Below are 113,757 nucleotides of genomic sequence, written 5' to 3' on the forward strand. Positions count from 1 at the left end.
GGTCAGGTGCGCGTCGCCGACAATGATCGCATGATGATCCGCATGACCAGCGAGACGGTGTTGAAGGGCATCAACACGCTGCCGCTCTTTGCCGGTTTTGCCGGCGTCGGCATCCTGCTGCTGGCCTTTGGCGCCATGTGGTGGCGTGAAGGGCGATAATCTCATGTCGGCATTCGAACTGACCGGCTCACCCTCGCCGGAGGAACTCGCAGCTATCACCGATGCGCTCTCGGCCTTCAACAGTAGTGATGTCGGCCCCTCGGATCGCCAGCCGCTCGCCGTCCTCATCCGCGATACCGATGGAAAGGTGACCGGGGGTCTTTCCGGCTTTACCGCCTGGGGCTGGCTCTTCACCCAGATGCTCTATATCCCCGATACGCTGCGCGGCACCGGCCTCGCCGGCAAGATCCTCGCCAAAGCAGAAGAAGAGGCGAAAGCCCGGGGCTGCCGCGGCGCCTGGATCGACACATTCAGCCCGCAGGCCCTGCGAGCCTATCTGCGTCAGGGTTATGAGGTCTTCGGCGAGCTTGAGGATTTCCCGGAAGGCCGCACACGCAGCTTCCTCCGGAAAAATCTCTAAATCACCCGTGCCAGGCGATGATGCCCTGCAGCCGCTCGTGCACGCCTTCGGCGATCGGAACGACGAGCACGCGGCCGGGATCGACAGGGCCTGGAAAGGACAACGCGTTGTAAGCGACTTTCTCGAAGCCGAGCGGGCCGTAATAGGGCGGATCACCGACCAGGATAACCGCTTCCGAACCCTTGCGTCTTGCCGCCTCCACGGCGATCCGCACGAGCTCGCGGCCGATGCCCTGGTTCTTGTGCGAGGGCCGGACGGCAAGCGGGCCGAGCAGATGCCCCTTCGCCGTGCCGGCCAGCACCGGCGTCATCCGCACGGAAGCAATCGTCTCGCCATTGTCGGTGCAGATGAAGGAGAGTGAGAGATCATGCGGCCCCTGCTCGCGGATGCGCGCGGCGGCGCGCGTGAAGCGGCCGGGACCGAAGGCTTCTTCGTTGATGTGTTCGATGGCGGCGTCATGAGACGCGTCTTCGGTGAGGTAGACGAGATCGTGCTTGTACATGATGACAGAAACCGGATGGACAGATTGATGGGTCTCGAACACGCCTTGGGCGTTCGGGAGCATCAGCGTCGTCGCGGGTTTCTGGAAATGAACATCAGGCAGAGGTCTCTCAAATCGTGACAAGGCCGATAGCAGGAAAAATTTCCGCCGTCCAACGCAAAATGCACACCACGGCACTCGAAACTATGCAGTGTCTGAACGGCGTGACGCACTGTTCAACCTTTACCGCCTGCAAAGCCCCGCTATCTCAGTTAACGTTCGTCCCGACACGCAATCAAGGGAAATGAAGATCATGGGAATGCTGGTGGACGGCGTCTGGCATGACGTCTGGTACGACACGAAGGAGAGCAAAGGTCAATTCAAGCGACAGCCGTCGCAGTTCCGCAATTGGGTGACATCGGATGGTGAGGCCGGCCCTTCCGGCAACGGCGGTTTCAAGGCCGAGGCCGGGCGTTACCATCTTTATGTTTCGCTTGCCTGTCCCTGGGCGCAGCGCACGCTGATCTTCCGCAAGCTGAAGAAGCTGGAGGAGCTGATTTCGGTCTCCGTCGTCGATCCGCTGATGCTCGAGAACGGTTGGGAATTCAAAGTCGGCGACGGCGCCACCGGCGACCCGCTTTTCGGCGCGGCCGCGCTCTGGCAGATCTACGCCAAGGCCGATCCGCATTATTCCGGCCGCGTCACCGTTCCCGTCCTCTGGGACAAGCAGACCGGCACGATCGTCAACAACGAATCCGCCGAAATCATCCGCATGTTCAACAGCGCCTTCGACGGCCTGACCGGCTCGAAGATCGATTACTATCCGGAGGATCTGAGAGCCGAAATCGATGCGCTGAACGCCACCGTCTACGACACCGTCAACAACGGCGTCTACAAGGCGGGCTTTGCCACCACCCAGGACGCCTATGAGGAAAATGTCGGCAAGCTGTTCGAAACCCTCGATATGCTCGACGAACGCTTGGGCAAGGGCCGTTACCTCTTCGGCGACCGTCAGACCGAGGCCGACTGGCGCTTGTTCACCACGCTGGTGCGCTTCGACCCCGTCTATGTCGGCCATTTCAAATGCAACATCCGCCGCATCGCCGATTATCGCAATCTGCCCGGCTATGTGAGAGATCTTTATCAGACGGCAGGCATTGCCGAGACGGTGAACCTGACGCACATCAAGCAGCACTATTACCGCAGCCACAAGACGATCAATCCGACCGGCATCGTCCCCGCTGGCCCGGCGCTCGATCTCGACAGCCCGCATGGCCGTGGAAAGCTTTTCGCGGCTTGATACTCACCAGCGATGGTCGGGCTCCTGCTCGCCGCGCAACTCGGCCAGGCGGCGATGCGTCGCCTCGGTCGTGCCGGCGGGCAGGCTGTCGAGCGAGAAGAAGCCGCTGTCGGAGATTTCCCAATCGGGCGGACGCGGCGCCGTCTGCTCGACGCTTGCCCGGTAGAACACGACATGGTCGCGCCGTGTGGTCGTGGTGTTGAAATAGACCTGGACCAGTTGCGGTTTGCCGATAATCCTGAGGTTGCCCTCCTCGCGCAGTTCCTTGGCGAGCGCTTCTTCGACCGTCTCGTTGCGTTCCAGCCCGCCGCCCGGCATATGCCAGCCGCCGACATAGCTGTGGCGCACCAGGAAAATCCGCCCTTCCGCGTCGAAGCAGGCGGCCCTGACACCCATCGTCATGCCGCGGGCGAAGGAGAAATAGACATGCAGGAGGCGCAAGGCCAGCCTGATGTGAGGGGGCCGCTTTTCTTTATCCACCATCGTACCGTTTCAGCCCTTCATCGCGCCGGATGTGTTTGATTTGTCAATAAGCTGGTCTATGTCTCGTAGCATGTTCAAGCTCGCGCATATTTCCGACGTCCACCTCGGGCCGCTGCCCCGCCTTTCCATCCAGGAGCTGTTTTCAAAACGCATAACGGGCTTTGTGAACTGGCATCGAAATCGACGCAAGCACCTTTTCGGCAGCACGCTGGATCTGCTGCTCGACGACATCCGCGCTCATCAGGCCGATCATCTGGCCGTCACCGGCGACCTTGTCAATCTGGCGAGCGGCATTGAGATCCGCGCCGCCGCCGCCTGGCTGCGCGAACTCGGCGACCCCGCCGAAACCTCGGTCGTTCCCGGCAATCACGATGCCTATGTGCCCGGCGCCTACGAGAAGTCGATGCGCGCCTGGTATGATTACGTCCGCGGCGATCTCGCCCCGCCGCAGTGGCAGGAAGATCGCCATATCTTCCCCTATCTGCGCATCCGCGGCAAAGTCGCGATCGTCGGCTGCTCGACGGCGGTCGCGACACCTCCCTTTGCCGCCTCCGGCTTCTTCGGCGCCCGCCAGGCCCGCGATACCGTCAACATGCTGCGCGCCGCTGGCGAGGCCGGTCTCTTCCGCGTCGTCATGATCCATCATCCGCCGATCCGCGGCGCCACCACCTTCTACAAGCGCATGATCGGCATTCGCCGCTTCGCCGCGGTGATTTCGACCGGCGGTGCCGAGCTGGTGCTGCACGGGCATACGCACCTCAACACGCTGCACTGGCTGCGCGGCCAGGTGCAGCCAGTGCCCGTCGTCGGCATTGCCTCGGCCTCGCAGGGACCGGGCAGCATCAAGCCGCCCGGCGCCTATAACCTCTTCTCCATCGATGGTTCTCCCGGCGCCTGGGAGCTCCGTGGCGAGCGCTTCAGCCTCAACCGGTCCGGCGACGCAGTGATGCCGGAAAGCGTCGATATTTTCGCGCGTTAGCGCCGGATCCGGACTCCGTTCATTCAGAACTTGAATCGATCCGAGAAGACATCGGACCATCGTCGCAACATTTGCCGCAGAGACCGCTTACCCCCTTGGTATTTTCAATCGTAAGCGTACAATCCGAACAACTGCATCGCCTCAGAACGGAGCCCGCCAATGAATTCTTCCCTCCGCCACCTGTCCAGACTTTCCCTCGCTGCCGGCTTCGCCTTCGGCATCGCCACGGCCGCTTTTGCGGTCGGCGGCAACAATGATGACACCAATCCGCCGCCGAAGACAGAGACGACCAAGACCTGCACCGGCGGCAAGGTTTGGGACAAGACCAAGAAGGAATGCGTCAACCCGAAGAAGAGCAGCTTCAACGACGACGATCTCTACAAGTTCGCTCGGGAGTTTGCCTATGCCGGCCAATATGAGAACGCCATCACTGTGCTCAATCTCGCCCGCAACCAGAACGATCCGCGCATCCTGAACTATCTCGGCTACGCCAACCGCAAGGCCGGCCGCATGGAGCTCGGCATGTCCTACTACCGCAAGGCGCTGCAGGCGGATGAAAACTACATCCTCGCCCGCTCCTACATGGGCATGGCGCTGGTGGAACAGGGAGATATCCAGGGCGCCCGCGTCCAGCTCGTCGAAATCCGCGATCGCGGCGGCGAAGGCACATGGGCCTATCGCGCTCTGCTGCAGAGCTTGAACGGCTACAAGACATATTGACGCAAGTTTTGTGGACCATAATACGAAAATCCCTTGAGAAAAGGGGATGAAGACAGCCGAATGCTTGCGCAGTGCAGGAGACTTGTTTCATAAAGCACATGCTTCGTCGGCGTCGATAAGGCCGGCTTCGCGCCCGACGGCGAACCCTTCGTCCGCGAAACCATTGTGAATGCTTCTTGGATAGACAATGCGTCAACCCGCAACGACCATCGACCTCCGGCGTGATCTCGTCGGCCTTCTGCCCCGCCTTCGCCGTTTCGCGATCACGCTCGCGGGTGAGGCTGCCGTGGCCGACGAACTCGTTCAGGCCGTCTGTCAGCGCGCCATCGCCAAGGGCCATCAATGGAGCGGTGAAGGCCGGCTGGAAAGCTGGATCTATACGCTTGCCCGCCAGCAGTGGACGGACGACAGCCGCAAGCGCAAGCCGAAGGCTTCCGTCCGCGGCAACGTCACCGATATCAGAGAAGCCGCGCGCGAGCGCTCGGCTGCAGTCGATCCCGACGCCATCCATCGTATGATCGCCGATATGCCGGACGGCCTGTCCAGCATGTTCCTGCTCGTCGACGTCGAAGGCCACAGCTACCAGCAGGCGGCCGATATCATGGGCACGCCGGTGGCAAATGTCGTCTCGCAGCTTGCCACCGCCAGGCTGCATTTTGCCGGGCTCGCCGACACCCACCCGATTCACAGGTACTGAATTTGCCCGACCTTAGGAAATTGCCGCTCGAAGCCCAGCTCACCGCCCTACTCGACGGCGAAGTCTCGCCCGAACAGCGCCACGAACTGGAGCAGCGCCTGGCAGTCGATGAGAACGCCCGCCGGCTGCATGAGAGGCTGCGCCACGGCGCCGATTTCGGCCGCCGCCGCCTCGACGATATCCTCAAGGAGCCGGTGCCGCTCGCCCTCGTCCGCTCGATCAAGAGCACGCAGCCGCCGAAGACGCCGATCGCCCAGCGCGCCACGCGCCCGCAGGTGAAACTGGCGCCGACCGGCCCGCAGGCGTTGGCCGCCGCTCTCATCCTCTTCGCCGTCGGTTGCGGTATCGGCTATTTTGTCGGCACCAGCCCTGATGCCGACGACATCGCCGCCACGACCTCAACCGCCGCGCCCGCCAATACCAGCGACTGGCTGGGCGATGTCACCGCCTATCAGCGCCTGCTGATCCGTCAGCCTCGTCATCTCGTCGAAGTACCCGCTTCGCAGGCCGAGGAAATCTCCAGCTGGCTGACCACCGCGATCGGCGTGCCTTTCCGCGTGCCCGATCTCAGCGCCGAATCCTGGACCTTCCAGGGCGCCCGTGTCATTCTCGGTGACAGCCGCCCTGTCGGCCAGCTCGTCTATTCCAACACCGACGGCGACGTCATCTCCATCTGCTTCCGCAAGGACGCGCTGCCGCCGGAGACCGACGATTTCAAGGAAACGATCAAGGACGAGATCGGTCTTGTCACCTGGCACAATGCCGGCACGTCCTACGTGCTTGCCGGCCCCTCAGCCGAAGCCGCCCTCGGCCAGCTCGCCATGAAAATCGCGACTGCGATTTGACGCGATAGGAAAATCAAAGATCAGCGCCAGCCGCCCCCTCATCCGCCTACCGGCACCTTCTCCCCGCTGGGGAAAAGAGGGAATGCTCCAGCGTCTCGATTCCTCTCATCCGCAAGAGGGCGCCGAAAGGACTGTAGGCGACCGCTCGCTCCCTCTTCTCCCCAGCGGGGAGAAGGTGGCCCGCAGGGTCGGATGAGGGGACCGCACGGCACGCCTTTCATTGCTTTCGCGTGCGCTCAGCGAAGACGCAACGAAGTCAACCCAATCGTCAGGCCGCGCCGTATCGAGACGATCGCGGCCTAACCCCATTCGATCAGGCCTTGCCGGCCTTCAGCTCGAGCACACGGTTGGCCGCCGAGACGATGGCTTCCAGCGATGCCGCGACGATGTTGGTGTTGATGCCGGCACCGAAGAGCTTGCCGCCGGGATAGGAGGTCTCGACATAGGAGATCGCCGCCGCGTTCGAGCCGTGCTGCAGCGAATGCTCGGAATAGTCCTCGACCGACATCTCGATGCCGAGATAGTGCGACAGCGCATTGATGAATCCGTCGATCGGGCCGTTGCCGTGTCCTTCGATGCGCTTGATCTCGCCATTGTCGGTGATCTCGGCCGCAACGATCCGCTGGCCCTTGCGCTCCGTATCGGGATAGGTGTGGTGATCGACGAATTTGAGGCGCGCATCGGGCTGGGTCACGTAGCGCTCGATGAAACGATGATAGATGCGCTTGGAGGGAAGTTCCTTGCCCTCGACATCGGTGATGCGCTGAATGTCCTCGCGGAATTCGACCTGCAGGTTGCGCGGCAGGTTGAGCCCGTAATCCTGCTGCAGGATATAGGCGATACCGCCTTTGCCGGACTGCGAGTTGATGCGGATGATCGCCTCGTACGAACGGCCGACGTCGCGCGGATCGATCGGCAGATAAGGCACTTCCCAGACCGGATGATTGGCGACCTGCGCGGCCTTCATGCCCTTGTTGATCGCATCCTGATGCGAGCCGGAGAAGGCCGTATAGACCAGCTCGCCGACATAGGGGTGGCGCTCGGCAATCGCCATCTGGTTCGAATATTCGAACACTTCCTTGATGCGCTCGATGTTCGAGCAGTCGATCCCGGGATCGACCCCTTGCGTGAACATGTTCAGCGCCATCGTCACCACATCGACATTGCCGGTGCGCTCGCCATTGCCGAAGAGCGTACCTTCGACGCGGTCGGCGCCTGCCAGCAAGGCCAGTTCGGCGGCAGCGATCCCCGTGCCGCGATCGTTATGCGGATGCAGGGAAATGATCAGGTTTTCGCGATTGTCGAGATTGCGGCACATCCACTCGATCTGGTCGGCATAAATGTTCGGCGTCGCCATCTCGACGGTGGACGGCAGGTTGATGATCAGCTTGTTGTCAGGCGTCGGCTTGACGACCTCGATGACGCCGTTGCAGATTTCCAGCGCCACTTCGAGTTCCGTGCCGGTAAAGCTCTCCGGCGAATATTCGAAACGGTAGCCGCCGCCGGCTCTAGCCGCCATATCGGTGATCATCTTGGCGGCATCGACGGCGATCTGCTTGATCCCTTGCACATCCTTGGCAAAGACGACGCGGCGCTGCAGCTCGCTGGTCGAGTTGTAGAAATGCACGATCGGCCGGTTGGCGCCTTCCAATGCTTCAAAGGTGCGGGTGATCAGTTCCGGGCGGCACTGCACCAGCACCTGCAGCGAGACGTCGGCGGGCACATTGCCCTCTTCCACGCACCAGCGGGCGAAATCGAAATCCGTCTGCGAAGCCGAGGGGAAACCGATCTCGATTTCCTTGAAGCCCATTTCGAGCAGCAACTGGAACATGCGGGCCTTGCGGTCGTGGCCCATCGGATCGACGAGTGCCTGGTTGCCGTCGCGCAGGTCCACCGAGCACCAGACCGGCGCCTTGGCAATGGTCTTCGTCGGCCAGGTGCGGTCGGGGATGTTCACCTGCGGATAGGGCCGGTATTTCAGCGCGGCATCGGGCATGCCTTTTGCGGAGGATCGGCTGTTGGTATTGTCCATTGTCTTGTCTCCTCGTCCCGGCATTTGTCCCGCCTCTTAGCCGATCACGTCGGGCTTGGCGATAAACAAATGCGGACCTTCGTCGGTCGGTAGGTCAATTTTGAAAGTGAGTCGCGAGGAGCGATGCCGGGCCGGCTTTCGGCCGCCGGGCGCTCCTCAACGGACCCGGCAACCGCGCGTAAGGCCGAGGAGAAGAAGCGAGGTCAGGGCGCGCGTATTGTCACGCAAGGCGATGCGGCCGCGTGCAATCGTGTCGGAAATTCTGGCGCCATGGGTCTTCATGGCCGCGCTTATAGCCTTGGTCGGCGGAACTGGCAAGCCCTCGCAGCACGCGCCTTCCGTTACCGCGACTGAGACCGGTCTTTCCAAATCCTCACCAGCTGCGACAGCGCGAGCATCAATCCGCCCGCGATCAATCCCCAGAAGGCGCCTGAGATGCCGCCGAAGGAAACGCCGGATGCTGTGACGAGAAAGGTGATCGCCGCCGCCTCGCGCGATTCCGGCGCCTGGAATGCCGACATTGCCGAGGACGAGAAGGCGCCGACCAGCGCCAGCCCCGCCACCGCCTCGATCAGGATCGGAGGCGCCAGGGCGACGAAAGCCGTCACCGCGCCGGCAAGCAGTCCGAGAATGATATAACCGACGCCGGCGATCAGCGATGCCCAATAGCGCCGCTTCGGATCGGCATGGGCGTCATGCCCGGCGCACATGGCCGCGGTGATCGCCGCCAGATTGACGGCGTGACCGCCGAAAGGCGCCGACAGCAGCGAAAAGAAGCCGGTGACGGCAAAGAGCGGACCGGGCTTCGGATCATAATGATTGACCTTCAGCACCGCGATGCCGGGAATGTTCTGCGAGGCCATGGTGACGATGAAGAGCGGCAGCGCGATCGACACGAAGCCGGCAAGGTTGAACACCGGCCGGACGATTTCAGCCGTCGGCACCAGCGATCGCTCGAGCGAGGCGAAGGCGCCGTCAGGGATATCGACGCCGAAGGCCAGCACCAGTGCGAAGGCCGCGAGTGCTGCCGGCACCGCCCAGAGCCGCTTGAAAGCGCCGACGACGATCCAGGCGAGAACGATCGGCAGCCCGAACAGCGGATTGAAGCCGATCGCCTTCACCGGCGCGAAACAGAGGCCGATCAGCACGCCGGAAAGCATCGCATTGGCAAGTGGTGCGGGAATGGCGGCAACCGCCCGGCCGAGCGGCTTGAACAGCCCGGCGACGATGATCAGCGCAGCACAGATCAGGAACGCTCCGACCGCCGCATTGAAGCCGCCTTCGATCGCCCCGGTGCTTGCCAGCAGCGCGGCGCCCGGCGTCGACCAGGCAATGCTGATCGGCAATCGCGTCACGGCACTCAGCACGATCGCGCAGACGCCCATGGAGATCGATAGCGCCATCAGCCCGGACGCGGCCTGCGCATCGGTGGCGCCCACCGCTTCGAGCCCGTGCAGCACCACGGCGAACGAGCTGGCAGAACCGACGAAGGCGGTCAGCAGCCCCATGAACAGGGCCTGGACGGAAAAATCTTTGAGCATGGCGGAACTCGCAGGCTGCGGGAAGGCGCATGGAGCATGACGATCGCCGCCGACGCAAGCCCGGATTCGGTCCTTTCCGTCCGGCCCTTGCCGATAGGCGACTGCAGGCATCGTCCGAAAACAAAACACCCTTGCCTGCGGTCGGCAGGCAAGGGCGCAGTATTCGGCAGTCTAGCTGAGAAAACTCAGATATCGGCCTGCGACGTGACGATCCGCGAAACGAGGCCATAATCCTTCGCTTCTTCGGCCGACAGCCAATAGTCGCGATCGGTATCCTTGGCGATCTTGTCGAGCGGCTGGCCGGTGGCGGCTGCCATGATCTTGTTCAGGCGCTCGTTCATCTTGATAATCTCGCGCGCCTGGATCTCGATGTCGGATGCCATGCCGCGTGTGCCGCCAGAGGGCTGGTGCAGCAGGAAGCGGGTGTTCGGCAGGCAGAGGCGCTGCTCCTTCGGAGCCGCGACGTAGATCAGGGCGCCGGCCGAGGCAACCCAGCCCGTGCCGATCATCCAGACCTTCGGCTTAATGAACTTGATCATGTCGTGGATGGAATCGCCGGATTCGACATGGCCGCCGGGCGAATTGACATAGATGCGGATATCGTCGTCGCTGGCCGCGGCAAGTGCAACGAGCTGCGAGCAGACCTTCTGCGCCAATTCCTGATTGATCGGTCCGTAGATGAAGATCGAACGCGACTTGAAAAGATTCGCCTCCGTTTCCTTACCGAGCGGCAGTTCCTTCGTCTTGTCGTCCTGGTCTTCGTCGTTCATTCGAACCTCTTGGAGATGAATTCGGCTTCCCCGCACATAGTGCGACTCAATGCCTAAAACAATGCGGGAAAAACACAAGGCACCGAAGCGATGGAGATATCCTTAAGAAGCCTCGCGCCGTTCTGCAAGCCTTACTGAAATGTAACGGGCAATGGCTTTGAAAAGCCTGAATCGGTTCCTACCTCACCCCTCACATGGCAGCCGCCATACGAAATCAACAGGAGACAGGACATGTCACCGGAAGAACGCCAATTATTGACCGCCCTCTTCGACCGCGTGCGCACCGCGCAAGCCCAGCCGCGCGACCGCGAGGCCGAAGCCCTGATCGAGCAGGCGACACGCGAGCAGCCGTCAGCCACCTATTATCTGGCCCAGGCCGTCATCGTCCAGGAAAAGGGGCTGGAAGCAGCCGCCAATCACATCAAGGAACTCGAGGAGCGCGTTCGGCAGCTCGAGGCCGGCGCCAGCGAGCACCGCCAGGCCGAACAGGGCGGCGGTTTCCTGAGCTCGATCTTCGGCAACACCCAGACGCAGCAGCCGGCTCCGGTCCCCTCCAATCCCGGCCCCTGGGGCCAGCCGTCGCGAGCCTATGACGAACCCCGCGATACTCGCCAGATGCCGCAGCAGCCGACCGGACCGTGGAGCCAACAGGCCTCTGCGCCGTCTGCCGGCGGCAGCTTCCTGCGCGGCGCGCTCGGCACGGCGGCAGGCGTTGCCGGCGGCATGCTGCTTGCCAACTCATTGAGCGGTATCTTCGGCAACCACATGTCCTCGCTCGGCTGGGGCTCGCCCTTCGGCGCCAGCCCCTTCGGCAATGCCAGCGTGCCTGCCGAGGAAACAACCGTCATCAACAATTATTACGGCAATGATGACGTCCGCCAGGCATCGGATAATGCCGGCAATGATGATGACGACGACAATGTGCAGCAGGCCGATTACGACGATGGGAACGACTACAGCGATGATTCGTCCGGGGACGTTACGGATGTTTGAAATCTAACGGGCAGAAATGGGCGGCAGTTGCTATTCAGTTGCCGCACCGTTGCCCGGCCCTTCGCTTTGGCTCAGGGCGTTCGTCGTTGCAATCGATTCAAAGCAATTCCAGAAAAAGTGCGCAGCGGTTTTTCGTTCGGAATTGCGTAGAAGAAAAGCTATCGATTGCTGCCGCCTTTGGCGGCACCGCGGCTCACCCACGTCCGCGATAGGTGGGCACGCCCTGCTCCGGCAGCCAAACGCCTTCCGGCGGTTTGCCGGTCTGCCAGAACACGTCGATCGGAATGCCGCCGCGCGGATACCAGTAGGCGCCGATCCTCAGCCATTTGGGATCGAGCAGATCGATGATACGCTTGGCGATGTAGATCGAGCAATCCTCGTGGAAAGCGCCGTGATTGCGGAAGGAATGCAGGAAGAGTTTCAGCGACTTCGATTCCACCAGCCACTCGCCCGGAATGTAGTCGATGACGATATGGGCGAAATCCGGCTGTCCGGTCATCGGGCAGAGCGAGGTGAATTCCGGCGCGGTGAAGCGCACGACGTAATCGGTGCCGGCATGGTTGGACGGCACTTTTTCAAGCACCGCCGCCTCCGGCGACTGCGCGGTTTCGGTTTGCTGACCCAGCATCGACAGGCTGGAAACATCGGTATTCGGCATCATGCCTCCTTGACGACTTTGACGCGGATGCCATGGGCCTTTTCGCCCTCCGGCTCCACGTGAATGGCTATTTTGGCGCCCTCATGCACGGCGCTGATGGCATCCTCAAGGCGGTCGCATATATCATGCGCCTGCCGCACGGACATAGTGCCGGGCACGACCATGTGAAAATCGATGAAGGTGACGGTGCCCGCCCGCCTGGTTTTCAGGTCATGCACGCCGATCGAGCCCGCCGCATGGGTGGCGATCGCCTGTTTGATCGCCTCTTCGTCGCGCGGATCGACCGCCTGGTCCATCAGCCCGCCGATCGATTGCGAGATCACCTTCCAGCCCTGATAAAGGATGTTGACGGCAACGAGGATGGCGAGCACCGGATCGAAGATCGCATAACCCGTCGCCAGCGCCAGCAGCAGGCCGACGAGCACGCCGACGGAGGTCACCACGTCGGACATGATATGCTGCCCGTCGGCCGTCAGCGCCGCCGAGCGGTGTTTGCGCCCGGTCCGGATCAACAGCCGCGCCCAGACCGCATTGATGACGCCAGCCGCGAAATTGATCGCGAGGCCGAGCACTGGTGCATCGAGCATGCGCGGTTCGCTGAGATAACCGATCGCCTCGTTGACGATCAGCAGGGCGGCGACGACGATCAGCACGCCTTCGGTGACGGCAGACAGATATTCCGCCTTGTGATGACCGAAGGGGTGGTCGTGATCGGCCGGCTTCTGCGCGTAGCGGATGACGAAAAAGGCGATGAAGGCGGCAACGACGTTGACCGTCGATTCAAGCCCGTCCGACAGCAGCGCCACCGAGCCGGTGACCCACCACGCCACCATCTTCAGCCCCATGACGCCGAGCGACAGCGGAATGCCCCACATCGCCAGCTTCCGAACCGTAAGATCGCCGTGGTCGTTCATATCGTCCTCCTGCGGTTGCGAATGAATTGCAGGGTCCAAGCCATTGAAATGCAAAACCGCCCACGCGAATATCGCGCAGGCGGCCCAGTCGAGGGTGATATGGGCGATGATGATGGATTTGTCAAAGGAGAATGCCACTCCGTTCACAGGCGTTGCCGCCCCTGCCCGGAAAGCTGCCTCGCGGCGCGGCTCAGCCGATCGGGTCGGAAAGGGTCAGCCTGCGGCCAGCGCAGGAGAGCGGCCTGCCCTGCCGGCGTCAGCGCGTAAACGCCCTTTTCCTGGCGCTCGAACCATCCATAGACGTTGTCGCGCAGGATCGGACCGGCCTTTGATGTCAGCGCCTTCATATCTCGAGGCCTTACGATTCCCCGATCGAGTGCCGAAGCGCAAAGCAGCGCCTGCTGACGATAGGCGGTCATGATCGGCGCCCGCGAGCCGCCGCCGACGGCAGGATCGCCGCGCCGCCGCTGATGTTCCTTGACGAGGCGCGTGCGCCGCTTCGGATTGGTGCGCGGCATCGGCGAGACGGAACTGACGATGACGCTGACCTCACCGCCGTCGGAGACGCCGAGCATGCCGATGCCGAGCCTTCGGCAGAGATCACGGTAACGTTTGTCTGCCTCCCGCCCGCGCCCCTTGGCCGAAACGCGCGCCGCGATCCAGACTTCATCGCTCATGGCGGCGCGGTCGACCGCCTGGAGAAGCAGTTCGAGATTGAAGGAAAGTTTCAGTTCGCAGACCACCACAACAGGCGGCTCGCCCTCGCTCAAGCCGACGAGATCGCATCCGCCGACCTCGCCCTTCACGACATAACCCGCCGCCTCCAGGAAGGTTTTGACCGGCAGGTAGAGCGACGTTTCCACTGTGAAAACGGCGCCTCAGGCAGCGTTGAGATCGGCAATCTCGCCATATCGGGCGAGCAGTCGCGGTGAGGACATGTCGCCGGTTTCCTCGTCGACGATCACGGCATAGGCCGCCACGCCGACGAACCGCTCAGCCATCGCCGAGGCGATCTTTTCAGCGCTGACGGAATTCGACGCCTGGCGCATTTCGCCGGGCACAAGATTGCCGCGGTTCTTGCGGTAAGGGAGCACGATGAACTTTTCAGCATTGGCCACGGCGATAATTCCCGGTTGATCGTTCCTGAAATGTTCTGATTTGCCTGATAAAGTCAACCGCTGAATGCCCGCCCCGCCCTTCCCGTGACAAGGAAGGGCGAACCGGAACAGCCATTAGGCAGCCTTCGTCTTCGCCTTGCGGGCCAGATGCGCCACGACATTTTCGATCATCCGCATGCCGGCATCGCCGCCGAGCGTCATGATCGATTCCGGATGGAACTGCACCGCAGCGATCGGTTCCTTCTCATGTTCGATGCCCATGATCGTACCGTCTTCGCTTTCCGCCGTGATGATGAACTCGCGCGGCAGCGTCGAAGGATCGGCGAAAATCGAGTGATAACGGCCGACCGTCACTTCCTTCGACAGACCGGAGAAGACGATGCCTGGCTCAAGCACGCGGATGCGCGACGGCTTGCCGTGCATCGGCAGCGCCAGATGACGCAGTTCCCCACCATAGGCTTCGGCGAGCGCCTGCAGGCCGAGGCAGACGCCGAAGATCGGCAGATTGCGGGCCCGCGCCTTCTTGATCGTCGCCTTGCAGTCGAAATCCTTGGGCGTTCCCGGTCCGGGCGACAGCACGACGAGGTCAGGATTCAGCCGGTCGAAGATCTCTTCCGGCACCGGCGTGCGCACGGTCGAAACCGTCGCCCCGGTCTGGCGGAAATAATTGGCGAGCGTGTGAACGAAGCTGTCCTCATGATCGATCAACAGGATGCTGACACCCTTGCCGACGCTTGCCACGTCGCGCTGGATCTTGCCGGAATTGCCCGTTTTGGCGTCGCGGATGGCGGAAAGCATGGCGGAGGCCTTCAATTCTGTTTCGGCTTCTTCTTCCTCTGGGATGGAATCATTGAGCAGCGTCGCACCGGCGCGCACCTCGGCGATGCCGTCCTTGATGCGCACGGTGCGCAGCGTCAGGCCGGTATTCATATCGCCGTTGAAGCCGACCATGCCGATCGCCCCACCATACCATGCGCGCGGGCTCTTTTCATGGCTCTCGATGAAGCGCATCGCCCAGAGCTTCGGCGCGCCGGTGACGGTGACGGCCCAGGCGTGGCTGAGGAAACCGTCGAAGGCATCCATGTCGTCGCGCAGCCGCCCTTCGATGTGGTCGACCGTGTGGATCAGGCGCGAATACATCTCGATCTGCCGGCGGCCGATCACCTTGACCGAGCCGGGTTCGCAGACGCGGCTCTTATCGTTGCGGTCGACGTCCGAGCACATGGTCAGCTCGGATTCGTCCTTCTTGGAATTCAAAAGCTTCAGGATCTGCTCGCTGTCGGCAATCGGATCGTCGCCGCGCTTGATCGTGCCAGAAATCGGGCAGGTCTCGATGCGGCGGCCGGAAACGCGCACGAACATTTCGGGCGAGGCACCGACCAGATATTCCTGGTTGCCGAGATTGATGAAGAAGGAATAGGGCGACGGATTGATCGCCTTCAGCCGTCTGGAAATGTCGGAAGGCTTGCTGTCGCAGCGCTCCATGAATTTCTGCCCCGGCACGACTTCGAAGAGGTCGCCCTTGCGGAAGCTTTCCTTCGCCTTGGTGACGAGCTCGGCATATTCGCCCGGGCGGTGATCGCTCTTCGGCGGAATGGAATCGGTATGTTTGAAGGGTTCCGGCGCGATATCGCCTGCCTTGCCCTCGGTAGACACGCCGCCCTTTTCGAAATCGTAGCGGTCGACCCAGGCCTTGGCGGCGTAATTGTCGACGACGAGGATCTCGTCCGGCAGGTAGAGCACCATATCGCGCTGGTCCGAGGGCCGCGTCAGCTTCAGGTCGATCGCGTCGAACTGAAAAGCGATGTCGTAGCCGAAGGCGCCATAGAGGCCAAGGCTCGCATCTGCCTGCGAATAGAAAAGGTCGGTCACGGCGCGCAGCACGGTGAAGACCGTCGGCATCTTCGAGCGCTCTTCCTCGGTAAACACCCGGTCCGGCTTCTTGACCGAAAGGTCGAGGCGGCGGGCGGAGGAAGCACCGAGCACAAGCTCGGGCACCGTCTTCAGCCGTTCCGTCACGAAGCCGAGGATGACCTCGCCGCGTTCATTATAGGCTTCGATCCAGACGTCGCGCCCGAAGGAGGAGATGCCGAGCGGCGGATCGACGACGGCGGTATCCCAGCGCGTATAACGGCCCGGATATTCGTAGTTCGACGAGAACACAGCGCCGCGGCGTTCGTCGAGCTTGTCGATATAGGAAGAGACCGCGTCGGCGTAGGGAATTGCCCGCCGCTGCCGCGTGACGGATATGCCGCCTTTGGTCTCGTAGATTTCCGCACCATCATCCCGCAGGATAGTTACCATTGTTCCACTCCGTTATCGGGGCCCGGACGACAGGCGGCGATAAAATAAAAAAAGCCGCCTCGAAGTTTCGGGCGGCTCACTCGTCGTCGTCTTTGGACACGATTGGTCGAGGCCGCCTTAGCGAGCCCACCACCAAACAGCAATGTTCAAGGACTTGATCATGGGAAAATTGTTAGCCTGAGATCGGCCATTGCGCAAGAGGCGATCGCGGGAATGAAAAGGGCGGCCCGAAAGCCACCCCTCCCCCAGCCTTGAAGGCCTCATCGGCAATCAGAAGGTCTTGGTGAGCGAGACTTTGAAGGTACGGCCCGGTTCGGAATACCAATCGCGCGGCTGCGACGCGGTTGCCGAGCTGAGATTGACGTCGCGCACGGCAAGCGCGTTGAAATATTCCTGGTCGAAGATGTTGTAGACTCCGGCTTGAACGCGCAGGCCCGGCAACTGTTCCGGCGTCCACCAGCCGGTCAGGTCGACGATTGCGTAGCCCGGCGCGTCGAAGGTCGTATCCGCGGTCGAGCCGACGGTGTTGAGATGGTCGGTGAGCATGCCGGCCGAAAGCGTCGAGGAAAGATCGAAGCCGAAGGTCTCGTTGCTCCAGCCGCCGCCGACGATCGCCTTGAAAGGTGCCACCGAGCGCAGGCGCTGGGTGGTGTCTTCGTTCCGGCCATAGGCATAGGCAAGCGAGGCATGCAGATTGATGCCGTTGTCGAACGTCTTGGCGGCGCTGGCTTCAATACCCGAGATCGTCGCCGCTGCCACATTCGTGTAATTGAACGTCGTGAATCCGGTCGAGTCGACGCTCGTCACCGTCTCGATGAAGTTCTGGTAACGTGTGTGGAAAAGCGCGACCCTGCCGATAACATCGCCCGTGTCAAAATTGGCACCGACTTCGATGCCGCGGCCGATTTCCGGCTCCAGATCAGGATTGCCAAGCTGGGCGTACCGGCCAGTGGGGTTGTAGAATCGGCTGTAGAGTTCGTCGACGGTCGGCGCACGGAAGCCGACCGCCAGTTGCATGTAGAGCTCTACATCAGGCGTCAGGTCGTATGCCGCAAGGATCTTCGGCGACAGAGCGGCTTCCGTTCGATCGCGAAGATCGCCGAAACGGGTAAGGCCGGTATTATTGGCAAAACCGCCATCGGTCGAGGGATCATAGTTGAACCAGTCGAAGCGGAAACCGGGTGTTAGCGTGAAGCCGGTATTGCCGATCTCGATCTTGTCCTCGACAACGAGCCCAAGGTTCTGGCTGTCGACATCAGGTACCTCCGCCTGATTGTTCAACGCCGGGCAAGTCGTCGACGTCGGGCAAAGGGCCCAGCTATATTGACTCCAGCTGGAAACGCCGACATCGAGGCCGACGCGAACGGAGTGACTGAGGCCGGAATATTCGAAATCCTTTGTCGCGGTGCCGCTGAAGCCCCAGGTTTCGTTTTCGATCTCGTTGTTACGGCCATAGGGAACATTGGCGGTCGTGCGGCCCCTGCTGCCGGCCTCCTTCTTCAAATCCAGCCAATAAAGCGTGGCGCGCGCACTGCTGAAGAACGCGTCGGAGGATTGTGCTTCATAATCATAATCGAGCGACACGCGATCGCGGTCACGCAGTTCGCGACCGTCATAATTGTCGATCATGAAGTTACGGGGGCTGACGCCCCCCTGAAGTTGCCGCAGGTCGGTTTTTAGATCCCAGCGGAACCGTTCCGCCGTCAAGCCGATGCGATGGCCGCCTTCCAGGTCCTGACGCAGTTTGAAGAGCAGATTGTTCTGATCGAAGTCAGCCGAATTCGCCTCGGTGCGGAGACGACCATAGCTGTCGTTATCGCCCATATTGTCGCGTTCATGGCCTTTGCGGTAGCCGCCCTGGAACAGGATCGAGGTGCCGCCGATCTTTTTGGCAGCGGCGGCCGAGCCGGAAATGCTGCGGTCTTCACTGTCATAGGTCGACTTGACGACCGCACCCCAGTCGCGGCCTTCCGGGATAAGATCTTCCGGCTCCAGCGTATTGAGAACGACGGCGCCGCCGAGCATGCCCGAACCACCCTTGCTCGAATCCGCGCCGCGCACGATATCGAGGGAAGACAGCGAATCGAAATCGAAGGTATCGCCGCCGCCATTGGCGTTGGCCGGCGCAAAAGCACCCTGGCGCGAGCTGTTCGAAATATAGGGGATCGGAATGCCGTCAATGGTCGTCAGGATGCGAGAGCCGGAAAGGCCGCGCAGGTTGAAGCCCGCGTCGGCGCGCGAATAGGTTACCCCTGCATCGACCCTGCGGCCGATATCGGCATAGTTGGTGACCTGTTTCTCTTCCAACTGCTTCTTGGTAATTTCGGTCGCAAGCGGCGTGTCGGCGACGCTGCCCGGCGCCACGCGTTTGCCCTTGACGACGATCTTCTGCAGGACGGTGCTGTCTTCTGCGGCGGCTTGCGGCGTCGTGGCCGGAGCGCTTTGCGCAAAAGACTGCGAAACAGGAAGAACAATAGTGGCTGCCGTGCAGACCAGAAGAACCGAACGCCAATACCGGACGATCATAACCTACCCTCTCAAGATGATACCGGGCTGGCTGGTCGTGGCGCGTCGAACGCTCGAGGGGCTGGCTGGGCTTTGCGAATGAAGACGCGGAATTTCGCCTTCTTTTCGCCGCATAAAAAACATGAGTAAATATGTCAAGATAGTATGGGGACTTATGTTGAATATTTTATTCAAGTTTCAATGATCTTTCCGGGCGTGGCGCAATTGCAACGAAAACCGCCACAATGCGTTATATCTTCCGCAATCGACATGACGGAACCGGATGCATTGAGAACACTTTCGATACTGGCAATCCTCGCCGCTACCGCCTTTCTTACCGGCGCCCGCCTGCCCCCGCACGGCCCCCTACCCCAACCTCGACCCGACGCCGGGGAGATGACAGCTCCCTCCCCGCTTCCTGATAAGACTGAACCGCCTGCGCCGGATGATGTACCGGCACCTCAGCCAAAACCTGACGTGAAAGAGCCGACGACACCCGCGCCCGACCAGCCGACGGCGCCCCCAACCGAACCGACAAAGCCCGAACCAGCAAAACCCGAACGGGCAAAGCCGGAGCCGTCAGAACCGATGCAAGGCCCGCCGCTGCCGCCGGGCGGGCTCTCAAGCCCGCAGACGCCAGCAGAAGAAAACAAGCCGCCTGCCGAACAGACGCTCGAAGAGCAGCATCTGACGATCGAACCGGAAAGTGACGCGGAACACGCCGAATGCACCGCCGCACTCCAGGCCTTGGGCGTCACCTTCAAGGAAGCGCCGCGCATCGACGACGGCAACGGCTGCGGCATCGACAAGCCGATCACCGTCTCCGAAGCCCTGCCCGGCATCAAGCTGAAGCCTGAAGCGACGATGCGCTGCCCGGCCGCACTTGCCCTTGCTCGCTGGATGAAGGAGAGCGTTATTCCGGCGGCCTCGGCCGCCCTGCCGGAACAGGGCCGCATCACCACAGTCAACCAGGCAACGTCCTATATGTGCCGCCTGCGCAACAGCGCCGAAACAGGCAAGATCTCCGAACATGCTCGCGGCAACGCCATCGATATTGCAAGCTTCCATTTCGAAAAGGGCGAGGATGTCGCTGTCCGCTCCCGCCGCGAGGATCCGACGCTGACCGGCGCCTTCCAGCGCACCGTCAGCGCCGCGGGCTGTCTCTATTTCACCACCGTCCTCGACCCCGAAAGCGACGCCGCCCACGAAACCCATTTCCATCTCGACGTCATCGAGCGAAAGGGCGGCTATCGCTATTGCCATTGATGGTTTCGGCGCTAGCGATTTCCGCTTGAATCCGGCTGTGAAATACCCAAATCGAAGCTGCAGGATGTTGCGGAGAAGGATCAGCAGCCAATGAAGATCATAGGGAACGTGATCGCGGTTCTCATCATCGTCGCCGTCGGTTTCATCTTCACCGGCGAATTACATTGGTTCCTGGCGATAGGAATGCTGTTGATTGGCGTGCTGCAAAGCCTTTTCATTTGGCTGTTCATCGATCCGGATTTTGAAAAGGGCTTTCAACGCCGCTTGGCTGAGCGCTATGGCAAGCCATCCCCCGATCAGAACAACCCCTCGATATAACCCTGGTCGTTCAGGAAGATCCGTTCCGCCGAGGGTGATTTCGGCAGGCCGGGCATTGTCATGATCTCGCCGGTGATGGCGACGACGAAGCCGGCTCCGGCTGACAGCCGCACCTCCCGCACCGAGACGATATGGCCTTCCGGCGCGCCGCGCAGGTTCGGGTCGGTGGAGAAGGAATATTGCGTCTTCGCCATGCAGACCGGCAGCTTGCCGTACCCCTGCTCCTCCCATGTCTGCAACTGGTCGCGCACCGCCTTGTCGGCCGTCACCTCACCCGCATGGTAGATCTTCGAGGCGACGATCTCGATCTTTTCGAACAGTGAAAGGTCGTCGCCGTAGAGCGGCTGAAATTTCGCCTGGCCCGAATCGACCAGTTCCACCACCTTGTGCGCCAGTTCCTCGATGCCGGCCGAGCCCTTCGCCCAGTGCTGGCAGAGGATCGCTTCGGCGCCGAGCCTCGAAACGAATTCCTTCACCGCGGCGATCTCGGCATCGGTATCCGTGACGAAATGATTGATCGCGACGACCACGGGCACGCCGAAGCGGCGCACATTGGCCACATGCCGGCCGAGATTGGCGCAGCCCTTCTTCAGCGCCGCGACATCCTCCGTGCCGAGATTTTCCTTCTTCACACCGCCATTCATCTTCAGCGCCCTGACGGTCGCGACGATGACGGCCGCATCCGGCTTCAGACCGGCCTTGCGGCACTTGATGTCGAAGAATTTCTCCGCTCCCAGATCGGCCCCGAAGCCTGCTTCCGTCACCACATAATCGCCGAGCTTCAGCGCCGTCTTCGTCGCCGTCACCGAATTGCAGCCATGGGCGATGTTGGCGAAGGGGCCGCCGTGTACGAAGGCCGGATTGTTTTCCAGCGTCTGCACGAGGTTCGGCTGCATCGCATCCTTCAAGAGCACCGCCATGGCGCCGTCGGCTTTCAGATCACGCGCATGCACCGGCGTCCTGTCGAAGCGGTAGCCGATGATGATGTCGCCGAGCCGCCGCTCCAGATCCTTGAGATCGGTGGCGAGGCAGAGGATCGCCATCACTTCGGAGGCGACGGTGATATCGAACCCGCCCTGGCGCGGAAAGCCGTTGGCGACGCCGCCGAGCGAGGAGACCATGCTGCGCAGCGCCCGGTCGTTCATATCCATGACTCGCCGCCAGGTGATGCGGCGGATGTCGATATTCTCTTCATTGCCCCAGTAGATGTGATTGTCGATCATCGCCGCCAGCAGATTGTGTGCCGAGGTGATCGCATGGAAATCGCCGGTGAAATGCAGGTTGATGTCTTCCATCGGCACGACCTGCGCATAACCGCCGCCGGCAGCCCCGCCCTTGACGCCGAAGCAGGGGCCGAGCGAAGCCTCGCGGATGCAGACGATCGCTTTCTTGCCGATCCGGTTCAGTCCGTCACCAAGCCCGACAGTGGTCGTCGTCTTGCCCTCGCCCGCCGGTGTCGGATTGATCGCGGTGACGAGGATCAGCTTGCCGTCCTTTTTGCCCGCCTGGCCGGCGATGAACTCGGCGCTGACCTTTGCCTTGTCGTGACCATAGGGGACGAGTTGCTCGGCCGGAATGTCGAGCTTCGCCCCGATCTCGAAGATCGGCTTCTTGGCTGCGGCGCGCGCGATCTCGATATCGGATTTGATGGATGGCATCGATGTCCCTCGTCCCGGCCTCCGCAGGCGCGAAGGCGTTTGTCCTCGTCAATGGGATATCGAAATATCGGCAAGCTGTGAATAGTGCTCGCCTTGCGGCCGCCCCGCTGGACGGCTATGTGGCGGGCAACGATCGCGGTTTGACAGGATGAAGACATGAAAGCACTGGAATTGATCATCGAGCGCATCATCCTGTCGAGCCGCTGGATCCTCGTCGCCTTCTATATAGGCTTGGTACTGGCGCTCGCCGTCTATGCCGTTTCCTTCGGCTACAAGCTCCTGAAGATCGCCTCCGGCGTCTTTGCCCTCGATGAGGCGGAGATGATCCTTGCCATGCTCAGCCTGATCGATGCGGCCCTTGTCGCAAGCCTGATCGTCATGGTGATGATCTCGGGTTACGAGAATTTCGTCAGCCGCTTCGACGAGGCCAGTGAAGCCGACAACGAAGTCTCCTTTCTCGGCAAGCTCGATTCAGGCAGCCTGAAGATCAAGGTCGCCTCCTCGATCGTCGCCATCTCCTCCATCCACCTGCTCCAGGTCTTTCTCAATGCCGACAAATACGAGGACGGCAAGATCATGTGGCTGACGCTCATGCACCTCGCCTTCGTCGCCTCCGCCGTCATGCTCGGCTTCCTGGAGAAGCTGATGAGCGCGACGTCGAAGAATGATTTGAAGGACAAGGGATAAAGGCACGACGAACTGGCCGTTCCGTCAGTGTGTGGGAAAATCGCCTTTTAAGGCGTTCTCTTCCGCATCAATTCGAGGCCGTAGCAGGAACGATCTCTGCCGCAGCTTTTCCGGGGCATTGAAGACTTTCCTTGGCATCGGGTCCACACAGGCGATCGCCGGGCTCATCGCCATAAGGGATGATGCCATTGACGATGCCGAGCTCGAGCGCCTGAGCTCGAGGAATATCCTTTCGCTCGATCGGGGTCGCGAGCATCATCGTCTTGAAAGACTCGGTATTGACGCCCATCTCGTCGACATAGGCGAAGAATTTCGTAGCTTCAGCCGCCGTGGGTCTCGCAAAGCCGATATCGGAATATCCGATAATCCGCGGCGTTCCGCTCATCAAGACGAGAGTACATGTCGAAAGGCAGTATGCGCCGCCCGCAGAGACCTCTCCTCCGGTCGGTCCGCTTTTGGCCATGCTCGCCTTGCAACGCGGGTTCAGCGTCGGGCAGTTCGGCAACCGCGTTCTGCCAACCGAGGTCTCCAGACCGGCAGCACGGATCATGCGCCCCATTGCGAAAGCCGCATCCATGTCCCCGCCATTGGACTGAAGGACGATCGGCAGCTTTCTGTCGCCGAGTGTCTTCAAAATCGCCTTCAGCCGAGCCGGTGTATCGGGCGCGATGTCTCCCTCCGCAGAAATCCACTGCGTGCACTCCTCCTGGCAATTGCCATGATACATCAGGAGAAAGTCCATCGAATGGGGTGTCGGCAGTTTGTCGCTTGCGGCTGCAGCCCGCGCGAGCGCATCGACCGCCGAACGGCTGTGGCAGACGGCATCGGCGGCTGCACCCGGCATGCAGAGCGGCATGCCGGGCCACTCATTGTAAGCCAGCATGTCGGTGTTCAGCCCCATGCGAAGTGCATCCGCGGGCGGTACGATCGTGATACGATCCGGAGCCGTGCTCATCATCAAAGCGATCAGATCGCCGCTGACGCCCATCTCCTTCAAATAGGTCGTCAGGGCAGCGGTAGCCTTCTTGCCGAGCTTGGTGGAACTGCTCTGCCCCACCGCCTTGCGTCCAACTTCCTTACGGGAAATTTCCTGCTTCTTGCCGTTCACGATCTTGTATTCGATACGATAGGAAATCCGCACCTTATTGTAGACGGTCGTGATCTGGTGCACGCCGATGAAGGCCCATTGCGACGAGACGCGCGAGGTGCCGCCGGCGAAGGCCAGGGGACATGCGGAAAAACAGTATGCACCATCCGAATAGGTGACGCCGGCCGAGCTGCCATCCTTTGCGATAGCCGCGGCGCAAAGCGCATCATCCGCCGGGCAGTCCTTCAGTCGGGTGCCCCCGACGGCTGTTTCCAGGCCTGCCTTGCGGATCATCCGGCCCATCGCATAGGCAGCATCCACCTCGCCACCTTCCGACTGGAAGACGACGGGCAGTTTCCGGTCTCCGATTTTCTTCAGAACTTTTCTGAGCTGGGCGGGAGTATCGGAGGTTATCCGCCCCTCTGCCGAGATCCATTCAGGACAGTCTTCCATGCAGAGGAGGCTGCGTACAATGATGAAACGCATCGGGGGCTGCCCCGTCTGGTTCTTCTGCTCGGCGGCCTGCGAGGTCGCGGCCCCGATCGGCAAGCTCAGAAAAAATAAGGCAAGTAATATCAGAGAAAACAGATGCTTCATAAAAACAAAAATTGCAAAGCGCACGATTAAATCGCCTCATTTATACATGGCAGCAGGCTTAGCAATTGCACTGAACCGCAGCAGTCGCATTTCGATGGCCGTGTCGCCCAGCCTCTTTCCCGAAGTGATTCTCTTTCTATCTGGTCCGAGAGAATTCACGGTTATCCACTCGCATACAATGTTACCGATACCAAAACGCTACTAGTATCAGTGATAGCTCAACCGAGGCGCGCGCAATTGTGACTAATTCTTCACAATTTGGGTCAATCGGCTTGCCTGAAGGCAATTGGGACTAGCATCCCAAGGGTTTTCCGTATTTGATAGCGGTAACATTAGGCTGCCGGGGGCGTACGAATGTCTTACATGACCACCTCTGAAAGACAGTCATTGCTTTCGGCAGAGCTTGCTGTTGCACGAACGCGCAGTCTGTTTGCACAGGCGCTAGGCAGGGTCTCGGCAGCCTTCGGATTGTCGCATGCGACGCTGATGCACGCCCCTTCTCCCGAAGACCTCCTGCTGAGGCCCCTGCTGATCGAAACGTCGCTTCCGACCGCCTATATCAGAGAGTTCGACCGCGCCCATATGATGCGCGGCTGTCCATTTGGCCTGCGACTAAGGGAGTCCGCAGTCCCGCCGGTTTGGCACCTCAACGACGCCGTCAATGGTCAGGCCTTCCCGGCTGAATTGCGTGCCTTGATGCTGCGCCACGCCATACCGGCAGGCGTTGCCATGCCGACCATTACTGCCGACGGTCAGCGCTTGGTCTTCTGGTTCTGCGGCGAGCGCGCCGCACTTGGCCAGAGCGAAGTCAATGAACTGGCAATGATCATCCTGCATGCACTCGATGCGTATAATGCAGTGAAGCGCAATGAGGAATGCACGCATAACGCGCTATCGATCCGAGAGCTGGAAGTTGTGCGCTGGACCGCCCAGGGCAAGACCTCGATCGAAATCGGCCAGATTCTGACCCTCTCGGACCATACGGTGAACGCCTATATGACGAACGCGATCAAAAAACTTGATTGCGTCAACCGTACCCAGTTGGTCGCGAAGGCAATTCGATTGAAGCTGATCAACTGAGAGTCGGCACGTCGTCCCGTGATCTGGGGTATCGTGTCTTTTCGCTTCGAACAGCCCGTCACTGACAAGGCAGAGCAGCCCCGCGCCCACATCGGCATCACCGATGCGGAGATCGTCCAGATGTTTGCCGCCCATCGCCTTTCGGCGTCTGGCGCATCGACATCGAAACAGGACATTTCTTCGCAAGCGAGGATGTACACACGATCTTCGACCTCCCTTATGGCAACGGCCCCGTCAACCTGACGGAACTGATGTCGCGCATCCACGAGGAAGATCGCAGCCTGATCGCCCAGACCTTCGAAGAGGCGAGCCTTCACGGCCTCGGCTTCCATTTCGTCTACCGCATCGACAACCGGCTTGGCGGCTACAAACTGGTACGCAGCGTCGGCCGCTTTCGTGATGATGAAAGCGGCGGCAGCATCGTCGGCATCCCTTACGAGTTCGTCGAGAAGCTGCGCGTCGTCGGCTTCGAGGACAATATGATACCCCGCTAATTCGGTAATGCTCAGCGATCGAGCACCGAGCGGATTTCCACCAGGTTCGAACGCACTCTGAGAATATAGAAGCCCATGGTGGCGAGGTGACTCGGCATGATCCACCCATCTTCGCGCCCGTTCGAGATGATCGCCGGCTGAATGCGCAGTGCTGCCTGGAACTGCCGCGTCGTGCCGCTCCAGATCGCGCCGAGATTACGCTCCTGCACCACCTGCGAGAAATCCGCCTGCGCAGCGGTCAGGATGGCGTAATAGGCATAGAGCTGGCCGTAGGCGAACCAGAACCGGTCGTCGGCGCGCGTATCGAACCAGCCGCGATTGTGGTGCTCCGAGCGTTCGGCGAGCATGTCGGAGGTACTGCCGAGATCGTTGGCGATGCGGTCGATGAACTGCATCAGATTGTCGGCGCGGCCATCGAAAATGGCATTGCAGGCGGCGAGATCGGTGTTGAACTTGCGCAGGTCTCCGATTGCCGTGCGATAGAAGGAAGGCGTCGGCGTCTTCGGGCCGAAGGGATTGAGCCCAAAATACCAGCTGTATTCGTCGAACTGCAGATTGCCTCGCGCACGCTGCAGATCGTTGTTGATGCCCGACGTGCCGCGCACGCGCCCGAGCGTATCGACAAGCTCCGCCGACGTCCGGCGGACCGCCTGGTTGATGCCACGCTGGAACGAGGCCTTGTTATCGAGGAAGGGCGTATGATCCCAGTCAATGCCGAAGAAGCCCGCCTTGTAGAGCAACATGGAGGATATCCATGCATTCTGGTTGACATTGAAATCGGTCAGGTCGGCCGTAACGTCGACGATGGCCGAACGCTGGCAGGTCTTGGCGGCCGCCGTCCCGGCTCCCTCGGCCGCAGGCAGCTCCTGCCCGGCGGGAACCTTGCGTTCGGAAAGCCGGTACTGGTCGACGAAGGCGGTGTTGAAATTCGTCCAGACCTGCGTCTGCCAGAAGAAATAGCCGTAAAGCACGACGAAGAGCGCCACGAATGCGACAACCGGCAGCCGGATCATCCAGCTCCGGCGCTGATACCAGCCATGCGCGGCAAGAAAGGGCCAGAAGGCCCAGGCGGAAAACAGGCGGGCCCAGCGACCGATCATTTGGCCGATCAGTCTGAAAAAACCGGCTATCCGGTCAAACATCGTCGTCTCCTGTCAGGCGAGGCGAACATCAGGACATTTCGGCCCTTTGCATCACATATGCGCTGGATGGGCCGAGCACAACACGAGGACTTCGATTTTCCGAAGCGCTCGTCGCGCAAAAGCGCGCGAACCGCACCCCGCGGCTCAGGAACGCGGGAAAGGCAGGCTGAAACGGAACGACCTGCGCGCCGTGTCGATGAGAGGCGCTCCCGATGTTTCCGGCGGTTCGGCATAGGCCGGAAACCTTCGGGCGGCCTCGAGATCGGCGCGGCTCTTGCGCCGCTCCAGATCCTGGGCGACCAGCATGCCCTTCTCGAACAGCCTGATCGGCGGGGCGATATCGGGAAAGAGTTCCGGCTTGATCCGCATCTTCATGCCCGGCCGGTCGGTATCGACCTGCGCCTGGTAGATGATCAGCCGCTCCTCGACGTCGATCATCAGCTTGCGCAGCAGCACGTTGCAGGCGGCGATCCGGCCGTTCAGCGAATCGACAAAGGCCTGAAACAGGCCGATGAAACGCTCGCGCCGCTGGCTTTCGTCGCGCATCTCGTGCTCCTCGGCTGAAATCCGCTCGGCTTCCGCCTTCAGCGCCCGCCGTTCGGCCTCCATCTGCTCCCAATGCGCCCTGTTGCCGTAGACGCCGATCCGGCCCTGGGTTGTCAGCGCCTTGGCGTTGAGCTCCTTCATCTTGAGGCGGGCGATATCGATGGAATCGACCAGCCGGCGCCGTTGCTCGACGATATCGACGAGGCCGCGTTCGGCTGCCTTGTGACATTCAACGATCGAGCTGCGCTGGCCGGCGATCAGCCTGGCGAGCGCATCCGATTTCGCCAGAAGGTCGAGCAGCCGTTCAATCACCGGCGCCTCGCGCACGCGTTCGGTATACATGCGCCACATCCGCTGCCGCGAGGTCCAGCCGGCCATTTTTTCGCGCAGCGTCAGGCCGCGGAACCTGTCGAGATCGGCCGAAACCTCGGCCGTCATCCGGTCGAGCGAAAAGACCAGTTCGGCCAGCAACGCATCCAACGCCGCATTGTCTGCGATATGGGCCTGGAACCGACCATTCTGTTCGAGAAAGATCTCGTCGGCCGACCGCGTTTCGTCGCCATTGAAGGCACGGATGCAGGCCACGCAATAGGCTCCGTCGGCCGCAATCCTGTCGGCAAGGCCGCCTGCGGCTTCGTATTGGCTATCGAATGGCGGAGGTTTGCGCACCAGGCTCTCCAGGGAATCTCATGCTTGCCAAGCTAGAGCAATTCCGGGAAAAGTGCGAAGTGGTTTTCCGTCCGGCATTGCGTAAAATAAAGCCACATCGCTTGCCGCACCAAAGAAACGGGCGACGACGTCCCGACCTCAGACCGGCTCGGCGATCCAGGCCCCGTTCATCGCTTCATCCCAATGCCTGCGGCAGAGCGAGACATATTTCTCATTGCCGCCGACATCGATCTGCGCACCTTCGTGCAGCACTTTCCCTGCCGCGTCGAGCCGCACCACCATCGTCGCCTTGCGCCCGCAATGACAGATCGTGCGCACCTCGCGCATTTCATCGGCGATCGCCAGCAGTTCCTGCGAAGCCGGAAACAGCTTGCCCTGGAAATCGGTTCTGAGCCCGTAGACCATCACGGGAATGCCGAGCCTGTCGACGACCCGGGCAAGCTGCCAGACATGGACAGGCGTCATGAAATGCGCCTCGTCGACGAAGACGCAGGCGATCGGCGCCCCTTCTCCGCTCAGTGTCGCGATCAGCCGGAACAGGTCCTCGTCCGGCTCGAAGGGAATGGCGCTCGCCTCCAGCCCGATCCGCGAACCGATGACGCCGCGGCCGGTGCGCTCGTCGAAAGCGGCGATCAGCTGCACCGTGCGCATGCCGCGCTCCTGATAATTATAGGAGGCCTGCAGCAGCATCGTCGACTTGCCGGCGTTCATCGTCGAGTAGTTGAAATAGAGTTTTGCCATCCGATTTCTCCTTAAACGGTCTATTGAAAGCTCGAACAGGCAAAGAAAAGCCCCGTAGCGGCAATAATCACAGGAATCGACGCCCGGAAACCGCTGAAAGCCTCGAAAACCGGGCAGAGCGAAAAATCTGCAGACGTCGCAATCGCACCCGTCGATACGACGCAAACACACTGAGGTCGCTTGTCAAACTGGGCTATTGGTGATTGGCTTGGGGACCTAAAGACTGGGAGTCTAAAATGAAAACAACAAGCGCATTCAAACTTGTCACTGCAACTGCCGTCGCCGCCCTTTCCGTTGCGACAGCCGCTTTCGCCGCCGATCCCGACAGCTGCTCCACCGTCCACTTCTCGGATGTCGGCTGGACTGACATCACCGCCACCACGGCTACCGCATCCGTCGTCCTGAAGAGCATCGGCTATCAGACCGACGTCAAGGTTCTCTCGGTGCCGGTCACCTATACCTCGCTGAAGAACAAGGACATCGACATCTTCCTCGGCAACTGGATGCCGACGCAGGAAAAGGACGTCCGTCCCTATCTCGACGACAAGTCGGTCGAATCCTTCGGCCCTAACCTCGTCGGCGCCAAGTACACGCTCGCCACCAACGCCAAGGGCGCGGAACTCGGCATCAAGGACTTCAAGGATATCGCCGCCCATAAGGACGATCTCGACGGCAAGATCTACGGCATCGAGCCCGGCAATGACGGCAACCGCCTCGTCATGGACATGATCGAAAAGAACACTTTCGGCCTTAAGGATATGGAAGTCGTCGAATCCTCAGAACAGGGCATGCTCGCCCAGGTCGCCCGTGCCGATAAGGCCGGTAAGCCCGTCGTCTTCCTCGGATGGGAACCCCATCCGATGAACACCAACTTCAAGCTCACCTATCTCACCGGCGGCGATGATATCTTCGGCCCCGACTTCGGCGGCGCCAAGGTCTTTACCAACGTACGCGCCGGTTACCTCGACGCATGCCCTAACATCGGCAAGATGCTGAAGAACCTGACGTTCTCCCTCGACATGGAGAACCACATCATGGGCAAGATTCTCAATGACGGCAAAGAGCCGGAAGCTGCGGCTTCCGAATGGCTGAAGGCCAATCCTTCCGCCATCGAGCCCTGGCTCGCCGGCGTAACGACCCGCGACGGCAAGGGCGACGCACTGGCGGCCGCCAAGACCGGCCTCGGCCTTTGATGATATGAACGGGGCGGCTCGCCGCCCCGTTTCATTTTTGTCCCATTGTTGATTTTTTCTGGATAGGCGCGCTCTTGAATTGGATCACCGACTTTAAGATTCCCATCGGCCCTTTGGCCAAGTCCTTCGTGGATTGGTTGACCTCGAACGGCGAGTGGTTCTTCAATCAGCTGGCATTCCTGCTGTCGAGCGCCATAGACGGCCTGCTCTTCGTCCTGCAGAAGCCGCACCCGCTGATCGTGATCGCTGCCATCACCGCCATCGCCTTTTGGCTGCGGCGGTCGATCGCGATCGCCGCCTTCACCTGTCTTGGGCTGCTGCTCATCGTGAACCAGGACTATTGGAAGGAGACGACGGAGACGCTCGCCCTCGTGCTCGCCGCCACCTTCGTCTGTATGGTGATCGGCATTCCGCTCGGGATTGCCGCCGCCCGCCGGCCTTGGGTCTATGCCGCCATGCGCCCGGTGCTCGATCTCATGCAGACGATCCCGACATTCGTCTATCTGATCCCGGCGCTGATCCTGTTCGGCCTCGGCATGGTGCCAGGCCTGATCGCGACCGTCATCTTCGCGATCCCTGCCCCCATCCGGCTGACACGCCTCGGCATCATCTCGACGCCGCCATCCCTCGTCGAAGCAGCCGTCGCCTTCGGGGCGCGGCCGATGCAGGTGCTGCGCAAGGTTGAGCTCCCCTTCGCCGCGCCGCAGATCATGGCCGGCCTCACCCAGACCATCATGCTGTCGCTGTCGATGGTCGTCATCGCGGCACTCGTCGGCGCTCCCGGACTTGGCGTGCCTGTCGTGCGCGCGCTGAACACTGTCAACATCGCCAAAGGCTTCGATGCAGGTTTCTGTATCGTCATCCTCGCGATCATTCTCGACCGCATATTCCGCGCAGGCGACGAAGGAGACGGCGCATGACAGCGATAGACTTCAAGAATGTCAGCATCATCTTCGGCGACCGGCCGGAAACCGCCCTTGCCATGGCCGACCAGGGCAAAACGCGCGACGAGATCGGTGCTGCGACCGGCCTGGTGCTGGGCGTCGCCAATGCCTCGCTGACCATCGAGGAAGGCGAAATCCTCGTGCTGATGGGCCTTTCCGGTTCGGGCAAATCGACGCTGCTGCGCGCTGTCAACGGGCTCGCTCCGGTGGTGCGCGGCGACGTTTCGGTCTCCACGAACACAGGCCCCGTCAACCCTTACAAATGCAGTGCCAAGGCCCTGCGCGACCTGCGCACCCATACCGTCTCCATGGTGTTCCAGCAGTTCGCCCTCCTGCCCTGGCGCACGGTCGCGGAGAATGTCGGCTTCGGGCTTGAGCTCGCCGGCATGCCGGAGGCTGAACGCAAAGTCCGCATCGGCGAGCAGCTCGAACTCGTCAATCTGACGAAATGGGCGGATCGCAAGGTCAACGAACTCTCAGGCGGCATGCAGCAGCGCGTCGGGCTTGCCCGCGCCTTTGCCACCGGCGCCCCGATCCTGCTCATGGACGAGCCTTTCTCGGCGCTCGACCCGTTGATCCGCACCCGCCTGCAGGATGAGCTTCTGGAGTTCCAGCGGCGGCTGAAGAAGACCATTCTCTTCGTCAGCCACGATCTCGACGAGGCCTTCCGCATCGGCAACCGTATCGCCATCATGGAGGGCGGGCGGATCATCCAGTGCGGGACGCCGCACGACATCGTCAAGAACCCCGCCGATCAGTATGTCGCCGATTTCGTGCAGCATCTCAATCCGATCAACATGCTGACGGCGGCCGACGTGATGCAGCCCGGCCTCGGCCAGACCGCCGCCGGCATGAGCGTCAGCGCGACGGCCCGTGCCGCCACCCCGCTCGTCGATGTCCTCGACGTACTCGCCCGCCAGCCGGGCAGCATCGGCATCGTGGAAAACGGCGCGGTTATCGGCACCATCACCGCCCAGGATATCGTCGCCGGCCTCACCCGCCATCGTCGTAAGGAGGACGCTTGATGTTTTCGGTCCGCTTTGCCACAAAGCGGATATGAAGGATCAGCCCTCGCCCATACGCGAAACCGACGACGAGGCCCGCAGGCTCGCCCGCGTGCTGCTGCGCTCTGCGCGGCACGCGGCGCTTGCCGTTCTCGACCCCGAGACCGGTTTCCCTTTCGCCAGCCGCGTGCTCGTCGCCACGGATATTGACGGCACCCCTATCATTCTCGTTTCGAAGCTGTCGGCCCATACGAGAGCGCTCGCCAGGGACGCGCGCGCCTCGCTGCTCACAGGCGAGCCCGGCAAGGGCGATCCTCTCGCCCACCCCCGTCTGACGACCCAATGCCTGGCGGAACCGATCGAGCGCGGCCACGCGTTCTACGAGCGTATCCGCACGCGTTTTCTCGCTCGCCATACCAAGGCAAAGCTTTATATCGATTTTCCTGATTTCCTCTTCTTCCGTCTCAAACCGGAATTGGCCAGCCTCAATGGCGGCTTCGGCCGCGCTTACCAACTCGATGGAAACGATCTCGTCATCCAATCCGCCGCGAATGAGGAGATCGCCGCAGCAGCAGCAGAAGCAGTGCGAGATTTAGTAGAACGCCACCCCGACGTGGCCGAGGCCCTCGCCAGCAGGTTAAACGCGCCGGAATCGGCTTCCTGGCGCATTTGTGGTATCGATCCCTCAGGTTTCGACCTCATTTCCGGCGATTTTCTGCTGCGATATGAATTCGAAACCCTCGTTGGAGAGGCCGATCACATTTGTTCAAACATATCTAAAATAGCATACTCGATACCTTAAATTTAGGTATATACAATCTTCGACCCTAGTTGCTAGTTTTTAGGTGTGGGTGAAAATCGCGACAGGCGGCCTGTGCCAACACACGTGATGTACGTTTCGCATTAGGAAGATAACAATATGGAAACCACTGATTTGGCCGAGCACACGAATGTGGCGGCAGCGCTATTGTCGGCCATGGCCAACCCCAAGAGATTGCTGATCCTGTGTAGCCTGGTGAAGGGCGAAGTGGCCGTCGGCGCACTTGCAACGCAGGTCGGCCTCAGCCAGTCGGCTCTCTCTCAGCACTTGTCGAAGCTGCGTGCTCAAAAGCTGGTCAAGACCCGCCGAGACGCGCAAACCATCTATTATTCGAGCACCTCCGAATCGGTGATGAAGATCCTGGCGACGCTCGAAGACATCTACCTCGTGCCGAGCAGGAGCAGATCCGCGGCGTGATGATAGCGCTGACATGAATGTCGGCACGATGCCGTGGCGTAAGGGAATGTTCCCGGAGGCACGGCAACGATATTTCAGCACCTGAACCTTTCGTACGACCGGCAAATTTCACGTTTGCCGGTCGTACCTTTATTTTGACGTCCCTTCCCCCCCGTTATTGGCGCGGCGGACCGAAGCAATTTGAGCCTCCTGCCGGAAGCAAGCTTCGGGGACTTTTCCCGTTGACGCCTTGGGAAGCCCTGATAATTTGACCGGACAGTCAAAATATGGGCGTGAAGCCCGGGAACGGGCCGTCAGCGGCCAGGAGAACAGCATGTCCAATCGCCTCAATGCACCGAACGATCTTCGCGCCTTCTGGATGCCGTTCACAGCAAATCGCCAGTTCAAGAAGGAACCGCGTTTGTTCGTCGGCGCCAAGGACATGTATTATACGACCCATGACGGCCGTCAGGTGCTGGACGGCACCGCCGGCCTCTGGTGCGTCAATGCCGGCCACTGCCGCCCGAAGATCACCGAGGCGATCCGCGAACAGGCCGGCGAACTCGACTATGCGCCGGCCTTCCAGCTCGGCCATCCCAAGGCCTTCGAGCTGGCCAACCGCCTGGTCGATATTGCGCCGGAAGGCCTGGATCACGTTCTCTATACCAATTCCGGATCCGAATCCGTCGAGACCGCACTCAAGGTGGCGCTTGCCTATCACCGCGTCAAAGGCAATGGCTCACGCTTCCGCCTGATCGGCCGCGAACGCGGCTATCACGGCGTCAATTTCGGCGGCATCTCCGTCGGCGGCATCGTCACCAACCGCAAGATGTTCGGCACGCTTTTGACCGGCGTCGACCACATGCCGCACACCCACCAGCCCGGCAAGAACAACTTCACCCGCGGCGAGCCAGAGCATGGCGGCGATATCGCCACCGAACTGGAGCGGATTGTCACCCTGCATGATGCCTCCACCGTCGCCGCCGTCATCGTCGAGCCGGTGGCCGGCTCCACCGGGGTGCTGATCCCGCCGAAAGGCTACCTGCAGAAGCTGCGCGAGATCTGCACCAAGCACGGCATCCTGCTGATCTTCGATGAGGTCATCACCGGCTTCGGCCGCCTCGGCGCCCCCTTTGCCGCGCAATATTACGACGTCAAGCCCGACATGATCACCGCCGCCAAGGGACTGACCAACGGCGTCATTCCGATGGGCGCCGTCTTCGTCACATCCGAGATCCATGATGCCTTCATGAACGGCCCGGAGCACATGATCGAGTTCTTCCACGGCTACACCTACTCCGGCAATCCGATTGCCTCCGCTGCCGCGCTTGCCACGCTCGACACCTACAAGGAAGAAGGGCTGCTGACCCGCGCCGCCGAGCTTTCCGACTACTGGGCCGACGCGCTGCATTCGCTGAAGGACTGCCCCAATGTCATCGACATCAGGAATACCGGCCTGATCGGCGCGATCGAGCTCGATCCGATTGCCGGCGAGCCGACCAAGCGCGCCTTCACCGCATTCCTGAAAGCCTATGAAAGCGGCCTGCTGATCCGCACTACCGGCGATATCATCGCACTCTCGCCGCCGCTGATCATCGAGAAGCACCATATCGACGAGCTGTTCGGCAAACTGCGGACCATCCTGCAGAACAACATCTGAAGACGCTCGGAAGACTTTCAATACCGCAGCCCGCGACGGACATCGTCCTCGCGGGCTTTTCGTTTCCGGAAAGAAAATTCAGATCACTGAGGCGACGGAGAGGCAGAGAGCAAATTTCTTCAGAAGCCGGCGATCGAAATGGCCTTCGACGCCCATCATCCATTTCAACGCATCGCTGGCACTCCATGGCGCCTTGTAAGGTCGTACCGAGGTGACGGCGTCGTAGACATCACAAATCGTCGCAATACGCGCATACAGGCTGATCGCGCTGCCGGACAGCCCACGCGGATAGCCCTTGCCATCGGTGCGTTCGTGGTGATTGAGGCAGACGTCGAGAACGATGTCAGACAGGCCCTCCTGCCGCAACAGGATCGCGTGTCCTTGCTCCGGATGCCTTCGCATCAAGCCGATCTCATCCTCTTCCAGGCGCCCTTCCTTGGTAAGGATCTCCAGCGGAATTTCGAGCTTGCCGACATCGTGCAGCAACCCGGCGGTGCCGAGCATCTGAACCGTAGCCTCATCAAGCGCGAGATGACGGCCGAAAAGGATCATCAGCGCACTCACCGAAATCGAATGGAGGAACGTCACTTCGTCTTTTGATTTTAGACGCGTCACGCTCAGGAAAACGGAAGGGTTCTCATCCATCGACTTGGAGACGGAGGAAATCACCGGCGCCACTTGCTCGAAGGTGATTCCCTCACCATTTTTCACGCGGCCGAAAACCTCCTCCAGCATCTGTACGGATTTCTGCACGGTTTCGCGCGCCGCCTTGCTATCGATCTCGGTGTCACGACCCGGCAGGCCATTGGTATCGAGGCCCTTGCTGGTGTTGATGACGACGACGGCAGTGCCGCACTTCCGAATTTTTGCGGCGTCGAGCTCACGACGAATGGAAAATCTGCGCTTCGACAAAAGCGGATCCTGCCACAGGCCCTCGATAGCCTCTACAAACATTCCGATACGCACCTGATTGGCGTCGATACGCTTGAGCATTCAGATCTCTAGTCCCGATACGTCTCTATAATTCGTGGAGCTTTCGTTTGCAGCGCAGCACTATTTGCGTGTCGCATGCTTCTACTACAATCCACCGAATTAACGGTTAATGCGAGACATGAAGGAGCCGCATGAATTCGGTTTTCCTTCTCGACGAGAGTTTGCGCCTGGCAGCCTGCCCCCCAAAAAACGCAAAATCACGACAAAAAGAACCATTTCGATCGAACTATCGGCCGGATCGACCCAATTTCTCCTCGGTTTTGTTATGATCTTGCGAAATCCCGTCAAAATTCTTAGAAATCCTGTCATGAGCCTCCGCCGAGTCAAACATGGCCGGCAGGTTCGCTGATTGCGCCGTTGTCGATCGTCCTTGGCACAGCCCGAAGGGCTGTTGAATGATCGAAAATCCGGCGCGGCACCTCATCGAGGGTCGAAGGACCCCACCCAAGGAGACAGACTATGACCCTCAAGACATTGACGGCGACCCTGGTCGCGTCGCTCGCCTTTGCGCCGCTCGCCCATGCCGATATCACCATCGGCCTGATCGCGCCGCTGACCGGCCCCGTCGCCGCCTACGGCGACCAGGTCAAGAACGGCGCCCAGACCGCCGTCGACGAGATCAACAAGAAGGGCGGGATTCTCGGCGAGAAGGTCGTCCTCGAACTGGCCGACGATGCCGGCGAGCCGAAGCAGGGCGTTTCCGCCGCCAACAAGGTCGTCGGCGACGGCATCCGCTTCGTCGTCGGCCCGGTCACATCAGGCGTTGCCATCCCGGTTTCGGACGTTCTGGCTGAAAACGGCGTACTGATGGTCACCCCGACCGCCACGGCTCCCGATCTCACCAAGCGCAGCCTCACCAATGTGCTGCGCACCTGCGGCCGCGACGATCAACAGGCTGAAGTCGCCGCCAAATACGTGCTGAAGAATTTCAAGGACAAGCGCGTCGCCATCGTCAACGACAAGGGCGCCTACGGCAAGGGTCTCGCCGACGCCTTCAAGGCGACACTGAACGCTGGCGGCATCACCGAAGTCGTCAATGACGCGATCACCCCCGGCGATAAGGATTTCAGCGCGCTCACCACCCGCATCAAGTCCGAGAAGGTCGACCTCGTCTATTTCGGCGGCTACCACCCGGAAGGCGGCCTGCTCGCCCGCCAGCTGCATGACCTCGCCGCCAACGCAACGATCATCGGCGGTGACGGCCTCTCCAATACCGAATTCTGGGCGATCGGCACGGATGCGGCCGCCGGCACGCTTTTCACCAACGCCTCGGACGCCACCAAGAACCCGGATTCCAAGGCGGCCGCCGAGGCGCTTGCTGCCAAGAACATCCCGGCCGAAGCCTTCACGCTCAACGCCTATGCCGCCGTCGAAGTGCTGAAAGCCGGCATCGAGAAGGCCGGCAGTGCCGAGGACGCGGAAGCCGTCGCGGCTGCGCTGAAAGACGGCAAGGAAATCCCGACCGCCATCGGCAAGGTCACCTACGGCGAAACCGGCGATCTGACTTCGCAGAGCTTCTCGCTCTACAAGTGGGAAGGCGGCAAGATCGTCGCTGCGGAATAAGTCAAAGTATAGAGACTGCGACCGGGCGCCATAAGGCGCCCGGTTTCGTTTGTGGCATCGCATGTCGCCGCAGATCGGTTATAAGTTCCGGAATCGGTTGCAATGTGAGCGGTGCCATGACCAACAGACTCGAACGTCTCATCGACCAGGGTGTGGGCCGCGTGCCTGCCGATATCGTGCTGAAAGGCGGCAGTTTCTTCGATCTCGTCACCGGCGAAGTCGTCCGCTCCGACATCGCCATCGGCGCCGACCGCATCGTCGGCACCTCGGGTGATTACGAGGGCGAGACCGAGATCGACATATCGGGCAAAATAGTCGTTCCTGGCTTCATCGACACACATCTGCACATCGAATCCTCGCTGGTGACGCCGCATGAATTCGACCGCTGTGTCCTGCCCTATGGCGTCACCACCGCCATCTGCGATCCGCATGAAATCGCCAATGTGCTCGGAGCCGCCGGCATCGAATTTTTTCTCGAATCCGCCCTGGAAACGATCATGGACATCCGCGTCCAGCTCTCCTCCTGCGTGCCGGCGACGCATCTCGAAACATCAGGCGCCGACCTGCCGGTCGAGAGCCTCCTGCCCTTCCGCCATCATCCGAAGGTCATCGGCCTTGCCGAATTCATGAATTTCCCCGGCGTGATCCACAAGGATCCCGTCTGCATGGCCAAGCTCGACGCCTTCCAGGGCGGCCATATCGACGGTCACGCGCCGCTTCTTTCCGGCAACGACCTCAACGGCTATCTCTCGGCCGGTATCCGTACCGAGCACGAATGCACCACCGCAGCCGAAGCGCTGGAAAAGATCCGCAAGGGCGTGCATATCCTGGTGCGCGAAGGCTCGGTGTCCAAGGACCTCGCCGCGCTGATCCCGATCATCACCGAGCGGCTTTCCCCCTACCTCGCGCTCTGCACCGACGACCGCAATCCGCTCGATATCGCCGAACAGGGCCATCTCGATCATATGATCCGCACGGCGATCGCCAACGGCGTCGAGCCCCTGGCGATTTATCGCGCCGCCTCGATCTCCGCCGCTCGCGCTTTCGGGCTCAGGGACCGCGGCCTCGTAGCGCCCGGCTGGCGCGCCGATCTTGTGGTTCTCGACAGCCTGGAAAACTGCCGCGCCGATATGGTCTTCTCTGCCGGCCGCCGTGTCACCAAAGCACTCTTTTCCACGCGCAGGCCTGTCGCCCCGATCGGCCTCGACAGCGTCAAGGCCCGGCCCGTCAACGCCGCCCATTTCGGCGTGCCGGCCAGAGAGGGCGAAACATCCGTCATCGGCGTTGTGCCCGGCAAGATCATCACCCAGCATCGCCGCTATCGCCTGCCCGTCAAGGGCAACGAGACGTCGGTCGATCTTGCCAACGACATCATCAAGGTTGCCGTCATCGAGCGCCACGGCAAGAACGGCAACCACGCCAACGGCTTCGTCCAGGGCTTCGGCCTGAAGAAGGGCGCGATCGCCTCAACCGTCGGCCATGACAGCCACAATATCTGCGTCGTCGGCGTCGACGAGGACGACATGGCGCGCGCCGCTAACCGTCTCGGCGAAATCAACGGCGGCTTCGTCGTCGTCGAGGACGGCAAGGTCACCGGCGAAATCGCCCTCCCCATCGCCGGCCTGATGAGCCTGGAACCCTATGAGACGGTTCGCGACACGCTGCACCATCTGCGCAAGGCCGCCTACGCCCTTGGCACGACCTTGGAAGAACCTTTCCTGCAGGTCGCCTTCCTGCCCCTGCCTGTCATTCCACACCTCAAGATTTCAGACCGTGGGATGGTCGATGTGGACAAGTTCGCGCTGATCGGGTGACGGAATTCTTGGCAAATCCAGCGGCAGGGCCTATTTTGTGATATCGCCGGAGCTGACTATGACCAAGCTGGAACAGATTGAGAAATCCGTCGCCGAACTCAACAAGCAGGAGTTCGAGGCCTTTTCCGCGTGGTTTGAAACCCTTCAGGCCGAACGCTGGGATCGGCAGATCGAGGCAGACGCCGCAGGCGGCAGGCTCGATCATCTCGCGGAGAAGGCCCTTGCGGATTTTCGTGCCGGAAAGACAAGGCGGCTTTGAAACACCACGCGACCCCCGCCTTCTGAGCGGCCTATGATGGCTTGCCTGAGCACATACGAAAGCTTGCCGACGAAAATTTCGATCTGCGCAAACAAGATCCCAGACATCCATCGCTGCACTTCAAGCGCGTTGGTCGCTTCTGGTCGGCACATCCTGGAGAGCACTGGCCGTCAGGGACGGAGATGATGTCATCTGGTTTTGGATCGGTTCCCATGCCGATTATGACAAACTGCTGAAATAGTTTTCAAACCGCGTGATGCCGCGTCGTGAGTTCAAGCCCGATCGCCTTCATGACAGCGAGGGTTGTTTCCAGGGTGGGATTTCCGTTTTCACTCAGCGCAGTATAGAGATGCTCGCGCGCAAGACCGGTTTCCCTGGCAATCTTGCTCATGCCCTTGGCGCGTGCAACGACGCCAAGGGCAGACGCGATGAATTTCGCATCCCCGGTCTGCAGGGCCTCGGTAATAAAGGTTTCGATAGCCTCATCGGAATCGAGCAACTCAGCCGGATCGAAGTCGAAAATCTCTTCAGCCATTGTCTTCACTCCATTCCATGGCAATTCTCTTTGCCGTCCGTATATCGGCGTCCTGCGTACTTTTATCACCGCCGCAGAGGAGGACGATGATCGTTTCTCCCCGCTTCCGATAATAAATTCGATAGCCAGGCCCATAGTGAATGCGTAGTTCACTCACCCCCTCGCCGACCGGCGCGGCATCGCCGGAATGCCCGGTGGCAAGACGCTGAAGGCGTAAAGCAATCATTGCCTTGGCCTTTCCGTCTTTCAACCTTTTGTGCCACTTCTGGAAAGTGGCCGTCTGCTTCAAGATGAACATATCAGTTGTAATTTAAAAAATACAGACCCTATCAAGACCACGTCCGACCACAGCAGCGCGGATATCAGACCCGTGCACAGAACCCATCCAACGCCGCAAGCTTCACCGATCCCGAACCCGCCACCGCCTCAAACCCCGGCATCGCAAGCGCCTCCCCGAGCGCCATGCCGTCAGGCAGGCGGAACTCGGCCGGTTTGCGCGTCAGGTTGAAAACAAAGAGCAACCTTTCCCCGCCCTTTTCACGGGTGAAGGCGAGCAGGTCCTGGTTGGTGCCGATAAAGGTCATCTCCCCGTCGATCAGCGCCGGGTGGCTCTTCCGGAATGCGAGCGTCCTGCGGTAGTGATTGAGTACCGAGCTGTCACTTGCCTCCTGCGTATCGACGGAAAGTGCGGCCTGCTCGTAGGGCACCGGCAGCCAGCTCTTCTCGGCCGAGGTGAAGCCCGCATGCGCCTTGCCGGCTTCCCAGGGCATCGGCGTGCGGCATCCGTCGCGACCCTTGAAGGCCGGCCAGAAGCGGATGCCGTAGGGGTCGCGCAGATCCTCAAAGGCGAGTTCCGCCTCCGGCAGGCCGAGCTCTTCGCCCTGATAGAGGCAGATCGAGCCGCGCAGCGCCGCAAGCACCGAGATCGCCAGCTTGGCGATGACGGGCCGCTCCTCCTCGGTCAGCGCGAAGCGGCTGACATGGCGCATGACGTCGTGATTGGAAAAAGCCCAGCAGACCCAGCCGTCCGTGACGGCCTTCTGAAAAGCCTCGACGCAGCCGCGAATATGCGGGGCGGTGAATTCCGGCCCCAGCAGATCGAAGGTGTAGCACATGTGCAGCTTGTCATCGCCGCTCGTATAGGCCGCCACCGTCTTCAGCGAGCGCGCACCGTCACCGACTTCGCCGACGGTCGTACGGTCCTCATATTGATCGAGCAGGGCCCGGAAACGCTTGAGGAAGCCGATATTCTCCGGCTGGGTCTTGTCGTAGAGATGGTTCTGCATGCCGTAGGGGTTGGTGTCGGGTGCATCGAGGCCGCCGTCATCGGTGTCGGGCTCGTGCGGCGGATTGCTTCTGAGCTCTCTGTCGCAGAAATAATAATTGACCGTATCCAGCCGGAAGCCGTCGACGCCGCGGTCGAGCCAGAACTTTACCGTCTTCAGCACGGCATCCTGCACTTGGCTGCTGTGAAAATTGAGATCGGGCTGCGAGGTCAGGAAATTGTGCTGGTAATATTGCCGACGCACACCATCCCACTCCCAGCCCGGCCCGCCGAAGATCGACAGCCAGTTGTTCGGCGCAGTCCCATCCGGTTTCGGATCGGCCCAGACATACCAGTCCGCCTTCGGATTGGTCCGGCTCGCCCGGCTCTCGACGAACCAGGGATGCCGGTCCGACGTATGCGAGATCACCTGGTCAATGACGACCTTGATGCCGAGCCTGTGCGCCTCGGCCATCATCTCGTCGAAATCGGCAAGCGTGCCGAAGATCGGATCGACGTCGCAATAATCGGAAACGTCGTAACCCATATCCGCCATCGGCGATTTGAAGAAGGGCGAGAGCCAGATCGCATCGACGCCGAGGCTGGCGATATGCGGCAGCCGGCGGGTGATGCCCTTGAGATCGCCAAGCCCGTCGCTGTTCGTGTCCTGAAACGATCGCGGATAAACCTGATAGATCACCGCGCCGCGCCACCAGTCCGCATTCCCGCCCGTCTGCAATGCCATCGGCTACGTCTCCTGCTGTTTGTGCTCGCCACACTAAAGCGGACGAAACAAAAGACAACCACATCAAACCGTTATGAAAGTGCTGCCGATGTCGCAATAGGTCGTCGCGATCCGACAAGGGGGAGACGTATATAGGCTTGTCCACAACCCCTTTCCAGCCGCCGGATTTGGGGTTGCAACGCGATTCCTTTGCGATAAGGTGCGCACTGACCTGCACGTAAGAGGTCAAACACCGGGAACAGATGTCTAATAAAGGCGCAAAGCCTAGAAAGGTGGACCCACGATGAACCAGTTCACGAAAAAATTTCTCGCCTCCGCAATGCTTGGCACATTGCTGGCGTTTTCAGCCCATGCGGCCACGCTCAACATTCACAATGGTGGCGACCCGCAGTCGCTCGATCCGCAGAAACTTTCGGGCGACTGGGAAAACCGCATCGCCGGCGACATCTTCGAAGGCCTCGTCACCGAAGACGCCAAGGACAATCCGGTCCCCGGCCAGGCCGAAAGCTGGACGATTTCGCCGGATGGCAAGGTCTACACCTTCAAGCTTCGCGACGGCATCAAGTGGTCCGATGGCCAGCCGGTAACGGCAGGAGACTTCGTCTTCGCCTTCCAGCGCCTCGTCGACCCGAAAAACGCCGCCGACTATGCCTATCTGCAGTTCACCATCAAGAACGCCGAAAAGATCAACAAGGGCGAGATCACCGATCTCAACCAGCTCGGCGTCAAGGCGATCGACGACAAGACGCTTGAGATCACCCTCGAAAACCCGACCCCCTATTTCCTCAACGCCCTGATGCATTACACCGCCTATCCGCTGCCCAAACATGTCGTCGAGGCGAAGGGGCAGGATTGGGTCAAGATCGGCAATATCGTCACCAACGGCCCCTATAAGCCGGTCGAGTGGGTTCCGGGCTCCCATGTCACGACGGTCAAGAACGATCAGTGGTACGGCGCCAAGGACCTGAAGATCGACGGCGCCAAATTCTTCGTGCTCGAGGACCAGGAAGCCGCGCTGAAACGCTACCGCGCCGGCGAATTCGACATCCTGACCGATTTCCCGACCGACCAGTACGAGTGGATGAAGAAGAACCTGCCTGGCCAGGCGCATGTCGCTCCCTTCTCCGGCCTCTACTACTACGTCATCAATTCGACCAAGCCGCCCTTCGCCGACAAGCGCGTGCGCCAGGCTCTCTCCATGGCGATCAACCGCGAAGTCATCGGCCCGCAGATTCTCGGCACCGGCGAACTGCCGGCCTACTCCTGGGTTCCGCCGGGCACGGCAAACTACGGCGAGCCGGCCTACGTCTCCTGGAAAGATCTTCCCTATAAGGACAAGGTCGAAGAAGCCAAGAAGCTGCTGAAGGATGCCGGTTTCGGTCCGGATCATCCGCTGACTGCCGAGCTCAAATACAACACCAACGACAACCATAAACGCATCGCCGTGGCCATCGCCTCCATGTGGAAGCCGCTCGGCGTCAATGTCGAACTCGTCAATGCCGAGACCAAAGTGCACTATGATCAGTTGCAGCGCGGCGAAGTACAGATCGGCCGCGCCGGCTGGCTCGCCGATTACAACGATCCGGATAATTTCTTGAACCTCCTGGTCACAGGTGTCCAGATGAACTACGGTCGCTGGTCCAATCCCGAGTACGACAAGCTGATCAAGGACGGCAACGCCGAGACGGATCTCACCAAGCGCGCTGCAATGTTCAAGAAGGCCGAGCAGTTGGCCTTGGATGATTCTGCCGCCCTGCCGATCTACTACTATGTTTCGAAGAACGTCGTTTCGCCGAAGATCGAAGGCTTCGTCGACAATATTCAAGACATCCACCGCACCCGCTGGCTGTCGATGAAAGAGTAAGGGAAAACGGTCCTTTCCGCGCCTTGCGGAAAGGACCGGCCCACGATCATGATCAAATACGCCCTCCGTCGCCTGCTATCGACGATCCCCGTTCTGTGGATCGCCGTCACAGCCTGTTTTTTCGTTTTGCGCCTTGCCCCCGGCGGCCCGTTCGATGGCGAAAGGCCATTGCCGCCGGTGATCCTGAAAAACCTCGCGGTCCACTACAACCTCGATAAGCCGCTGATCCAGCAGTATCTGATGTATGTCGGCGATCTGCTGCGGGGCGATCTCGGACCCTCCTTCGCCAGTGAGGATTTCACCGTCGCCCAGCAGATCATGATCGGTCTGCCCTATACTTTCACCATCGGCACCGCAGCCTTCCTGATCGCCATCATCGTCGGTGTCGCCGTCGGCTGTCTTGGGGCGCTCTACCAGAACAAGACGCCGGACTACATTCTGGGCAGCCTCATCCTGGTCGGCGTCGTGCTGCCGAACTTCCTGATCGCGCCGATCCTGCAGCTGATCTTCGGCATCCACCTCGGCTGGTTTCCGGTCGGCGGCTGGGGTGACGGTTCGATCAAATACCTGATCCTGCCGATCGTCGTTCTGGCCCTGCCGCATGCCGGTCGCATCTCGCGCATCACTCGCGGCTCGATGATCGAGGTGATGAACCAGAACTTCATCCGTACCGCCAAGGCCAAGGGCATCGGCCCGCGGCTGACGGTGATGCGCCACGCGCTGAAGCCTGCGCTGATGCCTGTCGTCTCCTATCTCGGACCGGCGGCAAGCTACCTTCTCACCGGCTCGCTGGTTGTCGAAAGCATCTTCGGATTGCCCGGCATCGGCCGCTATTTCGTCAATGCGGCGCTGAACCGCGATTACGGCATGGTTCTCGGCACGGTCATCTTCTACATGGTGCTGATCGTGTTCCTGAACCTTCTGGTCGATATCGCCTATGCCTGGCTGGACCCGAAAGTGAGAAACCGATGATCCTCAATCCCGCAAAACGCGAGCTGCTGGCCCAGGAGCTTCTGGAGGCGGAAGGCCTCGCGCCCGAAGGCCGTTCGCTCACCAGGGACGCGCTGCGCCGTCTCGGCCGCAACAAGGCGGCCGTGCTGTCGATTGCCGTCCTGGCGCTGCTGATCCTCGCCGCCTTCCTCGGCCCCTGGGTCATTCCCTTCAACTACGAGGATCCGGATTGGGCGGCCTTCCGCATCCCGCCCTCGATCGAGACCGGCCATTATTTCGGTACCGACCCGAACGGCCGCGACCTTCTTGCCCGCGTGCTCTACGGCACCCGCGTCTCGCTTGCCGTGGCGCTGACGGCCACCGTCGTCTCGGTCGTCATCGGCGTGCTCTACGGCGCGATCTCGGGCTATATCGGCGGCAGACTGGATGCGATCATGATGCGCTTCGTCGACATCATGTATGCGCTTCCCTACATCCTCTTCGTCATCCTGCTGATGGTGATCTTCGGCCGCAACGTCTACCTGCTTTTCGCCGCGATCGGCGCGCTGGAATGGCTGACCATGGCCCGCATCGTGCGCGGCCAGACGCTGTCGATCAAGCATCGCGAATTCATCGAGGCGGCCCGCGCATCCGGGCAGCGGCCGTTCAAGATCATCGTCAAACACATCATTCCGAACCTCGTCGGCCCCGTCGTCATCTTCGCGGCACTGACGGTGCCCGAAATCATCGCCACCGAAAGCTTCCTGTCCTATCTCGGCTTCGGCGTGCAGGAACCGCTGACCTCGCTCGGCACGCTGATCGCGGAAGGGACCGATGCTATGGAAAGCATGCCCTGGCTTTTGATCTTCCCGGCAAGCTTTCTCGTCGCCCTGCTGCTCAGCCTGCTTTTCATCGGCGACGGCCTGCGCGACGCGTTCGACCCGAAGGATCGATAGAATGCTCCAAGAAAAAGACATCCTCCTCGAACTCAAGGACTACTCGATCACCTTCGCGACGCCGGATGGCGAGGTGAAGGCCGTCTCCAACATGAACCTCACCGTCCGGCGCGGCGAGCGCATCGCCATCGTCGGCGAATCCGGCTCCGGCAAGAGCCAGACCTTCCTCGGCATTATGGGCCTGCTCGCCAAGAATGGCAAAACGACAGGACAGGCGCTGCTCGAAGGCAAGGACGTGCTGTCGCTGAAGCCGCGCGAACTCGACCAGATCCGCGGCAAGGACATGGCGATGGTTTTCCAGGACCCGATGACCGCGCTGAACCCGTCGCTGAAGATTTCCCGGCAACTGACGGAACAGCTTGAGGTTCACCGCGGCCTGACGGCGCGCGCTGCCTCCGACGCCGCCCTCGACATGCTGAAGCGCGTCGGTATCCCCGATCCCGCGCGGCGCTTCCACCTCTATCCGCATGAGCTCTCCGGCGGCATGCGCCAGCGCATCGTCATCGCCATGGCCCTGCTCACCAAGCCGAAGCTTCTAATTGCCGACGAACCGACGACCGCGCTCGATGTCACCATTCAGGCGCAGATCCTCGATCTCTTCAACGACCTGACGGCGGAAATGAACACGGCGCTCATCATGATCACCCATGATCTCGGCGTCGTTGCCGGCCTCGCCGACCGTGTCGCCGTCATGTATGCCGGCCGCATCGTCGAGGAGGCGCCCGTCGACGAACTTTTCGACAATCCGGCTCACCCTTATACGGCGGCGCTGCATGCCTCGATCCCGCGGCCGGACCAGGATGTCGACGACCTCGTTGTCATCCCCGGGCGCCCGCCGAACCTGCAGCACCTGCCGAAGGGCTGCAATTTCTCGCCGCGCTGTTCGCAGGTTCAGGACGATTGCATCGACCGTCCACCGCCGCTCGAAACCCTGGCGTCGCGCCACTGCGCCGCCTGTTATCACCCCTTCCCGCGTCGTGAGGAGTTGCTGAACCATGGCTGACCGGTCGCTTCTGAGGGTCGAGAACCTGACGACCCAGTTCGAGCTGCCGGCAAAGGGCTTGTTCAAGCCGCCGGTCTTCCTCACCGCCGTCAACAATGTCAGCTTCGATCTCGCCGAAGGCCGCACGCTCGGCATCGTCGGCGAATCCGGCTGCGGCAAATCCACCCTCGGCCGCTCCATCCTGCGGCTCCTGAAATCGCAGAAGGGCCGCATCCTCTGGCAGGGCCGCAATCTTCTCGACCTCTCGGAAGAGGAAATGCGCGCGGCGCGCCGCGACATGCAGATCATCTTCCAGGATCCGATCGCCTCGCTCGACCCGCGCATGACCGTCGGCGACATCATCGCCGAGCCGCTCACCGTCTTTGAGCCGAAGCTTTCGAAGGCCGAGCGCACCGAGCGCGTGCGCGAGATCATGAGCGCCGTCGGCCTGGTGCCGGAGATGATCAACCGCTACCCGCACGAATTTTCCGGCGGCCAGGCGCAACGCATCGGCATTGCCCGAGCTGTTGTCACCAAGCCGAAGCTGATCATCTGCGACGAGCCGGTATCGGCCCTCGACGTCTCGATCCAGGGCCAGGTGATCACGCTTCTGCGCAAGCTGCGCAAGGAATTCGGCCTGACGCTGATCTTCATCAGCCACGACCTTTCCGTCGTACGGCTGATCTCCGACGATGTGCTGGTGCTCTATCTCGGCCGCGTGGTGGAAGCGGGCGACTGCGCCACCGTCTTCGATCACCCCGCCCATCCCTATACACAGGCGCTGTTTTCCGCAGCCCCGATCCCGGATCCGAAGCTCGCACGCCTGCGCACCCGCATCCGCCTGCAGGGCGATCCACCCTCGCCGCTCAACCCGCCGAAAGGCTGCGTCTTCTCTCCCCGCTGCTGGAAGGCGACCGATATCTGTCGCACCGAAATGCCGCCGACCGAGGAGGTCCGTCCCGGCCAGAAGGCGGCCTGCTATCATATGGACAGGCCCTGACCAGACCCGGAGGCAGACCTATTTGGGGGTATAAAACCCCTGATAAGAAAGATTTATCCGAGAGCATGCTAATCCTTACCGGCCTGATCATGGGCCTGGGGAACGCATACATGAAATCGAAACTATCCGGATTGATCGCGGTTGCAGCCGCGATTATCGCCGCCTCCGCCGTGCCGTCGCACGCCGAAGATCTGAAGTTCCAGCTCACCAACGGAACCAATTCCGTGCTGACCCGCTTCTACAGCTCGCCGGCAGGCGTCGACAGCTGGGAACAAGACGTCTTCGGCGAGGATGTTCTCAATCCGGGTGAAAGCGCGAACATCACCATCGCCGATGGCCGCACCGTCTGCAAATACGACATGCGCTTCGAATTCGACGAAGATTCCGATCTCGACACCACCGAAGACACGCAGGATCTTTGCCAGCTCGGCAGCTACACCATCCACGAATAGACATCCTTCTCCAAAGCCCGCCTTCGCTTTGTCCGCGAAGGCGGGCTTTTCATTTCGCGTTACATCGGCGCTTGTCACCCCGCCCGGCTCCGCGTATCAGCGGATGAAGCGTCAATTCAAAGCGATAGAGCGTCCTGTTGATCAGCGGCGCTCCGATGCCGGGAGGACAAGGTGAGCAGACGGTTTCTATCGATCGGTGAATGCATGGTGGAACTCTCGCAGGCGGGCGACGGCCTGCTGCGCAAGGGTTTTGCCGGCGATACCTTCAACACCGCCTGGTATGCCCGTGCCTGCCTTGCCGCCGACTGGTCGGTCGATTATTTCACTGCGCTTGGCGACGACGCCATGTCGGATGAGATGGTGGCCTTCATCGACAACGCAGGCATCGGCACGAGCCTCATCCGCCGCATCAAGGGCAAGACGCCCGGCCTCTATATGATCAGCCTGAAGGACGGCGAGCGCTCGTTCAGCTACTGGCGCGACAATTCGGCCGCCCGCAGCCTTGCCGCCGATCCTGACCACCTGCGCGAGGCGGTCGAGAGCGCCGACGTCGTCTACTTCTCCGGCATCACCCTCGCCATTCTTCCGCAGGAAGACGCCGCGACGCTGCTGGCCGAAGTCCGCCGTGCCAAGGCCGCCGGCAAGCTCGTGGTGTTCGACCCGAACATCCGCCCCCGCCTCTGGGCGAGCTACGACGTGATGCACGCGACGATCAGCGAAGGCGCCCGCTCCTCCGTACTCGTCATGCCGAGCTTCGACGACGAGGCCGCGCATTTCGGTGACGCCTCCATCGAGGCGACGATCCAGCGCTACCGTGCACTCGGCGCCGTCGACATTGTTGTCAAGAACGGCGCGGACGGCGTCCGATTGAATTTCTCCGGTGATGAGACCTTCGTTCCGGCCGAAAAAGTGGAGAAGGTGGTCGATACGACAAGTGCCGGCGACAGTTTCAACGGCGCCTTCCTCGCACACTACCTTGAAACCGGACAAGCAACCGCCGCCGCCGGCTTTGCCGCCGGCGTTGCAGCCCGCGTCGTCAGTGAACACGGCGCGTTGGTGGCAAAGGAAAAACTTGGATTGAGCGGCCGCTGAGCCCGCGTATCACGACAGTCCGGCTGTGCGCAAAGCTCTCTCCCCGGTCGACATTTCGCCCCGGTTGAGGGAACTGAAAATCAGGACTTCGTCGGCCGATCCGGCCCGCGAACCGCCTCGTCATGATACCAGCAGCTATCGAGCGCCGCATCGCACACCTCAGCGGCCTCGCGTTCCATCAGCCGGGCGCGTTCGAACCGGTTGGCGCCCCGCGTCGGCGTGACGGGAAACTGGTAGATCGTTGCGGATTCACGATGGAAACCGGTGGGCATGAGATCGCCTCCATTCAGCTCTCGCATCAACATTCAGCACCGAAACCATAGCACAATGCACATAGTTTATGCAAATTGCACAAATTATATGCATCGATATAGTTATGATTGATCGATATGCTGTCCACGTGAGAAGCGTCCGCCTATTTGTTCAACACTTCATCAGTTTAAGCTAACGCCCAAATTTTCATCCGGTTCCAAAGCGGAAAATCTCCTTTCTTCTTGATGAATCAGCCCTCGGCCGTGCCAAAGACCGTTTTCAAAAACAGAAAAACACAGGTGCCGACCGGCTGATTCGGGATTTTTCCTTAACCGGGCATCAAACTGGCACGCTACATGCATTAATAGGTGCATCCCCTGGCGGTCGGATGCGTGCATGCGCCGAGATCGTCTCCGGATTTGCTCACCTTCGTAGCATTGAGAGAGTCACGATGACAAAATTTAAGCTCGAGTATATTTGGCTCGATGGTTACACTCCGGTCCCGAACCTGCGCGGCAAGACGCAGATCAAGGAATTCGACGCATTCCCGACGCTGGAACAGCTTCCGCTCTGGGGCTTTGACGGCTCCTCGACGCAGCAGGCCGAAGGCCGCAGCTCCGATTGCGTGCTGAAGCCCGTCGCCATCTATCCCGATCCGGCCCGCACCAACGGCGCACTCGTGATGTGCGAAGTCATGATGCCTGATGGCGTCACGCCGCACGCATCCAATGCTCGCGCCACCATCCTCGACGACGAAGATGCATGGTTCGGCTTCGAGCAGGAATATTTCTTCTACCAGAACGGCCGTCCGCTCGGCTTCCCCGAGCAGGGCTATCCGGCTCCGCAGGGCCCCTACTACACCGGCGTCGGCTATTCGAACGTTGGCGACGTCGCCCGCGAAATCGTCGAAGAGCATCTCGATCTCTGCCTCGCTGCCGGCATCAACCACGAAGGCATCAATGCCGAAGTGGCCAAGGGCCAGTGGGAATTCCAGATTTTCGGCAAGGGCTCCAAGAAGGCCGCCGACCAGATCTGGATGGCACGCTACCTGCTGCAGCGCCTGACTGAAAAGTACGGCATCGACATCGAGTACCACTGCAAGCCGCTCGGCGACACCGACTGGAACGGTTCGGGCATGCACTGCAACTTCTCGACCAAGTACATGCGCGAAGTCGGCGGCAAGGCCTATTTCGAAGCGCTGATGGCGCAGTTCGAAAAGAACCTGATGGACCACATCAACGTCTACGGTCCCGACAACGACAAGCGCCTGACCGGCAAGCACGAAACGGCTCCGTGGAACAAGTTCTCCTACGGCGTTGCCGACCGTGGCGCCTCGATCCGCGTCCCGCATTCCTTCGTCAAGAACGACTACAAGGGCTATCTGGAAGATCGCCGCCCGAACTCGCAGGGCTGCCCCTACCAGATCGCTTCGCAGGTTCTGAAGACGATCTCGGAAGTTCCGCTAGCCGGTTCCGCTTCCGCTGCCGCCTAACCTCCCAAGCGGCGCCGGTCCCCGACCGGCGTCGTCATTCTTCTGCCTGAAAACACCGTCGGCCGCTGACATATTCGCGGCGATGAAGCCGCTAGAAGCCTGAAAACATTGGCGTGCGGCTGTAATATTTCCATCATGGTCATGCCTCAAAATAGGCAAGCGGGAATCGCCGTTCCGGAACCCCGCTTTGGGGTTGAGCGTTGACAGATCACTGCAACGCGGATGGAAATCACGACATGCTGCAACGTCCGGCAAACACTTATAGCGGCGAAAGCTGGGCCAATGCCGCCTCCGCCGGAAAACTGCCGGAACGGCTGGTCATCGTCACCGATGCCTGGCATCCGCAGGTCAATGGCGTGGTGCGCTCGATCGAAAACACCAATCGCGAGCTGGCAAAGATGGGCGTCGAGGTGTCCATGGTGACGCCGGAGCGCTTCAACAGCATCCCCTGCCCGACCTATCCCGAGATCCGCCTGTCGATCGCCGGTTATCGCCGCATTGCCCGCGAGATCGAAAAGCACAATCCCTCCTACGTGCATATCGCCACCGAAGGCCCGCTCGGGCTGACCGCCCGCCGCTGGTGCCTGAAGAACGGTATGCCGTTTTCGACGAGCTACCACACCCGCTTCCCGGAATATGTCGCGGCCCGCCTGCCGATCCCGAAGAGCTGGCTCTATTCCTTCGTCCGCTGGTTCCACAATGGTGGCGCCGGCTGCATGGTGGCGACACCGAGCCTTGCGCGCGAACTGTCGGAAAAAGGCATCCGCAATCTCATGCCCTGGAGCCGCGGCATCGACGCCACTCAGTTCCGTCCGATGGCGCTGGAGGAGAAACCCTTCGGCCTGCCGCGCCCGATCTTCATGACCGTCGGCCGCGTGGCGCTCGAAAAGAACCTGCCGGCCTTCCTCGATCTCGATCTGCCAGGCTCGAAGGTCGTCGTCGGCGACGGCCCGGCGCGTGCTGAGCTCGAAAAGCAATATCCCCAAGTCTTCTTCGCCGGTGTGAAGTTCGGCGAGGAACTGGCACAGGCCTATGCCCAGGCCGACGTCTTCGTCTTTCCCTCGCTCACCGACACTTTCGGCAACACCATTTTGGAAGCGCTGGCATCGGGCGTGCCGGTCGCCGCCTATCCGGTGACCGGCCCGCTCGACATCATCGGCGAGGACAGCGAGGTCGGTGCGCTCGACATGGACCTGCGCGCCGCCTGCCTCGCCGCCCTCTCCGCTTCGCGCGAGAAGGCGCATGCGCTCGCCATGCCATATTCCTGGGAAGCGGCGACGCTGCAGTTCATCAACAACATCCGCGCCGCTAACGGCGTGATCACGCCGAAATGGAAGAAGGCCTGGCAGTTCGCCAAGTCGCTTCCAAGAAGCAGAAAGCCCGGCGACACCGCCGGGTCTGTCCCGTCTGGGGACTGATTGCGCTTGCGAGATTTTCGCGGCTTAGCCGCTGAGATCACGATAAACGTGGCCGTGCTTGGGCCACCCCCCTCTGCCCTGCCGGGCATCTCCCCCACAAGGGTGGAGATCGGCAAGAAGCTATGCCTCGCCCCAATTTTACGATCCACGTGACGGCCAGTTGTTTGGGGAAGCCATCACGTCCAGCCAATCTCCCTCCTTGTGGGGGAGATGCCCGGCAGGGCAGAGGGGGGTGGCCACACGACGGCGCAACAATGCCGCGCAAGCCCCCAACCGGCATCCCTTAAACCCTACGTCCGCCTCTTCTTGCCTTCAAACGGATTGTCGGCTGAGCGGAAATGGATGCGGATCGGCACGCTCGGCATGTCGAAATCGTTGCGCAGCCCGTTGATCAGATAGCGCGTATAGGATTCCGGCAGTGCGTCCGAGCGGGTGCAGGAGATCATGAAGGCCGGCGGACGGGCCTTGACCTGCGTCATGTATTTCAGCTTGATGCGGCGGCCGGACACGGCCGGTGGCGGATGCTGGATCTGCTGCGTCTCCAGCCAGCGGTTGAGCCGTGCCGTCGAGATGCGCTTGTTCCAGACCCTGTCGGTGTCGATGATCGACTGCATCAGCTTGTCGAGGCCCCAGCCGGTCTGGCCGGAGATCGGTACGGCGCGGATGCCGCGCGCCTGCGGCAGCAGCCGGTCGGTCTTTTCGCGCAGATCCGCCAGCACCGCCTGGCGGTCTTCGATCATATCCCACTTGTTGAAAGCGAGCACGGCCGCGCGGCCCTCGCGCAGCACCAGGTCGACGATCTGCAGGTCCTGCTTCTCGAAGGGGATCGTCGCGTCGAAGACGATGACGACGGTTTCGGCGAAGCGGATGGCGCGCAGCGCGTCGGCGACGGAAAGCTTCTCCAGCTTTTCGGTCACCCGCGCCTTGCGGCGCATGCCTGCCGTGTCGAACATCTTGATGGTGCGGCCGCGCCAATCCCATTCGACCGAGATGGAATCGCGGGTGATGCCGGCCTCCGGCCCGGTCAGCAGCCGGTCTTCGCCGAGGAAACGGTTGATCAGCGTCGACTTGCCGGCATTCGGCCGGCCGACGATCGCCACCCGGAGCGGCTTGGTGTCGTCATAGACGGGCTCTTCATCCTCGTCGTCACCCTCGCCCTCAGCCTGGGACACGTCGACGTCGGTGACGGCAACATCCTCCTTGGCATAGGCCCGGTCCTTGCCGATCGCCTCGACGATCGCGTCGCGCAGATCAAGCATGCCCTGCCCGTGTTCGGCCGAGATCGGCGTCGGTTCGCCGAGGCCGAGCGTATAGGCGTCATAGAAGCCGCTGTCGGAGCCGCGCGCTTCGGACTTGTTGGCGACGAGCACCACCGGCTTGCCGCGCCGGCGCAGCATTTCGGCAAGCGCGGTATCGACAGGCGTCAGTCCATTCTTGGCGTCGACGACGAAAAGCGAAAGATCGGCCTCGTCAATTGCCGCTTCCGTCTGGGCGCGCATACGGCCTTGCAGACTTTCCTCGTCCGCCTCTTCGAGGCCGGCCGTGTCGATGATCGTGAAGGTCAGGCCCATCAGCCGCGCATCGCCCGGCCGGCGGTCACGCGTCACGCCAGGCGTGTCGTCGACAAGCGCCAGCTTCTTTCCGACCAGGCGGTTGAAAAGCGTCGATTTACCGACATTCGGACGACCGACGATCGCGACCGTGAAACTCATTCTTTTTCCTTAAAACTCAGCCCTGCGCGGCGGGTGCCTTGCCGGATGCGGCAATGAGATCAAGCATCATATGCGCACGATTGCCGACATTGCGCGGGCTGTCGGTATCGTCAACGATCGACTGGAACCATTGGCGCGCCTGCGTCATATTGCCGGCCTTGTAGGCGGCAAGGCCGAGCGCCTCGCGCGCCGAATGGCGGAAGGCGTTGCCGGGCACGGCCATTTCCTCGATCGCCGCCGAAACCTGCTCGTAAGAGCCGTTTTCGATCAACAGCCAGCCGGCGCGCATTTTGGCGGCATCGCGCACGGCAGCCGGAACGCCATTGTCCTTGCCGATCTCGTTGAAGGCGGCGATCGCCGCAGCCGCATCACCCTTCTGCGCCTGGACGGTCGCTGCCCGCATGCGCGCCAGCACCGGATAGGCGCCATGGCCTTCCTTCTCCAGCTTGTCGAGCGCGGCCAGCGCCTCGTCGTTCTTGTTCTCGTCAGCAAGCTTCATCGCCGCCAGGAACTGATCGCCAGCGCTGGAGGAGCGGTTGTCGTCCCAATATTCATAGAGAACCTTGCCGGCGGTGCCGGCGACGATCAGGATGGCGACGACGATGATATAACGGCCGAAGCGGCGCCAGACGCCCTTCATCTGGTCGGACCGTAATTCCTCATTGACTTCACGGATGAAGCTGTCGTCGTTGAATGCCATTCTCGTCTCCGGCCGCGGAAATACTCACACTATGCATAACGCATATTGTCGGGCCTTCTACCCCATTTTGCCGCCGTTGTAAGGGGGATGTGAAAGATTCACTACATAACGAGCGGCGAAACCCCGATCAGCCATTCGTGCAGCTTCCAGATGATCAGCACCCAGGCGACGATGCCGATGACGACGGCATAGAGATCGTATTTCGCCGAGACGAAAGGCCGGAGCGTGATATCCCCCGCCCGCTGCCGCCGTTTGAGCGAAATGCGCAGGATCACGCCCCAGGCGAGGAAGGCCGCAAACAGCAGCACCGACGACGTCTCGCCATTGGCGAGCAGATGCGCCAGCGCCCAGATCTTCACCGACAGCACCATCGGATGTTTTGTCTTGGTCGCGATGTGCCCCGCCGGCAGCAGCGAAGCGACGAGACAGATCATCGCGATCAGCATCAGCGTGATCGTGATATGCGCCATCCAGACCGGCGGATTGTAGAGCATGCCGGTCACCTGTCGGGCCTGCCCGAAACCGTAGATCAACAGGATCAGCGTGAGGATGCTCGCAACCGAATAGCCGGCCCGCCAGCCATTCTCGCCGAGGCTTGCAATCATCGAGCGGCGAAAGCCCGGAGCCACCACCCGCACCAAATGCACCCCGAGAAAAAGTACGATGCCGACGATAAGCAATGTCATTGCGGATCCCTTCCGTGCCGTTTGTCATGGCTTAGCGTTTGACGGGAAAAAATGCCAGCAAGACCGCAGCTTCGCCGCAATTCTATTGGAGGGAAACCGCGAACAAATTGTCGCGGTACCCATGTCTCGTCATCTCCTCGCCACTTGTCTGGCTGCCTCGTTCCTTCTTCCCGTCATGGCAGAGGCGGCCGACCAGCCGAAACAGCTCGTCATCATTTCCTTCGATGGCGCCCACGACAACGCGCTCTGGCTGAAGAGCCGCGAGATAGCTGCCAAGAACGGGGCCCACTTCACCTATTTCCTCTCCTGCACCTTCCTGATGAACGAGGCGGCGAAGAAGGCCTACCAGGCGCCGCACCAGAAACGCGGAAAATCCAATGTCGGCTTCGCCCAGAGCGACGACGAAATCCGCGAACGCCTCGGCAATATCTGGCACGCCCATCTCGAAGGCCACGACATATCGAGCCATGCCTGCGGCCATTTCGACGGCCGCCAGTGGAGCGAGGCCGACTGGTCGGCCGAATACGCGACCTTTCACGCTACCCTGAAAAACGCCTGGAAGAGCGTCGGCCTCGAAGAGCCGGCCGGCTGGCAGGATCTGGTCGATCACGGCATCAAGGGCTTTCGCGCTCCCTACCTCTCCGCAACGGCCGGCGCCGACATGATCACCGCCGAAAAGAAGGCGGGCTTCAGCTACGACGCAAGCCTCGTCACCAAAGGCCCTGATATGCCCGTCGAGGAAGACGGCATCATCCGCTTCGGTCTGCCGCTGATCCCCGAAGGCCCCGGCGAAAAACCGATCATCGGCATGGACTACAATCTCTTCGTCCGCCACTCCAAGGGCGAGGAAGACAAGGCGGACAGCGCTGCCTTCGAGCAGCGCGCCTATTCGGCCTTCAAAGAGGCTTTCGACAAGCAATATGCCGGCAGCCGCATTCCCCTCCAGCTCGGCTTCCACTTCGTCGAGATGAACGGCGGCGCCTACTGGCGCGCCCTCGACCGCTTGGTCAGCGACGTCTGCCACCGCACCGATGTGGCTTGCGTCAGCTATTCCGAGGCGATCCCGATGATCGAGGCACGCGGGAAGCTGGAGGGGGCGTCAGGGCTCTGACGTATATTGGGATGAGAGGGCGTGCCTTGCGCGCCCCTCATCCGCCCAAACCTCACCCATCAACCGTCGACATGCACCACACCGGCTTCACGCTCCAGGTAGTGTTGGTCGATAGCGGGCAACGGCGCGTCATCGATTGCCGCCTCAAAGGCTTTGAGGCGTTTGTGGATGGAGAGCAGCTCGATGATCGTCGTCCAGGAGTTGACCAGATACTGGAACGAGTTGCTCACCTGGCCGAAGGCGGTCGAGATCTGCTGGAAGATGCCGTAGGTGATCGTGCCTGCCACAATCGTCGGCACCATCATGAAGACCACGAAGAGCGCGTCGGCCTGGATGTAGAAATAGCGGGCGACGTTGAAATACATGTAATGGAAGTACATGCGGTAATAGTTCCGTCGAACGTTGCCGAAGAGCTCCCTCACAGTCAGGGGCTGAGCCCGTTCCGCATGGTCCTCGCCATACACGAGTTCCTTGCGGTAGGCCGCTTCGACGCGCTGATTGCGGAAGTTCAGGCCCGGCAGCTTGATGCCGGCGACCGCCAGCAGAACCGTGCCGAATGCCGACCAGAAGAGCGCCAGCCAGAAGAGCGAATTCGCCACAGGCCCGACGAACGGCAGTTCCGTCACATAATGCGACAGCGCCAGAAGGATCGGAAGGAAGACCACGAGCGTCATCACCGAATTGATGAGGCTGATGCCAAGACCTTCGAGTGTGCTCGAAAAACGCATCGTGTCTTCCTGAACACGCTGCGATGCGCCCTCGATATGGCGCAGCTTTTCCCACTTCGACATGTAGAAATCGTTCATCGCCGTTCGCCAGCGGAAAATATAGTGGCTGGTAAAGAAGTCGGTCATGATCGATACGAACATGCTGAGAAATGCGATCTGGCAGAAGACCCACATCAGGCTGTAGAAATTGTCGACGGAAATGCCCTGCTGCTTTGACAAGGCATTTTGCAGGGTATCGCCGAACGGCCGGCGCCAATTGTTGATCACGACGCTGATCTGGACGCCAAAGTAAGTTACGAAGATGATCAGCGCCGAACCCCAGATCGACCACAACTTCCAGGGATGCTGCAGCGCCTTCAGATGCCATGCGCCGCAGAAGATCACCGCCGAAAGGAAGAAATAGCTGTAGAACCAGAGATTTTCTGGGAGCAGGAAGAACGAAAGATCGATCGGTTGCTGTTCTTCCGGCACAGGTCCGTAGCCGAGCGATACACCGAGATGAGCGGCGAAGAGATACCAGCCGGCGATGGAAATCAGCGTCCAAACGACGAGCGACGTAAAGAACGCCTTCGGCTGCGGGAAAAAGGAATGAAACACGGGGAGCTTTGCTTTCCTGAACTGTGAGTCTCGGGAGTGTCGTGGAACACTGATTTTGCCGGAAACTAAGGCAGTTCGAAGGAAGCAGCAATGGGTTCAGCCGATTGTTACGCAGATGTAACGGGTTAAGCGATTTTCCTGATCACCGGCATCACCAGCCCCGCGCAGGCGATGAGGGCGATGGCGGCGATCACCGTTGGGGCGGTGAAATTTCCGCTGCGTTCGGCGATCCAGCCGGCAACAACAGGCCCGACGATCTGGCCGAGGCCGAAGGCGGCGGTCATCATCGCCAGGATCCGCCGCGGGCTCTCCGGGGAAAGCTTGCGGCCGATCTGCAGGCCGTAGGCGGTGATCGCCAGAAAGGTCGCCCCGAACAGCGCGCCGCCGATCAACGGCGCGGCCGAGGGCGGCAACATCACGGTCGCCAGCACCCCGGCGGCCTCGACCAGTAGCGCTGTGATATAGACCCCGCCGAGCCCGAGCGGCCTCACCAGCGGCTTCCAGGCAAACAGCGCCACCGAAGCGGTCAGGCCGGCGATGAACCAGCAGAGGAACTCGACGAAAGCGCCCGTTGCCGACAGGCGCGCGATGGTGACGAGGAAGGTCGCCGTGATGACGTAACCGAAGCCGAACAGGCCGTAGGACAGCGTAACGAGCACCATCGGCCGGCTCCAGACAAGCGCCGGCTCCTTGCCCGTTCGCGCCGATTGCACCGGCGCCAAGGGCAAGAGCCACCAGGCAATGACCAGGCTTGCCGCGCAATAGAGCGCTCCGCCGATCCAGTCGGCGCGCCAGCCGTCCGGCCCGCCGTGGAAGACCAGCCCGATCAGCAGCACCATCACCGAGGAAAGCGCAATCCCCGCGCCCGGCCCTCCGAAATGCGCCGCCTGCACATTGTCGTTGCCGGCGGCAGCCCCGTGGCTGAGCACGATCGACGAGGTGAACACCATGGCAAAGGCGCTGGCGAGACCGGCAAGGAAGCGGATGACGGCAAAGACCGCGACGGAGTTGGTGGCCGCCATGGCTGCAAGCAGGATCGCGGTGGCAAGCAGCGCCAGCAATGCCACCAGCCGTTCCCGCCCCGCAGCCCAGCCATAGGCGGCAAGCACGGCGCCGACGAGGTAACCGACGAAATTCGCCGAGGCGATGAAACCGGCGTCCGCCGCCGAAAGCGGCACGCCGCTCATCATGCCTGGCAGGATCGGCGTGTAGGAGAAGCGTCCGAAACCCATCGCCGCCGCCATGGCGATCGCGCCGGCAGCAGCGGTGGCAACGAGGTTCGGCGGGGAGCGAGGCAGACGGGAAAGCATGCAGCGCTTATCGCGCCGCAATCGCTGCACCGCAAACGAGTATTTCTGATCGATCGATCAATTCTGCGAAAGACCGGCTGTCCGCCGGGGCTGAACACGGCGTTGGCCGATGCATGACGTGTTCGAAGACGCCGTCCCCCGAGAACCTGATCCTGAGGTGCCCAGCAGGGGCCTCGAAGGACGAGGCGGGTGCTGCGGTATGGATGAAAGCAAAAGCTCTGCGGGCTGCCCTACCCCCGCTCCTCCGGCAGCGTCAAAATCACCGGCCCATTCCGCGTCGCGACCACCGTATGCTCATATTGCACGGTCGGCGCCTGCGGATCGGCATAAAGCGTCCATGCATCGTCGCCGCCTTCCGCCCAGGTTGCGCCAAGCGACAGGAAAGGCTCAACCGTGAAGACGAGGCCGTCCGTCATGATGCGTTTTTCCGAAGGGTCGGGCCAGGTTGAAAGCTCGGCCGGCTCCTCGTGCAGCGAGCGGCCGACGCCATGGCTCGCCAGATTGGCGACGAGCGTATAGCGGTTCTTTTGCGCGAAGGCGCCGACGGCAGTGCCGATCTTTGCCAGCGGCTCGCCCGACTTCACCTGGTTGAGCCCGACCCAGAGCGCCCGCCTGCCGTCGCGGCAGAGCCGTTCGATCTTCGGCTTGACCGGCGGTATGGCGAAGGAGGCGCCGGTATCGGCGAAGAAACCGTCCTTCTCGGCCGAAACGTCGATGTTGATGAGATCGCCCGCTCGGATGACGCGCGGACCGGGAATACCGTGGGCAATTTCCTCGTTGATGCTGATGCAGGTCGCGCCCGGAAACTGATAGCAGAACTCCGGCGCCGAGCGTGCGCCCGCATCTTCGAGCACCTTGCGGCCGATCTGGTCGAGCTCCAGCGTCGTCATGCCGGGCTCCATCGCCGCCGCCATCACCTGGATGGCGTTGGCGCAGATGCGGCCGATCTCCTTGAGCTTCACCAGTTCGTCGTCGTTTGCGATAACCATTCGTCTCTTCCGCCCCTGGCTGCAGAGCGGCCGCGGCCGCCTCAGGCTGAGGCTTTCATCCCTTCGCCCTTCTCAGTCAACGCCTTTCTGACGAGTGGCGCCACTTTCGTTCCGTAGAGCTCGATACCGCGCATGATCTGATCATGCGGCATCAGGCCGATCGCCATCTGCAGCAGGAAACGGTCGTTTTTGAACAGCGCGTGCTGGGCGATGATCTTTTCGGCGACCGCCTCGGGATCGCCGACGAAGAGCGCCCCGTTCGGCCCGCGCGACATGTCGAAATGCGCCCGGCTTGTCGGTCCCCAGCCGCGCTCGCGGCCGATGCGGTTCATCACTTCGGCCTGCGGCCCGTAGAACTGGTCGGCCGCCGCTTGCGTCGTGTCGGCAATGAAGCCGTGAACGTTGATGCTGGTCTTCAGCTTCGCCTGGTCCTGCCCTGCCCGGCGCGCCGCTTCGCGGTAGAGATCGAAGAGCGGCGCGAACCGGCGCGGCTCGCCGCCGATGATCGCCAGCGCCACCGGCAGGCCGAGCGCGCCGGCACGCGCCACCGACTGCGGCGTGCCGCCGACGGCGACCCAGAGCGGCAGCGGATCCTGCAGCGGCCTGGGATAGACGCCGCGACCGTTGATCGGCGCACGCATCTCGCCCTTCCACTCCACGACCTCACTATCGCGCAACGCCAGCAGCAGATCGAGCTTCTCCTCGAAAAGCTGGTCGTAATCTTCGAGATTATAGCCGAACAGCGGGAAAGACTCGATGAACGAGCCGCGCCCCGCCATGATTTCGGCCCGGCCATTGGAAATCAGGTCGAGTGTCGAAAACTGCTGAAAGACCCGCACCGGATCATCGGAAGAGAGCACAGTAACGGCGCTCGTCAACCGGATGTTCTTCGTTTTCACGGCCGCCGCCGCCAACGCCACCGCGGGAGCGGACGCCGCATAGTCCGGCCGGTGATGTTCTCCGAGCCCGAAGACGTCGAGCCCCACCTGATCGGCAAGTTCGATCTCCTCGATCAGATGCTTCAGCCGCTCGGCCCCTTCCGTTCCCTTGCTGCGGGAAGGGTTGGGATTGACATCGGCGAATGTGTAAAGCCCCGTTCCATCATCGGCATCCTGTTGAATTCTGCCACGAGATAGGGATGGTGGGGATGGAGCGCAAATACAAATTCTGGAACGGAATGTTCGAGAATCTTGATGGCAGAGCGGTGATTTTTGGCGCGCGCGTTATTGTCGGCCTTTGTCGGCGAGACGACAAGGAGTCTTTGCACGGTAGACACGACGCTGCTGGAGAGGGCATGCAGTGGCACCCCAGAGCCGGGACCGAAGCACAAACCCCAACCACCAATTCGAATCCGAATTCAATCACTTCGAAGCTTCAGCGGAATCATCTTCCAAGCCATCTCAAACCGTAATTGAAGTATCAGAACGGCCCGGCCCTCGCCGCGCCGTCCCTGCCGCTCACATCCTCGCCAGCAGCTCCGCCAACTGATCCGCCGCCTTGCCCCATCCCTCATGGAAACCCATCTTCTCATGCGCTTCCTTGTCCTCGGCGCGCCAGTGCAGCGCCTTGGCCGTATATTTCGTCCTGCCATTGCCGAGCTCTTCAAGCAGGATGATGCCGGTGAAGAACGGTTTTTCCGACGGTACCCACGCGCTGCTATAGGCATCGGTGAAGACGATCTTCTCGTTCTCGATGACCTCCAGATAGACGCCGCGGTTCGGATAGTGATTGCCCTCGGGATCGGCCATGACGATGACGTTGGAGCCGCCGGGGCGGACGTCGAGCGTTGCTTCCGCCACACTCCAGGGGCGCGGCACGAACCACTGCTTCAAGAGGTCCGGATCGGTCCAGGCCTTGTAGATCTTCTCGCGCGAGGCGTCGAATTCGCGAATGAGGACGAGTTCATGCTGCGTGCTGGCGGTCATTTCAACATCTCTCCGTTTGAGTGAAACCTGTTACGTATCAGGTTGTTACAAGGACGTGTCGACGTTCGACATTCCGACAGCGCGCCGAATTATTTTGCCATCGGCTGCGCGGTCTCTTCCTGCATCTTGTCGATCTGCCGGCGGATATGGGCGGCTTCCGCCGCCGAATGGGCAAGTGCAATGGCGCGGTCGAAGGCTTCGCGTGCTTGGCTGTTGCGGCCGAGCTGCTTCAACAGATTGCCGCGCAGACCATGATAGTAGAAATAGCCGTCGAGTTTTTCGCCCAGCGGATCGATGAGGTCGAGCGCATCCTGCGCACCTTGGAGCTTGGAGACGACGACGGCCCGATTGAGCGTTATCACAGGTGACGGCTGAAGACGCTCCAGCGCGCGATAGAGCAGATCGATCTCCAGCCAGTCGGTATCCTCAGCGCGTTTTGCCCGGGAATGAACAGCGGCGATGGCCGCCTGGAGCTGAAAGGGTCCGGGCCGGCGGTGACGCAGCGCCTTGTCGAGCAGCGCCACGGCCTCGTTGATGAAGGGCTGGTTCCAGAGCGAGCGATCCTGATCCTCGAGCAGCACGATCTCGTCTTCGGCGCTGAACCGCGCCTGCCGGCGCGAGATCTGCAGAAGCATCAGCGCAAGCAGCCCCATCAGTTCCGGTTCGGACGGAAAGATACCCAGCATCAGCCGTGCCAGCCGGATCGCCTCGTCACTGAAGGCGGCCGCCTCATGTTTGGGATCGGCCTGGCTGTAGCCCTCGTTGAAAATCAGATAGATCATCGTGCTGACGATCGAAAGCCGCTCCGCCCTCTCCTCCGCGCTCGGTGTTTCGAAAGGCACGCCCGCCTTGGCGACCCGCGCCTTGGCCCGGGTGATGCGCTGCTCCATGGCGCTTTCGGACACCAGGAAGGCGCGCGCGATCTGCGGCACCGAAAGGCCGGAAACGATGCGCAGCGCCAGCGCGATCTGCTGGGTCGCCGGCAGATCGGGATGGCAGCAGATGAAGAGAAGCCGCAGGATATCGTCGCGGTAATGGGAATCGTCCAGTCGCTCGGCGATATCGCTTTCGGCATCCTCGGTATCGGAAATCATCTCCTCATCCGGCAGAGCCTGGAGTTTCGACCGCTTGCGCACCGCGTCGATGCCGCTGTTGCGGCCGACGAAGATCAGCCAGGCCGTCGGATCGCGCGGCGGCCCCTTTTCCGGCCATGTCCGGATCGCCCTCAGGCACGCCTCCTGGAACGCCTCTTCCGCGGTATCGAGATTGCGGAAATAGCGCAGCAGCGCGCCGAGCGCCTTGGGGCGGGCAGAGGCAAGCGCGAGGTCGATCCAGGCAATGTCGGTCATGATGCAGCATCTCCCGGCCTGAAGACGTAGAACGGCCGAATTTCGTAAGAGGTGGAACCCGGATTGACCGCAGATAGCTGTTTTGAGAAGGCGACTGCCTCCTCCAGCGTCTCGAAGTCGACCACATAAAAGCCGAGAAGCGCCTCTTTCGTTTCCGCGAAAGGCCCATCGATCACCAGAGCCTCGTCCTTGCCCTTGCGCACTGTCGTCGCCGCCGTCGTCGGCATCAGCCGGCCGACAGGGCCGAGCTTGCCGGACTTCGCCAGCGGCTCCTGCACCGCGTAAAGCTTTTCCATGACCGCAGCCTCCTCCTCCTTGCTCCAGGCGAAGACGGTTTCCTCATGGGCGTAACAAAGGATTGCATAAAGCATCGGGTCACTCCTCTTTCCGAATGACGAAGGAGTAACCGCTTAGCCGACAGGCCGCATTAAAAAATTATAGATGAGCGGTTGCCCTGCAACTGACCGAAAGATCTCACTACAGCCGCTCTTCGAGCATTTCGACGGTGACGTTACGCCCGCCGTAAAAGACGCCTAAAATCACGACGTCGTTGCCTTGGACTACGAAAGCAATCGTAACCCGACGGCGATATCCGATAATCCGCAGTCCCGGCACACTGCCTTCCCGAACGGTTCCTCGTTCAGGAAAAGCCGCCAGATCATCGATGAAATCATATAGGCCTTGGACATATGCACCGGCAATCACCGGCCCGGCTCGCGTCAGGAGCAATTCGTAAAGCTCATCAAGCTCAGCTTCCGCCCGGCGATGAAAGACGGTACGGTGGACCATCCGCTACTTGGCTTTCGCCAAGTTCGCCCGATGTTTTGCCTCGAAACGGCCGCGCGCAGTCTCCATCGGAACTGCCAGCGAGGGATCGCGCTGCAATTCTTCATATCTGCCGGGAATCTCTTCATGAAGCCAGCGCTCTCGGGACTCCTCATAATCTTCAAGCATGCGCAAACCGGCGCGGACGACCTCGCTGGCATTGTTGTAGCGACCGGATTCCAGCTGCTTCCTAATGAACTTCTCGTAGTGTTCGCTCAGCGCAAAACTTGCCATGGCAAATTACCGTCTTCCAATCTTAGAGGCAGAAGCAATTGTATCAACAGTTGCTAACTATTGATAGTTCCAGCCAAGCTCTCTCGAGGGCTTTTCTCACCCCTCGCTCAACGTGCGCCTGACTGCATTCTTCCAGCCCTTGAGCTTTGCCGCCCGCACCTTTTCGTCCATGTCGGGCTCGAAGCGCCGGTCCCGTTTCCACGTCGCCGAAAAGCCGTTCCTATCAGGCCAAACTCCTGCCCGGCTGCCGGCGAGCCAGGCCGCACCCAGCGCCGTCGTCTCCAGGATCACCGGGCGGTCGACCGGCGCGTCGAGCAGGTCGGCGAGGCGTTGCATCGTCCAGTCGGAGGCGACCATGCCGCCGTCGACACGCAGCACCGTATCCTCCGCGCCATTCTTCCAATCCTTCTGCATGGCGTCGAGCAGATCGCGGGTCTGGTAGCAGACGGCTTCGAGCGCAGCACGGGAGAGTTCCGCCGGGCCGCTGTTGCGCGTCAGCCCGAAGATCGCGCCGCGCGCCTTGGCATCCCAGTGCGGGGCGCCGAGGCCGGTAAAAGCAGGCACGAGATAGACTTCCTGCGTCGGATCGGCCCTCTCAGCCAGCGCATTGGTTTCGGCAGCGCTGCCGATCACGCCAAGCCCGTCCCGCAGCCATTGCACGGCAGCACCGGCGATGAAGATCGACCCTTCCAGCGCATACGTCGTCTCGCCGTTCAGGCGGTAGGCAATCGTGGTCAGCAACCGGTTTTTCGACCGCACCATGTCGGCGCCGGTATTGAGCAGCGCGAAACAGCCGGTGCCGTAGGTCGATTTCAGCATACCCGGAGCAAAACACGCCTGGCCGATGGTCGCCGCCTGCTGGTCGCCGGCAACACCGAGGATCGGGATCGCAGCGCCGAAAATCTCCGGATCGACAGTGCCGAAATCGGCGGCGCAATCCTTGACCTCGGGCAACATGGCGGCCGGCACCCTGAGAATGTCCAGCAGATCCTCGTCCCATGCGTTTTCGGCGATGTTATACATCAGCGTGCGCGAGGCGTTGGTGGCATCGGTGACAAAACTCTTGCCGCCGGTGAGCCGCCAGATCAGGAACGTGTCGATCGTACCGAAGCAGAGATCGCCCCTGGCCGCACGCGCCCGCGCACCCTTCACATTGGCAAGCATCCAGGAGAGCTTGGTGCCGGAGAAATAGGGATCGAGGAGGAGACCGGTCTTCTTGGTGAACAGCCGCTCGAGATCCTGTCGTTTCAGATTGTCGCAATAGCTCGCGGTGCGCCGGTCCTGCCAGACGATGGCATTCTGGATCGGCCGACCGGTCTCGCGCTCCCAGACGACGACCGTCTCGCGCTGGTTGGTAATGCCAAGCGCGGCGATGTCCTTCGCCGTCACCTTGGCTTCGCGCAGCGCCATATGAACGGTGGAGACGACCGAATCCCAGATCTCCTCGGGATCGTGCTCGACCCAGCCTGAGCGCGGATAGATCTGGGTGAATTCCTTCTGGCCCTTGCCGGCAACATGCATATCGCCGTCGAAGACGATCGCCCGCGTCGATGTTGTTCCCTGATCGATCGCCAGAACATACCCACCCATGAAAATCCTCCTCAAGCGTATCGATTATGGTGACAAATCAATAGGACACGCCGGCGAACGAGAAAAGCGAATAAAGCGGAATTGCCAGCCTGCCGGCTTTGGGCATAACCTCGCCCGAAACGTTGCAACGCAGCATCGCGATGTCAGGAGAGAGCAGCATGAGCAGATCAGTCGTCGTCACCGGCTCCACCAGCGGTATCGGCCTTGCGATCGCCACCGCCTTCGCCGAAACCGGCGACAACGTCGTCATCAACGGTTTCGGAAATGCCGATGAAATCAAGGCGATCGTCGCGCGGCTTGAATCAGTATCGAAGGGCCGGGCGATCTATCATCCGGCTGACATGACGAAGCCCGCCGAAATCACCGACCTGATCGAAACCGCCGCGAAGACCTTCGGCACCGTCGATGTGCTCGTCAACAATGCCGGCATTCAGCATGTCGAGAAGATCGAGGATTTCCCGATCGAGAAATGGGACCAGATCATCGCCATCAACCTGTCGAGCTCCTTTCACACCATGCGCGCCGCCATTCCGCTGATGAAGGCGAGAAAGCATGGCCGCATCATCAATATCGCCTCGGCGCACGGCCTCGTCGCCTCCCCCTTCAAATCCGCCTATGTCGCGGCAAAGCATGGTATATTAGGCCTGACGAAAACGGCAGCGCTCGAACTTGCCGAATTCGGCGTGACGGTCAACGCCATCTGCCCCGGCTATGTGCTGACCCCGCTCGTCGAAAAGCAGATACCCGATACCGCCAAGGCCCGCGGCATGACCGAGGAACAGGTGAAGAGCGAAGTCATCCTCAAGGCGCAGCCGACGCGAGAATTCGTCAAGGCCGAGGAGATCGGCGCCTTGTCGCTCTACCTCGCCAGCGACGCCGCCCGGCAGGTGACCGGAACCCATATCTCGATTGACGGTGGCTGGACGGCGGCTTAACCATTTGGAAAAAACAACCGGGAATATCATGAACGACAGCATCCGCTTCATCCTGAATGGCGAAGACATCGCGCTCACCGATGTCGGGCCGACCGAGACGCTTCTCGATTTTCTGCGGTTGCAGCGGCGGCTGACGGGCACCAAGGAAGGATGCGCGGAAGGCGATTGCGGCGCCTGCACCGTGCTCGTCGGCCGGCTCGCCGACGGCAAGCTCACCTATGAATCCGTCAATGCCTGCATCCGTTTCATCGGCTCGCTGCACGCCACCCATGTGGTGACGGTCGAGCATCTCGCCGGCCGGGACAGCGCGCTGCATCCGGTGCAGCAGGCGCTGGTCGATTGCCACGGCTCGCAATGCGGCTTCTGCACGCCGGGCTTCGTCATGTCGCTCTACGGGTTGTGGCTGACGAAGGAAAAACCGAGCCGCCGCGAGATCGAAAAGGCGCTGCAAGGCAATCTCTGTCGCTGCACCGGCTATGAGCCGATCGTCAAGGCGGCCGAGCAGGTGAGCCAGATGCGGCCGAGTGCCCTCTTCGATCCGCTGGAGCGGACGCGCTCGGAAATCGTCGCGCGGCTCTGGGCCATGCAGGCGAGCGGCACCATCCGGATTGGTAAGGACGAAGACCGCCTGATCGTGCCGGCATCGCTCCAGGCGCTCGCCGAAATCCTCTCGCAGGAGCCCGACGCAGTCGTGGTCGCCGGCTCGACCGATGTCGGCCTCTGGGTGACAAAGCAGATGCGGCGGCTGAGCCCTGTCGTCTTCATCAATCACCTGAGCGAATTGCAGTCGATCACCGAGAGCGAGGACGGCATCACCATCGGCGCTGGCGTCAGCTATACCGGCGCATTTGCCGCGATCTCGAAAAAGATCCCGGCGCTCGGGCGGCTGATCGACCGCATCGGCGGCGAGCAGGTGCGCAACATGGGCACGATCGGCGGCAATATCGCCAACGGCTCGCCGATCGGCGACAGCCCGCCGCCGCTGATCGCCCTCGGCGCGACGCTGACGCTGCGTTCCGTGGAAGGCCGACGCCGCATGCCGCTCGAAGACTTTTTCATCGCCTATGGCAAGCAGGATCGCAGGCTCGGCGAGTTCGTCGAAAGCGTCTTCGTGCCCTATCCCGGGGCAACCAGCCGTTTTGCCGCCTACAAGATCACCAAGCGCCGCGACGAGGACATCACCGCCGTGCTCGGCGCCTTCCTGCTGACGCTCGACGATGCCGAGACGGTCACCGACATCCGCATCGCCTTCGGCGGCATGGCGGCGACACCGAAACGCGCCCGCACGGTGGAAGCCGAACTGATCGGCAAGTCCTGGACGGAAGCCACCGTCGAAGCCGCCCGCCCCGCCTTCGACGCCGATTTCCAGCCGCTCACCGACTGGCGCGCCACGGCGGAATACCGGCAATTGACGGCGAAGAATTTGCTGACGCGATTCTATCTGGAAACGGTCGGCGCTCCGGCCGAGCTGAAGCGGTTCGAGGAGGTGGCGTGATGGAGAAATTGATCACTGGTGCCAGTCAGCCCCCTCATCCGCCTGCCGGCACCTTCTCCCCGCTGGGGAGAAGAGACAAGAGGCAACGTCTCGACTCCCTCTTCTCCCCAGCGGGGGTCCGAAGGACGGGTCGAGACACGCAGCTCGGCCCCGGTCGGTGCCCGATAGGGCGGATGAGGGGGGTGAGCGGCCCTGAGCCGCGAGCGCCCGGAGCTTCAGCGACGGGCAATCTTCCGTCAGGGAGACGCTAATGGACAAATCCACCTTCGAAGACCCCAAAGTCATGATCTCAGGCCCCATGCACGGCTCGCTGCGCCATGATTCCGCGCACAAACACGTCACCGGAACCGCCGACTACATCGACGACATCCCCGAACCCGCGGGCCTGCTGCACGGCGCGCTCGGCCTCTCCGACCGGGCGCACGCCGAAATCCTCGGCATCGATCTTTCCGCGGTCGCCGCCTACCCCGGCGTGGTCTGGGTTTTCACCGGCAAGGACGTGCCCGGCGTCAACGACACCAGCTCCAACGGCAGCCATGACGAGCCGCTGCTCGCCGAAAGCTTGGTCCAGTTCCACGGCCAGCCGATCTTTGCCGTCATCGCCGAAACGCGCGATGCCGCCCGTCGCGCGGCGCGGCTCGCCAGGATCGACTATCGCGACCTGCCGCACTGGAGCGATATCGACGGCGCGCTTGCCAACGGCAGCCCGCTGGTCATCACCCCGATGACGCTCCATCGCGGCGATCCGGAAACGGAAATGCCGAATGCTCCCAAGCGGTTGAAAGGCCAGATGCGCATCGGCGGACAGGAGCATTTCTACCTCGAAGGCCATATCGCCGTGGCGATCCCCGGCGAGGACGACGAGGTCACCATCTGGTCCTCGACGCAGCATCCGAGCGAGATCCAGCACATTGTCGGCCATGTGCTCGATATCCCCTCCAACGCCGTCACCGTCAACGTGCGCCGCATGGGCGGCGGCTTCGGCGGCAAGGAGACGCAGGGCAACCAGTTCGCCGCGCTTGCGGCGATCGCCGCCAAGAAGCTCGGCCGCGCCATCAAATTCCGCCCCGACCGCGACGAGGATATGAGCGCCACTGGCAAGCGCCATGATTTCCTCGTCGATTACGAAGTGGGCTTCGATACCGAAGGCCGCATCCACGCGGTCGACGCGACTTACGCCGCACGCTGCGGCTTCTCCTCGGATCTCTCTGGCCCGGTCACCGATCGCGCCCTCTTCCATGCCGATTCCAGCTATTTCTATCCGCATGTGAACCTGGTTTCGAAACCATTGAAGACGCACACCGTCTCCAACACCGCCTTCCGCGGCTTCGGTGGGCCGCAGGGCATGCTCGGGGCCGAACGCGTCATCGAGGAGATTGCCTATGCCCTCGGCAAGGATCCGCTCGATATCCGCAAGCTGAACTTCTACGGCCAGCCGGGCTCAGGGCGCACGCTGACCCCCTACCATCAGGAGGTCGAGGACAATATCATCGCCCGCGTCGTCGAAGAGCTGGAGGAAACGGCCGAATACCGGGCGCGGCGCAACGCCATCATCGCCTTCAACCGCGACAGCCGTTACATCAGAAAAGGCATCGCGCTGACGCCCGTCAAGTTCGGCATCTCCTTCACCATGACCGCCTTCAACCAGGCGGGCGCCCTCGTCCATATCTATCAGGACGGTTCGATCCACCTGAACCACGGCGGCACCGAAATGGGCCAGGGGCTCTATACCAAAGTGGCGCAGGTGCTGGCCGACAGCTTCCAGGTCGATATCTCCAGGGTGAAGATCACCGCGACGACGACCGCCAAGGTGCCGAACACCTCGGCCACCGCCGCCTCTTCCGGCTCTGATCTCAACGGCATGGCCGCTTACGACGCCGCCCGCCAGATCAAGGAACGGCTAGTGGCCTTTGCCGCCGAGAAATGGGATGTGGTGCCCTCCGAGGTGGTCTTCCTGCCGAACCGCGTGCGCGTCGGCGAGATCGAAATCGCCTTCCCCGATTTCATCAAACAGGCCTATTTCGCCCGCGTCCAGCTTTCCGCCGCCGGCTTCTACAAAACGCCGAAGATCCACTGGGACCGAAAGGCCGGCCGCGGCACGCCCTTTTATTATTTCGCCTATGGCGCCGCCTGCACCGAAGTCTCGATCGACACGCTGACCGGCGAATATCTGATCGACCGTACCGACATCCTCCACGATGTCGGCCGCTCACTGAACCCGGCCATCGATCTCGGCCAGGTCGAGGGCGCCTTCGTTCAAGGCATGGGCTGGCTGACGACGGAAGAACTCTGGTGGGACGATAAAGGCCGGCTGCGCACCCATGCGCCGTCCACCTACAAGATCCCCCTCGCCTCCGACCGCCCGAAAATCTTCAACGTGCGCCTCGCCGAATGGTCGGAGAATACTGAGGCCACCATCGGCCGCTCCAAGGCCGTCGGCGAACCACCCTTCATGCTGGCGATCTCGGTGCTGGAAGCGCTGTCGATGGCGGTCGCAAGTGTCGCGGATTATAAGGTCTGCCCGAGGCTCGATGCACCGGCGACGCCGGAGCGGGTGCTGATGGCAGTGGAGCGGATGAAGCGGGTGTAGGACGGCGGCGAAAAATGTCCGATCCCGAAGACATTAGGAAAACTCGTCAAGCTCGCAAATTACGCCAAACCGAAACTGAAGAGGAATATCGGCTTTGGGGCGATTTGCGAAATCGACAGCTGAATGGATACAAGTTTACGCGACAAGCTCCTCTCGGGACCTACATCGCCGACTTTCTATGTCGCGAAGAGCGACTGATTGTCGAAATCGATGGATTTCAACATGCCGACAATAGGTCTGATACCGCTAGGACTTTGTGGCTAAACCAGGCTGGATATTCAATCCTCCGATTTTGGAATCATGAAATAACCCGGGAGCGAAGAGCAGTCCTCGAGACGATCCTTGCCGCACTTGAAAGGCGAATATTCCAGCGAGATGATATCCTTCGCTTCTATCCTGCGATCGTTCGTTCCGAGGGTGTGAAAACGCAATGCACTTGAACCGGGCCCCCTCATCCGACCCTTCGGGCCACCTTCTCCCCGCTGGGGAGAAGAGGGAGCACGACTCTCGCGCACTGCCTGTCCGAACTGTTGCACCGGAAAGCGCTCTTTTAAAACGGATGATGGAATCAACGGCGCAGCGGCGATCTCCCTCTTCTCCCCAGCGGGGAGAAGGTGGCCCGAAGGGTCGGATGAGGGGGGCTTCGCGGCATACTCCCAAGGTCGCGAGGTCCATCGGTGATGACTGACCTCCCCACCTTCCTCGCTGTCCACCCGGAAACCATCCTCGTCGACATCACCGGCACGCAAGGCTCCACCCCGCGCGAGGCCGGGACTTTCATGCTGGTCTCGCAAACCGCGCTCTGGGGCACGATCGGCGGCGGGCAATTCGAGTTCATGGCGATCGCCAATGCACGCGACATGCTCATGGGCGTCGGCGGTGTGACGGATATGGACATCCCGCTCGGCCCCGAGATCGGCCAATGCTGCGGCGGGCGCACGCAGCTCAGGTTTCGCCGATTGACGCACGCGCTGAAAGAGGAGCTTGAAGCAAGGCTCGCCGGCGAAATCGAGCATCTGCCCGAGGTGCTGCTCTTCGGCGCCGGTCATGTCGGCCGGGCGCTGGCCGCAGCCCTTGCGCCTTTGCCGCTGTCGGTAACAGTCGTCGAAACTCGCCAGGAAGAACTCGCCAATCTGCCGGATAAAACCAAGACCCGGCTCGTGCCGATGCCGGAAGCTTTGGTGAAGGATATCCCCGCCGGCGGCGCGATCGTCATCCTGACACATGACCATGCGCTTGACTTTCTCATCGCCCGCGAAGCGCTTGGGAGAAGCGACCTTGCCTATACCGGCATGATCGGCTCGGCGACCAAGCGCGCCACCTTCGCAAGCTGGCTTTCCCGTGAAGGCGGCGGAGAGCGCGGTTGGATGGAACGGCTGACGCTGCCGATCGGCGGCTCGGCGGTCAGGGACAAACGCCCCGAAGTGATCGCCGCCATGACCGCCGCCGAGATCCTGACGGCGCTTTCCGCCTACCGCATGCGCTCGTCCTCGTAATAGGGATCGCGTCCGTCGAGAAAACCGAGATCGCGTTTGACGCGATCCGGCATGGCATTGAGATCGAGCCGGGGCAGACGGCAGAAACGGTTGATAGTGTCGGCCAGCCGGGCGGCAAGACGCGGGAAAACGCCGCCGCTCCGTGGCAGTCGGTCCTCTTCGGCAACATGGCAATCCATGACATCACCTCATTCGTTTGATGGTATGAGTTGCAGTCTGCCGCCAAAAATGCTGCAATTCCAATCGAACGACCGTCTGCCTGCATCAAGAGAACTTATCCATGAAACTGTCGAAACAATTCCCGCTGAATGCGTTGCGCGTCTTCGAGGCCGCCGCCCGGCTCGGCAGTTTCACCAAGGCGGGCGACGAGCTCGGCATGACGCAGACGGCCGTCAGCTACCAGATCAAGCTCCTGGAGGAGAATGTCGGCGAGCCGCTCTTCCTGCGCCGCCCCCGCCAGATCGTGCTGACGGAGACCGGCGAACGGCTGGCGCCGAAGGTGACGGAAGCCTTCGCCATGCTGCACGACGCGATGGCGACGGCGCGCGACAGTGTCGAAGGCACGCTCGCCATCAGTTCGACCCACACCTTCGCCTCGAAATGGCTGGCGCCGCGTCTCGGCTCCTTCCACCTGAAGCATCCGGCGATCGCGGTGCGCTTCCAGGCAACCGCAGACATCATCGATTTTACCCGCGAACAGATCGACGTCGGCATCCGCTGGGGCGACGGTAACTGGCCTGGGCTGGTGCTGCACCGGCTGATGGGCCTGGAATTCACGCCGATGCTGAGCCCGAAGCTGGCAGAATCGGCAGGCGGAATCAGGGAACCGCGCGATCTCCTGAAGTTCGATCTCTTCGATGCCGGCGACATCTGGTGGAAACAATGGTTCGAGGCAGCCGGGGTCACGGAAACGGATCTCGACCGGCGCCCGCGCAACCAGCTCGGCTCCCAGGCTGTGGAAGCCGATGCGGCGATGGCCGGCCACGGCGTCGCCATCCTCAACCCCGCTTTCTATGCGGGCGAAATCGCACTCGGCCGGCTCTATCAACCCTTCGAGCTGACCCGCAGCGACGGCAAGGCCTATTGGCTCGTCTATCCTGAAAATCGCCGCAACGTGCCGAAGATCAAGGCCTTCCGCAACTGGATCCTCGAAGAGATGAAAGCGGCCGGGCATTAAAGCCGCGGGCATCAGGCCCGGCGCGCAGACCGGGCCTTTCCGTGCTCAGACATCAATATCCCATCTCCGGCGCATAGAAACAGCGCGGCGTATCCTCGTTCGGGAACAGACAGAGATGGTAGTCGTTGTCGCCCGATTGCATCGCCTTCGTCATCGGCAGCAGGAAGACATGGGCATGCGTGACCAGCCGGTGGTCGCCCGGCAGCAAGGTTACACGATATCCACCCGGCGTCACCGCCACGCTTTTCGAAGGGATCATCTGGCAATCGCCGTTATGACTGTCGCCATTGCAACAATAGGGGTCGTAACTCCACCCCGTGGGTGCGTCGTGAGCCGTGGCCAGCGACGCATACGCAATCATCACACACGTCAGAATACTGCGCATGGCATCTTCTCCGTCGATGAATGCGCCGCCGACGATCTAATTGTTCTTATTTATTCCGGCGGCCTGCAACATAACTGTAATCGAGGCATCGTAGTTTCAAGATCCACTGAATTAGCAGATCGAGTATAAGCCGGGGATAATGCACAGCCTTCTCGGCAGCTTTTAGGCACGCAACAACAGATCGGCGGTCCGGCCACGATCGACAGCTTTGGCCAAACTCAATCTCCTCTTCCCTCCCCGCAAAAATTTCCGCAATGTCACGAGTCGGAGGAAGACAAGGGGAACTCGATGTATGAATACGCCATAGCATGGGAATGGCTCGCCTTCGCGGCGCGCTGGTTCCATGTCGTTACCGCGATCGCCTGGATCGGATCGTCCTTCTATTTCATCGCGCTCGATCTCGGACTGGTCAAACGCCCGCATCTGCCGCCCGGCGCCTATGGCGAGGAATGGCAGGTCCATGGCGGCGGCTTCTATCATATCCAGAAATACCTGGTGGCGCCGGCGCAGATGCCGGAACATCTGACCTGGTTCAAATACGAGAGCTATTTCACCTGGATCTCAGGTTTTCTGATGCTCTGCATCGTCTATTACGGTGGCGCCGACCTCTTCCTGATCGACCGGCATGTGCTCGATATCAGCCCGCCCGTCGCCATCCTGATCTCGCTGGCATCGCTCGCCTTCGGCTGGATCGTCTACGACCTGCTCTGCAAATCGCCGCTTGGGCGCAACACCTGGGGGCTGATGGCGGTGCTCTACGTCGTGCTCGTCTTCATGGCTTGGGGCTATACGCAGCTTTTCACCGGCCGCGCCGCCTTCCTGCATCTCGGCGCCTTCACTGCGACGATCATGTCGGCCAACGTCTTCATGATCATCATCCCTAACCAGAAGATCGTCGTTGCCGATCTGATCGCCGGCCGCACGCCCGATCCCAAATACGGGCAGATCGCCAAGCAGCGTTCGCTGCACAACAACTATCTGACGCTGCCCGTCATCTTCTTTATGCTGTCGAACCATTATCCGCTCTCGTTCGGAACTGAGTTCAACTGGGTGATCGCCGCGCTCGTCTTCCTGATGGGCGTCACCATCCGCCATTGGTTCAACACCACCCATGCGAGGAAAGGCCGGCCGACCTGGACCTGGATCGTCACCGTCATCCTCTTCATCCTGATCATGTGGCTTTCGACCGTGCCGAAGCAGTTGACCGGCGAAACCGATGCGGCGACGGTCGCCCCCGCCTTCCAGCAATTCGCCGGCGATCCGCATTTTCCCGCCGTCAAGCAACTGGTCTCGACGCGCTGTTCCATGTGCCATGCGGCCGAGCCCGCCTATGAAGGCATCGTGCGGCCGCCCAAGGGCGTTATGCTTGAAAACGACGCGGAAATCGCCGCCCATGCCCGAGAAATCTATATACAGGCGGGCCGCAGCCATGCCATGCCGCCCGGCAACGTGACCGATATTACGCCGGACGAACGCAGGCTGCTCGTCGCCTGGTTCGAAAGCGCAGTCGAAGGCAAGAAACAATGACGATAACACTTCTCCGCGGCCGCCTTCTCTCTTTCCATCGCGCGCCGCTGAGTCTCGCCGACAGCCAGAGTTATCTCTACGAGGAGGATGGCGGCCTGCTGATGGAGGACGGGCTGATCGCAGCAGTCGGCTCCTATGCCGACGTCAAGGCGAAAGCCGCCGAAGGCACGGCCGAGATCGACCACCGCCCGCATCTGATCATGCCCGGCTTCATCGACATGCATCTGCATTTTCCGCAGATGCAGGTGATCGCCTCCTATGCCGCCAACCTGCTCGAATGGCTGAACACCTATACTTTTCCCGAGGAATGCCGTTTCGTCGAAAGCGCACATGCTGAAAGGATCGCCACGCAATTCTACGACGAACTGATCCGCCACGGCACGACGACGGCGGTCGCCTATTGCTCCGTGCACAAGACCTCGGCCGACGCCTTTTTCGCCGAGGCGATGAAGCGCAACATGCGCATGGTCGGCGGCAAGGTGATGATGGACCGCAACGCCCCGCAGGGTCTGCTCGACACGCCCGAGATGGGTTACGACGAGACCCGCCAGGTGATAGCGGATTGGCACGGCAAGGGCCGCAATCACGTCGCCATCACCCCGCGCTTCGCCATCACCTCGACGCCGGCGCAGATGGAAGCGACTGCAGCGCTCGCCCGCGAATTTCCCGACCTGCACATCCAGACGCATCTTTCGGAAAACCACGACGAGATCAAATTCACCTGCGAGCTCTATCCCGACGCGATCGACTATACCGACATCTATGCCCGCTACGGCCTGCTCGGGCCCAAAAGCCTCTTCGGCCATGCCATCCACCTGTCCGAACGTGAAGCCGATGCCATGAGCGAGACGGGCTCCGTCGCCGTCCACTGCCCGACCTCGAACCTCTTCCTCGGCTCCGGCCTGTTCCCATTGAAGGCGCTGGCGCGTCGCGAAAAGCCGGTCCGCATCGGAGTGGCGACCGATATCGGCGGCGGCTCCAGCTATTCGATGCTGCGAACGATGGACGAGGCCTATAAGATCCAGCAGTTGCTCGGCGAGCGGCTGAACCCGCTGGAAAGCTATTATCTGATGACCCGCGGCAATGCCGAGGCGCTATCGCTTTCGGACCGGATCGGCACGCTGGAACCCGGCACGGAAGCCGACCTCGTCGTCCTCGATGCTGCGGCCACCCCGGCCATGGCGCTGAAGATGGAAGTGGTCAAGACGTTACCAGAGGAACTCTTCCTGCTGCAAACGATGGGCGATGATCGGGCGGTCGCGGAGACCTATGTGGCCGGTATTGCTTTGAAAGCAAGGCTTTGACGATCTTGGCCGCAGCCGGAGCGGAACGTGAAAGCCGTCCGACGCGGCTAGTTTCCCATAACGCTCCTTTTGGAGTTCATGTTATGGCCGGTAGCCGCATTCAGATGTGAAGGTTCAATTCATGGCCACTCCGCTCACCATCGCCGATCTGAAAAAGCTCGCGCAGCGCCGTGTCCCGAAGATGTTCTTCGACTATGCGGATTCGGGCGCCTGGACGGAATCCACCTATCGGGCGAATGAGAGCGATTTCAGCGGAATCAAGCTGCGCCAGCGCGTGCTGGCGGACATGACCGACCGCACGCTGGAAACAACGATGATCGGCCAGAAAGTGTCCATGCCCGTGGCGCTCGCGCCGACCGGCATGACCGGTATGCAGCATGCCGATGGAGAGATGCTGGCGGCGCGCGCGGCGGAAGAATTCGGCGTTCCCTTCACGCTTTCGACGATGAGCATCTGCTCGATCGAGGACGTCGCCTCGGTGACGACGCGCCCCTTCTGGTTCCAGCTCTATGTGATGCGGGACAAGGATTTCGTCCTCGGGCTGATCAACCGCGCCAAGGCCGCCAGATGCTCGGCGCTGGTGCTGACGGCCGATCTGCAGATCCTCGGCCAGCGCCACAAGGACCTGCGCAACGGCCTGTCGGCGCCGCCGAGATTCACGCCGAAACATCTCTGGCAGATGGCGACCCGGCCCTTCTGGTGCCTGGATATGCTGCAAACCAAGCGCCGCACCTTCGGCAATATCATCGGCCACGCCAAAAATGTCTCCAATATCACCTCGCTCGCCGCATGGACGCACGCGCAGTTCGACCCGCGGCTCTCCTGGCCGATGTCGCCTGGATCAAGGAACAATGGGCGGACCGCTGATCATCAAGGGTATCCTCGATCCGGAGGATGCGAGGGCCGCCGCCGACACTGGCGCCGATGCGATCGTCGTCTCTAATCATGGCGGCCGCCAGCTTGACGGAGCCCCCTCCTCGATCAGCATGCTGCCTTCAATCGTCGACGCCGTCGGCGACCGCATCGAAATCCACCTCGACGGCGGCATCCGCTCCGGCCAGGACGTGTTGAAGGCCGTGGCGCTCGGCGCCAAGGGCACCTATATCGGCCGCCCTTTCCTCTATGGGCTCGGCGCCATGGGCAAGGAAGGCGTCACGCTGGCGCTCGACATCATCCGCAAGGAGATGGACATCACCATGGCGCTCTGCGGCAAGCGCGACATCAAGGACGTTAACGCCTCGATCATATCAGGGCGCGCCTGAGAGAAGTCGGCAAGGGTTGGACGCGCCGATGGCGTCGGCAGGATCTGCGATATACGCAGCCGCATGCGTATCAGCACAGAGGCTGGCCGTCGCCCGCAGTGAACAGAAGGATCGCAAAAATCACGAGACAGGCGGCGACCGCCAAACGCTGCCGCCAGACGATGCGGCGCGATCCGGCAATCCGCCGCTCGAGGCCACGCAGTGCCCCGTCAGGCTTGCGAAGCTGCATCCTGGACAGCAGGTCGTCGATGGCCGCAAGACCGGCGGCCTCCGTCTCGTAGCTCGACGCGAGGCGAAACAGCAGCGCATCGAAGAGGAGATGGACCGCCAGCGCAAGGACGATGAGGCAGAAAACGACCATCAAGAGCCAGCCGAGCGATGGAGCGACGCCTCGATATCCCCCCGCGATCAGTGGCAACAGCGCCGTCAGCCCGCAGACGATTGAATTGCGGCCGAGATTCCGTGCCGCCGCCGAGGCCGTGCTACTACACTGCGTCATTACAGGCCCTCCGTCACGGCGTGGATGCTTTGCGCGGGCAGATGAACACGCCGTCCCGCCCGTGCTATCAGCCGCACGGCTTCCGCGGGATCTTCGCAACGCCGGCTGACGAGCAGCCAACGCACGATGACGCAGGCGCTGCGCTGGAAGCCCAACGCACAGCAGACGAGAACCGGTCCCTGCTGGCGCGCAGCCTCGATGAGGTTCGCCGCGGCAAGAGTCTGGATCTTGTCGAGGGCGATAAGGTCAAGGGTCGGAAAGCTGCACCAGCGGGTTGACGTTCCGCTTGGGCGCTGAAGCTCGCCGGTCATGTCGATCACCGTGGCAAAACGGTCAGCTTCATGGGGATGCGGAAAACGGCCGAGATGGACGCCATCGGCAATCGCCACCGATGCCGGCATTGTCCGGGTCCAGAACCGAATGTTGATGTGAGCGCCGAGCCGGTAGGGTGCCAGCAGCCAGCGGCTGGCAAGCGTGACCCGGCCATCGACGCGTTTCTGGAAGATCTGCGGACCGGCGCCGAAATATCCAAGCGCGATAATCGCCAGCCCAACAGCCGGCCAGAGCAACAGCAGCGCTGCCGCCGATAGAGGAGCGCAGAGCGCTGCAAGGCCGAGAAATGCGAGGGCACCGCACAGATAATAGATACCGAGACGGCGCGACTTCGGATCGCCGCTCAAAGCAAAATTCGCAAGAGGAGAACCGGCATCGCGCGGAAAAAGCCATGCGGCAAACAGGCCGAGCAGCATACCGGTCGGTATGTCCATGACGTGATGCTGCCACGTCGTCAACACGGAGGCGCCGATCAGGAAGCACCAGAAATGCCAGAGAAGTCGCATCCTCCGCGGCAACCGGCCGCGCAGATGGTCCCAGATCACCACCAGCAGCGCGATATGCAGCGACGGCGCCTGGTTGAACGGCTTATCGAAGCCGCCGAGGACAGCGAACATGAAACCGGGCAGGCCGCTCGTTGCCGGCCGCACGAAGGTTGCTTCCAGCGGAAACGCGATAAAGCAGGCGACCGCGATCAACTGGATCGTCAGATAACGCCTCGCGAGCCTATCGACATCGCGCGGCGCCGTGTTGATGAACAGGCAGAGCCCGTAGAACAGATTGATCGACCAATAGGGGATGATCGTCCATCCCCAGAACGGAATGGCGCTTTCCCATGCGAAGGCGATGTTCGGCACATGAGCGCGTTGCGAGGCCAGCCAGTTGGCGCCGCCATAACTCAGATAGAAGAACGGCGCCAGGAAGGCGAGCCAGAGTGCGGCCCGCTTCAGGACCGGCGCTGTCTGGGAAAGAGGAGAATGTGCCTGCCCCAAGGCTTTGCCCTCAGACTTTCTCGGCCAGCGAGACGGTGAAAATGCCCCACTGGTCGATGCGCTGCTCGATCTTGCGGAAACCTGCTGCGGCAACCAGTTGGTCCATTTCTTCTTGCGTGCGCCGCCGCATCACCCACGCCTGGCCGCCGCGATGGGAGGTGAGCGCGCGGGCGATCATCTCCAACTGCGGATGCCATGGCTGGTTGGTGTAGACGAGCAGACCACCGGGCTGCATCGCGCGGGCGATCCCGTCGAGCGAAGCGGCGATCATCGCATTGTCGGAAAACAGCTCGTAAAGGCCGGAGACGATCGCCAGATCCGGAGCCGGCGTGATTTCAGCCAGCCCCTTGCCGTCAAAGGCATCCTGCTGGCGGAAACTGACGAAATCACCCAGTCCACGCGCGGCAATGCTGGCGCGGCCGGCGTCGACATTGATAGGGGAATAATCCTGCAAGCGCGCGCTAGCGGGACGCACGGCAGCCGTTTCGATCGCATCGAGGACATAACGGCCATGCCCGGCCGCGATGTCGAGCATATGGGTACTGCGGCCGGCGGCTTTCAGGCGCTGCAGCGCGCGGTCGATCAGCTCCTGCAAATGCAGCTTGCGCTGCCTGATGCCGCGCCAGCCGATCGCCTCGAGGAACACCTTGTCGATCAACCGCCCGCCGGGACCGAGCCCGCGCGGCTTGTTCTCGTAAACGTAATCCAGCGTCGAGCCGGAATCGAAACCGGTCTTAACCCCGGTCCTTATGCCTTCGGACACCAGCGCGCCGAGCCTGATGTTGAGACGGCTGAGCGCCCAGTAGATGCCGCGTGGGGATGTGGCATCCAGCGGGCTCGCAAGCCGGTCGGCCTCGTCCTTGGTATAGCCCTGGATATGGGCGGTGCTGAGGTCGGCAGGCGCCCGGGGCTCGGCGAAACGCGCATCGATAAAACGGCGGATCTCGGCGAGCGCAATCGCGCGATCCTTTTCGCCAAGCGTGTCATGGTAGAAGCCGGCAAGCACATGCCGTTCCTTGATGCGGCTGCCAAGGTTTTCGTAAAACCGGTGCTGCGGCGCGTGCCGCACCACCCAGTCGCTGCCGGAGATCAGCAGCTGGGTCGGCACGGTGATGGCGCGGGCGTCGCCGACGACGCGGTCTGCCGCCTCATAGAGCTGCAACAGAATGTTGGAGGCAATTGGTCGGGTGATCAATGGATCGGTTTCAAAAGAGGCGATGCGCTCGGGATCATGCGTCAAGAACCTCGCCTTGACATAGGAATTGACGAAGAACGTTCCCTTGAACTTTTCCCACAGCGCAATGCCTTCCCTGGCAAACGGCACGTAGAGCTTGACGCTGAAGGCCGGCGAGGCCAGCACGAGCGCTCGGATCGGCGGTGCATAGTCGTGCACCCAGGTGCTGGCCAGTACCGCGCCGACGCTCTGTGCAATGACGGCGATGTCTTCGACTGGAGTACCGCTTGTCTCGCTGACATGGCGGACAAAGCAATCGAGGTCATGCGCCGAGGCCGCAAAGGATGGCGAATAGCCGCGCTCTCCAGGCGAACGCCCGTGGCCGCGTGCGTCCCAGGCGTAGAAGGCAAAATCATCGAGGCCGAGTTCGGTGGCGAGATGGGCGACGCGGCCGCTGTGCTCGTGGCCACGATGGAGAAGAATGATTGCGCCCTTCGGCGAAGCACCGATCACAGGCCACGTCCGATAAAACAGTCGAGTGCCGTCATGCGATGCGAATTCGGATTCATGCACGGGTCTGGTCGTCGAGGACGGTTGCTCGCTATCGGTAGTCTGCAGCACGGTCTTCTCCAATTCTGATCGGTGGATAGGTTGCATCCATTGGCGGCAACAGTGAGTTGCTTTCATTGCAAAAGTCTAGCTGCAAATGATAAGTCCTTTGGGGGAGCCGATATGAAGTGCGGGCTTTCCCACAGCTACGACGATCCGCACTGCCCGAGCCGGGATAGACTGTTCAAATGCCGTAAAAATTCCACTGAGGTCGCATGTCTGTTTATCAATTGAAGTCCCGGTTTCAGAATATTCTTCGCCCTCTGGTGCGCGCCCTTGCGGCGCGTGGCGTCACCGCAAATCAGGTGACCTCAGTTGCCGCCGCCGTCTCGGTTGCACTCGGGCTTTTCCTGAGCGTCGCCCCGCTTCCGCATTGGTTCCTGCTGGTGCCTGTATGGTTTCTCCTGCGCATGGGCCTCAATGCCATTGACGGCATGCTCGCGCGCGAACATGGGCAGAAGAGCATTTTGGGCGCCTATCTGAACGAGATCGGTGACGTCGTCTCGGATGCCGCCCTTTATTTGCCGTTTGCGTTCATCGATCCGAACGATCTGATGCCGGTCATGGCCGTCATATTCCTCTCGGCGCTGACGGAATTTGCCGGCGTCCTGGGCCAAACGGTCGGTGCAGGCCGGCGTTACGACGGGCCGCTGGGCAAGAGCGACCGTGCAGTGCTTTTCGGCGCGCTCGGCATCTTTGTCGGCTTTGGCGGTACGTTTGCCGCATGGACCTCATGGCTTTGGGCGGGGGTGGCCCTGCTTCTCGTATGGACCGTCATCAACCGTATCAACGCCGGTATTCGTGAGGCGCAAACAGCCGCCAGATAAGAAGCGCCGACCGGCCGCCGGTTCTTCCATCGGCAATGTATTCCGGAAACTGTGTTGAACGCTTCTTCTTACGAGTTGCTTAGCAAGCGCTTCTTCCAAGCCTGTTTTTTGCCTCTCTCCTTGAAAGCACAAAAGCGGTGCTTTATGTTTTACTCATGGCAAACGCGAGCAAGACACAGCATCCATCGCAGTTGCGCTACGTGCTGGCGCCGGATGATCATGCTCGCCAGGCGCTTGATGACACGATCGCCGCCTATCGCAGAATGCTCGACATCCTGGGCGAGCTCATTCACGACAAGGCGGGCGCCAATCTCGTCGTCCTGCATGAGCTTGCCTATGAAACCGTGCGCGAACAGACGGGCCTGCCGGCGCGGCTGGTCACACTCGGCCTTCGCGATTTCGCCGCCAATCGCGGCGTGATCGCCGATCCGCCGCAACTGCCGCTCGACGACAAGCTCTTCGCCATCAAAGGCCCCGCGGATCTGACGATCGCCACGGTACACGGACGTGTAGCCGTGCCCTTCGATATCGGGGGTTATTCCAAGGGATGGGAGAGTATTTTTCCGGCCTATCTTGTTGGACACAATCATTACGAGATTCACATCGGCGTCACGCCGAATTCCGCTCGGATGGAGGAAAACATGACGAATGAAGGCATTCTTTCCCGCATGGGCCGCCTGATCGCGGGTATCGCCAATGCAGCAGTCGACAAGGCGGAAGGCGTCAACAAGATCGCCGTGATCGAACAGGCGATCCGCGAGATCGACGCCGCGGCTGATGAGGCCCGCACCGATCTCGGCAAGGCGCGCGCCGAGGAATATCGCATCCAGAGCCGCAGGGACGAGATTGTCGCAGACATGAACGCGCTCGACGGAAAGATCCGCCTCGCCGTCTCCTCAGGGCGCGATGATCTGGCAAAGGCCGGCGTCGCCCGCCAGATCGATCTCGAATCCCAGATTGCCGCGCTCGACAAGGCGCTGGCCGATGCCAGGCAACAGCTGGACGAAGGCCAGAAAGCCCTGCAGGCCGTGCTCGCCACCCGCCGCGAGGCCGACGCCCGCCTTGCCGATTTCAAGCGCAGCATCGCCAGGCATCCAGAGGACGCCGCACCCGGTCACAGCCGCCCCGCGCCGGGCGCCGATGCTGCCCGGGCTGCGGCGGCGGTGTCGCGGCTGACCGGTGTTCCATCAGGCGAACATACCAATAGTTCCGAACTGGACGAACTCGATCGGCTGCACCGCGAACAGGCGATCGAGGCGCGCCTCGCGCGCTTCAAGGCGGATAACCGGTAACGCCGATGGCACTTCTCTTCGCCCCCGAATGTGCTCCTTTCGCCATCGCCGCCGCCGTGCTCGCAGGCCTGACAGCAATCGAAATGCTTGCGACCGTCATGGGTTTTTCGATCATGGAATTTCTGGGAAAGCCGGATTTCCATGGCCATGACGGGTTTTCGGGCTATCTGTCCTGGCTCAATGTCGGCGGCGTTCCCCTGCTCATCCTCATCATGCTGGCGCTCGGCTTCTTCGCCATGACGGGCTTTGCCATACAGGCCGTCGCCAACGCCTTCTGGGCGCCGCTTCCCGCCACCGTCGCCGCCATTCCCGCCATCCTGGTCGCCGTCCCCATGGTCAGGGCGTCGAGCAGAACGGTGGCGCGGCTCGTGCCGCACGACGAGACCTATGCCGTCGATCTCGACACGTTGATCGGCCGGACCGCCGAAGTATCGCTCGGCCCGCTCGATCAGGGGCTGCCGGGGCGCGTCCGCGTCAAGGACCAGCACGGAAACTGGCACGTGCTGAGAGCCAAGGCCGCCAGAGATCAGGAACCTCTCAAGGTCGGCACCGAGGTTCTCCTCGTCGATCGCACGGCAGATGTATTTATCGCCATTCCCGCGCTGGCGGACCCCGCCGCAGCGGACAATCAATCTTTCAGGGAGCAGCCATGATGTATGACATTATTCTACCAGCCGGGATTGGCATCGTCCTCATTTTCGGCATCGGTTTTGTTCTCGCCTCTCTCTATACGCGCTCCAGCCGCGATGAGGCCTATGTGCGCACCGGCCTCGGCGGCCAGAAGGTCGTGCTCGACGGCGGTTCCGTCGTCCTGCCGATCTTCCACTCGATCGCCAGGGTCAATCTGAAGACGCTGCGCCTCGAGGTTCGCCGCGGCGAAGGCGACGCGCTGATCACCAAGGACCGCATGCGCGTCGATATCGGCGCCGAATTCTATGTGCGCGTGAAACCGGACGCCTCCTCGATCGCGCTGGCCGCCCAGACGCTCGGCAGCCGCACCAACGACGCCGAGGCGCTTCGCATCCTGATCGAGGCGAAATTCGTCGACGGCCTTCGCTCGGTGGCCGCGACCATGAACCTCGACGCGCTGCAGGAACAGCGCATGGACTTCGTCAAGGCCGTGCAGGAAGCCGTCGGTGCCGATCTCCAGTCGAACGGTCTCGAACTCGAATCCGTATCGCTGACCCGCCTCGACCAGACCGACATCAAGCATTTCAACGCCAACAACTTCTTCGATGCACAGGGTCTGGCCGCCCTGACCCGCATCACCGAAGGCCGCAAGAAAGAGCGAAACGAGATCGTCCGCGATACCGAAGTCGCCATCGCCCAGAAGGATCTGGAAGCCCGCCAGCAATCGCTGACCATCGAGCGGACCAAGCGGGAAGCCGAACTCAGCCAGGAACGCGACATCGCCAACAAATCCGCGGCGACGCGCGCCGAAACCGCCCAGCAGGAGCAGGCTGCCAAACGCGCCGAGGAGGAAGCCCGCATCGCCTCCGAACAGGCGATCGCCGAACGTGAGGCGGCCGCCAAGCAGGCCCGCGAAAGCGCCAACATCGATGCCGCCCGCGCCGTCCAGCAGCGCGACACCGAAGCCAAGCGTGACCTGCAGATCGTCGCCCAGGAAAGCGCCATCGCCGTCGCCAATAAGAGCCGCGAGGAATCCGAAGCGAAGGCGACCGCCGAAATGGCCCGCGCCCGGGCAATCGCAGCAGAAGAAAAGGTCGGCACCGCCAAGGCGATCGAAATCGCCGAGCGCGAAAAGCAGATTGCCGTGATCGACGCACGCAAGAAGGCCGAAACCGAAGCGACTGCCGTCACCGTCGGCGCCGAGGCCGAGAAACAGGCCGCGATCGACCAGGCCGAAGCCATCAAGACGCTCGCCACCGCCGAAGCCGATGCGGCGATCATCAAGGCCAAAGGCATCCTCGAAACCGGCCGGGCTCAGGCTGAAAGCGAGGCCCTGCTCAACGAGGCCCGCAACAAGCTGAGCCAAACCATCATCGAATTCGAGATCACCCGCGAGCGTATCCGCATCATTCCCGAAGCCCTCGCCGAGGCCGTCAAACCGATCGAAAAGATCTCCGATATTCGGATCTTCGACACCGGCGGCATGCTCGGCCGCGGCGGCGCGAACGGCGAAGGCGGCATCGGCATGGGCGAAGGCCTGGCTGGCCAGTTGCTCGCCTACCAGGCCAACAAACCGATCCTCGACAAGCTATTGAGAGAAGCGGGTTTTGACGGCGACAACGCGATCTCGGCGCTCCTGGGAAATCTCGATAGCGCCAAACCGGCAAAGCCGGCCGCGGCTCCGGCCAAGCCGGCAATACCCGCTGCACCTCCGGCAAAGCCGGCAGCAAGCCCGGCACAGACCATCATCCCGCCGGCACCGAAGAAGGAGTGATCGCAGCGCGGGCAGGCCCGGGCTATTTTAGCCAACCTGCTGCCAGTGCGCTCGCCCAGTCGGCACGCCCCCTTTCGACGGCCAGTGCCGACATCGCCATATTGTTATAGGCGACGTTCCGGAACTGCCATGTCCATCCCGCAGCCGTCTTTTCCAGAATGGCATAGCCGGCCAGCGGATGGCCGGCTTCGACCTTGTGGTAATAAGGCAGGACATCGTCATAGGCGGGGCAGCCGACACTGCCGGGATTGACGATCAGCCGGCCATCGGAAAGGCGGACGGCGCGGGGCACATGGCTGTGGCCGCACAGAATCAGCGGCAGGTCGATGCCGTCCGCCAGCGCCTCGATCGCTTCGATCGGCTTCAGGGAGACGATGCCCTCCGGCGAGACGGATTCCAGCCAGTAGAGATTGTCGTCCTTCGGAGTCGCATGGCAGAGATAGGCCTCGCCGCGATAGACGGCATCGAACGGCAGGCCGCGGATCCAATCGAGATGGGAAGGCGTCAATTGCCGATAGGCGGCAGCGTCCGAGGCATGCATGGCCGTCGGATCCTGCTCGATCAGATAACGGTCGTGATTGCCGCGAACCGAGGTCAGCCCAAGCGGCATCAGCATCTCGGCGGTCCGGCCGGCCTCCAGCGGCCCGCTGAAGAAATCGCCGAGATTGACGATCTCCTCGATGCCCTCGGCGCGAATATCCGCAAGCACCGCTTCGAGTGCCAGATGGTTGCCGTGAATGTCGGCGATCGCGGCAAAACGCATCCCTAACTTCCTCGATAGGTGGAATAACCGTAGGGCGAAAGCAGCAGCGGCACGTGATAGTGAGCCGTGACATCGGCGATGCCGAAGCGGATCGGCACGAGATCGAGGAAGGCCGGATGCGGCAGCGGCGTGCCGTTGCGCCTGAGATAATCGCCGGCGTGGAAGACGAGTTCGTAGGTTCCGACGTGGAAATTTTCGCCGCTGAGGATCGGGCCGCCGTCGACCCGGCCATCGTCATTGGTCTCGACCGTCGTCAGGTGCATACGGATTTCGCCGTCGAGCCGGAAAAGATCGATCCTCAGGCCAGCGGCCGGCTTGCCGAGGGCGGTGTCGAGAACATGCGTGGTCAGTCCGGTCATAGGGCTGGCTCTTTGATGATGAAGGAGGTCTCGAAGAAGAATTCCTCCAGATTATGACCAGGCCCGTCGCGGTCGACGACCAGGAAATCGGAGGCCTGGCCAAGCGCCATCAGCGGATGATGCCAGACATTGCGGCGGTAGTTCACGCCCTGATCCCCGCGTGCGAGAAACACCTGCGGCCGGCCGGGGCGTCCATTCTCGTCCTCGGAGACGACGACGAGGAAAGGACGGCCCGAAATCGGCGAGAAGCTCTGGCTGCCGAAGGGGTGGCGCTCCATCATGTCGATCGCATAGGGAAAGCTGCGCGGCTGGCCGCGGAAGAGATTGATGATGACGCGCGCCCCCTCGCCTGTTGCTTCCGCGGCGGCGAGCGCATGAAAACGCTCCGTCGTGCCGCCATTGATGAGCCGCATCGAGGCCGGATCGGCTTCGATCACCTCGCCGAAGGGAGCGAAGCTGGATCGGGTGAGCGGACGAATGTCGAGAAATTCGGGCAATGGTTTCACTCGCCTTGGGCATGCCAATTACGGACGGCATCGATCCCGGAAAGAAGCTCCGGCAGCGTGCGATACGTCTCCTCCCAGACGTCGACGGGATCGAGATCGAAGACGTCATCGAGGATACGGTTACCCGTGCCGCAGATTTTCGTCCACGGCAACTCGGGATGCTCCGTCGCAAATTCCGGATGCGCCACCAGCAGGCGCGACGCCGCCGCACCGATGGTGAAATGACAGAAGGCAACCGCCTTGAAAGTCAGCTTGTCTCCGACGAAGGCCGCCCCATCCATGCCACCGACGAAAGACAGTGCTTCGGATGCCGCCTCGTACATCTCATTGAGATAGTCGATTGCGCGCCGCTCTTTCATTCGGCCTCCGGCAGCATCGATGTCAGGCGCAGCAGCGCGATCCGTTCGACCTGCGCCGCGGCGGTCGCGAATTCTTCGTCTCGGCTGTTGGATATCCGCGTTTCGAAGGCGGCAAGGATGTCCTCCTTGCCGAGCCCCTTGACGGCGATGATGAACGGAAAGCCGAATTTCTCGACATAGGCCGAATTGAGTTCGGTGAAGCGGGCATGTTCGGCCGGGTTCAGGCGGTCGAGACCGGCGCCGGCCTGCTCCTTGCGACTGTCCTCCGTGAGATCGCCCGATATCGCGAGGCGTCCGGCAAGGTCGGGATGGGCGCAGAGCACACCGAGCCGTTCCTCGCGACTGGCCGCGCGAAAGATAGCGGCAAGCGCCGCATGCACACCCGATGCCGTCAGCGGCTCCTTAACGCCGCCGGCGTCATAGGCCCGCTCGGCGATGAAAGGCGAATGTTCGAAGACGCCGCCGAAGCGGGAAACGAAATCCTGGCGCGACTGCATCAGAGCGCGTCCGGCTGATGATGCTTGTGCCAATGCTCGGCGATCTCGATGCGGCGCGGGATCCAGACCTTGTCGTGCTTCAGCACATATTCGATGAAGCGCTTCAGCGCCGCCGCCCGGCCGGGACGTCCGACGAGGCGGCAATGCAGGCCGATCGACATCATCTTCGGGCTACCGTCCTTGCCTTCCTCATAGAGCGTATCGAAGGCATCCTTCAAATAGGTGAAGAACTGGTCGCCGGTGTTGAAACCCTGGGGCGTTGCAAAACGCATGTCGTTGGTTTCGAGCGTATAGGGAATGATCAGGAAAGGCTTGTCATCGACGCCCTTCACCCAGAAAGGCAGGTCGTCGGCATAGGAATCGGAGGAGTAGAGGAAGCCGCCCTCCTCCTGCACCAGCCGCAGCGTGTTGTCTGATGGTTTGCCCTGATACATGCCGTAGGGCCGCTCGCCGGTGAGTTCGGTGTGCAGGCGCACGGCTTCGAGAATATGCTTGCGCTCCAGATCCTCGGGAAAATCCTTGTATTCAAGCCAGCGGTAGCCATGGCTGGCAATCTCCCAGCCGGCCTCTTTCATCGCGGCAACGGCCTCCGGGTTGCGGGCCATCGCCAGCGTTACGCCATAGACGGTCGCCTGCACCTTGAGACCGGTGAACATCCGCCAGAGCCGCCAGAAACCGGCGCGCGAACCATATTCGTAGATCGATTCCATGTTGAGATTGCGCTGCCCGGGCCAGGCGGCCGCGCCGACGATCTCCGACAGCAGGTTTTCGGAGGCGGGGTCGCCTTCGAGAATGCAGCTTTCGCCGCCTTCCTCGTAATTGATGACGAACTGCACGGCGATGCGTGCCTCGCCTGGCCACTTCGGATCGGGCGTCTGGCGCCCATAGCCGACGAGATTGCGCGGATAGGTCTCGGATACCATCAAATCACCTTCTGAAAAGACGGGGAACGGTATCATCCGCAGCCGGAATGTCGAGACGGAAACTGCGTGGCGGCATTTTCCCGTTATGGAACAAATCCTTAGCGCGTCCGCTTGGTCAGGCGATCTTGCGCGCGCTGACCTTGCCCATCGGATGCAGCGAATGGACGCGGAAGGGGCCGCCGGTGCCCTCCTCGATCATCAGCGCCACATTCGAAACCATAACCGGCTCTCTCAGCACGGGCTCGAAGATCGTCCGCAGCGCCGGCTCGATGCGCGGCATGTCGATCGCGTTGATGGAACCTGTCACCGGCATATGGAAACGGAACTCGTCCATCACATAAGGATTGCCCCAGCGATGCAGATTGGCGAACTGCGCCGCCGACAACCCGTCCGGGTCGCTGCGCTCGATATCGGCTTCGCTGAGCGGCGCGCGAAAACGATCGAATTCCTGCACGATCGCCGAGGCGAGATACTGGATCTGTTCGCAGGGTATGTTCGGCAGCAGACTGTAGAAATTGCCGAGCCGGGCGACTTCGAGACGCGGAATCCGGAAGGGAAGCACCGTTCCGGAGAAACGCATCAGATCGCGCAAGAGTTGCGATTCCGACATGTCGGCAGACAGGTGGAACGGCGCCTTCAAAACACCGTGAAAACCATAGCGCCGCGGCACGGCCGTATGGAAGGCGATCTCGTGGATACCGAGGCCGCGAACGGCCGGAGGCTCCGTCACATCGCCGGAAAACACGTTTCGGCCAAGCCAATTGGCGGCCACGAGCGACAGCGGATCGCTCGCCGGGGGCGTGAAGCAAATGGCATAGCGCATGCAATTTCCTCCATCAAGGAATTGGGCGCCCTTCGGATCCGGCGCTATCGATGCGCAAGCAGATAGGTGATTTGCATGACAAAATAACGAAACGAGGCACCGGAAAATTCACGTTTAACGTGAAGCGACGGCGATATGGCTTGAAATCGTAAAACTTTCCGGCAGCGAAAATCCGCAATCTACATCGCCTGCGATACAAACCGCCGCCTCCGCCAGCCGATGTGCGAGCCCGAAGCTGACTTTGAAACCGCCGGTGAGCGCGATCAGCCTGGGATGGTTGGGATGGCGGCCGATCATCGGATCGCGGTCGATCGCCTTCGGGCGAAGCCCCGCCCAGCGTTCGACTACCGGCGCGTCGCGCAGGATTGGCACGATGCCGCGCGCCGCCGCGATCAGCGCGTCGAGCTGGGCATCGGTCGAAGCCGGATCGTCGAAACGGTTCTCGCTGGTGCTGCCGATCGCCACATGCCCGCCCTCATGCGCGACGACATAGAGCCCATCGAGAAAGATCGTCGGCAGCGCCGGGTCGATATCGGCTTTCAACAGCGCAGCCTGTCCCTTCACCGGCTGGCCAAGCGGCTGTTTCAATCCGGGCGTCAGCCCCTGCAGCAGCGGAAAGGACTGATGGCCGGCGGCCACGATACAATGATTGAAACCAATGTTTTCGCCGTTGATCTCGGCAATGCCGCGATCGGGATCGAGGCCGGCGACCGCTGCGTGCTCCAGGATGCGCACATGTTTCGCCCGCCGCAGCAAGGCGGTGAGCACCGCGATCAGCGAGCGCGGCGCAACGCGGCCGGCAAGCGTGTCGTGCACGAAGCCGCTCTCGCCGGCAGAGGCCCCGATCCAGCCGTCTACACCGGGATCGTCGAGCACATGCCAGTGGAAGCGACGCTCGCCAGCCCGCCAATGGCGTTCGGCGTCCTCGCTATGGCCGCGGGCGATTTTGTGGAGATGCGGCTTGGGCAGCGGAATCAGCCGTCCCGAACGGCGATAACCGGCCGAAAGCCCGGTCGCCGCTTCAAGCACGGCAATTTCGGCTTCGAGTGAGACCAGCGCGTCGAATTGGAACTGCTTCTTCTCGGACCACCGGTCCGGCATATGCGGCATCAGCGCGCCGAGCAGACCGCCGCTTGCACCTTCACCCAATCGGCCGACGTCGGCAATGAGAATATCGATGCCGCGGCGCTCGGCATGGACGGCTGCCCAGAGACCCATGATGCCGCCGCCGACGATCAGTAAATCGCAAGAAGATTGACCGGACGCCGGCTGAGGATTATCGGCTTTTCCCATGACAGACGTGAACCCCGATCAGATTGGCGCGGGCGCGCCGCAGCCACTCGAATGGCGCGACGGCGATATGCCTTATTCCACCACCTTTGGCGATCATTTTTATTGCCAGACCGATGGGCGGCTGGAATGCGGCCACGTCTTCCTCGCCGGCAACGGCCTGCCTGAGCGATGGAACGGCCGGCGGGAGTTCGTCATCGGCGAACTCGGCTTCGGCACCGGCCTGAACTTCGCCGAGACCTGGTGGCAATGGAAGCTGCACCGCCTGGCCGGCCAGCACCTGCATTTCATCTCCTTCGAACTCCACCCGATGCGCGGCGAAGAAATCGACCGGGCGCTCTCGCACTGGCCGGCGATCGACGCCGAGCGCCGGGCGTTGACGGCGTCCTGGCCGCAAACGCCTGCCCACACCGTCTCGCTCGATCTCGACGGCCAGACGAGGCTCAGCGTCGTCTGCGGACGGGCGCTCGAAGGCGTCACCGCGGCAAAACCCGGCTTCGACGCCTGGTATCTCGACGGTTTCGCCCCCTCGCGCAACAGCGACATGTGGTCGGAGGAACTGATGCGGCAGGTCGCCGAAAAGACTGTCCCGGGCGGCACCTTCGCAACTTACGCCGCGGCCGGCTTCGTGCGCCGCAACCTCATCGCCGCCGGATTTGCCGTCGAGCGCCGCCAGGGTTTTGCCGGCAAACGTGAGATGCTCTGCGGCACAAAAGCATTTCCCGGCAAGCACAAAGATCAGTAGCCGGTGCGCCCCGGCTGCAACTCGTCCTTGCCGAGCCATTGCCGGATCTTCTCTTCCAGCAATTCCGGGCTGATCGGCTTCGACATGTAGTCGTCCATGCCGGCGTCGAGGCAGGCCTCACGATCGCTTTCGAGCGCATGGGCGGTGACGCCGATGATCGGCACGCGGTGCCCCTGCCCCTTTTCGCGTTCGCGGATCGTCTGGGTTGCCTGATGGCCGTTCATGACCGGCATCGACACGTCCATCATGATGATGCGCGGCGTATGCCGCTCCCAGGCGGCGACCGCCTGCTCGCCATTGTCGACGACGAGGAAGGAAAGACCCGTTGCCTGCAGGATCTGCGTGAAGACGATTTGGTTGACCTCGTTGTCCTCGGCGACCAGCACATCGACGAATTCGGCCGCCCGCGGCTGCGGCAACGGCGCAGGCGCCGGGACAGGCATCGCCGCTTCGGCCTGCAGCCGGGCGACCTCGGCTTCGGAGGCCTGCTTGACGCGGCTGGCGCGCACCACTTCGACGACGGTATTGCGCAGCACGTTGGCGCGCGCCGGTTTCATCAGATGCGCCTGGCCGTTCAGCGCCGCGAATTCCTTTTCCGTCCCCGAGATATCCATCGATGTCAGAAAAATGATCGGCAGCTCGGCAAAGCGGCGATCGGCGCGCAGCCGGCGCGCGACATCGGCGCCGTTCATATCGGGCATATGATAGTCGAGCACGACGGCATCGACGGTGACGCCGAGATCGGTCGCCGCCTCCAGGATCGCAAGACCGGTACCGCCGCCCTCGGCGGCAACACCGTCGAACCCCCAGAGCGAAAGCTGCTCGGTGAGGATGCGCCGGTTCACTTCGTTATCGTCGACGACGAGGATGCGCGCGCCCTGCACATTGATCGGCAGCGGCTTCGGCTCGAGGCGGGCGGCGGCCACCGCAAACGGCAGGTTGACGGTGAAGACCGAACCCTTGCCCCATTCGCTCTCGACATTGAGATAGCCGCCGAAAAGATCAACGAGCCCGGCGGTGATCGCGAGCCCGAGGCCCGTTCCCTCATGCCGCCGGGTCGAGGAGGCGTCGACCTGCGAAAATTTGTCGAAGACCGATTCGAGCTTTTCACTGGGGATGCCGATGCCGGTATCCTCGATGCGAATGCTCGCCATGATCTCGCCGCCCCCGGCCGCCTGGAAGCCGACATCCACGAAGACATGGCCGCGTTCGGTGAACTTGACCGCATTGCCGACGAGATTGGTGACGATCTGGCGGAAGCGCCCGGCATCGCCGATCACGGCGGCCGGCAGATCCGGTGCTGCGCGCACCAGCAGTTCGATATTCTTCTCGGCGGCGTGCGAGGAGAGCAGCGTCGCCACATCCTCCACCGCTTCGGTGATATCGAAGGCGGCTTTGCGCAATTTCATCTGCCCGGCATCGATCTTCGAAAAGTCGAGGATGTCGTTGATTATAGTCAGCAGCGCATTGCCCGACTTGACGATGATGTCGACGAACGTCTTCTGCCGCGTATCTAGATTGGTCTTGGCAAGCAGCTCCGCCATCCCGAGCACACCATTCATCGGCGTACGGATCTCGTGGCTCATATTGGCGAGGAATTCGGATTTGGCGCGGTCGGCGGCTTCCGCGCGCGACAAGAGATGTCGCAGCTCTTCCTCGCGCCCCTTGAGTTCGGTGACGTCGGTGAAGAGCGCCACCCAATGCTGCCCGGTGCTGACCGTCGCATCCATGTTCACCCAGCGCTCGCCGCCGACATGGAAGACCGTGGAAATCGGCTGCCTCGCCGCAATCTTGGTGCGCCACTCCTGCAGGATCTCGTCCGCCGCATCGTGGAAATCGCCGCGGGCCGCGCAGAATTCGAACATGCCGAGCCAGCCCTGCCCGGCTTCGATATAGGCAGGCGGAATCTGCAGGATATCGGCCATCGCCCCGTTGGACATTTTGATGATGCCGTCCTGGACGATGGCAAGACCCTGCGACATCGCATGCGTCGCATCGCGCATCATCTCGCCGACCCGCTCGAGTGCTGCGCGGGTCTCGTGAATTTCCTTTTCCCGCTCGCGCACTGCCGAGATGTCGGCATAGGTGAGCAGGATACGGTCCTGGGAGATGCGGCGGCTGTCGAAGATGACGGATTTGCCGCCTGCCCAACCGAGCTCGATCGGCTCGGGCACTTCGGCCTCGAACAGATGCTTGCGGAAGGCGTAGATCTCCTCGGGCGTCTGCTTGCCGTCGTAGCGTCCGAGTTCCAGATTGCGGCGGATGACGTCGATGAAGGGGCGGCCGTCGAAGGGATCGTCGAGCGGCAGATCCCAGATACTGTAGAATTCGTCGTTGACGTAGAGAATCCGGTGATCGTTATCGAGGATCAGCACGCCGACCGGCAACGAACGAAGAATGCTCTCGATGTCCCGATGCAGTATTTCTTCCTGCCTGCGCGATTCAATCAGCGCCTTCTCGCGCTCCTTGAGCGCCGAAATATCGGAAAAGGAGCCGACGACATAGGTTCGCCCGTCCGTCGTCATGACGCGGTTGACGCGCGAGATGACGGGATAGACATGGCCGCTCTTGCTCGGCATTTCGCTCTCGATCTCCACCGAGGTGCCGTGTTTCAACGCCAGCAGGTTTTCCTGGTAGATCGCTTCACCACCTTCCGGCCCGAACATTTCATATTCGGTCAGTCCCAGGACTTCGGAGCGGCTATGGCCGCTGAAAGTGTCATAATATTTGTTGGCGTAGACCAGGCGATGCCTGTCGTCGCGCACGAAGACCGCTACCGGCAGGTCCTCCATGACGGTGCGCAGAACGTCGAGTTCGTTGACGCTCTCACCCCAGGCCGAATCGCCGGCGGGCGCAGCTCTTCCACCATCGCGATAGGCGGCATTGACGACCAGCGGCCGGCCGTCATCGGCAAAGATGCCGATCGGATGATCGAGCTTTTCCAGCGCCGCGCGCACCTGGGCGAAATCGGCGGCAACTCCGGAATCGTTTACAGTCCGAGAGCTGTCCGCGGTCTCCCTATTGGTACCCGCGCGGCGCTGCTCGCGGGCCTCGAAGATGCCGAGCACATAGATCCGCTCCGGCGACGGCGAAAAGCTTTCGATCTGGATGCGCTCATGGCCGAGGCCTGCGGCATCGAAGCAGATGGCGTTTTCCTCGGTGCCGAACACCAGCGCCCGGCGCTCCTTGTCTTCGCGTTCCTCTTCTTCGGGACGGTCGAACAGCTCGCGGCTGCGCCGGCCGATGAAATCGGAAATCTCGCAGCCCAGGAAATCCGCATAGGCCTCGTTGACCGCGACATAGCGCAGTTCGCTGTTCTTGACATAGGCCGGGGTGTCCAGATCGGCGATCCGGCGGCAAGCCAATTCCAGAATGTCCCCGGCTGATTTCAAGAAATGGTCGCTCCCGCAATGAGTGAAATATCAACTACAAAGACTATAAGGCCAAGGCTTTTAATAAGGTTTTAACCATAAATTTCAGCAGGGAAATTTTACGGGCCGGCTTATCAAGCAGAAGATGCGCTCATTGGCAGCCCGGGTTTGCACGGAACTGAAAAAACACCGCCATGACAGGCTGCCCCGCATGCGCGGCACGCCGCTATCTGTTGAAATCATGACGAAAATTTAATGCGGGAGGCGCTTGCGCGGCCATCGCGCCGCCGCGATCCGGGCGGAGTCTGAACACGGCTTTTTGGAAGCCAGTCTAGATAAGGAAATAGCATATGTCCGTTTTTCATAAGACCATGGCGACGGGCCTGATCGCGCTGACCCTTGCCGGCACCTCGCTCGCCACCGCCACCACCGCCGATGCTCATCCCCGCGATGCCTTCTGGGGCGGCCTTGCCGCCGGCGTCGTCGGCGGCGCCCTGCTGTCCGAGGCAGCCCGCCCCGCCTACCCGGTCTATCCGGCCTACCCGGTTTATCGCCCCTATCCCGTCTACCGGACCTACTACCGGCCGTCCTATTGCCACCTCGAATGGCGGCACGACGATTGGGGTAACCCCTACCGCGTCAAAGTCTGCCCGGAATAAAAACCCTATCCGGCGCCGCTTGACCTCCCGGCGGCGCCGGTCCAATCCTCCCACAGAGGGAGGATCAGCATGCCGGAACCACTCAAGAACCTGCTGCATGAGGCACTGGTCGGCGATATGGCCGATCGCATCGCCGCCAATGCGCCTGCCTTCGACCGAGACCGTTTCATGGCGCTGGCGACCGATCGTCTCGCGGCGCTGGAACTGATGGAACGCTCGGCGCTGATCCGCGATGCGCTGTTTGCCACCCTACCCGACGATTTCCCCGAAGCTGCCGCCATCCTGAAGGCAAGCCTGCCTGCCGCAGGCAGGCCGGGATTGTCCGGCTGGATGCTGCTGCCGGTCAACCAGTTCATCGCCGCCCGCGGCCCCGATCATTTCGATCTCGGCCTCGATCTCCTCAAGGCCCTGACGCCACATTTCACCGCCGAATTCGGCATCCGGCAATTCATCCACCGCGACCAGCAGCGCACACTCGCCATCATCTCCGGCTGGGTCGCCGATCCCGACCGGCATGTGCGCCGGCTGGCGAGCGAGGGAACGCGGCCGCGCCTGCCCTGGGCGATGCGCCTGCCGCAGCTCGTCAAGGACCCTGCGCCGATCCTGCCGATCCTGACCGCGTTGCTGGATGATCCGGAGGATTATGTGCGCCGCTCGGTCGCCAACAGCCTGAACGATATCGCCAAGGATCACCCGAATCTGGTCGCCGCCTTCATCGCCGGCCACATCGAGGTTGCATCAGCCGAGCGCCGCCGGCTGCTGAAACATGCGTCGCGCACGCTGCTCAAGAACGGCCATGCGCAGGCGCTTGCCAATTTCGGTTTCGGCGCGGCTGCCGCGCTGACCTGCGAGCTGCGTCTTCTGAACGGCGAGGTGATGTTCGGCGAAGGGCTGAATTTCGAAATCCGCCTGACCAATGCAGGTGAGACCGCGCACGCGCTGATGATCGACTACGCCATCCACCACGTGAAGGCCGACGGCTCGTTGTCCCCCAAGGTCTTCAAATGCAAGACGGTCACGCTAGCACCCGGCCAGAGCCACGCAATCGAACGCCGCCACGCCATGCGGCCGATCACGACACGGCGCTATTATCCCGGCAAACACCGCATCGCCATCCTGATTAACGGTGCCGAAAGCGCATCGGAGAGTTTCGTTCTGAGAATGCCCTCGCCCGACCCGGCCTAACGCCTTTTTGTGCACTGCACTTGACTTTTCCGGTGAACTAGCCCAAATGCGGCTCAGCTTTCACCCTTCCGGCCGCCGCGTGAGCGTGCCCCTGCTAAAAAATACGAAACGCAGGAAGAAGGGACAAAAGCGCATTTCGATATCGCCGCACTCCCAATCAGCGGCCAGAAGCGCTGGAAAGCTTTTTCCAACTTGCAAGTTCCCACTTCACGCGGGGTTCTTGACGCCAGAATGAAACCGGATCGCATGGTGCGTTCCGGCGCTAGTCGTTGTGGCGCCCCGAAAGGTTATGCCTTGACTAATTTTGAATCGCTTGGTGTCTCCAAGCCGATCGTCGCCACCTTGTTCCAGCTCGGCATCGAAACGCCGACGCCGATCCAGGAACAGGCCATTCCCCTCCTCCTGGCAGGCCGCGACCTGATCGGCCTTGCCCAGACCGGCACCGGCAAGACCGCCGCCTTCGGCCTGCCGCTCATCGAAAAGCTGCTCGCCGACGAACGCCGCCCCGACAACCGCACGACGCGGACGCTGATCCTGGCGCCGACCCGCGAGCTGGTGAACCAGATCGCCGAAAACCTGAAGAAGTTCATCCGCAAGTCGCCGCTGCGCATCAATGTCGTCGTCGGCGGCGTGTCGATCAACAAGCAGCAGCTTCAGCTCGAAAAAGGCACCGATGTCCTGGTCGCCACCCCCGGCCGTCTGCTGGATCTCGTCAACCGCCGCGCCATCACGCTGACGACGGTGCGTTATCTCGTGCTCGACGAGGCCGATCAGATGCTCGACCTCGGCTTCGTGCACGATCTGCGCAAGATCGCCAAGCTGGTGCCGAAGAAGCGCCAGACCATGCTGTTTTCGGCCACCATGCCGAAGTCGATCGCCGATCTCGCCGGCGAGTATCTGGTCGATCCCGTCACGGTCGAAGTCACGCCTCCCGGCAAGGCTGCCGACAAGGTCGAGCAGTACGTGCATTTCGTCGGCGGCAAGAACGACAAGACCGAACTGCTGCGCAAGTCGCTGACCGAAAACCCGGACGGCCGCGCCATCGTCTTCCTGCGCACCAAGCACGGTGCGGAGAAGCTGATGAAGCATCTCGAGAACATCGGCTATTCCGTCGCCTCGATCCACGGCAACAAGAGCCAGGGTCAGCGCGAGCGGGCACTGAAGGCCTTCCGCGACGGCAGCATCAAGACGCTGATCGCCACCGACGTCGCCGCCCGCGGCATCGATATCCCGGCCGTCAGCCACGTCTACAACTACGACCTGCCCGAGGTGCCGGACGCCTATGTCCATCGCATCGGCCGCACGGCGCGCGCCGGCCGCGACGGCATCGCGATTGCCTTCTGCGCTCCCGATGAAGCCAGGCTGCTGCGTGATATCGAGCGCCTGATGGGCATCGACATCACGGTCGCAAGCGGCGAACCGCCGGCCCATATCAGCGCCGGCGGCCCGCGCCGCGGCAACGGCAATGGCAACAGCCGCAATCGCGGTGGCGGCCAGGGTCGCGAAGGTCAGGGGCGCGGCGAAGGCCGTGGCGATGCCAACCGTTCGGAACATCGCGGCAGCCGCCAGGAACGCCGCCCCCGCCGTGACGGCGAAGGAAACGAAGTCCGCGCCGGCGGCGAGGAACGCCGCGAACGCCGTCCGCGTCCCGAGCGTACAAGCCGCAACGAGGATTTCCGCGGCCAGCGCCGCGGCGAGGCCACCCCGAATCTTGGCCCCGACAACGATCTGGTCTCGACCTCCGACTTCCGCCCGGCAAAGCCGCAGCGCCCTGCGCATAACGGCCCCAACGGCCATCACGCCAATGGCGAGCCGAGCGGTCATCACCGCGGCAACGGCCGCCACGCCCACGGCCGCCCCGCCCGCAAGCACGGCGAAGACCGCGGCCCGCAACAGGCCCAGGGCGGCGAACAGCGCCGCGACGGCAACGGCGGCAACCGCCGCGGCGGCTCCGGCTCCCGCAATGGCGGTGGCCAGCGTCGCGAACGCGCCTGAGCATTGATTTAAAGGAAAGGCTGAATATCTCCGGCCTTATACGTTGGGAGGCCGGAGCATCTGACAGGTGCTCCGGCCTTTTTCTCTTTGTGGTCGCACATCGCAACGACAGTCCGGGGCCGAGCCGGTCCTTCGCCCGTACCGCTTGAATGCCGGACGCTTGAGACCTAAATTGGCTAAATGCTTGACCATCCGTCCCGGCCGTTGTCGCCGTCAACCATCCCAATGGATGCCCTCAGCGAAGTCCTGCAAGACTTTCGCTTGAGCGGGGTCAACTATGGCCGCTGCGAACTCAGGCATCCATGGAGCATCGCCTTTCCGCAACAACAGCTGCTTCGTTTCCACTTCGTCAGCCAAGGTCCGTGCTGGATCCATACCGAAGTCGAAGGATGGCAGGAGTTGAATGATGGCGATCTGGTTCTGCTGCCTCAAGGCATCGCACATCGCTTGGCCAGCGCGCCGGATGTTGAAGGAGATTCGCTTAAAAGCTGTCAGATAACAAGGTTGGGGAGCAATGTCTGCGAAGTTGTGCGGCAGGGAATGGGGGCGAATAGCACCCTCTTCTGCGGTTCCATGGCTTTGGGCGCACATGCGCTTCACCCCTTGATCGCTCTGATGCCGCCAATCATCAAGGGCTGCGACGTGGCCGGCAATGACCCGATCGTCGGTCCCCTGCTGGCGGCCATGTCGGCGGAGGCGACACAGCCCCAAATGGGAAGCGCGACCGTCTTATCGCGAATGGCGGACTTGCTCGCGGCGCGGCTTATCCGCTGCTGGGTCAATTGCAGCGGAGCTTCGACCACGGGCTGGCTCGCCGCCATCCGTGATCCTCATATCGGTCGTGTATTGGCGGTCATGCACCGGGATCCCGGCCATAACTGGACCCTCGAAAACCTCGCTGGTGTGGCAGGTCAGTCGCGCTCGATCTTCGCCGAGCGCTTCAGCGCTATCTTGGGAGAAGGCGCGGCACATTACCTCGTCCGTCTGCGTATGCAGCTCGCCCGCGATTTGTTGGGTCAAGGCGGCATGTCGATCGCTGAAGTTGCTTCCCGGCTGGGCTATGAGTCCGAGGCTTCTTTCGCGCGCGCCTTCAAACGCGTCACCAACGTCTCACCGGGGATTGTGCGCCGCACAAGTTCCGGACGAACGGACATGGATTTCGGATTTTAAGACACATATCATCCTGAAAACTTCATCTACAAAGTGTCTCCGAACATAGGAGATGCTTCAAATGACGGACACAACATCGCAGTTCGACGGGGCCGCAATTGGCCCGGAGGCGGCTGAACCATCCGCGTGGAGCGCGGCGACCTGGTTTGCCGTTGTTTCGATGGCGGCCACCAGCTTTGCACTGGTATCCGCCGAGTTTCTGCCTGCGGGCCTGTTGACGCCGATGGCGCGCGATCTCGGCATTTCCGAGGGAACGGCCGGACAAGTCGTCACCGCCACCGCTTCCGTCGGCGCCGTGGCGGCCTTGTTGAGCAACGTCCTCATCGGCCGACTGAACCGCAAAACCGTGCTGGTCAGCCTCGCTGCCCTGGCGATCGGCTCCAATATTCTTGCATCATTGGCGACCGATTTTTGGCTATTGTTGCTGGGGCGGGCCGGGTTAGGCATCGCACTGAGCGGCTTTTGGGCGCTTTCAGTGGCCGTCGTGGCGAGGCTGGTCGGCGCCAATGCGACAGGTCGGGGCATGGCTATCGTCACCCTCGGCGTTTCGCTCGCCACGATAGCTGCACCGTCAATGGGTGCTTTGATCAGCGATTGGCTGGGATGGCGCAGCGCCATGGCGATGACAGCCGGGCTTGCCGCGCTTGCCATGCTGCTGCAGGTGCTCAGCCTGCCGACACTCCCTGCAAGCACAAGCAACAGTCTCGCTGATGTCTTCCGGCTGACACGACGGGGCGGCGTTCAACTGGGAATGCTTGCCATCCTTTTGCTGATGACCGGGCATTTTGCCGGGTCGGTTTATGTGCGTCCTTTCCTCGAACACGTAACGCTCCTGGAAACCAGATCGATCGCCCTAGCACTGCTCGGATTTGGCATCGCCTCCGTGATCGGCAATGTTGCCGGTGGCCGGATGGCCGACGCGAGCATCCGCATGGCACTGGCTGTGACCGCGGTATTGATGACGTTTGCAGCACTCGCTCTGGTGCTTTGGGGCGCTCATACCGGCGTCGCATTCGCCTTCGTCACGCTTTGGGGCTTTGCCTTCGGCATGGCGCCGGTCGTGCTGCCGACCAATCTTTCCCGCGCGGCCCCCGACGCTCTGGAGGCGGCAGGCAGCCTGATGGTCGTCTCTTTTCAGGTGGCCATCAGCATCGGCGCGGTTTTTGGCGGCTATATCGTCGACCACTACGGCGCCGTGGGACCATTGACTGTGACGGCGCTCCTGGCTGCCTCGACGATTGCTTTGGCGTTGCTGCAGCCGCGCAACTGATTGTTTGCTTCGTGCTTGCAGATCACGCGCACTCAAACTGAAGGTGCTCTGGATAAGAGGTCGCCGGCAACCGCCGGCGACCTCCAATGCATCGGTCGATAACAACGTCCTTGCCACTCGATGCCTGAGGACGACCTCAGTAAATCACCTTAAGAAGACGTTAGAACTTGCCCGAGGTAACCTCCTCGCGGCCTTGGGCAGCGATCAGGCTATACGCCCGCCTGTGCCTGCTGAACGACCCTGCGGTTCGTCAGGTAGACGCCCGTCACGACGATCATCGTGCCCAGAACCAACGGCAGCGTCAGCGGCTCGCCGAAAGCGATGAAGGCTTCGAGCGCGACAGCCGGTGGCATCAGATAGATCAACGAGGCCGCACGCGAGACCTGCCCCCGGCGGATGAGATAGAGCAGCAGCCCGACACCGCCCATCGACAGACCGAAGACCGACCAAGCGAGCGCGGCATAGGCCCGCGCGGCGCCATCGAAATGCTGATGCTCGAAGATCAGCGAAAGCGGCAGGGTGAGGATCAGCGCGCCGACATATTGCAGCGTCGCAATCGTTCTGAGGTCGCCGGATTGCAGATGTTTCTTTTGATAGAGCGTGCCGTAGGTGACGGAGCCCATGGCGATGAGATTGACCGCCAGCGGCAGAGCGGCATGTCCGAGATCGGCTGTCGCCGGATCGATGAGCTTGGGCGAAATAGCGATGGCAATGCCGATGAAGCCGAGCGCAAGGCCGAATTTCTGCGTTTGCTGCAAGCGCTCGCCGACGAGAAAGGGAGCCGCCATCGCCGTCATCAGCGGCTGCAGTGCTGCAATGATCCCCGATATGCCGGCCGGCACGCCATTGGCGATCGCCCACCAGAGGCCGGCGAGATAGAAGCCATGCAGGAAAAAACCGGAATAGACGGCGCGCAGCCACGTCGCCCGGCTTGTTGGCCATTGCGCCCGAGCCACCACGCAGAGCGCCAGGAATGCCAGCGCCGACAGGCCGTAGCGGATCGAAAGAAAGGTGAAGGGCTCGGAATGCAGCGCCGCATATTTCGCCACCACCCAGCCCGTGGACCAGAGCAGAACGAAGAGAGCGGGGGCAAGGCGATCGAGGGTCATGGCGGCGGCTCGGGTAGAGGAGGTTTCGCCCCGCTGATAGCCGCAGCCGGCTGCCGCAGTCAAAGGCGAAGCATTGATGCTTATTTGAAATTTGGTTGATGGGTGGGGATAGACCGGCCGGAGGACCGCTACGAAACAAAGAAAAGCTGTGCCGTGTGGCACCCCCCTTGCCCTGCCGGGCATCTCCCCCACAAGGAGGGAGATCGGCAAGCGGTAGAACCATCGTTTCCTCTCTACCGTCTCGAAGTGATCAAGCGGCAGTTGTTTGGGGAAACCATCGCGCCCAGCCGATCTCCCTCCTTGTGGGGGAGATGCCCGGCAGGGCAGAGGGGGGTGTCACACGGCGCGCCCCCTCCTCGCTACAGATGACAGAGTGTGCGATTGCGCCTGCACCCGATAACGACCGAATGAAAAACCATCACCTGCCCATATTTTGCGCAGCCATTGCGGAACAACCACCCGCCACACCACTTCAAACACCCGCATCCCCCCTTTTCCCGCAACGCAAAATCTTTTTCTCGAACTGCGCATGGTTCTTGCATTGCAATTTGCGTTGTATTCAAATGAACAAAAAAGGGGAGCCGCACCTTTGGCATTTGACGAAATGATTACCGGGGACGAAAGTCCTCGCCCGCCTTATGAAAAATATTTCGAATGGTACAACAGCCAAGACCGGTCGCATCTGATTGCCAAGTCCCGCGACGCGGAAAACATCTTCCGAAAGACCGGCATCACCTTCGCGGTCTACGGCCACGCCGATAGTTCCGAAAAGCTCATTCCCTTCGACATTATTCCCCGCATCATCTCCGCCCGCGAATGGCGCAAGCTTGCCCAGGGCATCGAGCAGCGGGTGATCGCGCTCAACGCCTTCCTGGACGACATCTACCATAAGCAGGAGATCATCCGCGCCGGCCGCGTTCCGCGCGAACTGATCGAAAACAACGTCGCCTTCCTGTCGGAGATGATCGGCTTCCGCCCGCCCGGCGGCGTCTACACCCATATCGTCGGCACCGACATCGTAAGAACAGGCGAGGACCAGTTCTACGTGCTGGAGGATAATGCCCGCACGCCTTCCGGCGTCAGCTACATGCTGGAAAACCGGGAAACCATGATGCAGATGTTCCCGGAGCTCTTCCACGAGAACAAGGTGCAGCGCGTCGAGGACTATCCTTACCTCCTGCGACAGAGCCTTGCTTCCCTCGCCCCTCCCGGCTGCACCGGCAAGCCGCGCGTCGCAGTGCTGACGCCGGGCATCTACAATTCGGCCTATTACGAACATTCCTTCCTCGCCGACATGATGGGCGTCGAGCTCGTCGAAGGCTCGGATCTGCGCGTCATCGACGGCAAGGTCAAGATGCGCACGACCCGCGGTTACGAGGCGATCGACGTTCTCTACCGCCGCGTCGACGACGACTTCCTCGATCCGCTGACATTCCGGGCCGATTCGGCGCTCGGCATTCCCGGCATCATGGATGTCTACCGCTCCGGCAACATCACCATCGCCAATGCGCCGGGCACCGGCATTTGCGACGACAAGGCGATCTATTCCTACATGCCGGAGATCGTCGAATTCTACACCGGCAGCAAGGCGCTGCTCGAGAACGTGCCGACCTGGCGCTGTTCGGAAGCATCGAGCCTGAAATACGTGCTGGAGCACCTCGAAGAGCTCGTCGTCAAGGAAGTGCACGGCTCCGGCGGCTACGGCATGCTTGTGGGACCGACGGCTTCGAAGAAGGAGCGCGCCGATTTCGCCGAAAAGCTGAAGGCCAAGCCGAACAACTACATCGCCCAGCCGACGCTGTCGCTCTCCACCGTGCCGATCCTCGTCAACAAGGGGATCGCGCCGCGCCATGTGGACCTTCGCCCCTATGTGCTCGTCTCCGACAAGGTGCAGATCATTCCGGGCGGGCTGACCCGCGTCGCGCTGAAACAAGGCTCGCTCGTGGTCAATTCCAGCCAGGGCGGCGGCACCAAAGACACCTGGGTATTGGAGGACTGATGCTCGGAAGAACTGCAAACGGCCTTTACTGGATGTTTCGTTACATCGAGCGCGCCGAAAATATCGCCCGCCTGGTCGATGCCGGACTGCGCATGTCGCTCACCCGCAGCAGCGCCGGCGACGACAATTGGGACGGCGTGCTGCAAAGTGCCGGTGTCCGCGAGGCCTATGGCGAGAGCCGCGCGAAGTTGACCAACGCCGAAGCGATCGACTATCTCCTGCGCGATCGTGCCAATCCGTCGAGCGTCATGTCCTGCATCGAGTCCGGCCGCAACAATGCCCGCATGGTGCGCACGGCGCTGACGCGCGAGACCTGGGAGGCGACCAACGAATGCTGGATCGAGCTGAAGGCGCTGCTCGAAAAGCGCGTCAAGGCCGCCGACCTGCCTGAAGTGATCGACGTCATCAAGCGCCGCGCCGGTCTCATCCGCGGTGCCTTTCATGGCTCGACGCTGCGCAACGAGCTCTATAATTTCGCTCGCATCGGCACCTTCATCGAGCGGGCCGACAATACCAGCCGCATCCTCGACGTGAAATATTACGTGCTGCTGCCCTCGGTCTCGGCGGTCGGTTCGTCGCTCGACAACGTCCAGTGGGAATCGATCCTGCGCTCGGTCTCCGCGCACCGTGCCTATAGCTGGGCCTATGACGGTGAATACCGGGCGATGAACATTGCCGACTTCCTGACGCTGAACGTCCAGATGCCGCGCTCGCTCGCCTATTGCTACGAGAAGATCGTCAGCAATCTCGGTTACCTCGCCCAGGATTATGAAGCGCGGCTGCCTGCCCACGATACCGCCGATGCGATCCGCACCACGCTGCAGACGCGGGCGATCCGGGATATCATGGATCAGGGCCTGCATGAGTTCCTCGAGGATTTCGTCTCGCGCAACAACCAGCTCGGCGCCGAGATTTCCGATGGCTACCGGTTCTACGTTTAAGCGGATCAGAACATGAGACTGAAGATCAGCCACCTCACCGAATACCGCTACGACGAACCGTCGCAATTCTCGCTGCAACGGCTCAGGCTGACGCCGCCGACATCGGCCGCCCAGAAGGTGCTCGCCTGGTCGCTGAACGTCGAGGGCGCCACGCCCGAAGTGGAATATGACGACCAGTATGGCAACCACGTCAACCTGGTTTCGCTGGAAGGCGCGCAGCACGTGACGCGCATTCTCGCCGAAGGCGAAGTCGAGACGGCCGACAATAACGGCGTCACCGGCCCGCATACCGGCTTCTGCCCGCTCTGGCTCTTCCTGCGCGAAACGCCGCTGACCAAGAGCGGCAAGCTGGTCAAGGAACTCGTCAAGGGTGTCGCCGGCGATAGCGAGCTTGCCCGCATGCATGCGCTGATGGCGGCGATCCACGCGACGGTCGATTACAAGCCCGGCACCAGTGACACCGCGACGACGGCCGAACAGGCGCTGGAGAAAAAGAGCGGCGTCTGCCAGGATCACGCCCACATCTTCATTGCCGCCGCCCGCGCCCTGCAGGTGCCGGCCCGTTATGTCTCGGGCTATCTGATGATGGCGGAAAAAGTCGAGCAGGCAGCAACCCATGCCTGGGCCGAGGCCCATATTCCCGGTCTTGGCTGGGTCGGCTTCGATCCCGCCAACGAGATCTGCCCGGATGCCCGTTACGTCAGGATCGCCTCCGGTCTCTGCTACCGCGACGCCGCGCCGATTTCAGGCATGCGCATCGGCACGCCGGGCGAAACGCTGTCGGTCACCGTCAAGGTCGAGAATGGCGGGCAGATGCAAAGCCAGAGCCAGAGCTGAGGAGGCGGCGGGAAGCGGCATCTATCCAGCCGCAACAACTTGGAGGTGACCGCGCGCACCATAGCTGAGGATTGCCTGATCTGCGGTCAACAAAGGTATGCGATGAAACCGAGCTGTGGCGGCGATGATGCGATCCGCGGGGTCGGCGTGAAACTCGCCGGGCAGCCGAACGCTGTCTATCGCGATGGAAGGCTCGATCGGCGCAAGCTGAAGCCCGGGCAGCGACAGAGCACTGTCGATCCATCGCCCGACATCGTCGCCCAGCGCTAAGCGCCCCTTCTGCACGAGCATCGCGATTTCCCAAGGTGTGATCGCCGAAATCAGAATCCGGCTTTTCCCGGCCATCTCGTCGATGATGCGCCGGGCCTGTGAACCGAGCCGAGCGTCGTCCTGCATTGCCCAGACGAGGATATGCGTATCGATGACGATCAACGGAGTGCGTCCCAATCTTCCGTCTCAACGGCCGGAGACAGAGGATCGTCGTAGCGCAATACGCTGCCCTTCATAACGCCGATGATACTTGTGCGGCCGCCTGCCGCGCGCGCTGGGGAAAGCACGGCAACCGGTTTGCCGCGCTTGGTGATGACGATCGATTCACCATCGTTACGCATCTGATCGATAAGGTTCAAGCATTTCGCTTTGAATTCTGCTGCGCCAACCACTTTGGACATGACCATATTTCCTGTACACTTGTACAGAATATAGCGCCATTTGCTGATTGAGCAAGCACAACGAAAAAGGCGGGGTCATGCCCCGCCTTCTCCTGTCATAGATCGATCTATTTAGTGGCTGTCCTTGCCGACAGCGTTTCCGCGACATCCCTTCAGGAAGTCGAGGTCGGCGCCGGTATCGGCGCCTTCGACATGCTGCTGGTGCAGGAAGGCATAACCGGACGTCGGCAGATCGTGGTTCGGCTGCCATTCGGCGAGACGGCGCGCCAGTTCCTCGTCCGAGATGTCGAGATGCAGGCGGCGGTTCGGCACGTCAAGCTCGATCATGTCGCCGTTCTTGACGACTGCGAGCGGACCACCGACTGCCGCTTCCGGCGAGGTGTGCAGCACGACGGTGCCATAGGCCGTTCCCGACATGCGGGCGTCCGATATACGCACCATGTCGAGGATGCCCTTCTTCAGCACTTTGGGCGGCAATCCCATGTTGCCGACTTCGGCCATGCCCGGATAACCCTTCGGGCCGCAATTCTTCATGACCATGACGCAGGTCTCGTCGATATCGAGATTGTCGTCGTTGATCTTGGCCTTGTAGTCGTCGATATCCTCGAACACGACGGCCCTGCCCTTGTGCACCAGGAGATGCGGCGAGGCGGCCGAAGGCTTCAGCACCGCGCCCTTCGGCGCGAGATTGCCGCGCAGAACGACGATGCCGCCCGAAGATGTCAGCGCCTTTTCAGCCGGCAGGATGACGTCCTCGTTCCAGTTGATGACGTCCTTGACTTCTTCCCAGACGGTTTCGCCGGAGACCGTCAGCGCGTCCTTGTGCAGAAGGCCGGCTTCGCCGAGGCGCTTCAGCACGACCGGCAGGCCGCCGGCATAGAAGAACTCTTCCATCAGGTATTTGCCCGACGGCATCAGGTTGACGATGGTGGGAACGTCACGGCCGCAGCGATCCCAGTCGTCGAGCGAAAGATCGATGCCGACGCGGCCGGCGATGGCGAGCAGGTGAATGACGGCGTTGGTCGATCCGCCGATCGCCGCATTGGTGCGGATGGCGTTCTCGAAGGCCTGCTTCGTCATGATCTCCGACGGCTTCAGGTCGTCCTTGACCATCTGCACGATGCGGCGGCCAGTGAGTTGCGCCATCACCTTGCGGCGGGAGTCGACGCCCGGGATTGCGGCATTGCCTGAGAGTGCCATGCCGAGCGCTTCGGCCATGGACGCCATGGTAGAGGCCGTGCCCATGGTGTTGCAGGTACCCGACGAGCGGCTCATCGAGGCTTCCGCCTCGAGGAACTCGGCCTGCGTCATCTCGCCGGCCTTCACCATTTCGGAGAACTTCCACAGATGCGTGCCGGAGCCGACACGCTCGCCGCGGAAATAGCCGTTCAGCATCGGCCCGCCGGTGACGACGATCGAGGGCAGATCGCAGGAGGCAGCGCCCATCAGCAGCGAAGGCGTGGTCTTGTCGCAGCCGACGAGCAGCACGCAGCCGTCCATCGGCTGGCCGCGGATCGCTTCCTCGACCGCGAGTGCCGCAAGATTGCGGTACATCATCGCGGTGGGGCGGAAGGTGTTTTCGGAGGCCGAGAACACCGGCACTTCGAGCGGGAAGCCGCCGGCCTCCCAGACACCCGCCTTCACCTTCTCGGCGAGTTCTCTCAGATGACCGTTGCACGGGGTCATATCCGACCAGGTGTTGAGGATACCGATCACCGGCCGGCCATCGAACAGGTCGTGCGGATATCCCTGGTTTTTAAGCCAGCCGCGGTGATAGATCACGTCGCGGCTCGTGCCGCCATACCATTCCTGCGACCTCAGCCTGCGCGGCCATTCGGCTTTCTTTTTCATCGTCTCTGTCCTTCAAGTGATTGCCGGGCCGCCTCGTACGGCCCGGATCATCGGATGTTTCAAGCCAGCGTGTAGGCGGTCTTGACCGTTGTGTAGAACTCGGCGGCGTACTTGCCCTGCTCGCGCGGACCATAGGACGAGCCCTTGCGGCCGCCGAACGGAACGTGGAAATCGACGCCTGCTGTCGGCAGGTTGACCATGACCATGCCGGCTTCCGAATTGCGCTTGAAGTGCGTCGCATGTTTCAGGCTGGTCGTGGCAATGCCGGCCGAAAGGCCGAACGGCGTATCGTTGGCGATGGCAAGCGCCTCGTCGTAATCCTTAGCGCGGATCAGCGAGACCACAGGCCCGAAGATCTCCTCGCGCGAAATGCGCATCTGGTTGGTCGCCTCGGTAAACAGCGTCGGCTGCAGATAGAAGCCGGGCGTTTCGCGCGAGATGACCTCGCCGCCGAAGGCAAGCTTGGCGCCTTCCTTTTTGCCGATCTCGATATAGTCGGTGTCGGTCTTCAGCTGCCGCTCGTCGACGACGGGGCCGATATGGGTGCCGGCCTTGAGCGCGTTGTCGACAACAAGCGTCTTCAGCTTGTCGGTGAGGGCTGCGACGAACTTGTCGTGGATACCTTCGGTGACGATCAGGCGCGAGGACGCCGTGCAGCGCTGGCCGGTCGAGAAGAAGCCGGAATTGGCGGCGGCTTCGACAGCAACGTTGAGATCGGCGTCATCGAGCACAACCATCGGGTTCTTGCCGCCCATCTCCAGCTGGAACTTGCGGTTATGCTCGATGGAGGCGGCGGCGACACGCCGGCCGGTGCCGGTGGAGCCTGTGAAGGTGATGCCGTGAACGTCGGGGCTTTCGAGCATGGCCTGGCCGACCACCGAGCCCTTGCCCATGACGAGGTTCAGGACGCCCTTCGGCAGCCCTGCCCGGTTGAGGATATCGACGATCGCCCAGGAGCAGGCCGGCACCAGTTCGGCCGGCTTGAAGACGATGGTGTTGCCGTAGGCGAGCGCCGGGGCGATCTTCCATGCGGGGATGGCGATCGGGAAGTTCCACGGCGTGATGATGCCGATGACGCCGAGGCCCTCGCGGGTAATTTCGACGCCGATATTCGGGCGCACCGACGGGATGACCTCGCCGGCCAGCCGCAGGGCTTCGCCTGCGAAGAATTCGAAGATCTGCGAGGCGCGGATGACTTCGCCGGTGGCCTCAGGCAGGGTCTTGCCTTCTTCGCGGGCGAGCAGCGCGCCGAGCTCGTCCTTGCGCGCCATGATCTCGTCGCCGGCCTTCTTCAGGATGACGTGGCGTTCCCAGATGCCGGAGCGCGACCAGGCCGGAAAGGCGGCCTTGGCGGCGGCGATGGCATTCTTGGTGTCTTCGGCACTGCCGTTGGCATAGAGGCCGACGACCTCGTTCGTATCGGACGGGTTGATGTTCTTCGTCGCGTCCGTGCCGACCCATTCGCCGGCGATCAGGTTTTGATAAATGGTCATGGGCTCAACAAGCCTCCTTTACCGTTTACATTACGATCCGGCCACCAGGCGGCCGGGTCTCAAAAATCAGAGCTGCCTGACGGCAACCTCTTCCTCGGCGGCTACCTTCAGCGGATTGCGCAGCGCCAGGCCGAATTCGGCGACTTCGATCTCGAAGACATCGCCCTCTTCCGCCTTGATGCCGTCGGCAAAGGACAGTGTCGCGGTGCCGAACATGTGGACATGCACGTCCCCCGGAACGCGGAAGATGCCGTATTTGAAATGGTGATATTCGAGGTTGGCGAAGGTGTGCGACATGTTCGCTTCGCCCGACAGGAAGGGCTTTTCGAAGATCACCTTGTCGCCGCGCTTGATGCGCGAAGTGCCGCGGATATCGTCGGGTGCGGCGCCGATGCGGATTTCCGGACCATAGGCGGCCGGGCGCAGTTTCGAGTGGGCCAGATAGAGATAGTTGATCCGCTCGGTGACGTGGTCCGAAAACTCGTTCGACAGGGCAAAGCCGATGCGGAACGGCGAGCCGTCCTTGGCGATGACGTAAATGCCGGCCATTTCAGGCTCTTCGCCGCCGTCGAGAGCGAAGGAGGGCGAGACGAGCGGCGCGCCGGGGGCAGCCGTGCCATAGCCGTTGCCCTTGTAGAACCATTCGGGCTGCACGCCCTTTTCGCCAGCCTTCGGCTTGCCGTTCTCCAGGCCCATCTTGAACATCTTCATCGAGTCGGTCAGCGTTTCCTCTGCCGCCTCGCTGGTCTTCTTGTGCATGGAATCGCGGGTAGCGGCCGAACCCAGATGCGTCAGACCGGTGCCGGTCAGATGCAGGTGGGCGGCGTCGGGATGGGTGATCGGCGGCAGGAAGCGGCCTTCCGCATAGGCCTTTTCAAGATCGACGGCATCGCCGTAGCCATGGGCCTCGATAACGGCGGCAAGCGACTTGCCGCCGTCGGCAGCTTCCATCGCCAGCGCATAGACGCTGCCGGCGTTCTTCACCGACCTGGCCGCGCCGCCCTGCTCGCGCACCGCGACGACGATCTCTCCGTTGGCACCCTTGATCTGGGAAATAAGCACGACTTCAATCCTTCTCGTTTCGGCGGGTCTTGAGAAAAAGCTCCGCCTGTCCGGCTCCCACGGGAGCCGGAATCCATCATTCATATGACTGCGAATGCCGGGGCTGCGCTTAGGCGCTCAGCCCTTGTTCTTGTTGTAGACGTCGAAGAACACGGCGGCGAGAAGCACCGCACCCTTGACCATCTGCTGCGAGTCGGTGCCGAGACCGTGGATCGACATGCCGTTGTTCATGATGCCCATGATCAACGCGCCGATCACCGCACCCGTCACCTTGCCGACGCCGCCCTGGGCCGATGCGCCGCCGATGAAGCAGGCGGCGATGACGTCGAGTTCGAGACCGAAACCGCCCTTGGCCGTCGCCGAGTTGAGGCGCAGCGCAACGATCAGACCGGCGAGACCGGCAAGCAGGCCCATATTGGCAAAGGTCAGGAAGGTCAGCCGCTCGGTGTTGATACCGGAAAGCTTGGTGGCCTTCTCATTGCCGCCCATGGCGTAGATCCGCCGGCCGATCGTCGTGCGACGGGTAATGAAGGCATAGGCAGCGACGAGCACGAGCATGACGACAAGCACGTTCGGGAAGCCGCGATAGATCGACAGCTGGTAGCCGAGCCCCAGGATGGCGAGCGAGACAATGATGTTCTGGGCAAGGAAGAAGCCCATCGGCTCGACGTCATTGCCATGCTTCTCGTTCGACAGACGCTTGCGCCAGGCCATGTAGAAGAGGGTTACGGCGCCGACGACGGTCAGGATGATCGAGGTCGAGTTGATGCCGCCCATATCGAAGAGGTTCGGCAGGAAGCCGATGCTGATCAGCTGGAAGTCCGGCGGGAAGGGACCGATGCTGGTGCCGGTTCCCGATGCCGTCATGACGAACAGCGTCAGCCCGCGGAAAACGAGCATGCCGGCCAGCGTGACGATGAAGGACGGGATCTTGTGATAGGCAACGAAATAGCCCTGAACGCCGCCGACGAGCGCGCCGAGAGCGAGGC

The 113,757-nt window shown here is 61.6% G+C and carries 109 protein-coding genes and 2 pseudogenes (2 of these 111 running past the window's edge); 56 read left to right on the top strand and 55 right to left on the bottom strand.

Annotated features, from left to right (window positions below; genetic code table 11):
- Positions 1 to 159, top strand: partial view of a hypothetical protein gene (locus GGD57_RS10640; RefSeq protein ID WP_184469468.1) — the end only. 1,911 nt of this gene lie to the left of the window's left edge; only the last 159 of its 2,070 coding nucleotides appear in the window; its start codon lies beyond the left edge, outside the window; it ends in the stop codon at positions 157 to 159.
- Positions 160 to 163: 4 nt separating this feature from the next.
- Positions 164 to 580 (top strand): GNAT family N-acetyltransferase, encoded by a 417-nt coding sequence (locus tag GGD57_RS10645; RefSeq protein WP_184469470.1) that lies wholly within the window; start codon positions 164 to 166, stop codon positions 578 to 580.
- 1 nt (position 581) lies between these two features.
- Here the strand turns inward: GGD57_RS10645 and GGD57_RS10650 are convergent, their stop codons facing one another.
- Entirely contained in the window at positions 582 to 1,145 is a 564-nt protein-coding gene (locus GGD57_RS10650; protein WP_184469472.1) for a GNAT family N-acetyltransferase, read from the bottom strand.
- Between the two features lie 229 nt (positions 1,146 to 1,374).
- Here GGD57_RS10650 and GGD57_RS10655 point away from each other — a divergent pair, with 229 nt between their 5' ends.
- Positions 1,375 to 2,361 carry a glutathione S-transferase family protein gene (locus GGD57_RS10655; protein ID WP_184469474.1) on the top strand — a complete coding sequence of 329 codons (987 nt, stop codon included), beginning with the start codon at positions 1,375 to 1,377 and terminating at the stop codon, positions 2,359 to 2,361.
- A gap of 3 nt (positions 2,362 to 2,364) precedes the next feature.
- On the opposite strand, the gene GGD57_RS10660 is transcribed toward GGD57_RS10655, so the two are convergent.
- Positions 2,365 to 2,844 (bottom strand): NUDIX domain-containing protein, encoded by a 480-nt coding sequence (locus GGD57_RS10660; RefSeq protein ID WP_085737956.1) that lies wholly within the window; start codon positions 2,842 to 2,844, stop codon positions 2,365 to 2,367.
- A gap of 70 nt (positions 2,845 to 2,914) precedes the next feature.
- Between GGD57_RS10660 and GGD57_RS10665 the strand changes: the two genes are divergently transcribed.
- The 4 genes from GGD57_RS10665 (at position 2,915) to GGD57_RS10680 (ending at position 6,085) form a co-directional block, all read left to right on the top strand.
- Positions 2,915 to 3,823 carry a metallophosphoesterase family protein gene (locus GGD57_RS10665; RefSeq protein ID WP_184469662.1) on the top strand — a complete coding sequence of 303 codons (909 nt, stop codon included), beginning with the start codon at positions 2,915 to 2,917 and terminating at the stop codon, positions 3,821 to 3,823.
- A 159-nt stretch (positions 3,824 to 3,982) separates the two neighbouring features.
- Positions 3,983 to 4,543, top strand: a complete 561-nt coding sequence (locus tag GGD57_RS10670; RefSeq protein ID WP_184469476.1) for a tetratricopeptide repeat protein — start codon at positions 3,983 to 3,985, stop codon at positions 4,541 to 4,543.
- Positions 4,544 to 4,730: 187 nt separating this feature from the next.
- Entirely contained in the window at positions 4,731 to 5,240 is a 510-nt protein-coding gene (locus GGD57_RS10675) for an RNA polymerase sigma factor (RefSeq protein ID WP_010069548.1), read from the top strand.
- Between the two features lie 2 nt (positions 5,241 to 5,242).
- The gene (locus GGD57_RS10680) at positions 5,243 to 6,085 is read left to right on the top strand and encodes an anti-sigma factor family protein (RefSeq protein ID WP_184469478.1); all 843 of its coding nucleotides are present in this window, start codon (positions 5,243 to 5,245) and stop codon (positions 6,083 to 6,085) included.
- A 313-nt stretch (positions 6,086 to 6,398) separates the two neighbouring features.
- Here GGD57_RS10680 and leuA read toward each other — a convergent pair whose 3' ends face one another.
- The 3 genes from leuA to GGD57_RS10695 all read right to left on the bottom strand — a co-directional run bounded on the left by leuA (position 6,399) and on the right by GGD57_RS10695 (position 10,428).
- Positions 6,399 to 8,117, bottom strand: coding sequence for a 2-isopropylmalate synthase (leuA, locus tag GGD57_RS10685; protein WP_184469480.1), 1,719 nt, complete (start codon positions 8,115 to 8,117; stop codon positions 6,399 to 6,401).
- A gap of 341 nt (positions 8,118 to 8,458) precedes the next feature.
- The gene (locus tag GGD57_RS10690; RefSeq protein ID WP_184469482.1) at positions 8,459 to 9,658 is read right to left on the bottom strand and encodes a benzoate/H(+) symporter BenE family transporter; all 1,200 of its coding nucleotides are present in this window, start codon (positions 9,656 to 9,658) and stop codon (positions 8,459 to 8,461) included.
- A 185-nt stretch (positions 9,659 to 9,843) separates the two neighbouring features.
- On the bottom strand, positions 9,844 to 10,428 hold the full coding sequence (locus GGD57_RS10695) for an ATP-dependent Clp protease proteolytic subunit (RefSeq protein ID WP_097610930.1): 585 nt from the start codon (positions 10,426 to 10,428) through the stop codon (positions 9,844 to 9,846).
- A 231-nt stretch (positions 10,429 to 10,659) separates the two neighbouring features.
- Here GGD57_RS10695 and GGD57_RS10700 point away from each other — a divergent pair, with 231 nt between their 5' ends.
- Positions 10,660 to 11,421, top strand: coding sequence for a DUF2076 domain-containing protein (locus tag GGD57_RS10700; RefSeq protein ID WP_184469484.1), 762 nt, complete (start codon positions 10,660 to 10,662; stop codon positions 11,419 to 11,421).
- Positions 11,422 to 11,614: 193 nt separating this feature from the next.
- Here GGD57_RS10700 and queF read toward each other — a convergent pair whose 3' ends face one another.
- From queF to GGD57_RS10730, 6 genes are all read right to left on the bottom strand, one after another.
- Positions 11,615 to 12,079, bottom strand: coding sequence for a preQ(1) synthase (gene queF / locus GGD57_RS10705; RefSeq protein WP_184469664.1), 465 nt, complete (start codon positions 12,077 to 12,079; stop codon positions 11,615 to 11,617).
- Entirely contained in the window at positions 12,079 to 12,993 is a 915-nt protein-coding gene (emfA, locus tag GGD57_RS10710; protein WP_184469486.1) for a CDF family cation efflux transporter EmfA, read from the bottom strand. The genes queF and emfA overlap by 1 nt, the downstream gene beginning before the upstream one ends.
- A gap of 143 nt (positions 12,994 to 13,136) precedes the next feature.
- Positions 13,137 to 13,856: a DUF2161 family putative PD-(D/E)XK-type phosphodiesterase gene (locus GGD57_RS10715; RefSeq protein ID WP_184469488.1), complete on the bottom strand. Its 720-nt coding sequence runs from the start codon at positions 13,854 to 13,856 to the stop codon at positions 13,137 to 13,139.
- Positions 13,857 to 13,871: 15 nt separating this feature from the next.
- Complete coding sequence (locus GGD57_RS10720) at positions 13,872 to 14,111, bottom strand: hypothetical protein (protein WP_003561395.1); 240 nt, start codon at positions 14,109 to 14,111, stop codon at positions 13,872 to 13,874.
- A 114-nt stretch (positions 14,112 to 14,225) separates the two neighbouring features.
- Positions 14,226 to 16,415, bottom strand: a complete 2,190-nt coding sequence (locus tag GGD57_RS10725; protein ID WP_184469490.1) for an anthranilate synthase — start codon at positions 16,413 to 16,415, stop codon at positions 14,226 to 14,228.
- Positions 16,416 to 16,685: 270 nt separating this feature from the next.
- On the bottom strand, positions 16,686 to 18,941 hold the full coding sequence (locus GGD57_RS10730; RefSeq protein WP_184469492.1) for a TonB-dependent hemoglobin/transferrin/lactoferrin family receptor: 2,256 nt from the start codon (positions 18,939 to 18,941) through the stop codon (positions 16,686 to 16,688).
- 249 nt (positions 18,942 to 19,190) lie between these two features.
- Between GGD57_RS10730 and GGD57_RS10735 the strand changes: the two genes are divergently transcribed.
- Positions 19,191 to 20,186: an extensin-like domain-containing protein gene (locus GGD57_RS10735; RefSeq protein WP_184469494.1), complete on the top strand. Its 996-nt coding sequence runs from the start codon at positions 19,191 to 19,193 to the stop codon at positions 20,184 to 20,186.
- Positions 20,187 to 20,276: 90 nt separating this feature from the next.
- On the top strand, positions 20,277 to 20,504 hold the full coding sequence (locus GGD57_RS10740) for a hypothetical protein (RefSeq protein ID WP_184469497.1): 228 nt from the start codon (positions 20,277 to 20,279) through the stop codon (positions 20,502 to 20,504).
- On the opposite strand, the gene GGD57_RS10745 is transcribed toward GGD57_RS10740, so the two are convergent.
- Positions 20,483 to 22,162, bottom strand: coding sequence for a formate--tetrahydrofolate ligase (locus GGD57_RS10745; RefSeq protein WP_184469499.1), 1,680 nt, complete (start codon positions 22,160 to 22,162; stop codon positions 20,483 to 20,485). The genes GGD57_RS10740 and GGD57_RS10745 overlap by 22 nt on opposite strands.
- A gap of 156 nt (positions 22,163 to 22,318) precedes the next feature.
- Here GGD57_RS10745 and GGD57_RS10750 point away from each other — a divergent pair, with 156 nt between their 5' ends.
- The gene (locus GGD57_RS10750) at positions 22,319 to 22,849 is read left to right on the top strand and encodes a TIGR00645 family protein (protein ID WP_184469501.1); all 531 of its coding nucleotides are present in this window, start codon (positions 22,319 to 22,321) and stop codon (positions 22,847 to 22,849) included.
- A 67-nt stretch (positions 22,850 to 22,916) separates the two neighbouring features.
- On the opposite strand, the gene GGD57_RS10755 is transcribed toward GGD57_RS10750, so the two are convergent.
- A complete protein-coding gene (locus GGD57_RS10755) occupies positions 22,917 to 24,422 on the bottom strand; it encodes a hypothetical protein (protein ID WP_246713592.1) in 1,506 nt (501 codons plus the stop codon).
- Here GGD57_RS10755 and GGD57_RS29135 point away from each other — a divergent pair.
- The 3 genes and pseudogenes from GGD57_RS29135 to GGD57_RS10765 all read left to right on the top strand — a co-directional run bounded on the left by GGD57_RS29135 (position 24,409) and on the right by GGD57_RS10765 (position 26,107).
- Positions 24,409 to 24,738 (top strand): hypothetical protein, encoded by a 330-nt coding sequence (locus tag GGD57_RS29135; RefSeq protein ID WP_246713593.1) that lies wholly within the window; start codon positions 24,409 to 24,411, stop codon positions 24,736 to 24,738. The two genes, GGD57_RS10755 and GGD57_RS29135, sit on opposite strands and share 14 nt — an antisense overlap.
- 149 nt (positions 24,739 to 24,887) lie before the next feature.
- Positions 24,888 to 25,613, top strand: coding sequence for a helix-turn-helix transcriptional regulator (locus GGD57_RS10760; protein WP_184469505.1), 726 nt, complete (start codon positions 24,888 to 24,890; stop codon positions 25,611 to 25,613).
- A 33-nt stretch (positions 25,614 to 25,646) separates the two neighbouring features.
- Positions 25,647 to 26,107, top strand: a pseudogene (locus GGD57_RS10765) (PAS domain-containing protein).
- 11 nt (positions 26,108 to 26,118) lie between these two features.
- Here GGD57_RS10765 and GGD57_RS10770 read toward each other — a convergent pair.
- From GGD57_RS10770 to GGD57_RS10780, 3 genes are all read right to left on the bottom strand, one after another.
- Positions 26,119 to 27,249: a DUF2333 family protein gene (locus tag GGD57_RS10770; RefSeq protein WP_184469507.1), complete on the bottom strand. Its 1,131-nt coding sequence runs from the start codon at positions 27,247 to 27,249 to the stop codon at positions 26,119 to 26,121.
- A gap of 144 nt (positions 27,250 to 27,393) precedes the next feature.
- Complete coding sequence (locus tag GGD57_RS10775; RefSeq protein WP_184469509.1) at positions 27,394 to 28,464, bottom strand: hypothetical protein; 1,071 nt, start codon at positions 28,462 to 28,464, stop codon at positions 27,394 to 27,396.
- Positions 28,465 to 28,602: 138 nt separating this feature from the next.
- On the bottom strand, positions 28,603 to 29,205 hold the full coding sequence (locus tag GGD57_RS10780) for a thymidine kinase (protein ID WP_184469511.1): 603 nt from the start codon (positions 29,203 to 29,205) through the stop codon (positions 28,603 to 28,605).
- 236 nt (positions 29,206 to 29,441) lie between these two features.
- On the opposite strand from GGD57_RS10780, the gene GGD57_RS10785 reads away from it, so the two are divergent.
- From GGD57_RS10785 to GGD57_RS10810, 6 genes are all read left to right on the top strand, one after another.
- Entirely contained in the window at positions 29,442 to 30,398 is a 957-nt protein-coding gene (locus GGD57_RS10785; RefSeq protein ID WP_184469513.1) for a choline ABC transporter substrate-binding protein, read from the top strand.
- 74 nt (positions 30,399 to 30,472) lie between these two features.
- The gene (choW, locus tag GGD57_RS10790) at positions 30,473 to 31,318 is read left to right on the top strand and encodes a choline ABC transporter permease subunit (protein WP_085737978.1); all 846 of its coding nucleotides are present in this window, start codon (positions 30,473 to 30,475) and stop codon (positions 31,316 to 31,318) included.
- Positions 31,315 to 32,367 (top strand): choline ABC transporter ATP-binding protein, encoded by a 1,053-nt coding sequence (choV, locus tag GGD57_RS10795; RefSeq protein ID WP_184469515.1) that lies wholly within the window; start codon positions 31,315 to 31,317, stop codon positions 32,365 to 32,367. Before choW ends, choV begins: the two co-directional genes overlap by 4 nt.
- Positions 32,368 to 32,398: 31 nt before the next feature.
- The gene (locus GGD57_RS10800) at positions 32,399 to 33,148 is read left to right on the top strand and encodes a HugZ family protein (protein WP_184469517.1); all 750 of its coding nucleotides are present in this window, start codon (positions 32,399 to 32,401) and stop codon (positions 33,146 to 33,148) included.
- Between the two features lie 117 nt (positions 33,149 to 33,265).
- Entirely contained in the window at positions 33,266 to 33,583 is a 318-nt protein-coding gene (locus GGD57_RS10805; protein WP_184469519.1) for an ArsR/SmtB family transcription factor, read from the top strand.
- Between the two features lie 313 nt (positions 33,584 to 33,896).
- A complete protein-coding gene (locus tag GGD57_RS10810) occupies positions 33,897 to 35,222 on the top strand; it encodes an aspartate aminotransferase family protein (protein ID WP_097620219.1) in 1,326 nt (441 codons plus the stop codon).
- Positions 35,223 to 35,300: 78 nt separating this feature from the next.
- Here GGD57_RS10810 and GGD57_RS10815 read toward each other — a convergent pair whose 3' ends face one another.
- Positions 35,301 to 36,215 (bottom strand): HD-GYP domain-containing protein, encoded by a 915-nt coding sequence (locus GGD57_RS10815; RefSeq protein WP_184469521.1) that lies wholly within the window; start codon positions 36,213 to 36,215, stop codon positions 35,301 to 35,303.
- 459 nt (positions 36,216 to 36,674) lie between these two features.
- Between GGD57_RS10815 and GGD57_RS10820 the strand changes: the two genes are divergently transcribed.
- From GGD57_RS10820 to GGD57_RS29515, 4 genes are all read left to right on the top strand, one after another.
- Positions 36,675 to 37,778 (top strand): branched-chain amino acid ABC transporter substrate-binding protein, encoded by a 1,104-nt coding sequence (locus tag GGD57_RS10820; protein ID WP_184469523.1) that lies wholly within the window; start codon positions 36,675 to 36,677, stop codon positions 37,776 to 37,778.
- 116 nt (positions 37,779 to 37,894) lie between these two features.
- Entirely contained in the window at positions 37,895 to 39,592 is a 1,698-nt protein-coding gene (gene ade, locus GGD57_RS10825; RefSeq protein WP_184469525.1) for an adenine deaminase, read from the top strand.
- A gap of 58 nt (positions 39,593 to 39,650) precedes the next feature.
- Complete coding sequence (locus tag GGD57_RS10830) at positions 39,651 to 39,851, top strand: hypothetical protein (RefSeq protein WP_184469527.1); 201 nt, start codon at positions 39,651 to 39,653, stop codon at positions 39,849 to 39,851.
- 163 nt (positions 39,852 to 40,014) lie between these two features.
- Positions 40,015 to 40,092: a hypothetical protein gene (locus tag GGD57_RS29515; protein ID WP_432443345.1), complete on the top strand. Its 78-nt coding sequence runs from the start codon at positions 40,015 to 40,017 to the stop codon at positions 40,090 to 40,092.
- A 3-nt stretch (positions 40,093 to 40,095) separates the two neighbouring features.
- On the opposite strand, the gene GGD57_RS10835 is transcribed toward GGD57_RS29515, so the two are convergent.
- The 3 genes from GGD57_RS10835 to GGD57_RS10845 form a co-directional block, all read right to left on the bottom strand.
- Positions 40,096 to 40,386: an addiction module antidote protein gene (locus GGD57_RS10835; protein ID WP_184469529.1), complete on the bottom strand. Its 291-nt coding sequence runs from the start codon at positions 40,384 to 40,386 to the stop codon at positions 40,096 to 40,098.
- Positions 40,379 to 40,684, bottom strand: coding sequence for a type II toxin-antitoxin system RelE/ParE family toxin (locus GGD57_RS10840; RefSeq protein WP_184469531.1), 306 nt, complete (start codon positions 40,682 to 40,684; stop codon positions 40,379 to 40,381). The genes GGD57_RS10835 and GGD57_RS10840 overlap by 8 nt, the downstream gene beginning before the upstream one ends.
- Positions 40,685 to 40,748: 64 nt before the next feature.
- Positions 40,749 to 42,395 carry an alpha-glucosidase family protein gene (locus GGD57_RS10845; RefSeq protein WP_184469534.1) on the bottom strand — a complete coding sequence of 549 codons (1,647 nt, stop codon included), beginning with the start codon at positions 42,393 to 42,395 and terminating at the stop codon, positions 40,749 to 40,751.
- A 283-nt stretch (positions 42,396 to 42,678) separates the two neighbouring features.
- Between GGD57_RS10845 and GGD57_RS10850 the strand changes: the two genes are divergently transcribed.
- From GGD57_RS10850 to GGD57_RS10880, 7 genes are all read left to right on the top strand, one after another.
- Positions 42,679 to 44,259: a peptide ABC transporter substrate-binding protein gene (locus tag GGD57_RS10850; protein WP_184469536.1), complete on the top strand. Its 1,581-nt coding sequence runs from the start codon at positions 42,679 to 42,681 to the stop codon at positions 44,257 to 44,259.
- Positions 44,260 to 44,307: 48 nt separating this feature from the next.
- Positions 44,308 to 45,231: an ABC transporter permease subunit gene (locus tag GGD57_RS10855; protein ID WP_184469538.1), complete on the top strand. Its 924-nt coding sequence runs from the start codon at positions 44,308 to 44,310 to the stop codon at positions 45,229 to 45,231.
- Positions 45,228 to 46,145 (top strand): ABC transporter permease, encoded by a 918-nt coding sequence (locus GGD57_RS10860; RefSeq protein ID WP_184469540.1) that lies wholly within the window; start codon positions 45,228 to 45,230, stop codon positions 46,143 to 46,145. Before GGD57_RS10855 ends, GGD57_RS10860 begins: the two co-directional genes overlap by 4 nt.
- Before the next feature lies 1 nt (position 46,146).
- Positions 46,147 to 47,148 (top strand): ABC transporter ATP-binding protein, encoded by a 1,002-nt coding sequence (locus tag GGD57_RS10865; RefSeq protein WP_184469542.1) that lies wholly within the window; start codon positions 46,147 to 46,149, stop codon positions 47,146 to 47,148.
- Positions 47,141 to 48,127, top strand: coding sequence for an ABC transporter ATP-binding protein (locus tag GGD57_RS10870; RefSeq protein ID WP_184469543.1), 987 nt, complete (start codon positions 47,141 to 47,143; stop codon positions 48,125 to 48,127). The genes GGD57_RS10865 and GGD57_RS10870 overlap by 8 nt, the downstream gene beginning before the upstream one ends.
- A 110-nt stretch (positions 48,128 to 48,237) precedes the next feature.
- A complete protein-coding gene (locus GGD57_RS10875) occupies positions 48,238 to 48,579 on the top strand; it encodes a hypothetical protein (RefSeq protein ID WP_184469546.1) in 342 nt (113 codons plus the stop codon).
- A 171-nt stretch (positions 48,580 to 48,750) separates the two neighbouring features.
- A complete protein-coding gene (locus tag GGD57_RS10880; protein ID WP_184469547.1) occupies positions 48,751 to 49,671 on the top strand; it encodes a PfkB family carbohydrate kinase in 921 nt (306 codons plus the stop codon).
- Positions 49,672 to 49,751: 80 nt separating this feature from the next.
- Here GGD57_RS10880 and gstI read toward each other — a convergent pair whose 3' ends face one another.
- Complete coding sequence (gstI, locus tag GGD57_RS10885; RefSeq protein WP_184469549.1) at positions 49,752 to 49,943, bottom strand: glutamine synthetase translation inhibitor GstI; 192 nt, start codon at positions 49,941 to 49,943, stop codon at positions 49,752 to 49,754.
- 431 nt (positions 49,944 to 50,374) lie between these two features.
- Between gstI and GGD57_RS10890 the strand changes: the two genes are divergently transcribed.
- Positions 50,375 to 51,415 carry a glutamine synthetase beta-grasp domain-containing protein gene (locus GGD57_RS10890; RefSeq protein WP_085737990.1) on the top strand — a complete coding sequence of 347 codons (1,041 nt, stop codon included), beginning with the start codon at positions 50,375 to 50,377 and terminating at the stop codon, positions 51,413 to 51,415.
- A gap of 236 nt (positions 51,416 to 51,651) precedes the next feature.
- Positions 51,652 to 52,833, top strand: coding sequence for a glycosyltransferase family 4 protein (locus GGD57_RS10895; protein ID WP_184469551.1), 1,182 nt, complete (start codon positions 51,652 to 51,654; stop codon positions 52,831 to 52,833).
- Between the two features lie 290 nt (positions 52,834 to 53,123).
- On the opposite strand, the gene der is transcribed toward GGD57_RS10895, so the two are convergent.
- The 3 genes from der to GGD57_RS10910 all read right to left on the bottom strand — a co-directional run bounded on the left by der (position 53,124) and on the right by GGD57_RS10910 (position 55,931).
- Positions 53,124 to 54,545, bottom strand: coding sequence for a ribosome biogenesis GTPase Der (gene der / locus GGD57_RS10900; RefSeq protein WP_184469553.1), 1,422 nt, complete (start codon positions 54,543 to 54,545; stop codon positions 53,124 to 53,126).
- Positions 54,546 to 54,561: 16 nt separating this feature from the next.
- A complete protein-coding gene (locus tag GGD57_RS10905) occupies positions 54,562 to 55,245 on the bottom strand; it encodes a tetratricopeptide repeat protein (RefSeq protein ID WP_184469555.1) in 684 nt (227 codons plus the stop codon).
- Between the two features lie 101 nt (positions 55,246 to 55,346).
- A complete protein-coding gene (locus GGD57_RS10910) occupies positions 55,347 to 55,931 on the bottom strand; it encodes an NnrU family protein (RefSeq protein ID WP_184469557.1) in 585 nt (194 codons plus the stop codon).
- 121 nt (positions 55,932 to 56,052) lie between these two features.
- Between GGD57_RS10910 and GGD57_RS10915 the strand changes: the two genes are divergently transcribed.
- Positions 56,053 to 57,042 (top strand): polysaccharide deacetylase, encoded by a 990-nt coding sequence (locus tag GGD57_RS10915; RefSeq protein ID WP_184469560.1) that lies wholly within the window; start codon positions 56,053 to 56,055, stop codon positions 57,040 to 57,042.
- Positions 57,043 to 57,101: 59 nt separating this feature from the next.
- On the opposite strand, the gene sbmA is transcribed toward GGD57_RS10915, so the two are convergent.
- From sbmA to glpK, 10 genes are all read right to left on the bottom strand, one after another.
- A complete protein-coding gene (gene sbmA / locus GGD57_RS10920; RefSeq protein WP_184469562.1) occupies positions 57,102 to 58,367 on the bottom strand; it encodes a peptide antibiotic transporter SbmA in 1,266 nt (421 codons plus the stop codon).
- A gap of 125 nt (positions 58,368 to 58,492) precedes the next feature.
- A complete protein-coding gene (locus tag GGD57_RS10925) occupies positions 58,493 to 59,677 on the bottom strand; it encodes a YbfB/YjiJ family MFS transporter (RefSeq protein ID WP_184469564.1) in 1,185 nt (394 codons plus the stop codon).
- A gap of 230 nt (positions 59,678 to 59,907) precedes the next feature.
- Positions 59,908 to 60,666 (bottom strand): type I methionyl aminopeptidase, encoded by a 759-nt coding sequence (map, locus tag GGD57_RS10930; protein ID WP_184469565.1) that lies wholly within the window; start codon positions 60,664 to 60,666, stop codon positions 59,908 to 59,910.
- 41 nt (positions 60,667 to 60,707) lie between these two features.
- On the bottom strand, positions 60,708 to 61,787 hold the full coding sequence (locus GGD57_RS10935) for an Atu2307/SP_0267 family LLM class monooxygenase (RefSeq protein WP_184469666.1): 1,080 nt from the start codon (positions 61,785 to 61,787) through the stop codon (positions 60,708 to 60,710).
- Between the two features lie 336 nt (positions 61,788 to 62,123).
- Complete coding sequence (locus GGD57_RS10940; RefSeq protein WP_184469567.1) at positions 62,124 to 62,591, bottom strand: SRPBCC family protein; 468 nt, start codon at positions 62,589 to 62,591, stop codon at positions 62,124 to 62,126.
- 89 nt (positions 62,592 to 62,680) lie between these two features.
- Complete coding sequence (locus GGD57_RS10945; protein ID WP_184469569.1) at positions 62,681 to 63,940, bottom strand: RNA polymerase sigma factor; 1,260 nt, start codon at positions 63,938 to 63,940, stop codon at positions 62,681 to 62,683.
- Positions 63,937 to 64,311, bottom strand: a complete 375-nt coding sequence (locus tag GGD57_RS10950) for a YciI family protein (protein WP_184469571.1) — start codon at positions 64,309 to 64,311, stop codon at positions 63,937 to 63,939. Before GGD57_RS10950 ends, GGD57_RS10945 begins: the two co-directional genes overlap by 4 nt.
- Positions 64,312 to 64,417: 106 nt before the next feature.
- Positions 64,418 to 64,729 carry a type II toxin-antitoxin system RelE/ParE family toxin gene (locus GGD57_RS10955; RefSeq protein WP_184469573.1) on the bottom strand — a complete coding sequence of 104 codons (312 nt, stop codon included), beginning with the start codon at positions 64,727 to 64,729 and terminating at the stop codon, positions 64,418 to 64,420.
- Between the two features lie 3 nt (positions 64,730 to 64,732).
- The gene (locus GGD57_RS10960) at positions 64,733 to 64,999 is read right to left on the bottom strand and encodes a type II toxin-antitoxin system ParD family antitoxin (protein ID WP_184469575.1); all 267 of its coding nucleotides are present in this window, start codon (positions 64,997 to 64,999) and stop codon (positions 64,733 to 64,735) included.
- Positions 65,000 to 65,095: 96 nt separating this feature from the next.
- Positions 65,096 to 66,589 carry a glycerol kinase GlpK gene (gene glpK / locus GGD57_RS10965; RefSeq protein WP_184469577.1) on the bottom strand — a complete coding sequence of 498 codons (1,494 nt, stop codon included), beginning with the start codon at positions 66,587 to 66,589 and terminating at the stop codon, positions 65,096 to 65,098.
- Positions 66,590 to 66,747: 158 nt separating this feature from the next.
- On the opposite strand from glpK, the gene GGD57_RS10970 reads away from it, so the two are divergent.
- The 5 genes from GGD57_RS10970 to xdhC all read left to right on the top strand — a co-directional run bounded on the left by GGD57_RS10970 (position 66,748) and on the right by xdhC (position 73,105).
- The gene (locus GGD57_RS10970; RefSeq protein ID WP_184469579.1) at positions 66,748 to 67,524 is read left to right on the top strand and encodes a 3-hydroxybutyrate dehydrogenase; all 777 of its coding nucleotides are present in this window, start codon (positions 66,748 to 66,750) and stop codon (positions 67,522 to 67,524) included.
- 28 nt (positions 67,525 to 67,552) lie between these two features.
- Entirely contained in the window at positions 67,553 to 69,019 is a 1,467-nt protein-coding gene (xdhA, locus tag GGD57_RS10975; RefSeq protein ID WP_184469581.1) for a xanthine dehydrogenase small subunit, read from the top strand.
- A gap of 250 nt (positions 69,020 to 69,269) precedes the next feature.
- Positions 69,270 to 71,609, top strand: coding sequence for a xanthine dehydrogenase molybdopterin binding subunit (xdhB, locus tag GGD57_RS10980; protein WP_184469583.1), 2,340 nt, complete (start codon positions 69,270 to 69,272; stop codon positions 71,607 to 71,609).
- Positions 71,610 to 71,623: 14 nt separating this feature from the next.
- The gene (locus GGD57_RS10985; RefSeq protein WP_184469586.1) at positions 71,624 to 72,049 is read left to right on the top strand and encodes an endonuclease domain-containing protein; all 426 of its coding nucleotides are present in this window, start codon (positions 71,624 to 71,626) and stop codon (positions 72,047 to 72,049) included.
- Positions 72,050 to 72,289: 240 nt separating this feature from the next.
- On the top strand, positions 72,290 to 73,105 hold the full coding sequence (gene xdhC / locus GGD57_RS10990) for a xanthine dehydrogenase accessory protein XdhC (protein WP_184469668.1): 816 nt from the start codon (positions 72,290 to 72,292) through the stop codon (positions 73,103 to 73,105).
- Here the strand turns inward: xdhC and GGD57_RS10995 are convergent.
- Complete coding sequence (locus GGD57_RS10995) at positions 73,081 to 73,284, bottom strand: hypothetical protein (RefSeq protein ID WP_184469588.1); 204 nt, start codon at positions 73,282 to 73,284, stop codon at positions 73,081 to 73,083. The genes xdhC and GGD57_RS10995 overlap by 25 nt on opposite strands.
- A 101-nt stretch (positions 73,285 to 73,385) precedes the next feature.
- On the opposite strand from GGD57_RS10995, the gene GGD57_RS11000 reads away from it, so the two are divergent.
- Positions 73,386 to 74,282, top strand: coding sequence for a LysR substrate-binding domain-containing protein (locus GGD57_RS11000; protein WP_184469590.1), 897 nt, complete (start codon positions 73,386 to 73,388; stop codon positions 74,280 to 74,282).
- A 52-nt stretch (positions 74,283 to 74,334) separates the two neighbouring features.
- Here the strand turns inward: GGD57_RS11000 and GGD57_RS11005 are convergent, their stop codons facing one another.
- The gene (locus GGD57_RS11005) at positions 74,335 to 74,667 is read right to left on the bottom strand and encodes a hypothetical protein (RefSeq protein ID WP_085738009.1); all 333 of its coding nucleotides are present in this window, start codon (positions 74,665 to 74,667) and stop codon (positions 74,335 to 74,337) included.
- A gap of 288 nt (positions 74,668 to 74,955) precedes the next feature.
- On the opposite strand from GGD57_RS11005, the gene puuD reads away from it, so the two are divergent.
- The 3 genes and pseudogenes from puuD (at position 74,956) to GGD57_RS11020 (ending at position 78,760) form a co-directional block, all read left to right on the top strand.
- Positions 74,956 to 76,194 (top strand): urate hydroxylase PuuD, encoded by a 1,239-nt coding sequence (gene puuD / locus GGD57_RS11010; RefSeq protein WP_184469592.1) that lies wholly within the window; start codon positions 74,956 to 74,958, stop codon positions 76,192 to 76,194.
- Entirely contained in the window at positions 76,191 to 77,498 is a 1,308-nt protein-coding gene (gene guaD / locus GGD57_RS11015; RefSeq protein WP_184469594.1) for a guanine deaminase, read from the top strand. Before puuD ends, guaD begins: the two co-directional genes overlap by 4 nt.
- A 121-nt stretch (positions 77,499 to 77,619) precedes the next feature.
- Positions 77,620 to 78,760: pseudogene (locus tag GGD57_RS11020) on the top strand (alpha-hydroxy acid oxidase).
- Between the two features lie 70 nt (positions 78,761 to 78,830).
- Here GGD57_RS11020 and GGD57_RS11025 read toward each other — a convergent pair.
- The 3 genes from GGD57_RS11025 to GGD57_RS11035 are packed head-to-tail and all read right to left on the bottom strand — an operon-like array spanning position 78,831 to position 82,379.
- Positions 78,831 to 79,259: a hypothetical protein gene (locus GGD57_RS11025; protein WP_184469597.1), complete on the bottom strand. Its 429-nt coding sequence runs from the start codon at positions 79,257 to 79,259 to the stop codon at positions 78,831 to 78,833.
- A complete protein-coding gene (locus tag GGD57_RS11030) occupies positions 79,259 to 80,584 on the bottom strand; it encodes a phosphatase PAP2/dual specificity phosphatase family protein (protein ID WP_184469599.1) in 1,326 nt (441 codons plus the stop codon). The genes GGD57_RS11025 and GGD57_RS11030 overlap by 1 nt, the downstream gene beginning before the upstream one ends.
- A 10-nt stretch (positions 80,585 to 80,594) precedes the next feature.
- Positions 80,595 to 82,379 carry an alpha/beta fold hydrolase gene (locus GGD57_RS11035; protein WP_184469601.1) on the bottom strand — a complete coding sequence of 595 codons (1,785 nt, stop codon included), beginning with the start codon at positions 82,377 to 82,379 and terminating at the stop codon, positions 80,595 to 80,597.
- Between the two features lie 203 nt (positions 82,380 to 82,582).
- Here GGD57_RS11035 and GGD57_RS11040 point away from each other — a divergent pair, with 203 nt between their 5' ends.
- The 4 genes from GGD57_RS11040 to GGD57_RS11055 all read left to right on the top strand — a co-directional run bounded on the left by GGD57_RS11040 (position 82,583) and on the right by GGD57_RS11055 (position 86,890).
- Positions 82,583 to 83,194, top strand: a complete 612-nt coding sequence (locus GGD57_RS11040; RefSeq protein ID WP_184469603.1) for a CDP-alcohol phosphatidyltransferase family protein — start codon at positions 82,583 to 82,585, stop codon at positions 83,192 to 83,194.
- A gap of 155 nt (positions 83,195 to 83,349) precedes the next feature.
- Positions 83,350 to 84,486, top strand: coding sequence for a PspA/IM30 family protein (locus GGD57_RS11045; RefSeq protein WP_184469605.1), 1,137 nt, complete (start codon positions 83,350 to 83,352; stop codon positions 84,484 to 84,486).
- A gap of 5 nt (positions 84,487 to 84,491) precedes the next feature.
- Positions 84,492 to 85,139 (top strand): OB-fold-containig protein, encoded by a 648-nt coding sequence (locus tag GGD57_RS11050; RefSeq protein WP_184469607.1) that lies wholly within the window; start codon positions 84,492 to 84,494, stop codon positions 85,137 to 85,139.
- Entirely contained in the window at positions 85,136 to 86,890 is a 1,755-nt protein-coding gene (locus tag GGD57_RS11055; RefSeq protein ID WP_184469609.1) for a flotillin family protein, read from the top strand. Before GGD57_RS11050 ends, GGD57_RS11055 begins: the two co-directional genes overlap by 4 nt.
- A 22-nt stretch (positions 86,891 to 86,912) precedes the next feature.
- On the opposite strand, the gene GGD57_RS11060 is transcribed toward GGD57_RS11055, so the two are convergent.
- The 8 genes from GGD57_RS11060 to GGD57_RS11095 all read right to left on the bottom strand — a co-directional run bounded on the left by GGD57_RS11060 (position 86,913) and on the right by GGD57_RS11095 (position 92,413).
- Positions 86,913 to 87,653 (bottom strand): metallophosphoesterase family protein, encoded by a 741-nt coding sequence (locus GGD57_RS11060; RefSeq protein WP_184469610.1) that lies wholly within the window; start codon positions 87,651 to 87,653, stop codon positions 86,913 to 86,915.
- A gap of 2 nt (positions 87,654 to 87,655) precedes the next feature.
- Positions 87,656 to 88,012: a hydroxyisourate hydrolase gene (gene uraH, locus GGD57_RS11065; protein WP_010066677.1), complete on the bottom strand. Its 357-nt coding sequence runs from the start codon at positions 88,010 to 88,012 to the stop codon at positions 87,656 to 87,658.
- Complete coding sequence (locus tag GGD57_RS11070; RefSeq protein ID WP_184469612.1) at positions 88,009 to 88,509, bottom strand: ureidoglycolate lyase; 501 nt, start codon at positions 88,507 to 88,509, stop codon at positions 88,009 to 88,011. Before GGD57_RS11070 ends, uraH begins: the two co-directional genes overlap by 4 nt.
- 5 nt (positions 88,510 to 88,514) lie before the next feature.
- Complete coding sequence (locus tag GGD57_RS11075) at positions 88,515 to 88,877, bottom strand: HepT-like ribonuclease domain-containing protein (RefSeq protein WP_184469614.1); 363 nt, start codon at positions 88,875 to 88,877, stop codon at positions 88,515 to 88,517.
- A complete protein-coding gene (uraD, locus tag GGD57_RS11080) occupies positions 88,874 to 89,374 on the bottom strand; it encodes a 2-oxo-4-hydroxy-4-carboxy-5-ureidoimidazoline decarboxylase (RefSeq protein WP_184469616.1) in 501 nt (166 codons plus the stop codon). The genes GGD57_RS11075 and uraD overlap by 4 nt, the downstream gene beginning before the upstream one ends.
- Complete coding sequence (gene puuE / locus GGD57_RS11085; RefSeq protein WP_184469618.1) at positions 89,374 to 90,297, bottom strand: allantoinase PuuE; 924 nt, start codon at positions 90,295 to 90,297, stop codon at positions 89,374 to 89,376. The genes uraD and puuE overlap by 1 nt, the downstream gene beginning before the upstream one ends.
- 115 nt (positions 90,298 to 90,412) lie before the next feature.
- Positions 90,413 to 91,120, bottom strand: a complete 708-nt coding sequence (locus tag GGD57_RS11090; RefSeq protein ID WP_184469620.1) for a DUF1045 domain-containing protein — start codon at positions 91,118 to 91,120, stop codon at positions 90,413 to 90,415.
- 114 nt (positions 91,121 to 91,234) lie between these two features.
- The gene (locus tag GGD57_RS11095; RefSeq protein WP_184469621.1) at positions 91,235 to 92,413 is read right to left on the bottom strand and encodes an NAD(P)/FAD-dependent oxidoreductase; all 1,179 of its coding nucleotides are present in this window, start codon (positions 92,411 to 92,413) and stop codon (positions 91,235 to 91,237) included.
- Here GGD57_RS11095 and mnmD point away from each other — a divergent pair.
- Positions 92,412 to 93,155 carry a tRNA (5-methylaminomethyl-2-thiouridine)(34)-methyltransferase MnmD gene (mnmD, locus tag GGD57_RS11100; RefSeq protein WP_184469623.1) on the top strand — a complete coding sequence of 248 codons (744 nt, stop codon included), beginning with the start codon at positions 92,412 to 92,414 and terminating at the stop codon, positions 93,153 to 93,155. The two genes, GGD57_RS11095 and mnmD, sit on opposite strands and share 2 nt — an antisense overlap.
- Here the strand turns inward: mnmD and GGD57_RS11105 are convergent.
- Complete coding sequence (locus GGD57_RS11105) at positions 93,149 to 96,547, bottom strand: response regulator (protein WP_184469625.1); 3,399 nt, start codon at positions 96,545 to 96,547, stop codon at positions 93,149 to 93,151. The genes mnmD and GGD57_RS11105 overlap by 7 nt on opposite strands.
- Before the next feature lie 329 nt (positions 96,548 to 96,876).
- Here GGD57_RS11105 and GGD57_RS11110 point away from each other — a divergent pair, with 329 nt between their 5' ends.
- From GGD57_RS11110 to GGD57_RS11130, 5 genes are all read left to right on the top strand, one after another.
- Positions 96,877 to 97,185, top strand: a complete 309-nt coding sequence (locus tag GGD57_RS11110; RefSeq protein WP_184469626.1) for a hypothetical protein — start codon at positions 96,877 to 96,879, stop codon at positions 97,183 to 97,185.
- A gap of 69 nt (positions 97,186 to 97,254) precedes the next feature.
- Entirely contained in the window at positions 97,255 to 98,370 is a 1,116-nt protein-coding gene (locus GGD57_RS11115) for a DNA alkylation repair protein (protein WP_184469628.1), read from the top strand.
- Positions 98,371 to 98,616: 246 nt separating this feature from the next.
- On the top strand, positions 98,617 to 100,365 hold the full coding sequence (locus GGD57_RS11120) for a DEAD/DEAH box helicase (protein WP_184469670.1): 1,749 nt from the start codon (positions 98,617 to 98,619) through the stop codon (positions 100,363 to 100,365).
- Positions 100,366 to 100,545: 180 nt separating this feature from the next.
- Complete coding sequence (locus GGD57_RS11125) at positions 100,546 to 101,535, top strand: AraC family transcriptional regulator (protein WP_184469630.1); 990 nt, start codon at positions 100,546 to 100,548, stop codon at positions 101,533 to 101,535.
- Between the two features lie 61 nt (positions 101,536 to 101,596).
- Positions 101,597 to 102,805: an MFS transporter gene (locus tag GGD57_RS11130; RefSeq protein WP_184469632.1), complete on the top strand. Its 1,209-nt coding sequence runs from the start codon at positions 101,597 to 101,599 to the stop codon at positions 102,803 to 102,805.
- A 209-nt stretch (positions 102,806 to 103,014) separates the two neighbouring features.
- Here the strand turns inward: GGD57_RS11130 and GGD57_RS11135 are convergent, their stop codons facing one another.
- On the bottom strand, positions 103,015 to 103,914 hold the full coding sequence (locus tag GGD57_RS11135; RefSeq protein ID WP_184469634.1) for a DMT family transporter: 900 nt from the start codon (positions 103,912 to 103,914) through the stop codon (positions 103,015 to 103,017).
- 589 nt (positions 103,915 to 104,503) lie between these two features.
- Between GGD57_RS11135 and GGD57_RS11140 the strand changes: the two genes are divergently transcribed.
- From GGD57_RS11140 to GGD57_RS11150, 3 genes are read left to right on the top strand one after another with little or no spacing between them, the layout of a single operon-like run.
- The gene (locus tag GGD57_RS11140) at positions 104,504 to 105,913 is read left to right on the top strand and encodes a circularly permuted type 2 ATP-grasp protein (protein ID WP_049736073.1); all 1,410 of its coding nucleotides are present in this window, start codon (positions 104,504 to 104,506) and stop codon (positions 105,911 to 105,913) included.
- Positions 105,913 to 106,854 carry an alpha-E domain-containing protein gene (locus GGD57_RS11145; protein WP_184469636.1) on the top strand — a complete coding sequence of 314 codons (942 nt, stop codon included), beginning with the start codon at positions 105,913 to 105,915 and terminating at the stop codon, positions 106,852 to 106,854. The genes GGD57_RS11140 and GGD57_RS11145 overlap by 1 nt, the downstream gene beginning before the upstream one ends.
- A gap of 12 nt (positions 106,855 to 106,866) precedes the next feature.
- Positions 106,867 to 107,691: a transglutaminase family protein gene (locus GGD57_RS11150; RefSeq protein WP_184469638.1), complete on the top strand. Its 825-nt coding sequence runs from the start codon at positions 106,867 to 106,869 to the stop codon at positions 107,689 to 107,691.
- 21 nt (positions 107,692 to 107,712) lie between these two features.
- Here GGD57_RS11150 and GGD57_RS11155 read toward each other — a convergent pair whose 3' ends face one another.
- The 6 genes from GGD57_RS11155 to mmsB form a co-directional block, all read right to left on the bottom strand.
- Entirely contained in the window at positions 107,713 to 108,123 is a 411-nt protein-coding gene (locus GGD57_RS11155) for a type II toxin-antitoxin system VapC family toxin (RefSeq protein ID WP_184469640.1), read from the bottom strand.
- Entirely contained in the window at positions 108,120 to 108,362 is a 243-nt protein-coding gene (locus GGD57_RS11160) for a type II toxin-antitoxin system Phd/YefM family antitoxin (protein WP_184469672.1), read from the bottom strand. Before GGD57_RS11160 ends, GGD57_RS11155 begins: the two co-directional genes overlap by 4 nt.
- Before the next feature lie 111 nt (positions 108,363 to 108,473).
- Positions 108,474 to 110,213, bottom strand: a complete 1,740-nt coding sequence (araD, locus tag GGD57_RS11165; protein WP_184469642.1) for an L-arabinonate dehydratase — start codon at positions 110,211 to 110,213, stop codon at positions 108,474 to 108,476.
- Between the two features lie 59 nt (positions 110,214 to 110,272).
- Positions 110,273 to 111,706 carry an aldehyde dehydrogenase family protein gene (locus GGD57_RS11170; protein WP_184469644.1) on the bottom strand — a complete coding sequence of 478 codons (1,434 nt, stop codon included), beginning with the start codon at positions 111,704 to 111,706 and terminating at the stop codon, positions 110,273 to 110,275.
- A 66-nt stretch (positions 111,707 to 111,772) separates the two neighbouring features.
- Positions 111,773 to 112,768: an AraD1 family protein gene (gene araD1, locus GGD57_RS11175; protein WP_184469646.1), complete on the bottom strand. Its 996-nt coding sequence runs from the start codon at positions 112,766 to 112,768 to the stop codon at positions 111,773 to 111,775.
- A gap of 117 nt (positions 112,769 to 112,885) precedes the next feature.
- Positions 112,886 to 113,757, bottom strand: the 3' portion of a protein-coding gene (mmsB, locus tag GGD57_RS11180) for a multiple monosaccharide ABC transporter permease (RefSeq protein ID WP_184469648.1). Its footprint extends 340 nt past the window's final position; only the last 872 of its 1,212 coding nucleotides appear in the window; its start codon lies beyond the right edge, outside the window; it ends in the stop codon at positions 112,886 to 112,888.

Origin of the sequence: Rhizobium esperanzae (assembly GCF_014197615.1) — a bacterium.
Classification (GTDB): Bacteria; Pseudomonadota; Alphaproteobacteria; order Rhizobiales; family Rhizobiaceae; genus Rhizobium; species Rhizobium esperanzae_A.

Coding starts and splice junctions, on each gene's coding strand:
- GGD57_RS10950 (WP_184469571.1), bottom strand. CDS start 64,311: ATGCTTTATGCAATCCTTTGTTACGCCCATGAGGAAACCGTCTTCGCC.
- GGD57_RS10835 (WP_184469529.1), bottom strand. CDS start 40,386: ATGGCTGAAGAGATTTTCGACTTCGATCCGGCTGAGTTGCTCGATTCC.
- GGD57_RS10870 (WP_184469543.1), top strand. CDS start 47,141: ATGGCTGACCGGTCGCTTCTGAGGGTCGAGAACCTGACGACCCAGTTC.
- GGD57_RS10810 (WP_097620219.1), top strand. CDS start 33,897: ATGTCCAATCGCCTCAATGCACCGAACGATCTTCGCGCCTTCTGGATG.
- ade (WP_184469525.1), top strand. CDS start 37,895: ATGACCAACAGACTCGAACGTCTCATCGACCAGGGTGTGGGCCGCGTG.
- GGD57_RS11150 (WP_184469638.1), top strand. CDS start 106,867: ATGAGACTGAAGATCAGCCACCTCACCGAATACCGCTACGACGAACCG.
- GGD57_RS10830 (WP_184469527.1), top strand. CDS start 39,651: ATGACCAAGCTGGAACAGATTGAGAAATCCGTCGCCGAACTCAACAAG.
- glpK (WP_184469577.1), bottom strand. CDS start 66,589: ATGGGTGGGTATGTTCTGGCGATCGATCAGGGAACAACATCGACGCGG.
- GGD57_RS11005 (WP_085738009.1), bottom strand. CDS start 74,667: ATGCGCAGTATTCTGACGTGTGTGATGATTGCGTATGCGTCGCTGGCC.
- GGD57_RS10840 (WP_184469531.1), bottom strand. CDS start 40,684: ATGTTCATCTTGAAGCAGACGGCCACTTTCCAGAAGTGGCACAAAAGG.
- GGD57_RS10655 (WP_184469474.1), top strand. CDS start 1,375: ATGGGAATGCTGGTGGACGGCGTCTGGCATGACGTCTGGTACGACACG.
- GGD57_RS10695 (WP_097610930.1), bottom strand. CDS start 10,428: ATGAACGACGAAGACCAGGACGACAAGACGAAGGAACTGCCGCTCGGT.
- GGD57_RS10760 (WP_184469505.1), top strand. CDS start 24,888: ATGTCTTACATGACCACCTCTGAAAGACAGTCATTGCTTTCGGCAGAG.
- choV (WP_184469515.1), top strand. CDS start 31,315: ATGACAGCGATAGACTTCAAGAATGTCAGCATCATCTTCGGCGACCGG.
- GGD57_RS11145 (WP_184469636.1), top strand. CDS start 105,913: ATGCTCGGAAGAACTGCAAACGGCCTTTACTGGATGTTTCGTTACATC.
- GGD57_RS10890 (WP_085737990.1), top strand. CDS start 50,375: ATGACAAAATTTAAGCTCGAGTATATTTGGCTCGATGGTTACACTCCG.
- puuE (WP_184469618.1), bottom strand. CDS start 90,297: ATGGTATCCGAGACCTATCCGCGCAATCTCGTCGGCTATGGGCGCCAG.
- map (WP_184469565.1), bottom strand. CDS start 60,666: ATGGTTATCGCAAACGACGACGAACTGGTGAAGCTCAAGGAGATCGGC.
- xdhB (WP_184469583.1), top strand. CDS start 69,270: ATGGACAAATCCACCTTCGAAGACCCCAAAGTCATGATCTCAGGCCCC.
- GGD57_RS10645 (WP_184469470.1), top strand. CDS start 164: ATGTCGGCATTCGAACTGACCGGCTCACCCTCGCCGGAGGAACTCGCA.
- gstI (WP_184469549.1), bottom strand. CDS start 49,943: ATGCCCACCGGTTTCCATCGTGAATCCGCAACGATCTACCAGTTTCCC.
- GGD57_RS10650 (WP_184469472.1), bottom strand. CDS start 1,145: ATGCTCCCGAACGCCCAAGGCGTGTTCGAGACCCATCAATCTGTCCAT.
- GGD57_RS10955 (WP_184469573.1), bottom strand. CDS start 64,729: ATGGTCCACCGTACCGTCTTTCATCGCCGGGCGGAAGCTGAGCTTGAT.
- GGD57_RS10675 (WP_010069548.1), top strand. CDS start 4,731: ATGCGTCAACCCGCAACGACCATCGACCTCCGGCGTGATCTCGTCGGC.
- GGD57_RS10910 (WP_184469557.1), bottom strand. CDS start 55,931: ATGACATTGCTTATCGTCGGCATCGTACTTTTTCTCGGGGTGCATTTG.
- GGD57_RS10660 (WP_085737956.1), bottom strand. CDS start 2,844: ATGGTGGATAAAGAAAAGCGGCCCCCTCACATCAGGCTGGCCTTGCGC.
- GGD57_RS10735 (WP_184469494.1), top strand. CDS start 19,191: ATGACGGAACCGGATGCATTGAGAACACTTTCGATACTGGCAATCCTC.
- GGD57_RS10745 (WP_184469499.1), bottom strand. CDS start 22,162: ATGCCATCCATCAAATCCGATATCGAGATCGCGCGCGCCGCAGCCAAG.
- GGD57_RS10970 (WP_184469579.1), top strand. CDS start 66,748: ATGAGCAGATCAGTCGTCGTCACCGGCTCCACCAGCGGTATCGGCCTT.
- GGD57_RS11055 (WP_184469609.1), top strand. CDS start 85,136: ATGATGTATGACATTATTCTACCAGCCGGGATTGGCATCGTCCTCATT.
- GGD57_RS10850 (WP_184469536.1), top strand. CDS start 42,679: ATGAACCAGTTCACGAAAAAATTTCTCGCCTCCGCAATGCTTGGCACA.
- uraH (WP_010066677.1), bottom strand. CDS start 88,012: ATGACCGGACTGACCACGCATGTTCTCGACACCGCCCTCGGCAAGCCG.
- GGD57_RS10960 (WP_184469575.1), bottom strand. CDS start 64,999: ATGGCAAGTTTTGCGCTGAGCGAACACTACGAGAAGTTCATTAGGAAG.
- GGD57_RS10865 (WP_184469542.1), top strand. CDS start 46,147: ATGCTCCAAGAAAAAGACATCCTCCTCGAACTCAAGGACTACTCGATC.
- GGD57_RS10820 (WP_184469523.1), top strand. CDS start 36,675: ATGACCCTCAAGACATTGACGGCGACCCTGGTCGCGTCGCTCGCCTTT.
- GGD57_RS11125 (WP_184469630.1), top strand. CDS start 100,546: ATGCTTGACCATCCGTCCCGGCCGTTGTCGCCGTCAACCATCCCAATG.
- GGD57_RS10725 (WP_184469490.1), bottom strand. CDS start 16,415: ATGGTAACTATCCTGCGGGATGATGGTGCGGAAATCTACGAGACCAAA.
- GGD57_RS10985 (WP_184469586.1), top strand. CDS start 71,624: ATGTCCGATCCCGAAGACATTAGGAAAACTCGTCAAGCTCGCAAATTA.
- GGD57_RS11120 (WP_184469670.1), top strand. CDS start 98,617: ATGGTGCGTTCCGGCGCTAGTCGTTGTGGCGCCCCGAAAGGTTATGCC.
- araD (WP_184469642.1), bottom strand. CDS start 110,213: ATGAAAAAGAAAGCCGAATGGCCGCGCAGGCTGAGGTCGCAGGAATGG.
- GGD57_RS10665 (WP_184469662.1), top strand. CDS start 2,915: ATGTTCAAGCTCGCGCATATTTCCGACGTCCACCTCGGGCCGCTGCCC.
- GGD57_RS10700 (WP_184469484.1), top strand. CDS start 10,660: ATGTCACCGGAAGAACGCCAATTATTGACCGCCCTCTTCGACCGCGTG.
- GGD57_RS11090 (WP_184469620.1), bottom strand. CDS start 91,120: ATGCGCTATGCCATTTGCTTCACGCCCCCGGCGAGCGATCCGCTGTCG.
- GGD57_RS10915 (WP_184469560.1), top strand. CDS start 56,053: ATGTCTCGTCATCTCCTCGCCACTTGTCTGGCTGCCTCGTTCCTTCTT.
- GGD57_RS11000 (WP_184469590.1), top strand. CDS start 73,386: ATGAAACTGTCGAAACAATTCCCGCTGAATGCGTTGCGCGTCTTCGAG.
- GGD57_RS10875 (WP_184469546.1), top strand. CDS start 48,238: ATGAAATCGAAACTATCCGGATTGATCGCGGTTGCAGCCGCGATTATC.
- GGD57_RS11135 (WP_184469634.1), bottom strand. CDS start 103,914: ATGACCCTCGATCGCCTTGCCCCCGCTCTCTTCGTTCTGCTCTGGTCC.
- GGD57_RS10690 (WP_184469482.1), bottom strand. CDS start 9,658: ATGCTCAAAGATTTTTCCGTCCAGGCCCTGTTCATGGGGCTGCTGACC.
- GGD57_RS11075 (WP_184469614.1), bottom strand. CDS start 88,877: ATGAAAGAGCGGCGCGCAATCGACTATCTCAATGAGATGTACGAGGCG.
- GGD57_RS11095 (WP_184469621.1), bottom strand. CDS start 92,413: ATGGGAAAAGCCGATAATCCTCAGCCGGCGTCCGGTCAATCTTCTTGC.
- GGD57_RS10995 (WP_184469588.1), bottom strand. CDS start 73,284: ATGGATTGCCATGTTGCCGAAGAGGACCGACTGCCACGGAGCGGCGGC.
- puuD (WP_184469592.1), top strand. CDS start 74,956: ATGTATGAATACGCCATAGCATGGGAATGGCTCGCCTTCGCGGCGCGC.
- GGD57_RS10785 (WP_184469513.1), top strand. CDS start 29,442: ATGAAAACAACAAGCGCATTCAAACTTGTCACTGCAACTGCCGTCGCC.
- GGD57_RS29135 (WP_246713593.1), top strand. CDS start 24,409: ATGATGAAACGCATCGGGGGCTGCCCCGTCTGGTTCTTCTGCTCGGCG.
- GGD57_RS10860 (WP_184469540.1), top strand. CDS start 45,228: ATGATCCTCAATCCCGCAAAACGCGAGCTGCTGGCCCAGGAGCTTCTG.
- emfA (WP_184469486.1), bottom strand. CDS start 12,993: ATGAACGACCACGGCGATCTTACGGTTCGGAAGCTGGCGATGTGGGGC.
- leuA (WP_184469480.1), bottom strand. CDS start 8,117: ATGGACAATACCAACAGCCGATCCTCCGCAAAAGGCATGCCCGATGCC.
- GGD57_RS10770 (WP_184469507.1), bottom strand. CDS start 27,249: ATGTTTGACCGGATAGCCGGTTTTTTCAGACTGATCGGCCAAATGATC.
- GGD57_RS11110 (WP_184469626.1), top strand. CDS start 96,877: ATGTCCGTTTTTCATAAGACCATGGCGACGGGCCTGATCGCGCTGACC.
- GGD57_RS11040 (WP_184469603.1), top strand. CDS start 82,583: ATGTCTGTTTATCAATTGAAGTCCCGGTTTCAGAATATTCTTCGCCCT.
- GGD57_RS11160 (WP_184469672.1), bottom strand. CDS start 108,362: ATGTCCAAAGTGGTTGGCGCAGCAGAATTCAAAGCGAAATGCTTGAAC.
- xdhA (WP_184469581.1), top strand. CDS start 67,553: ATGAACGACAGCATCCGCTTCATCCTGAATGGCGAAGACATCGCGCTC.
- der (WP_184469553.1), bottom strand. CDS start 54,545: ATGAGTTTCACGGTCGCGATCGTCGGTCGTCCGAATGTCGGTAAATCG.
- GGD57_RS10905 (WP_184469555.1), bottom strand. CDS start 55,245: ATGGCATTCAACGACGACAGCTTCATCCGTGAAGTCAATGAGGAATTA.
- GGD57_RS10815 (WP_184469521.1), bottom strand. CDS start 36,215: ATGCTCAAGCGTATCGACGCCAATCAGGTGCGTATCGGAATGTTTGTA.
- GGD57_RS11025 (WP_184469597.1), bottom strand. CDS start 79,259: ATGACGCAGTGTAGTAGCACGGCCTCGGCGGCGGCACGGAATCTCGGC.
- GGD57_RS10750 (WP_184469501.1), top strand. CDS start 22,319: ATGAAAGCACTGGAATTGATCATCGAGCGCATCATCCTGTCGAGCCGC.
- GGD57_RS10940 (WP_184469567.1), bottom strand. CDS start 62,591: ATGACCGCCAGCACGCAGCATGAACTCGTCCTCATTCGCGAATTCGAC.
- uraD (WP_184469616.1), bottom strand. CDS start 89,374: ATGCAGTCGCGCCAGGATTTCGTTTCCCGCTTCGGCGGCGTCTTCGAA.
- GGD57_RS10780 (WP_184469511.1), bottom strand. CDS start 29,205: ATGGCAAAACTCTATTTCAACTACTCGACGATGAACGCCGGCAAGTCG.
- GGD57_RS10855 (WP_184469538.1), top strand. CDS start 44,308: ATGATCAAATACGCCCTCCGTCGCCTGCTATCGACGATCCCCGTTCTG.
- GGD57_RS10925 (WP_184469564.1), bottom strand. CDS start 59,677: ATGCTTTCCCGTCTGCCTCGCTCCCCGCCGAACCTCGTTGCCACCGCT.
- GGD57_RS11115 (WP_184469628.1), top strand. CDS start 97,255: ATGCCGGAACCACTCAAGAACCTGCTGCATGAGGCACTGGTCGGCGAT.
- GGD57_RS10740 (WP_184469497.1), top strand. CDS start 20,277: ATGAAGATCATAGGGAACGTGATCGCGGTTCTCATCATCGTCGCCGTC.
- GGD57_RS10895 (WP_184469551.1), top strand. CDS start 51,652: ATGCTGCAACGTCCGGCAAACACTTATAGCGGCGAAAGCTGGGCCAAT.
- queF (WP_184469664.1), bottom strand. CDS start 12,079: ATGCCGAATACCGATGTTTCCAGCCTGTCGATGCTGGGTCAGCAAACC.
- GGD57_RS10730 (WP_184469492.1), bottom strand. CDS start 18,941: ATGATCGTCCGGTATTGGCGTTCGGTTCTTCTGGTCTGCACGGCAGCC.
- GGD57_RS11045 (WP_184469605.1), top strand. CDS start 83,350: ATGGCAAACGCGAGCAAGACACAGCATCCATCGCAGTTGCGCTACGTG.
- GGD57_RS10945 (WP_184469569.1), bottom strand. CDS start 63,940: ATGACCGACATTGCCTGGATCGACCTCGCGCTTGCCTCTGCCCGCCCC.
- mnmD (WP_184469623.1), top strand. CDS start 92,412: ATGACAGACGTGAACCCCGATCAGATTGGCGCGGGCGCGCCGCAGCCA.
- guaD (WP_184469594.1), top strand. CDS start 76,191: ATGACGATAACACTTCTCCGCGGCCGCCTTCTCTCTTTCCATCGCGCG.
- GGD57_RS11060 (WP_184469610.1), bottom strand. CDS start 87,653: ATGCGTTTTGCCGCGATCGCCGACATTCACGGCAACCATCTGGCACTC.
- GGD57_RS10805 (WP_184469519.1), top strand. CDS start 33,266: ATGGAAACCACTGATTTGGCCGAGCACACGAATGTGGCGGCAGCGCTA.
- GGD57_RS10800 (WP_184469517.1), top strand. CDS start 32,399: ATGAAGGATCAGCCCTCGCCCATACGCGAAACCGACGACGAGGCCCGC.
- GGD57_RS10845 (WP_184469534.1), bottom strand. CDS start 42,395: ATGGCATTGCAGACGGGCGGGAATGCGGACTGGTGGCGCGGCGCGGTG.
- GGD57_RS10755 (WP_246713592.1), bottom strand. CDS start 24,422: ATGCGTTTCATCATTGTACGCAGCCTCCTCTGCATGGAAGACTGTCCT.
- GGD57_RS11170 (WP_184469644.1), bottom strand. CDS start 111,706: ATGACCATTTATCAAAACCTGATCGCCGGCGAATGGGTCGGCACGGAC.
- GGD57_RS11050 (WP_184469607.1), top strand. CDS start 84,492: ATGGCACTTCTCTTCGCCCCCGAATGTGCTCCTTTCGCCATCGCCGCC.
- GGD57_RS11130 (WP_184469632.1), top strand. CDS start 101,597: ATGACGGACACAACATCGCAGTTCGACGGGGCCGCAATTGGCCCGGAG.
- xdhC (WP_184469668.1), top strand. CDS start 72,290: ATGACTGACCTCCCCACCTTCCTCGCTGTCCACCCGGAAACCATCCTC.
- GGD57_RS10670 (WP_184469476.1), top strand. CDS start 3,983: ATGAATTCTTCCCTCCGCCACCTGTCCAGACTTTCCCTCGCTGCCGGC.